92 protein-coding genes and 2 tRNA genes (1 of these 94 running past the window's edge) are annotated in these 115,343 nt (G+C 49.0%); 42 read left to right on the top strand and 52 right to left on the bottom strand.

Translation table 11 applies throughout. The features are described from left to right. The 4 genes from GC178_06315 to dusB all read right to left on the bottom strand — a co-directional run. Positions 1-482 carry the 5' portion of a hypothetical protein gene (locus tag GC178_06315; protein ID MBI1287177.1) on the bottom strand. Its footprint begins 1,123 nt before the window's first position, so 482 of the gene's 1,605 nt are visible here — the first part of the coding sequence; it begins with the start codon at positions 480-482; its stop codon lies off the left edge, out of view. A 69-nt stretch (positions 483-551) separates the two neighbouring features. Then, entirely contained in the window at positions 552-2,171 is a 1,620-nt protein-coding gene (locus GC178_06310) for a T9SS type A sorting domain-containing protein (protein MBI1287176.1), read from the bottom strand. A 45-nt stretch (positions 2,172-2,216) separates the two neighbouring features. Beyond that, positions 2,217-5,171: a TonB-dependent receptor plug domain-containing protein gene (locus tag GC178_06305; GenBank protein MBI1287175.1), complete on the bottom strand. Its 2,955-nt coding sequence runs from the start codon at positions 5,169-5,171 to the stop codon at positions 2,217-2,219. Between the two features lie 70 nt (positions 5,172-5,241). Next, entirely contained in the window at positions 5,242-6,240 is a 999-nt protein-coding gene (gene dusB, locus GC178_06300; GenBank protein MBI1287174.1) for a tRNA dihydrouridine synthase DusB, read from the bottom strand. 35 nt (positions 6,241-6,275) lie between these two features. On the opposite strand from dusB, the gene GC178_06295 reads away from it, so the two are divergent. Further along, positions 6,276-7,190 (top strand): CPBP family intramembrane metalloprotease, encoded by a 915-nt coding sequence (locus GC178_06295; protein ID MBI1287173.1) that lies wholly within the window; start codon positions 6,276-6,278, stop codon positions 7,188-7,190. A gap of 50 nt (positions 7,191-7,240) precedes the next feature. On the opposite strand, the gene GC178_06290 is transcribed toward GC178_06295, so the two are convergent. The 8 genes from GC178_06290 to GC178_06255 all read right to left on the bottom strand — a co-directional run bounded on the left by GC178_06290 (position 7,241) and on the right by GC178_06255 (position 13,127). Further along, positions 7,241-7,711: a biopolymer transporter ExbD gene (locus GC178_06290; GenBank protein MBI1287172.1), complete on the bottom strand. Its 471-nt coding sequence runs from the start codon at positions 7,709-7,711 to the stop codon at positions 7,241-7,243. A gap of 31 nt (positions 7,712-7,742) precedes the next feature. Further along, complete coding sequence (locus GC178_06285) at positions 7,743-8,381, bottom strand: biopolymer transporter ExbD (GenBank protein ID MBI1287171.1); 639 nt, start codon at positions 8,379-8,381, stop codon at positions 7,743-7,745. Beyond that, on the bottom strand, positions 8,381-8,704 hold the full coding sequence (locus GC178_06280; protein MBI1287170.1) for a hypothetical protein: 324 nt from the start codon (positions 8,702-8,704) through the stop codon (positions 8,381-8,383). The genes GC178_06285 and GC178_06280 overlap by 1 nt, the downstream gene beginning before the upstream one ends. Before the next feature lie 32 nt (positions 8,705-8,736). Continuing rightward, positions 8,737-9,561, bottom strand: a complete 825-nt coding sequence (locus GC178_06275; GenBank protein MBI1287169.1) for a MotA/TolQ/ExbB proton channel family protein — start codon at positions 9,559-9,561, stop codon at positions 8,737-8,739. 74 nt (positions 9,562-9,635) lie between these two features. Beyond that, positions 9,636-9,723, bottom strand: a tRNA-Ser gene (locus GC178_06270). A 69-nt stretch (positions 9,724-9,792) separates the two neighbouring features. After that, a complete protein-coding gene (locus tag GC178_06265) occupies positions 9,793-10,821 on the bottom strand; it encodes a type I asparaginase (protein ID MBI1287168.1) in 1,029 nt (342 codons plus the stop codon). Positions 10,822-10,824: 3 nt separating this feature from the next. Then, entirely contained in the window at positions 10,825-11,586 is a 762-nt protein-coding gene (locus GC178_06260; protein MBI1287167.1) for a YchF/TatD family DNA exonuclease, read from the bottom strand. 119 nt (positions 11,587-11,705) lie between these two features. Further along, on the bottom strand, positions 11,706-13,127 hold the full coding sequence (locus tag GC178_06255; protein MBI1287166.1) for a T9SS type A sorting domain-containing protein: 1,422 nt from the start codon (positions 13,125-13,127) through the stop codon (positions 11,706-11,708). Between the two features lie 98 nt (positions 13,128-13,225). Here GC178_06255 and GC178_06250 point away from each other — a divergent pair, with 98 nt between their 5' ends. Together GC178_06250 and GC178_06245 are read left to right on the top strand one after the other, a co-directional pair. Beyond that, positions 13,226-14,230, top strand: coding sequence for a glycosyl transferase (locus GC178_06250; protein MBI1287165.1), 1,005 nt, complete (start codon positions 13,226-13,228; stop codon positions 14,228-14,230). Then, entirely contained in the window at positions 14,227-14,631 is a 405-nt protein-coding gene (locus tag GC178_06245; protein MBI1287164.1) for a DoxX family membrane protein, read from the top strand. Before GC178_06250 ends, GC178_06245 begins: the two co-directional genes overlap by 4 nt. Here the strand turns inward: GC178_06245 and GC178_06240 are convergent. The 3 genes from GC178_06240 to GC178_06230 form a co-directional block, all read right to left on the bottom strand. Then, positions 14,628-15,143, bottom strand: a complete 516-nt coding sequence (locus GC178_06240; protein MBI1287163.1) for an acyl-CoA thioesterase — start codon at positions 15,141-15,143, stop codon at positions 14,628-14,630. The genes GC178_06245 and GC178_06240 overlap by 4 nt on opposite strands. A gap of 75 nt (positions 15,144-15,218) precedes the next feature. Next, positions 15,219-18,269, bottom strand: coding sequence for a CocE/NonD family hydrolase (locus tag GC178_06235; protein MBI1287162.1), 3,051 nt, complete (start codon positions 18,267-18,269; stop codon positions 15,219-15,221). Between the two features lie 11 nt (positions 18,270-18,280). Continuing rightward, entirely contained in the window at positions 18,281-21,133 is a 2,853-nt protein-coding gene (locus GC178_06230) for a TonB-dependent receptor plug domain-containing protein (protein MBI1287161.1), read from the bottom strand. A gap of 372 nt (positions 21,134-21,505) precedes the next feature. Between GC178_06230 and GC178_06225 the strand changes: the two genes are divergently transcribed. Beyond that, a complete protein-coding gene (locus tag GC178_06225) occupies positions 21,506-22,345 on the top strand; it encodes a T9SS type A sorting domain-containing protein (protein MBI1287160.1) in 840 nt (279 codons plus the stop codon). 582 nt (positions 22,346-22,927) lie between these two features. On the opposite strand, the gene GC178_06220 is transcribed toward GC178_06225, so the two are convergent. From GC178_06220 to GC178_06195, 6 genes are all read right to left on the bottom strand, one after another. Further along, on the bottom strand, positions 22,928-24,982 hold the full coding sequence (locus tag GC178_06220; protein ID MBI1287159.1) for a tetratricopeptide repeat protein: 2,055 nt from the start codon (positions 24,980-24,982) through the stop codon (positions 22,928-22,930). Between the two features lie 15 nt (positions 24,983-24,997). Continuing rightward, positions 24,998-25,555, bottom strand: a complete 558-nt coding sequence (locus tag GC178_06215; GenBank protein ID MBI1287158.1) for a cupin domain-containing protein — start codon at positions 25,553-25,555, stop codon at positions 24,998-25,000. Positions 25,556-25,559: 4 nt separating this feature from the next. Next, positions 25,560-27,581 carry a hypothetical protein gene (locus GC178_06210; GenBank protein ID MBI1287157.1) on the bottom strand — a complete coding sequence of 674 codons (2,022 nt, stop codon included), beginning with the start codon at positions 27,579-27,581 and terminating at the stop codon, positions 25,560-25,562. Between the two features lie 166 nt (positions 27,582-27,747). Further along, positions 27,748-32,865: a hypothetical protein gene (locus tag GC178_06205; protein ID MBI1287156.1), complete on the bottom strand. Its 5,118-nt coding sequence runs from the start codon at positions 32,863-32,865 to the stop codon at positions 27,748-27,750. Between the two features lie 51 nt (positions 32,866-32,916). Next, complete coding sequence (locus tag GC178_06200) at positions 32,917-37,749, bottom strand: hypothetical protein (protein MBI1287155.1); 4,833 nt, start codon at positions 37,747-37,749, stop codon at positions 32,917-32,919. 180 nt (positions 37,750-37,929) lie between these two features. Continuing rightward, a complete protein-coding gene (locus tag GC178_06195; GenBank protein MBI1287154.1) occupies positions 37,930-38,829 on the bottom strand; it encodes a cyclic nucleotide-binding domain-containing protein in 900 nt (299 codons plus the stop codon). 13 nt (positions 38,830-38,842) lie between these two features. Here GC178_06195 and GC178_06190 point away from each other — a divergent pair. After that, positions 38,843-38,915: transfer RNA gene (locus GC178_06190), tRNA-Ile, on the top strand. Positions 38,916-39,070: 155 nt separating this feature from the next. Then, a complete protein-coding gene (locus GC178_06185) occupies positions 39,071-39,940 on the top strand; it encodes a restriction endonuclease (GenBank protein MBI1287153.1) in 870 nt (289 codons plus the stop codon). 479 nt (positions 39,941-40,419) lie between these two features. Here the strand turns inward: GC178_06185 and GC178_06180 are convergent, their stop codons facing one another. The 10 genes from GC178_06180 to GC178_06135 all read right to left on the bottom strand — a co-directional run bounded on the left by GC178_06180 (position 40,420) and on the right by GC178_06135 (position 47,635). Continuing rightward, entirely contained in the window at positions 40,420-40,686 is a 267-nt protein-coding gene (locus tag GC178_06180; GenBank protein MBI1287152.1) for a hypothetical protein, read from the bottom strand. Between the two features lie 12 nt (positions 40,687-40,698). Continuing rightward, positions 40,699-40,917, bottom strand: coding sequence for a hypothetical protein (locus GC178_06175; protein MBI1287151.1), 219 nt, complete (start codon positions 40,915-40,917; stop codon positions 40,699-40,701). 20 nt (positions 40,918-40,937) lie between these two features. After that, positions 40,938-41,396: a hypothetical protein gene (locus GC178_06170; GenBank protein ID MBI1287150.1), complete on the bottom strand. Its 459-nt coding sequence runs from the start codon at positions 41,394-41,396 to the stop codon at positions 40,938-40,940. Positions 41,397-41,491: 95 nt separating this feature from the next. Beyond that, positions 41,492-42,349: a hypothetical protein gene (locus tag GC178_06165; GenBank protein ID MBI1287149.1), complete on the bottom strand. Its 858-nt coding sequence runs from the start codon at positions 42,347-42,349 to the stop codon at positions 41,492-41,494. Between the two features lie 18 nt (positions 42,350-42,367). Beyond that, a complete protein-coding gene (locus GC178_06160; GenBank protein ID MBI1287148.1) occupies positions 42,368-43,396 on the bottom strand; it encodes a hypothetical protein in 1,029 nt (342 codons plus the stop codon). Then, positions 43,396-43,614, bottom strand: a complete 219-nt coding sequence (locus GC178_06155) for a KTSC domain-containing protein (protein ID MBI1287147.1) — start codon at positions 43,612-43,614, stop codon at positions 43,396-43,398. The genes GC178_06160 and GC178_06155 overlap by 1 nt, the downstream gene beginning before the upstream one ends. A gap of 4 nt (positions 43,615-43,618) precedes the next feature. Next, positions 43,619-45,421, bottom strand: a complete 1,803-nt coding sequence (locus tag GC178_06150) for a DUF853 family protein (GenBank protein ID MBI1287146.1) — start codon at positions 45,419-45,421, stop codon at positions 43,619-43,621. Then, positions 45,414-46,706 (bottom strand): hypothetical protein, encoded by a 1,293-nt coding sequence (locus GC178_06145; protein MBI1287145.1) that lies wholly within the window; start codon positions 46,704-46,706, stop codon positions 45,414-45,416. Before GC178_06145 ends, GC178_06150 begins: the two co-directional genes overlap by 8 nt. A 312-nt stretch (positions 46,707-47,018) precedes the next feature. Continuing rightward, complete coding sequence (locus GC178_06140) at positions 47,019-47,345, bottom strand: hypothetical protein (protein ID MBI1287144.1); 327 nt, start codon at positions 47,343-47,345, stop codon at positions 47,019-47,021. Between the two features lie 23 nt (positions 47,346-47,368). Further along, on the bottom strand, positions 47,369-47,635 hold the full coding sequence (locus GC178_06135; protein ID MBI1287143.1) for a hypothetical protein: 267 nt from the start codon (positions 47,633-47,635) through the stop codon (positions 47,369-47,371). A gap of 89 nt (positions 47,636-47,724) precedes the next feature. Here GC178_06135 and GC178_06130 point away from each other — a divergent pair, with 89 nt between their 5' ends. From GC178_06130 to GC178_06120, 3 genes are all read left to right on the top strand, one after another. Continuing rightward, positions 47,725-48,702 carry a hypothetical protein gene (locus GC178_06130; GenBank protein ID MBI1287142.1) on the top strand — a complete coding sequence of 326 codons (978 nt, stop codon included), beginning with the start codon at positions 47,725-47,727 and terminating at the stop codon, positions 48,700-48,702. A gap of 275 nt (positions 48,703-48,977) precedes the next feature. Next, positions 48,978-49,796, top strand: a complete 819-nt coding sequence (locus GC178_06125; GenBank protein ID MBI1287141.1) for a mechanosensitive ion channel — start codon at positions 48,978-48,980, stop codon at positions 49,794-49,796. 132 nt (positions 49,797-49,928) lie between these two features. After that, positions 49,929-50,891 (top strand): sterol desaturase family protein, encoded by a 963-nt coding sequence (locus GC178_06120; protein MBI1287140.1) that lies wholly within the window; start codon positions 49,929-49,931, stop codon positions 50,889-50,891. Between the two features lie 214 nt (positions 50,892-51,105). Here the strand turns inward: GC178_06120 and GC178_06115 are convergent, their stop codons facing one another. Further along, positions 51,106-51,522 carry a hypothetical protein gene (locus GC178_06115; protein MBI1287139.1) on the bottom strand — a complete coding sequence of 139 codons (417 nt, stop codon included), beginning with the start codon at positions 51,520-51,522 and terminating at the stop codon, positions 51,106-51,108. A gap of 241 nt (positions 51,523-51,763) precedes the next feature. Between GC178_06115 and GC178_06110 the strand changes: the two genes are divergently transcribed. The 5 genes from GC178_06110 (at position 51,764) to GC178_06090 (ending at position 59,795) form a co-directional block, all read left to right on the top strand. After that, complete coding sequence (locus tag GC178_06110) at positions 51,764-56,563, top strand: PKD domain-containing protein (protein MBI1287138.1); 4,800 nt, start codon at positions 51,764-51,766, stop codon at positions 56,561-56,563. A gap of 72 nt (positions 56,564-56,635) precedes the next feature. Continuing rightward, positions 56,636-57,232, top strand: coding sequence for a hypothetical protein (locus tag GC178_06105; GenBank protein MBI1287137.1), 597 nt, complete (start codon positions 56,636-56,638; stop codon positions 57,230-57,232). Positions 57,233-57,315: 83 nt separating this feature from the next. Further along, positions 57,316-58,227, top strand: a complete 912-nt coding sequence (locus tag GC178_06100) for a hypothetical protein (protein ID MBI1287136.1) — start codon at positions 57,316-57,318, stop codon at positions 58,225-58,227. After that, positions 58,221-58,739, top strand: coding sequence for a hypothetical protein (locus tag GC178_06095; GenBank protein ID MBI1287135.1), 519 nt, complete (start codon positions 58,221-58,223; stop codon positions 58,737-58,739). The genes GC178_06100 and GC178_06095 overlap by 7 nt, the downstream gene beginning before the upstream one ends. A gap of 3 nt (positions 58,740-58,742) precedes the next feature. After that, on the top strand, positions 58,743-59,795 hold the full coding sequence (locus GC178_06090; GenBank protein MBI1287134.1) for an ATP-grasp domain-containing protein: 1,053 nt from the start codon (positions 58,743-58,745) through the stop codon (positions 59,793-59,795). On the opposite strand, the gene GC178_06085 is transcribed toward GC178_06090, so the two are convergent. After that, on the bottom strand, positions 59,796-61,295 hold the full coding sequence (locus tag GC178_06085) for an outer membrane beta-barrel protein (GenBank protein MBI1287133.1): 1,500 nt from the start codon (positions 61,293-61,295) through the stop codon (positions 59,796-59,798). Next, entirely contained in the window at positions 61,292-61,894 is a 603-nt protein-coding gene (locus tag GC178_06080) for a sigma-70 family RNA polymerase sigma factor (GenBank protein MBI1287132.1), read from the bottom strand. The genes GC178_06085 and GC178_06080 overlap by 4 nt, the downstream gene beginning before the upstream one ends. Positions 61,895-62,034: 140 nt before the next feature. On the opposite strand from GC178_06080, the gene GC178_06075 reads away from it, so the two are divergent. Then, positions 62,035-62,601, top strand: coding sequence for a hypothetical protein (locus GC178_06075; GenBank protein ID MBI1287131.1), 567 nt, complete (start codon positions 62,035-62,037; stop codon positions 62,599-62,601). A 99-nt stretch (positions 62,602-62,700) separates the two neighbouring features. Here GC178_06075 and GC178_06070 read toward each other — a convergent pair whose 3' ends face one another. Together GC178_06070 and kdsB are read right to left on the bottom strand one after the other, a co-directional pair. Then, entirely contained in the window at positions 62,701-63,795 is a 1,095-nt protein-coding gene (locus tag GC178_06070; GenBank protein ID MBI1287130.1) for a hypothetical protein, read from the bottom strand. Positions 63,796-63,928: 133 nt separating this feature from the next. Next, positions 63,929-64,669, bottom strand: a complete 741-nt coding sequence (kdsB, locus tag GC178_06065; GenBank protein ID MBI1287129.1) for a 3-deoxy-manno-octulosonate cytidylyltransferase — start codon at positions 64,667-64,669, stop codon at positions 63,929-63,931. 140 nt (positions 64,670-64,809) lie between these two features. On the opposite strand from kdsB, the gene GC178_06060 reads away from it, so the two are divergent. Continuing rightward, entirely contained in the window at positions 64,810-65,583 is a 774-nt protein-coding gene (locus GC178_06060) for a TIGR00266 family protein (GenBank protein MBI1287128.1), read from the top strand. A gap of 71 nt (positions 65,584-65,654) precedes the next feature. Here the strand turns inward: GC178_06060 and GC178_06055 are convergent, their stop codons facing one another. Both GC178_06055 and GC178_06050 read right to left on the bottom strand, forming a co-directional pair. After that, positions 65,655-69,311, bottom strand: a complete 3,657-nt coding sequence (locus GC178_06055; protein ID MBI1287127.1) for a PKD domain-containing protein — start codon at positions 69,309-69,311, stop codon at positions 65,655-65,657. A gap of 74 nt (positions 69,312-69,385) precedes the next feature. Then, positions 69,386-70,726 carry an NAD(P)-binding protein gene (locus GC178_06050; protein MBI1287126.1) on the bottom strand — a complete coding sequence of 447 codons (1,341 nt, stop codon included), beginning with the start codon at positions 70,724-70,726 and terminating at the stop codon, positions 69,386-69,388. A gap of 111 nt (positions 70,727-70,837) precedes the next feature. Here GC178_06050 and GC178_06045 point away from each other — a divergent pair, with 111 nt between their 5' ends. From GC178_06045 to GC178_06015, 7 genes are all read left to right on the top strand, one after another. Continuing rightward, positions 70,838-71,845 carry a tryptophan 2,3-dioxygenase gene (locus tag GC178_06045; GenBank protein MBI1287125.1) on the top strand — a complete coding sequence of 336 codons (1,008 nt, stop codon included), beginning with the start codon at positions 70,838-70,840 and terminating at the stop codon, positions 71,843-71,845. Positions 71,846-71,950: 105 nt separating this feature from the next. Continuing rightward, complete coding sequence (locus GC178_06040) at positions 71,951-73,660, top strand: PKD domain-containing protein (protein ID MBI1287124.1); 1,710 nt, start codon at positions 71,951-71,953, stop codon at positions 73,658-73,660. A gap of 19 nt (positions 73,661-73,679) precedes the next feature. Beyond that, entirely contained in the window at positions 73,680-74,903 is a 1,224-nt protein-coding gene (locus GC178_06035) for a peptidoglycan DD-metalloendopeptidase family protein (GenBank protein MBI1287123.1), read from the top strand. A 72-nt stretch (positions 74,904-74,975) separates the two neighbouring features. After that, the gene (locus GC178_06030; GenBank protein MBI1287122.1) at positions 74,976-75,260 is read left to right on the top strand and encodes a hypothetical protein; all 285 of its coding nucleotides are present in this window, start codon (positions 74,976-74,978) and stop codon (positions 75,258-75,260) included. A gap of 61 nt (positions 75,261-75,321) precedes the next feature. Next, complete coding sequence (locus GC178_06025; GenBank protein MBI1287121.1) at positions 75,322-78,090, top strand: T9SS type A sorting domain-containing protein; 2,769 nt, start codon at positions 75,322-75,324, stop codon at positions 78,088-78,090. A gap of 230 nt (positions 78,091-78,320) precedes the next feature. Beyond that, on the top strand, positions 78,321-81,491 hold the full coding sequence (locus tag GC178_06020; GenBank protein MBI1287120.1) for a T9SS type A sorting domain-containing protein: 3,171 nt from the start codon (positions 78,321-78,323) through the stop codon (positions 81,489-81,491). 89 nt (positions 81,492-81,580) lie between these two features. Next, on the top strand, positions 81,581-81,895 hold the full coding sequence (locus GC178_06015; protein ID MBI1287119.1) for a hypothetical protein: 315 nt from the start codon (positions 81,581-81,583) through the stop codon (positions 81,893-81,895). Between the two features lie 57 nt (positions 81,896-81,952). Here GC178_06015 and ispG read toward each other — a convergent pair whose 3' ends face one another. Together ispG and GC178_06005 are read right to left on the bottom strand one after the other, a co-directional pair. Then, positions 81,953-83,884, bottom strand: a complete 1,932-nt coding sequence (gene ispG / locus GC178_06010) for a (E)-4-hydroxy-3-methylbut-2-enyl-diphosphate synthase (protein MBI1287118.1) — start codon at positions 83,882-83,884, stop codon at positions 81,953-81,955. 61 nt (positions 83,885-83,945) lie between these two features. Beyond that, positions 83,946-84,647 (bottom strand): T9SS type A sorting domain-containing protein, encoded by a 702-nt coding sequence (locus GC178_06005; protein ID MBI1287117.1) that lies wholly within the window; start codon positions 84,645-84,647, stop codon positions 83,946-83,948. Positions 84,648-84,713: 66 nt separating this feature from the next. Between GC178_06005 and GC178_06000 the strand changes: the two genes are divergently transcribed. Further along, positions 84,714-86,174, top strand: a complete 1,461-nt coding sequence (locus GC178_06000) for a hypothetical protein (protein ID MBI1287116.1) — start codon at positions 84,714-84,716, stop codon at positions 86,172-86,174. Positions 86,175-86,295: 121 nt separating this feature from the next. Here the strand turns inward: GC178_06000 and accC are convergent, their stop codons facing one another. The 5 genes from accC to GC178_05975 form a co-directional block, all read right to left on the bottom strand. Further along, positions 86,296-87,630 carry an acetyl-CoA carboxylase biotin carboxylase subunit gene (gene accC / locus GC178_05995; GenBank protein ID MBI1287115.1) on the bottom strand — a complete coding sequence of 445 codons (1,335 nt, stop codon included), beginning with the start codon at positions 87,628-87,630 and terminating at the stop codon, positions 86,296-86,298. Between the two features lie 21 nt (positions 87,631-87,651). Then, the gene (gene accB / locus GC178_05990; GenBank protein ID MBI1287114.1) at positions 87,652-88,152 is read right to left on the bottom strand and encodes an acetyl-CoA carboxylase biotin carboxyl carrier protein; all 501 of its coding nucleotides are present in this window, start codon (positions 88,150-88,152) and stop codon (positions 87,652-87,654) included. Positions 88,153-88,198: 46 nt separating this feature from the next. Further along, entirely contained in the window at positions 88,199-89,209 is a 1,011-nt protein-coding gene (gene fabH / locus GC178_05985; protein MBI1287113.1) for a beta-ketoacyl-ACP synthase III, read from the bottom strand. A gap of 112 nt (positions 89,210-89,321) precedes the next feature. Then, positions 89,322-89,504, bottom strand: a complete 183-nt coding sequence (gene rpmF, locus GC178_05980) for a 50S ribosomal protein L32 (protein ID MBI1287112.1) — start codon at positions 89,502-89,504, stop codon at positions 89,322-89,324. 20 nt (positions 89,505-89,524) lie between these two features. Further along, positions 89,525-90,055 carry a DUF177 domain-containing protein gene (locus GC178_05975; GenBank protein ID MBI1287111.1) on the bottom strand — a complete coding sequence of 177 codons (531 nt, stop codon included), beginning with the start codon at positions 90,053-90,055 and terminating at the stop codon, positions 89,525-89,527. Positions 90,056-90,195: 140 nt separating this feature from the next. Here GC178_05975 and GC178_05970 point away from each other — a divergent pair, with 140 nt between their 5' ends. Both GC178_05970 and GC178_05965 read left to right on the top strand, forming a co-directional pair. Continuing rightward, positions 90,196-90,432: a hypothetical protein gene (locus GC178_05970; GenBank protein ID MBI1287110.1), complete on the top strand. Its 237-nt coding sequence runs from the start codon at positions 90,196-90,198 to the stop codon at positions 90,430-90,432. 6 nt (positions 90,433-90,438) lie between these two features. After that, positions 90,439-90,846 carry a putative toxin-antitoxin system toxin component, PIN family gene (locus tag GC178_05965; protein ID MBI1287109.1) on the top strand — a complete coding sequence of 136 codons (408 nt, stop codon included), beginning with the start codon at positions 90,439-90,441 and terminating at the stop codon, positions 90,844-90,846. Positions 90,847-90,869: 23 nt separating this feature from the next. On the opposite strand, the gene pdxA is transcribed toward GC178_05965, so the two are convergent. Beyond that, positions 90,870-91,985, bottom strand: a complete 1,116-nt coding sequence (pdxA, locus tag GC178_05960; GenBank protein MBI1287108.1) for a 4-hydroxythreonine-4-phosphate dehydrogenase PdxA — start codon at positions 91,983-91,985, stop codon at positions 90,870-90,872. Between the two features lie 154 nt (positions 91,986-92,139). Here pdxA and GC178_05955 point away from each other — a divergent pair, with 154 nt between their 5' ends. From GC178_05955 to GC178_05945, 3 genes are read left to right on the top strand one after another with little or no spacing between them, the layout of a single operon-like run. Continuing rightward, positions 92,140-93,264: a CofH family radical SAM protein gene (locus tag GC178_05955; protein MBI1287107.1), complete on the top strand. Its 1,125-nt coding sequence runs from the start codon at positions 92,140-92,142 to the stop codon at positions 93,262-93,264. Between the two features lie 50 nt (positions 93,265-93,314). Then, the gene (locus GC178_05950) at positions 93,315-95,930 is read left to right on the top strand and encodes a T9SS type B sorting domain-containing protein (GenBank protein MBI1287106.1); all 2,616 of its coding nucleotides are present in this window, start codon (positions 93,315-93,317) and stop codon (positions 95,928-95,930) included. Then, a complete protein-coding gene (locus GC178_05945) occupies positions 95,930-96,517 on the top strand; it encodes a riboflavin synthase (protein MBI1287105.1) in 588 nt (195 codons plus the stop codon). The genes GC178_05950 and GC178_05945 overlap by 1 nt, the downstream gene beginning before the upstream one ends. Here the strand turns inward: GC178_05945 and metF are convergent, their stop codons facing one another. From metF to GC178_05930, 3 genes are read right to left on the bottom strand one after another with little or no spacing between them, the layout of a single operon-like run. Further along, positions 96,518-97,471, bottom strand: coding sequence for a methylenetetrahydrofolate reductase [NAD(P)H] (gene metF / locus GC178_05940; GenBank protein MBI1287104.1), 954 nt, complete (start codon positions 97,469-97,471; stop codon positions 96,518-96,520). Positions 97,472-97,485: 14 nt separating this feature from the next. Continuing rightward, on the bottom strand, positions 97,486-100,404 hold the full coding sequence (locus GC178_05935; GenBank protein MBI1287103.1) for a hypothetical protein: 2,919 nt from the start codon (positions 100,402-100,404) through the stop codon (positions 97,486-97,488). A gap of 29 nt (positions 100,405-100,433) precedes the next feature. After that, entirely contained in the window at positions 100,434-100,823 is a 390-nt protein-coding gene (locus tag GC178_05930) for a hypothetical protein (protein MBI1287102.1), read from the bottom strand. A gap of 202 nt (positions 100,824-101,025) precedes the next feature. Between GC178_05930 and rimP the strand changes: the two genes are divergently transcribed. The 12 genes from rimP to GC178_05870 all read left to right on the top strand — a co-directional run bounded on the left by rimP (position 101,026) and on the right by GC178_05870 (position 110,809). After that, positions 101,026-101,475 (top strand): ribosome assembly cofactor RimP, encoded by a 450-nt coding sequence (gene rimP / locus GC178_05925; protein ID MBI1287101.1) that lies wholly within the window; start codon positions 101,026-101,028, stop codon positions 101,473-101,475. 6 nt (positions 101,476-101,481) lie between these two features. Beyond that, the gene (gene nusA / locus GC178_05920) at positions 101,482-102,720 is read left to right on the top strand and encodes a transcription termination/antitermination protein NusA (protein ID MBI1287100.1); all 1,239 of its coding nucleotides are present in this window, start codon (positions 101,482-101,484) and stop codon (positions 102,718-102,720) included. A 42-nt stretch (positions 102,721-102,762) separates the two neighbouring features. Continuing rightward, positions 102,763-105,399, top strand: a complete 2,637-nt coding sequence (gene infB, locus GC178_05915) for a translation initiation factor IF-2 (protein MBI1287099.1) — start codon at positions 102,763-102,765, stop codon at positions 105,397-105,399. Between the two features lie 34 nt (positions 105,400-105,433). Continuing rightward, entirely contained in the window at positions 105,434-105,679 is a 246-nt protein-coding gene (locus GC178_05910) for a hypothetical protein (GenBank protein MBI1287098.1), read from the top strand. Continuing rightward, positions 105,676-106,074, top strand: coding sequence for a PIN domain-containing protein (locus tag GC178_05905; GenBank protein MBI1287097.1), 399 nt, complete (start codon positions 105,676-105,678; stop codon positions 106,072-106,074). The genes GC178_05910 and GC178_05905 overlap by 4 nt, the downstream gene beginning before the upstream one ends. 39 nt (positions 106,075-106,113) lie before the next feature. After that, on the top strand, positions 106,114-106,998 hold the full coding sequence (cyoE, locus tag GC178_05900) for a protoheme IX farnesyltransferase (protein MBI1287096.1): 885 nt from the start codon (positions 106,114-106,116) through the stop codon (positions 106,996-106,998). Between the two features lie 2 nt (positions 106,999-107,000). Then, the gene (locus GC178_05895; GenBank protein ID MBI1287095.1) at positions 107,001-107,714 is read left to right on the top strand and encodes a hypothetical protein; all 714 of its coding nucleotides are present in this window, start codon (positions 107,001-107,003) and stop codon (positions 107,712-107,714) included. A 45-nt stretch (positions 107,715-107,759) separates the two neighbouring features. Further along, complete coding sequence (locus GC178_05890; GenBank protein MBI1287094.1) at positions 107,760-108,638, top strand: cytochrome oxidase subunit III; 879 nt, start codon at positions 107,760-107,762, stop codon at positions 108,636-108,638. Between the two features lie 33 nt (positions 108,639-108,671). Beyond that, positions 108,672-109,055, top strand: a complete 384-nt coding sequence (locus tag GC178_05885) for a hypothetical protein (GenBank protein MBI1287093.1) — start codon at positions 108,672-108,674, stop codon at positions 109,053-109,055. Beyond that, on the top strand, positions 109,055-109,780 hold the full coding sequence (locus tag GC178_05880) for an SCO family protein (protein MBI1287092.1): 726 nt from the start codon (positions 109,055-109,057) through the stop codon (positions 109,778-109,780). Before GC178_05885 ends, GC178_05880 begins: the two co-directional genes overlap by 1 nt. Positions 109,781-109,940: 160 nt before the next feature. Further along, entirely contained in the window at positions 109,941-110,465 is a 525-nt protein-coding gene (locus tag GC178_05875) for a DUF420 domain-containing protein (protein ID MBI1287091.1), read from the top strand. Positions 110,466-110,569: 104 nt separating this feature from the next. Then, positions 110,570-110,809 (top strand): hypothetical protein, encoded by a 240-nt coding sequence (locus tag GC178_05870; protein ID MBI1287090.1) that lies wholly within the window; start codon positions 110,570-110,572, stop codon positions 110,807-110,809. Here GC178_05870 and GC178_05865 read toward each other — a convergent pair. The 3 genes from GC178_05865 to GC178_05855 are packed head-to-tail and all read right to left on the bottom strand — an operon-like array spanning position 110,795 to position 114,598. After that, positions 110,795-111,433 carry a hypothetical protein gene (locus tag GC178_05865; protein ID MBI1287089.1) on the bottom strand — a complete coding sequence of 213 codons (639 nt, stop codon included), beginning with the start codon at positions 111,431-111,433 and terminating at the stop codon, positions 110,795-110,797. The two genes, GC178_05870 and GC178_05865, sit on opposite strands and share 15 nt — an antisense overlap. Before the next feature lie 23 nt (positions 111,434-111,456). Continuing rightward, positions 111,457-112,272 (bottom strand): FkbM family methyltransferase, encoded by an 816-nt coding sequence (locus tag GC178_05860; GenBank protein MBI1287088.1) that lies wholly within the window; start codon positions 112,270-112,272, stop codon positions 111,457-111,459. Beyond that, positions 112,262-114,598, bottom strand: a complete 2,337-nt coding sequence (locus GC178_05855; GenBank protein ID MBI1287087.1) for a hypothetical protein — start codon at positions 114,596-114,598, stop codon at positions 112,262-112,264. The genes GC178_05860 and GC178_05855 overlap by 11 nt, the downstream gene beginning before the upstream one ends. A gap of 113 nt (positions 114,599-114,711) precedes the next feature. Between GC178_05855 and GC178_05850 the strand changes: the two genes are divergently transcribed. Next, positions 114,712-115,224, top strand: a complete 513-nt coding sequence (locus GC178_05850) for a hypothetical protein (GenBank protein ID MBI1287086.1) — start codon at positions 114,712-114,714, stop codon at positions 115,222-115,224. Positions 115,225-115,343: the final 119 nt, after the last annotated feature.

The raw sequence follows: 115,343 nt of genomic DNA, 5'->3' as shown, positions 1-115,343 counted from the left end.
AGGAATTTCCATTGGTCAGTTTGCAGGTAGCTTACCAGCATCCAAATGGAAAAAACGATGGCGGAGACAAGAATTGTATCGGTCTTCACATCGTTGTTGATCATGATCATGGCGAACGATCCACCGAGAATCCAAGATGCGTACCGACCTACCGTTTCGTTGTAAAGTCGTTTGCCCAGTTGGTAGGTGCTGAAAATACCCAGCAGACTGAACAGGATGGAAGGTAGTTTGTACTGCCATGTACCAACGCCAAGCAATTTGAAACTCAATGCGGAAAGCCAAAAGAGCAGAGGCGGTTTGTCCAGATAATCCTCATAGCGGTCGAACACATGCAGATAATCTCCCGATTTGAACATTTCCAACGAGATGCTTGCGTACTGGGCTGCATCCACTTCCATCACATCCAAGTTGGCACCACAGAGATAGACCATCACAATGGCGATGTATGGAATCCACTTGAATATGGTTTTCGGTGGCTGCATCGAAGGGCGAAAAATAGAAAAGCCCCGACTTGCATCGCAGTCGGGGCTTCATTTATCGTCAGGTTTCTATTAGTCCACGAAAACCTTGCGGGTGATCATGCCACTATCGGTGGACACTTTCACCAAGTAAAGACCTTCTGGCATTTGGTTGATGCCGTTGATCTGGTGGCTGAATTTGTTCAGACCGTTCTCCGTTCTCACCAATGAACCTTTCATGTCATAGATCTCAATATCTGTGATGCGGATTCCTTGGTTGGTTTTCACCACAAGGAAATCGTTGGCCGGGTTCGGATAAACATAAGTGTTTGAGTTCACAAACTCGGTTTCCTGAACGCTCACATCAGAGTTTATCAGATGATAAAGGCGAGGTGCCAAGTAACCCTGAATAGAATCAAGGTAGGCACGACCTTGTGCCGCTGACATCGTTGGGCTTCCACTTGCACCATTGTCAATAATGGCCTGAGCTGCAGTAGCACCAACAATAGGAGCGGCATTGTCCATTACGACCTGCTCGTCCCACCAATCCCATGGGCTTGACTCTTGGAACGGCCACTGGATCTGTGGACGGATGAACGGGAACAGCCCTTTATACATAGAAGGGTCCAGGTTCAAGTATTCCTGTGGTGTTGGATTCAGTGCCGAAGGATAGCTGAAGTGGCTGGAGGCAAGTGCTGTCTCTGCTGCAACGGTGTAAGGATCATTATAAGGTGTGGATCCATAAAGTACATCGTTATTGCCGAGCTCGTTTGCACGACCAATGGCCCATCGGCTTCCTACTACGTCAACCACAACTTCCTGTGTTGTAGGAACGATAACAAGCCCTTGCGTAAATGGAGCAAAACCATCGTCTGGCACGTGGAATGAGATAAGCGGTGGCTCGCCTGCTTCCATCCAAGCAGAATCTCCTAAGGCCCCGCCAACGTTGACACATGCCACAACATCATTGGAATACCCATAGTAGTTGGTGTCGTTGTACACACCACCGAATCCATCGATCCCTCCAACAGAATCGGTATTGATATACAACTGGTTCTCTACAAAATTGTTAATGGTGCTTGTGCTCAACCACTTTCCGCTGGCCTCATTTTCCAATTCCTCAATACGATCCAATGAACCGTAGGCAAGTGATAGATAACCACCAGAACCTTGACCATAGATGATAATTCGGTCGGGATTTACCCCATAAGGATTCCCGTCCTCAGCCACGGTCTTTTTAATGTAGCGGACCAAGGCTTTCACATCGCCCAATGCATGATAGACTGCATTTAGGAGTGTTCCTCTTCTAACATCCGCATCGCTATTTGTCGGATCCCAACCCAATCGGTAGGCTGGTGCAAATGCAACATAACCACGCTTAGCAAACAGTTCTGCCGAAACAACAATGGAACTGTCTTTATTATTTCCCGTGGCACTTTGGTTCAGATATTTGGGAAGGAAGTTTCCTGTATGAAGTACAATGACCGCAGCACGGTTTGTTTCAGAATCTCCTGATGGCTGGTACACATCCGTCTTCAAAGCAAAATTCGGCAAAGGAGGAGCCGGGTATGGTAAAATGAAATTGTAGTTGGTACCGTACTGAACATTTGCCGTCATATCAACCCCCGTAAAAATTTCGTCCAAGTAGCGTTCTTGGGCCATTGCACCGGACAGGAGGCCGATGGAAAGGACAGACAGTAATAGTTTTTTCATGGTATTTAAGTTAACAAGGTTATAGAGGTTAAAATTAGCAAAAGATCAATTCCACTCGAATAGAATGGAGAAGTAGGCCATTCGTCCCACTCGCGGCCCACCATATACCTGCGCGTTCAGGTTATTGAAGGCATTCTTGAACCGCTCACTGGTAGTACCATCTCTAAAAAATGGTTGAATACCGAAGATGTTTGAAGCTCCCAATTTGAACGTGATGTGGTCGTTCGGGATGCGGTAACTCACTTGGGCATCGAACATGTCATAGGTAGGCACATAGCCTGTGAACTGTGGTGAACCTTCGAAAATGAATCCTTGGATCCACTTGTAATTCAGGCTGAAGCCGAAGTGACCCATTTTGGCCTTACCAAGGTCGCGCGCAGAGAAACCAAGATTGAATTTGTGCTGTGGCGTGTTAAAGGCAGGAATAATGGGGTCGTCTGCATTGGTCTTCTGCAACTTGTTCCACGAATAGTTTCCATTGATGGTGTACTTGTTCTGGAAATAGTAATTCAGACCGATGGAAGCTCCTTGGGTAATAACCTGATTCTGGCTGTTTGCAGATACCCGATAGGCCTGTACCGAGGTAGGATAGGGCGGACTGTTCGGGTCTTGCGCAAACTGAGCATCAATACCAAGTTCGTAACCAATGAAGTCCTGATAGAAGCTCAAGTAATAGGAGGCATCCACATAAAGTCGTTGAAAGAAGAATCCTCGATAACCAGCCTCCAATGTCCGGACCTTTTCAGGTTTGATCGGGGCCACGTTAAAATACTTCAGTTTGTTCGTGTCGAGTCCGCTATTGAGGAAATCGGTGAATGAATCAACATCTATCAGGTTATTGAATCCGTGGAGATTTCCCACCAAAATGGCCCGGCCTACATCATAATAGAGGTACTGATCGGCCAAGGTCGGGTTACGGATGGCCGCAGAGAAACCGAACCGAATGGTGTGATCCTTGGTGGGCATGTAAACCAGCGATGCCGCAGGCGATACAAGGAATGGGAAGTTCACGTTCTTGTCCACCCTTGCAGCAACGGTCGCCTTCAATTTATCGTTCAAGAACTTGCGTTCCCATCCAAAGTACATTCCCACCTCCCAGTTGAATATCTTTCTGAAAGTGGTGTCGTAAACGGCCGAATCGCGAGATACAGGTTGGCCAGCAATGGTATCCATAACCGTTACGCTGCCTTTGGCAATGCGCATTTCATCGAAGATGGTCCCGCGTGAGTTCGGAGCGTAAAGACGTCCGTTGGCACCGAATGTGAACTTGCCCAGTTTGGTCCCGTTGATCTCGGGATCCAACTTGTATTCTCCGTGCAAATGGTAGAGGGCAGATTTATCGAAGAACCGTGATCCACCTCCAGCAATTTTATTACTTGTATAGGTGGTTGATCGGATGCTGTTGAACAACTGATTGTACTGATCGGAGCCCGGAGCAGGATAACCTTGCAAAGGATCGTTGGCCAAGGCATTGGTTGTCTGTTGATGCCATGCAGTTACCTGATCGGGATGAAGGGCCAGTACGGAATCTATGGCCTGTGTATTCCAACCCACACCCGGACCACCGAAGGTCACGCCATTATCGGCCAAAAGCTGACGTACCTGTGGCCGCACCTTGGAAACCCAATAATTGGCATAGGCCGTATTGTAATCTTCCAATGTCCGCTGTGTGTTCAGCATTTTGAAAGCCGTTACTACTGCGTCATACGATTTGCCTGCATCCTCATTTGTAGAATACGCACGCACAAACCATTTGTCCTTCTTTGCTATTTCAACACGATTCTGGAAGAATAGCATGTCTTTCAGCGAGAACCTGTTCTGTCCTTGATATACGGTTGTTCCTGTGCCGAAATTGAACGAGTAGATGAGTTCAAGGTCTGGTTTGATACGATAATGGGTGGCAAGATTCGCCTTGAAGTTCCGCACGTTATAGTCCACAAGGTCCTTCTCCATGTAACCTCTCCGGTAGAAAATGCCCAGACCGGGATAATTGGCCTGTTGGTTGCGATAATCATTGCCACCGGCAAGGTCCTCATCGCCATATCGGTTCACAGCGTCATACCCGCCCGGATTGCTTGCAGGAACACCAAGGTCATATATAGGCTGCTTATTATCTGCAACCCAGTCGTATGCCTGTAAGTAGTAAAGGTTCAATTTGTAGGCGAACTTGTCTTCGCCATCCTTATTCTTGAAAACCTGCGCCCAACGAACGGCTGCCTCGCCCAAATTCCGTTCTCCGATCTTCACCTGTGCCTCCAGCCCTGGTTTGATGAACGGGCTCTTCGTCTTCATGTCAATAACCCCGTTAAAGGCGTTCGGACCGTAGAATGCTGAACTCGCACCTTGAATGATGTCCACTTTCAGAACATCCAGTTCAGACGAACCCAAGAAGTTACCGAGGCTGAAGTTCAGACCAGGCGATTGGTTATCCACGCCATCAATAACCTGTAGCGAACGTACGGGCGAGGTGCTGTTGAAACCCCGTGTGTTGATGACCTTGAAACCGATACTGGCAGCAGTCAGATCCACTCCCTTCAAGTTGCCCAATCCATCATAGAAACTCACAGCCGGTGTTTCCTTGATGGCGATCACATCCATGCTTTCCACCGTAAGAGCGGATTCCTTTTGTTTCTCAGAAACTCGTACGTCTTTCACGACCACGCCTTCCAGCATTACCGCATCTGTTGCCAATTTGATCTCAATTGGAGTACCAAGTGATGTGACATCGATCTCCTGTTTTTGGTAACCGATGTAGGAAACGGTCAGCTGAAATGGTGGTTTCTGACCAGCATTGAACTTGAATTTCCCATCAAAGTCGGTAGTTGCCCCAGTAGCCGTTCCCGTAATGACCACGCTGGCACCGAAAAGCGGTTCACCCGAATCAGAGTCGGTAATGGTTCCACTCACTTCTTGAGCAATGGTTGCTCCGGCAAACAGTAGAAGGAAAGCCAGTATGGCAGCAGCACGAAAATGTAGGTTGAATCGTATCAATTGTGTCATACGAGAGGTTTTTCAAGAATGCCAAATATAACCTAAGTAATGCGTTGAGAGATGAGGTGATGTCAACCCGTTAGGCGATCACCAGTTCAGATTGCTTGTAGTGGTTTCTTACTTGCTCAAGAACTTCCCGTATTTGATCATTGTCCGTAGATGTCACCAACTGCATCCGGAAATGCTTGAAACCGTGGAATCCTTTGAAGTAATTGGCGTAATGCCTGCGCATTTCCACGTTCCCAAGTGTTTCGCCTTTCCATTCGATAGAGAAATTCAAGTGCTTCAGGCACGTGTCAACCCGTTGGTCGATGGTCGGAGGAAGCAGATGTTCACCGGTTTTGAGGTAATGTTTGATCTCGTTGAAGATCCACGGATAACCAATGGATGCACGACCGATCATGATGCCGTCAACGCCAAAGCGTTCCTTCATTTCCTTTGCCTTCTCAGGGCTGTCCACATCGCCATTTCCGAATACAGGAATGTTGATGCGCGGATTCTCTTTGATCTTTCCGATCAGCGTCCAGTCTGCATCGCCTTTGTACATCTGCACACGCGTTCTGCCATGAATACTGATGGCTTTGATGCCCACGTCCTGAAGGCGTTCCACCACTTCCTCAATGTACATCGATTCGCTGTCCCAGCCCAAACGGGTCTTCACCGTTACTGGAAGATGCGTGCTCTTCACGATCTCTTCCGTCATCTTCACCATTTTGGGAATGTCCTGAAGGATTCCCGCACCGGCACCTTTGCATGTGACCTTCTTTACAGGACAACCGTAGTTGATGTCGATGATGTCGGGTTTCGCGGCCGTGGCAATCTCTGCCGATTCCTTCATGGCATCGATGTCGCCACCGAAGATCTGTATGCCGATGGGGCGCTCGTATTCGAAGATGTCAAGTTTCTGAACGCTCTTGGCCGCATCGCGAATCAAGCCTTCGGATGAGATGAACTCCGTGTACATGATATCCGCCCCGTTGTCCTTGCACACCGCACGGAATGGCGGGTCGCTCACATCCTCCATCGGAGCAAGCAGAAGCGGGAATTCGCCAACGTCTATATCGCCTATCTTTGCCATCCGTTTAAAGCGGCCGCAAAGTTACGAATATCAGTTTGACCGAATCCCTACGAACCTATGTCCACCGTTCTTGGCTGAACGGTGCGTTGTTTTTCCTGTTGCTGGTTTTCACAGGCGCGTCCCTCTTTTCGTTTATCGGATTTGCCATCTCCGAACTTTTCTTGGGAATTCCATTACTCACCCAACAGGAGTTGTTGGAGAACATGACCGACCCGGAGTTGCTTCCAGCGTTGCGTTTGTTGCAAGTATTGCAAGGTTTTGGAATGCTGATACTTCCTTCAGTCGGATTTCTTTGGATCTCTGAGTCTTCCGAAAGATTGAAGCAGGTTTTTCAAGTTCCAACTCGCCAGTCGGTCATGCTGAGTATTGCCTTGTTCTTGGTGGCTTTTCCGTTCATCAATTATGTGGCGGAGTGGAATGCCAGTTGGAACATTCCAACTGCGATGGGAGATTGGATGGAGCAGAAGGAGCAGAGTGCAGGCAAACTGACCGAACTCTTTCTTGACATGCCTTCGGTTTGGTTTTTGGTTCTGAATGTGGTTATGATCGGCCTGCTCCCTGCCGTAGGCGAAGAACTCATCTTCCGGGGAATCATACAGCGTGGGTTGCAGAAGCAGATCGGCAATCCGCATGCCGCCATTTGGTTGGCCGCCATTCTGTTCAGCGCATTCCATTTTCAGTTTTTGGGGTTCGTGCCGCGCATGCTGATGGGTGTGGCCATGGGTTATCTGCTCTATTGGAGCGGCAACCTTTGGTATCCGATCATTGCGCATTTCACCAATAATGCATCGGCTGTTATTCTCAATTATGGCATCCAGCATGGAGATGTTGATTCGGCCATGGACCAAGCGGGAACAGGTAATTCCACGATGGCTGTTTTCTCCCTTGTGTTCTGCATGATGCTGCTCTATCTGTTCAAGCGGCATCAGGAAGCAGCGGCTTCGGCATAACAAAAAAGGAGCCTCGAAAGGCTCCTTTTAATGTCTTGAGTAAGGTCAGTTCAAAGTTTCGACTTATCGATGATCTTGGTAGAAGAATAGTTGATCTTCAAGGCATTCGCTTTTCGAAGCTCCTGCTTCACATCAACCACAACCCCCATCTTCGTGTCCTGATCTACTTTGAGTGAGTAGGTCAACAATGGTACTTCAGCCTCATTGGTTTCTGCCTTTACCTTTTCCACGAACGTGATGATGTCCTTCGGGGTAGCAAAAGCGTCATCCAGCTGAATACGCGGCTCCGTTCCCATGATCTTCTGTAATGGTTTCAACGGTGGGCCAATGTGGATGTAAGCCACCAGTGATTTACGTTCCAGTTTTGCAACTTCTTTTGCCTTTGGCAATATGTGTGTCACCTTCAAGGATGTCTCACGCATTACGGTGGTCACCATAAAGAAGAATAGGAGCATGAACACGATATCTGGCAGCGATGCTGTTGATACGGGCGGTACTTCCTTCGTTCCTTTTTTTCTGATCTGCATAGCGGATGATTTGTGCTAACTAACCTTATTTAGATCCAATCTCTTTTGGTTCAGCTTCCGAGATTCGCTGAGGAATCAATGCTTTAACTGCCTTGGCCTCCTCTTGTTCTTTAGCATTTCCCTTTTGAAGTTCATCATACGATTTGCCGAAACGCTCCTTTGCCACTTGGTCTCTGACCTCCTGATAGGCACTTGCCAAGGCATCCTGAATGAGAATGTACATGTTATAGGAAGTGCCTCGGTCATTTTGAAGCGATACGATCTGCTTTGATACCAATTTGTCTGGCCCCCAATACTTGATCACAAGATCGTAGCTTTCAGGCTTATTGCTTGCAGGTTCAAACTCAGGAAATTTCATGTCCGCCTGATCCCCAGGTTTTCCAATGATAAATTCCTTTGCCGCGTCCTTTAGATCCTCAATCTGCATGTAATCATCCTCAACCAGCAACATGTCGTTGGCATTGGCAAGAACTACGAACACGTTTCGCTTGTTAACATCGGGTTGATCTTCTGGTGGTTCTTCCACGTATGGAGGAAGCACACGGACGAGACCTGTGTCAACATCCATCGTAGTGGTAACGAGAAAGAAGATAAGCAGCAGGAAGGCGATGTCGGCCATCGAACCGGCATTGATCTCCTGTATTTCTCTCTTTTTCCTTGCCATTACTTAAAGAACTTAGAAACTTCTGAATAGATGGTAGCACCCACAGCAACAATGGCAAGAATGTAGAATGCATAAAGTCCGGTACCCACCTGCTTGGCGGTTTCCGGTGTTACACCTTCTGTATTGCCAGGATTGACGTCTGATGCAAGTGCGTAAGATATTCCCACAACCACAACCAACGCTCCGATTCCGATCAATGCGCCCTTAGCATTTTTCGGGTTCTGAACCAGTTGGATGATCGGGAACAGGATAGCGGCCAACGTTGCTACAGCAAAGAGGATGTAGCAGATGATGATGCCGTAATTTGCCATGAAATCTCCCATGATCTTCGGTTTTAAACGGTCAAAGACCGAAATTATTTTTTGCTGTTCTTAACCAAGATGTCCATGAAGGTGATAGAGGAATCCTCCATATCACTTACAAGGCTATCGATCTTGGCAATAAGGTAGTTGTAGAATACCTGAAGGATCATCGCAACGATAAGACCGAATACCGTGGTCAAAAGTGCCACCTTGATACCACCCGCAACCAATGATGGAGAGATGTCACCTGCAGCCTCAATCGCATCGAAGGCCTCGATCATACCGATTACCGTACCCATGAAACCGAGCATCGGTGCAAGTGCGATACAAAGTGAGATCCAAGAAAGACCTTTCTCCAACAGACCCATCTGAACCGATCCGTAAGAAACAATTGACTTCTCAACCATGTCCAAACCTTCATCGTTTCGGTTAAGACCCTGATAGAAGATGCTGGCAACAGGACCTTTGGTGTTTCTGCAAACTTCTTTGGCAGCTTCGACGCCACCTGACTTCAGGCTGCTTTCCACTTCGTTCAGCAATTTTTCTGAATTGCCTGTGGCCAAGCTCAAGTAAATGATACGCTCAATACAAAGAGCAAGACCAAGGATAAGTACGATAAGTACAACTCCCATGAATCCGGCACCACCTTCAATGAATTTGGTCTTCAATGTCTGGTGGAAGCTCTTTGGTGCTTCGTCTTCAGTAACTTCGGTGGAAGCCTCTGTAGCTGCTGCTGGAGCAGGCTCTTCAACTTCGGTAACCGTTTCTTCAGTAACCATTTCGGTTCCTGTAGTGTCTTCATCCTCCGCGAAGGTCGAAGGCAAATAGCCGAAGTTCAAAACTGCAGCAAAGGTGATAAGGGCAAACAACTTTTTCATGATTCTGTTTAGTGGTTAGTTCTTCAACTATTATTTAATGGTTATCAATTACTATTTCAAAAATTCTCACTCTGCGGAGAGAGAGGGATTCGAACCCTCGAAACCCTTGTGGGGTTTACACACTTTCCAGGCGTGCGCCTTCGACCACTCGGCCACCTCTCCTTCCCAAAAGGCAAACGCCCAATTTGGCGCGCAAATTACAAAAAAAGTGATTCGTGCCATGTCCCATAATTAGCGTGTCATTTCACCTCTAAGCGGTGTCTGCAATAGGTTTTTCCGTTCGGTTTTGTCATCCGTATAACCGAGAACGAACATCGCTTTGGTCACGGCTGCCTCCGTGGTCAGGTCAGCTCCGCTGATCACGCCCAGTTGCAGCAATTCCTCGCTTGTCTCGTATTTGCCCATCTCCACTTTCCCTTCGCGGCATTGGGTTATGTTCAGGATAATGATGTCCTTCTCCACCATCTGTCGGATGGAACCGATAAAATCCTCATCCGTTGGGCCATTGCCCGAACCATAACTTTCAATGATCACCAGTTCAATTCCATTTTCGGTGAACATGTTGGCGTAGGGCTTCACTCTCATCCCTGGGAACAGTTGCAATACGGCCACGTTCGTGTTCATGGTGGTGTGAACGGTGAAAGGTGCCGCAGATTGTGCAAGCAGTCGTTCTTCAAACACACGGATGCGAACACCCGCTTCGGCAAGGATGGGATAGTTCCGCGAAACGAATGCATCGAAATTCTCCGAATTGAACTTGTAAGTGCGGTTCCCTCGGTAAAGTTGATCCTCGAAATAGATGCATACCTCTGGGATCAGCGCGCGGCCATCATCCCGTTTCATGGCCGCAATGGAAAGAGCGGTTATCAGGTTCTCGCGGGCATCTGTTCGCGGCAATCCGATCGGTAATTGACTTCCCGTGAAGATGACAGGTTTCCCCAGATTCTCCAGTAGAAAGCTCAAAGCAGAAGCGCTGTACGCCATCGTATCGGAACCATGCAGGATGACAAAGCCGTCAAACTGCTCGTAATATTCTCCAATTGTTTCGGCCAACTCCACCCATATTTCGGGTGTGACGTTCGATGAATCGATGACCTCATCCAATTCCATGGCATGTACTTCTACGCCCAGTTCCAAAATGGAAGGAATGGATTTTACCACGCGGTCGAGATGGAACGGCTTCAACGTTCCCGTCTTTTCATCGCGGATCATGCCGATGGTGCCGCCTGTATATATAATGAGAACCTTCGGCTGTGTCATTCTTTATAGATTGAAAAGTTGTTCTGCGTTTTTCGTGGTGATGGCAGCCACCTCGTCCAAGGTCATTTCCTTCACCTCCGCCAGTTTTTCGGCCACCAATTTGGTGTACGCACTTTCGTTCCGCTTGCCGCGATAAGGCGTGGGTGCCAAGTAAGGCGAATCGGTTTCCAACACCAGCCATTCCATCGGAATATGCTTGATGGCCGCATCGATACCGCTCTTTTTAAAGGTAAGCACACCACCAAGCCCTAAGTGCAACCCAAGGTCGATGCATTTTCGTGCCTGTTCTTCCGTTCCAGTAAAGCAATGCAACACGCCACGCAAACGGCCGTCCTGCACTTTTTCTACAGACGCGAAGATCTCATCAAACGACTCGCGGCAATGGATGGCAACAGGCAGTTCAAGCTCTTTGGCCCATTCCATTTGCTGCTCAAAAGCTGTGACCTGCTCTTTTATATAGGTCTTGTCCCAATACAGGTCGATGCCAATTTCACCTACTGCGATGTAACGTCCTGTGGCCAGTTCCTTTTCCACATGGGCCAGTTCAGCCTTGTACGTTTCATTCACCGAACACGGATGAAGCCCCATCATCGGGAAACACCTTTCGGGATAGGCATTCACAACATTCCACAACGCCTCGGTACTCGATCGGTCAATATTGGGCAGCAGCATGCGTTCAACGCCATGCTCAACCGCACGACCGATTACCGATTCAATGTCATCATCAAACTGAGAAGAGTAAAGATGCGTGTGCGTATCGACCAAAATTGCCATGCGGCAAATGTAAACCGCTCATGCATTGGCATCGATTCAAAGACAAGAAATGTTTGCTTCAAGGTTCTCATTCGCCTCGATGATTGCTCTGGCAGGATGTATCTTCAGACTCAAGGAGCTTTCACCACCTTAAAATTCCGCTTCATATCCCCTACAGTCAATTGTCCAAAATAGACTCCAGAGGAAAGATCGCTCATGTCCAGTTCCCACTTTCCTCCCGCTATTTCAGTAACGGGAACCGTTAATTGACGTCCGCTGGCATCATAAAGATTCAATCGGTAATTACCATAGTAATGGGCACGCCAAGCAATTGTGGTTGATGAATTGGCCGGATTTGGGTACACGGTCAGTTCTGAATTTTCAGTTTCGATTTCTTCGATTTCTGAGAATGTACCACACTCATCAACGAAGTCTCCACCGGTCCATTTGGCGATGCCATAGATACTGTCCCCATCGATGGTCCAGAAGCCACCACCGACAACCAGCGTATCACGGTAAACCGTACCTACCAATATGGAATTGTCGAAGTCACTTCCGAGGCTGCACCATTCATTCCCATCCCATCGGGCCACATGGTCTGCTGGCACACCGCCTGCCGTTTCAAAGCGTCCCACAGCATACAGGTATCCATTGCCTGTGAACAGTTCAATGATCTGCCCATTTACACCCCCTGTACCACCGCCCACATCCTTCCAGGCCTCACCATCCCAGCGCTGGATATTGCTGCATACATTACCATTGGCAGCCCCGAAAAGGCCGCCCACATACAGTTCATCCTTGTACACGACCATATCGGCCACCCAGGTCCAACCGGCATACCTGATGCCATTGCCCACGGTTCTCCATTGTGTGCCATCCCAGCGCATGATGTTCTGGTCGGGATCGGTAAAATTGTTATGAAAGTTACCTCCTACATAAAGTTCACCCTGATAGACTGCCAGCGCATAGACCTGAGAGAAGTACGTGTATTGGGGAAAGTTGACCGAAGACCATTGAGCCCCATCCCAGCGTGCAATGCCTTCCGTGCCGGGCAGACCTGCAACGGTTGAAAAACTGCCTGCCACATAAAGGTCATCATTGTATACACACAGATCGTAAACGGAACCTGAAACACCGATTTCAAATCCTTGCACAGAAAGCGAATCCCATGAATTTCCATCCCAAGTGGCAATACGGGGAGCCTTAACATTTCCGACCGAATAGAATGTCCCTCCTACATAAAGCAATCCCTGATAACGGCAGAAACCGAGCGTATTCCGAGGTGGATTGTTCAGCGTGTCCAGCCCGTCAATACCTGCGCCAAGTGAATCCCACTCTATGCCGTTGTAGTGGGCAATGCCCCGTATAGGCTTCCCATCAAAGATGCGGAATTGCCCACCTCCAACATAGAGGGTTCCGTCCACTGTGTCAGAATATACGGTATGGATGTAATGATCGATCTCACCCGCCATGGCCTGCCAGTTGTTCTGTGCATGGCAGAAACTGATGGGGAGAAAATAGAATGTCAATAAGCGAATGAACGGAATTCTCATGTTTCGTTATCTCAGTCAAGTCTCAGCCAGTTGTAAAACTCTTCATTTCCCCGTCTGTTTGCAACAATCAACACGTTTTAGGTGGTTACATTTGCCCCGTGCAGCGCATTCTCATTATCCGTTTCAGTTCCATTGGCGATATCGTTCTCACGAGTCCCGTGGTGAGGGCGTTGCGCAAGAAATTTCCAGAGGCCGACATCCGCTTCGTGACCAAAAAGCAGTATGCCGAGTTGGTGCAACCGAATCCGCATTTGAACGGTGTCTTTCTTTTGAACGACAGTTTGAATGTACTGGCCAAGGAACTCAAAGCGTTCAACCCCGATGTGGTCATCGATCTGCATCATAATCTCCGCACGCGCATTCTCAAAACCCTGGTCGGTGGCCAATGGCACGCCTTCCATAAACTGAATGTGGAGAAATGGCTAAAGGTGAACCTGAAGGTGGATCGACTGCCCAACATTCACATCGTTGACCGTTACATGGAAACGCTCAAACCGCTGGGGGTTGAGAATGATGGGAAGGGTTTGGATTTCTTTTTTGACCCCTTTGCCTTCGGCATCTCCCCAAAGGGGAGAGAACCCCAACTTCCTGAAAGCTTTGCGTCTGGTTTTGTGGCTGTGGTGGTCGGAGCGAAATTCAAAACCAAGCAATTGCCAGAACATAAGTTGATAGAACTCTGTAACGGTATCCAACGGCCCATTCTGCTTATTGGCGGACCGGAAGATGAAGCGTTTGGCGAGGCCATTGCCGCAAAGTCATCTGCAAACGTTTTCAATGGTTGCGGCAAGTATTCCCTGCTCGAATCCGCTTGGCTCATCCGCCAGTCGCAGTTGGTCATTACGCACGATACGGGAATGATGCATATCGCAGCCGCATTCAACAAAAAGATCATTTCCATTTGGGGAAACACCATTCCTGCCTTTGGCATGTTTCCGTATCTGCCAAAAGGAGGTGAATCGTTCATCTCAGAAGTGAACGGTCTGGACTGTCGCCCGTGCAGCAAGATCGGTTTCGATAAGTGCCCTAAAGGTCATTTCAACTGCATGGAACAGCAGGATATTTTTGCGGTTATTCAACAAACCATCAAATTCACAGGATTATGAAAAAGCTACTCTTCTCAAACAGACCTATTGCCACCGACCTCGGTCTACTAATAATCCGTTTGGCTTCAGGAGGCATCATGGCCTTCAGTCATGGTTGGGGAAAATTGCAAGGACTTTTGGAAGGAGATTTCAGCTTTGCTGACCCTCTCGGCATTGGCCAGGCACCATCGCTTGTTTTGACGGTATTCGCGGAGTTTGTTTGCGGAGTTCTTGTTGCGCTTGGCCTCTTTACGCGTGCCGCCTTGGTGCCGCTCATCATTACGATGGTGGTGGCCGTTTTTATTGTGCATGCAGACGACCCTTTCGGTAAGCAGGAGTTCGGCCTGTTGTTCCTTGTGCCTTACGCAACGTTATTCTTAACGGGCCCTGGCAAGTATTCGCTGGATAAAAAGTTTGGTTAATCCGCAAACAGCGCCTTCAATTCCGTAGCCTCGTTGGGCTTCATCTTTCCAGATAGAATAAGGCTCAATTGCCGTCTGCGTAGCGCGCCATCATAGCGGGCTTTTTCCTCTTCCGTTTCCGGAACAACCTCCGGCACACGTATCGGATTGCCGAGCTGATCCACGGCCACAAACGTGTAAATGGCCTCATTTACTTTGATCTTCTCCGAAGTGGAGCGGTCTTCCACAAACACATCTATAAAGATCTCCATGCTGCTGCTGAACGACCGCGACACCTTGGACTGCAACGTCACAATATCGCCCAGTTTGATGGGCTGATTGAATGAAACGTTATTGACCGATGCGGTCACGCACACGCGTTTGCAAAGGCGATGGGCCGAAATGGCCGCGATCACATCCATCCAATGCAGCAGCTTGCCGCCCATCAGGTTTCCCAAGGTGTTGGTGTCGTTGGGCAGGACGATCTCGGTGTTAATGGCCAGCGTGGATTCGGGTGTGCGTTTGTCAGACATGCGTTGAATTTTCGCCAAAGATAAAGCCCCGATCTGCAATCGCAGGTCGGGGCCTTACTTCGGGTTGGATTCGTTCTAAAGTTTAGAGAACTTCTGTACGAAACGCTCGTTGGTCTTCGTGTCTGTCAACTCCACGAAGTAGATGCCTTGGCTCAAGGTCGAAACATCCACATTCATGTTATCTCTGAAGTTCTGTTCCGTGCGGATCAACGCTCCGTCAACAGACATGATCTTCAGGTTATACGTGCCGCCATTGTCCATGTAAATGCTCACGAAATCGTTGACAGGATTGGGGTACACCAACATCTGCGGACCTTTGGCTTCTGCGATCGGGTCGTCAATACCTGTGTATTGCTTGGTGTAGATCGGAAGCGAGATCTGCGTAGGATGCTCAGGAGAGAAATGCACCCGCTGAATCGCTACACGAGGTGAGTATTCTTCGCCTTCGAAGATGTAGGTCTTTCCATCGCCCGGCTTTCTACGGAAGAATTCGCCCGGCATGATCGGAATGTTCGGATTCACTTGGAAGCGGTTGTAGTTACTGCTGCTGATGAGGATCTTGATCTTGTGTCCATCACCGAACGTGTAACCGATCGGAAGCATTTCGAACACGTACTCATAGATTTCACCGATGTTGATGTTCGTGAACGGAATGTCATCACCCGGATGCTCCTGCGAGTAATCCTTCCAAGGCTCTTCTACCAGCATGCGCACATAGTCGCGGGCACGGGCATTCACTTGGCCGTCCTGCACAAAATATTCGCGGCCATCAGGGTAGACATCCACAATACGGATGTGGAAATCCGTGTCGGTCGGACCTTCATCCAAACCACCGATGTTGCTCTTGGCATAGAGTTTCACCGTTGGATAGCCGATAACGCACAGAGAATCCTTTACAGGCGCACTCTCAAAGCTGATCACTCCTGGACGGTTCATGGTGTAAGGCTCATAGCGTGGGTCTTTCAGGTTGAACTGTCCTTGTGCATCGCGCTCGCCATCTGGCGTCTTCACGATCATGTTGGCACCACCCACGGTTCGGATAGGATCATCCGGATCGTGCACGTACATCTTGAATCCTTCATCGGTTGTGGGAGCTTCATTGTCCAACGTACCATCTTGGTGAAGGAAGAACGTGGTTCGCTGAATGGCATCCCAATCGCGTCCTTCAGGTAGCGGGAAGGTATCTACGCCCAACCAGTAGTTCGAAAGGTTCACATTCTGAGGTTCGGTATCGTTGTTCGGTCCCACGATGTAGAGACGCACGTTCGGAATCTCGCTCGGGTCGGCAAAATCGCGGTAAGGGATCGGATGGATGGAGGTCGCATTCAATCCGGGGATCACATTGCTCAATGGAATGTCCGGTAGATCGATCGGAATGGTGCCACCACCGAATGGCGTGGTATACACCAATTCGGCTTTCAGTCCGGTAAGTGGCGTTACGCCCGTTAGCACACCGATAAGCTGCGTGTAAGGCAATCGCACTTCGGCTGCCGGTACGCGAATGTCGATATGACCCGCCAACCCAAGGTCAGCGAACGGATAAAGGTTGTCCGATTCAGGAAGCACGAATTTCGGCTCGCCCAACGAGTCTCCCGGGGCGTAGTTCAGGTTGTAACGGAACCATCCGATCACCTCCGAGTTCAAAGCCTTGTCTATCGGGATGTTCGTTTCGCTGAAATCATCGAAGTTGATGCCCAACAGGTCCGAAACATTGTCGGGATAGGTTCTGTCTCCCGTGGTCAGCGAACCTGTGGTCTGGTGTGCCCAAGGTCCAAGTACCAGCTTTTGCAATTCGCGGTTGGTCACACCGGGTCGGTTGAACTTGCCGGTGCTCAAATGCCTGCGCATGTTGGCCCAGCTCTCCGTCTGCGAGTCCACAAAGATGTCCCACCAGCCACCGAGGTGATACGCAGGGACCTCCATGTTTCCAAAGCGGCTGTACTCACCGTTGATGTTCGCTTCACCATTGGCATCTACAGGTGCGCGGCTCACATCGATCTCAGCACGGCCTACAAAGTTGGGGTAGTAACCGCACGTCTTGTTTCCGAACTGATCCTCGTACTGAACCGAAGCAAAGTGGTCGATGGCCAAGTTGGCCGCATCGAATTTGTTCTGCTGAAACTCGTGCACCACGGAGTTCACCACAATGGATTGCGGCAAATTGTAGTCCGCAGAACTGTGAATGTTGTTCTGCATGTCATTGTCAATGGGAATGAGGTCATCATCCGTTCCCGTAAAGATCTGTCCTTTGAGCCAGCCCGTTACCAAGCGGTCGCGCAGCACCCCGTTGGGGAATCCCACACCCTTGTAGAAGTCGGCAGGGGCCACAATGGGCATCAACGCCTTACAACCGGGCTCATTCTCATCGATCATGTGGGCCGCAGCCGCCTGATATTGGTTATAGCCGAGGGCCGAAGCTCCGAACATCGCAAAGCGACCGCTGTAAACCAGATCGGTGGTGTCGGTAATGCCATCGCCATCAAGGTCGTAATCCCTCACCAGCCGATGTTTGATGTAATTCCACGTATCGAAGCCGTCCTCGTGCTTGTTGCCGTTCTTCGGGTCGCTTGGGTCGGTGGCATCCAACACATGTTGGAAGTTCGGGTGGTACACGCCCTTGTTCCAACCATCGCTGGTAAGCGGCAGATAAACCCCTTCCGAAGCATATCGTCCCCGCTGATCCTGTTTCAGGAAGGCATAGCCCAGGAGGTTCATCACAGGTGCCTCGCCCGCGTTCTGGTCGCCCTTGTCGTAAGGCGTACGGGTAAGCACCATCGGCAATTTGTACGGGTTCGGGTTCGGCTGGCCGTTCAGCGAATCGTAGATGATATACTGCGTGTTGCGAGGGATCAGCTCCAAGTTGTACTCAATGGGCTGGCTACCGAAAATGGCCTGCAACTGTGTCGGTATAGGGATGCTCACAGGAACCATCAGACAGTCGCGCATAATGGGCAGATACACATCCGTCATCAGCTTGGTGCTGTCGTGCATGATGAACTCCTCGGAGTACACCGTGGAGAATTCGAGGAGGTTATCGATCTTTCCGTTCAGGATCACATCGCCCTGACCACGCGAAGTGTTCACGAACGTGCCGATAAGAAGAAGGGAGAATAGAACTCTTTTCATTACTGGAGGTATTAGAGTTGTTTAATGTCGAATAGGATAGAACCATAGACCATCGTTCCGATCTTAGGAGAACCGAAGGCCTCTTGACGTTGTAAGTTATAAACATTTGACGCACCGAAGCGTAGCGTGGAATACCATTTCGGTATCTCGTAGCTCAACTGAAGGTCGAGGAAGGAGTAGGATTTGACCATTCCCGTTCCGAACGTGCTTTGCCAGAGGTATTTGTCAACCCATTGGAAGTTGGCAGAGAAACCCAGCCCTTTCCACACCTTGCGGCCTTTAACTCCCACGTTGAATTTGTTCTTCGGGGTGTTGAACCCTGGAATGATGGGGTCATCCAGATTCTTGTCAATAAGCTGCGCGAACGTGTAGTTGACCGAGGCCGAATAGTTGTCGTTGATGTAATAGACCAGACCGAGGGTGGCACCCATCGAACGCACCGACTGCGTGGCATTCACAGGAATCTGATACCGCGTGTACGATTCGTTGCTGGCCGAGTAGGAGAGAAGCTGATCCACACCGCTCTGGTCGTTCACGCTGGCGTTGTGCGGCTGCACCACGCGTATCTCCCCAATGAAATCGGTGTACCAGTTGTAGTACCAGTTCGCATCCACATACAGTTTCTTGAAGAGCACACCCCGATAACCGAGCTCGATGGTCTTCACCTGCTCTGGTCGCAGCTTCTTGGCCGAGAACGTCTTCAACTTCTTGGCGGCAACATCATAAGCCGAGTCAAACCACGCGCCTTGGTTCTGAACGCTGTCCAAGTAGTTCTCAAAATTGGTCACCGACTCCAAGGTGTAGAGGTTGTCCCAGCCGTTCAGGTTGCCTGCAATGGTCAGCGGACCGATATCAAGGTTGATGTACTGGTTCTGCAGCGTTGGAATACGGAATGCGCTCTGTGCCGCCACGCGGAAGATGTGTCCCTTCAGGTTGTACATCATCGATACGCGGGGCGAGAACTGCACAGGGAAGTTCTTGTTCTTATCCGCCCGCACCGAGGCCATGATCTTGAACTTGTCATCAAAGAAGCCCTTCGTCATCTGGGCAAAGCCGCCCACTTCCCAAACCTGTAGGTTCACAAACTTGGCGCTGAGGTCGGCAGAGCCGTTGGCAAGCGTATCGCCACGGTTCACCAGCGTGTCGGAGAAGATGGTTCCGAACGACTGCGGGTCGTACCTGCGGACGTTGGCGCCCACCAGCAGGTCGAAGTAAGGCGTGTGGAAATTGTACTGTCCCTCCACATGCTGTAGGTTCGACTTGTCTGTGAACTTGGAACCTTTCTGAAGGTTGGCGTTGTTGATGATGTCGTTGCGGAGCGAATCGAACTTGGTGCTGCCCGCAGGGATCCAGCCGTTGGCATCGGCCACCGCCCGTGCATGCTCCTTCGCGGCCTGAACCTGCGCGGCCGAGGCATCTCCGTCAAAGTCGTTGGTCATCACCTTCAGGGTATCGAAGTAGGCACCGAGGTATTCGCCCACATAATCCTTGATCCCCTGTTTGGAGATGTTGATGCCTGTGAATACGATATCGTATGACTTGCCTGCGTCCTCAAACGTAGAGTAGGCGCGCACCAACCAGTTCTTGCCCGTTATCTCGGCCTTCACCTGTTGGAACAGAATATTGTTGATGCTGTAACGGTTGGACGCCTGATAGATGGCCGTACCCGTTCCGAACTTGTACGTCAGCGAAGCCTCAATGCCTTTCTTAAAGCGGTAGTGCAGCGCGGCCGTGGCCTTGGCGCTGAAGGTGTTGTTGTTGGCCAACTGATGCTCCGTGTAGCCCGGTGCCTTTACGTTAATGGTTCCCGGATAGGCATTGGGCGAAACCAGCCCCAACCAGTTGTTCAAAGCAATGTAGTCATCGCGCTGCTGCTGCGTCAGCGTCTGGTCGTCCTGCAATTTCTCGATGATGGCCGAGAGGTCGATGTCCGTGCTGATGTCGCCATACAGGTTGGGTGCCACGCTGTCGGTCGGGTCGTAGTAGTCGGGGCGGTACTTGGTGTCGTTGGCTATCCAGTCGTTCGCACGCTTATACTGCCCTGTTATTTTCAAACCCCAGCGCTTCTCCTTGCCGAAGGTTCCCGCGTAGCGTGCTTGGAAATCGGCATAGTCGCGGCTACCGCCCTGTATCTTCACCGATAGGCCCGGATAGTCGTACGGGTTCTTCGTCCGCATGCTCACCACCCCCTGAAAGGCGTTGGGGCCGTACAAGGCCGAGGCCGGCCCACTGATCACCTCCACACTTTCGAGGTCGAGGTCGTTGGCACCCACCATGTTTCCCACCGGGAAGTTCAACCCCGGGGCCTGGTTGTCCATTCCATCCACAAACTGAACGATACGCACAGGGGCCGTGGTATTGAAACCGCGCATGTTGATGACCTGAAAGCCCATACTGCTCGTGGTCACATCCACGCCCTTCAGCGTGCTCATGCTCTGGTAGAAGTTGCCCGATGCCACCTCGTTGATGTCGCGCACATTCATCTTCTGAATGCTGGCGGTACTTTCCATGATGGTCTCCGACACGCGCGAACCGGACACCACCACTTCCTGCCCCACCATGTTGATGGTCTCCATCTCCACGGTCACGTTGGTGTTGTTCTTATCCACAGGTATCTCAAAGTCCTGATAACCGAGGTAGCTAACCACAAGGGTCTTCGGTTCCGATAGGTCGAGCTCGATGCTGAACTTCCCGTTGGCGTCTGTCTGCACCCCGGTAGTTGTACCTTTAACTATTACAGATGCAGCGACCAGCGTTTCACCGCTTTTCTTGTCCTTGATCACACCCGTTACGGTCTTGTTCTGTGCAAAGGCGGCAACGGTAAATAGGATGGAAATGAGGAGGAGGGTAAACCGTATTCTCATTCGTTAGGGGTTGGTTTAGATTAGGTTATCGTCTCCAAGAATACGAAGTTTTCCGAATTTGTCAATAGGGTAACATCAAATTCAGATAAAGGAAACATGTCTCCCCGATGAACTGTAGCTGACTGTGTTTCATTTCCTCGCGCGCTTTGAGGCACATTCAGCGTGATGGGAAAGGGGGCCTTCGGGCCATGGATCCGGTAACCGGACCGCAGGAAGAGGACCGCCTCGGTGGCAACGGGGTGAACAAACCGTGGTGCTGGTCGTTTAGCCACTTTAAATGGCTTCGGTACAGGTGGAAACAAACGTATTCCGAAGCAAACCATATCTTCACCCAATACGGCTATACATTCTCACATCATCCACATCATCATCATGAAAACACAACTACTCTCTTTCTTCCTTCTTTTCTTTGGCATGGCAGCCTTTGCGCAGAATGCCAACTTCACCTTTCACGATTACTCCGCTGCCAGCATTGAAGGCGACACCATCGACTTCTCTGCCTATTACGGTAAGAAGGTGATGGTGGTGAACACGGCCAGTTACTGTGCGTTCACGCCTCAGTTCCACGACCTTCAAACGCTTTACAACCAATACAATCAGTATAACTTCGAGATCATCGGGTTTCCGTGCAACGATTTCGACAATCAGGATCCGGGCAACGATTCCACCATCCTCAATTTCTGCACCGAGAACTATGGGGTCACCTTTCAGATGATGTCGAAGATAAAGGCGGTGGTACCCGATACCGCTCCGGTGTTCCGTTGGTTGCAAGAGGGCGCGCTCAATGGCGTGTCAGACGCCCCTATCACATGGAACTTCAACAAATTCCTCATCGATGAGGCCGGACACTGGGTGGCCTACCACAACAGCTTGGTCAACCCGACCTCCAGCGTTATTACCGACTGGATCATGAGCCCATCGGCCTTGGGTGTGGCCAATGCCGACAAGAATGAAAAACCGTTGGTGGAACTGTTCGGTTCGGCAGGTGCCTACCAGATGCAACTGCAACTCAATGATGCCAATACCCGGTCCATGGACATCCGTCTTTACGCTACTGATGGCCAACTGATAGACGTTATCTACTCTGGCACCGCCAAAGGCACCCACAGGCTTTCGTACGATGTCTCTTCGCTGCCATCGGGCATCTACCTCATCCGCGCTTCTGCCGGAACCACGGTGCAGACACTGCGGTATGCGGTGATCGGCCAGTGATCGGAAGGTCTTTTCTACTCGATCAGGGGTTTTGACTTGCCGCCCGCTTGGGGTGTAGCCCTTACGGGTGGCTCTGTCGGCTGTTCAGAAGATTCTGTTTGCCTACAGCTGTTGGGTTGGGAGGTTGCCGACCTTCTATATCGGCTTGCCGCACAGTTCCGTTGACCTTCCGCATTGTGTTGTTGACTGTCTGCGTTGTTCTGCTGGCTGACAGGGGCGCGTTGCCAAGGTGCCGCGTTGTGTTGTTGGGTGTCCGGATCGTGTTGCAGGGGTGTGGGGTATGGTCTGCCGACCTGCCGCGTTGATCTATTGACCTTCCGGGTTGTCTTATCAACCTTCCGCATCGACTTATTGACCTTCCGCGTTGACTTATTGGGTCACCGCATCGTCTTATTGACTCTCCGGGTTGAGTTATTGAGGAGTCTGTTCAATAAACTGTGTCAGTTGTCAGATAGATAGATTTGATAACCGATAGACACAGAAAAAATGGAAGAACAAGAGAAAGACAGATTTGACTACGCCAACCATGAGAAGGAGGCGATAGAGAAATTGAAAAAGGGAGCAATACTGATCTGAACATGATCAAGAAGCAATTTCCACGAAATACATCTTCAACTTGCCTTTGCCTTTCGCTTCTACCTCTCCTCGACTCACAAAGGCAAACTCAGACAGACCTTTGACAAGGTGGTAGGTACTCTGGCTGATATTCACCTTCCCTGCCTCGCCCGATGATTCCATGCGGCTGGCGGTGTTGACGGTATCTCCCCAAATGTCATATTGGAATTTCTTGACACCAACAATGCCTGCTACAACTGGTCCTGTGTGGACTCCGATGCGTATCTCAAAGTATGGCAAGCCAGCAGCTACTTTTTTGGCTTTTCCCTGCTCCACAAAATCACGCATTTCAAAGGCGGCTTTCACCACATCCGAAGCATGGGTTGAATTGGGAGTTGGCAGCCCACCAGCCGCCATGTAGGCATCGCCAATGGTCTTTATCTTTTCGAGCCCATGTTTTTCCATGATATGGTCGAAGGCGGAGAAACACACATTGAGGTCTTCCACCAATTGCTGTGGACTCAGGTTTTCAGACATGGCCGTGAAGCCTTTGAAATCGGTGAACAGTACCGTCACGTCATCGATCAACTTGGCATCGGCATGGCCTTTTTCTTTCAATTCCGTGGCCACCTCTTCGGGCAGGATATTCAATAACAGTTCTTCGCTGCGTGCCTTCTCTTTGCCGATGCGGTTGCGCTGCACAAAGAAGACCGATGCCAGCAGCACCATCAAAGCCAATCCACCGATGGAAGCATTGCGTTGTAGGTTCTTTCTACGCAATTCTTCAGCAGCGATCGCATCTTTCTTATCCTGCTCAGCCTGCGTGGCGGCCTCCTTCTTGTCAAACTCATACTGCATTTCCAACTGGGTGGTCTTTTTCGTGTTCTCCTCATTCACAAGACTGTCCCTGTAAACGAGATACATCTTGTAGTTTTCGTATGCGCCTTTGTAGTCATGCAAAGCACTGTCGGACTCGGCAAGCCCAAGGTATGATTGCTTGATCTGATCCTTTGTTCCCAGTTCCCGACTGAGCGCAAGGCTTTTGGAATACCATTTCCTGCCCTCGGCAGGTTTCTTCATTAAATTGTAGGTACTGCCCATATTGGCGTAAGAAGCGGCAACACCCCACTGTATGCCCATTTCCTCAAACATGTTGAGGGTCAGCTTCGTGTGCTGCAGAGACTTCCCGTAGTTTCCAAGTTTATTGTAACATACAGCAACGTTCATGTTGCAATTGGCAATTCCATATTTATCTCCAACCTCTTCGGCAATTCTGAGTGCTTTAAGGGTGTTTTCCAACCCTTTGTCATATTGCTTTTGAAGGATGAAGACATTTCCCATGTTGGCGTATGCCATGGCAGTCCCTCTCTTATCGCCAATTTCTTCTCTTATCTCAAGCGACCGTTGATGTGTTTGAAGCGATTGCTCATAGTTTCCCTGATCCTGATGGATCACAGCGATGTTGTTGTAGCAGGCCGCTATTCCGCGTTTGTCTCCGATCTCTTCCTTTATTCTCAACGCCACCAACAGATTCTCGATCGCCTTTGGATAGTTGCCTTGATACTTATATACAATTCCAATGCTGTTGTATGTATTGCCGATAAGGTATTTCTCCCCGCTGGCCTCCACAATTTCAAGAGCCTTCATATACTGTTCAAGTGCCTTATCGTACTCCCCTTTTGACTGAAGGATCTGACCCAGATCGATCAGACATGCACCCATTGACTTCTTGTTGTCGGCTTCGCGAAAAAGCTCAAAGGCTCTTTCAACATAGGTGAAGGCCGAATCTGTTTCCCCCTTCACCTTCAATGCAAGGCCCTGAAGTTTCAAGGCATTTGCCATGTTTTTTTTGTCCCCACGACTTTTTGCAAGCCGATACACCAACTCCGAATGGTAGAACATGCTGTCACGTTTCGAAGCACTATAGTTTGTTCGCACAACTTCAAGCAGCGCATTCATTCTACTCGTATCAGCTTCGGTCTTGTTGTTCCAAACGGCCCAAAGACTGTCCAACTTGGCATCCTGCGCCATGGAACACAATGGGAACGAAAGCAGGCAGATAAGGAAGAACAGTCGTGTCATGGCGTTGGATGGGGCTTACTTCTGGGTTGTCGGTTTGAATATACGACTTCCCAGATTGGCGAGGCTTTGAAGTTTGGGCAGATTGAGCATGGCCAACGACTTGAGCCGATGTTCGCCCATCAAGCGCAAGGTGTCTTTTACGTACGGTTTCATTCCGTGCTCACTGGCATGGGCCATCGCATAGAGATCGCCCTTGGACTTGCTATCTACAAAATGCTCGAAGTGCGAACCGCCAGAAAGTTCAATGTACCGTGCTGGAACGTCACCATCATTCCAAAAGGCATGCATCACACCTTTCGGTTTTATCACATAACTGCCCGCTGGCGCGGAGAACTGAAGCCCTTCCTTTCCGCCCAATTCAAACTTCAACTCGCCACTTATCACATACAGCAATTGCGCCTCGTGGTCGTGTACGTGTGGAGCCAGCAGTTCGCCCGGTGCGAGAACGCCTTCCATCACCGAGAAGTCGCCTTCCAACTCTGCCGCACGTGCCTTGATGACCATTTCGCTGTTGGTCTTTTCGCCTTCCCCTGGTAGTCGGAGATAGTCGGTGATCGAGAAATCTGTTGTCATGGTCTTATTGTTTTTGTTCCAATTGCTCCAAGCGTTGCATCATCTGCGTAACCTGTTTTTGCAATTCGTCTTTTTCGGTTTTCAGATCCTGAATGGCCTTCACCATAAGCGGAGAAAGTTTGCTGTAATCCATCATCCACGGATCACTTTTTGGGTCATTGCCTCCTTCGGTAACCGCATTGGGATAGATGTCAAAAACCTGCTGCGCGATGAAACCTGTCTGTGGTTTTTCCGAATCTTCCTTATACACGTAGTCTTTCACCTCTATATTCATCAGATCGGTCAGTCCTTTAGTGGTCGGGTGGATATTCATTTTCAGACGTTCGTCAGAAGTGGTGTTGTAAGCCACACTTGTTGATGTGGACTGCACAATGGCGCCTATTTCAGTGCCATTCGGCTTCTGAAAAGCCATGTATCGGTTGCTGGAGGTCTGTGTGTTCTCACCTGCCGTTATCAAAAGCCCGTTGGAGAAGGCGCCATCTCCTGTGTTCTGGACCGAAGCCACGTATTGCCCCGTGTTGGCGAAATCGTCAGTCACATGAAATTTAGAAGACGGAGCGCTTGTGCCGACACCAACATTTCCGCTTTCATCCAACACCAATTGGTCTGTTACACCGAGTTTCCGAAGTACAAGGTCGCCTGCAGCATTCATATAGATGACCGAGATTCCAGTGGCGCCCGAGACCCGAATACCAGAATTCTCATTGGTACCCGAACCCGCAACGTGCAAAAGTGCACCAGGAGTGTTTGTTCCGATCCCCACATTTCCGCTCACAGCCGAATAGATATCGTTTCCATTCACGGTCCAATCCCCATCATCGCCTGAGCTCAAAGTTGCGGGGTCTGTCCAGGTCATCTTTCCGTTGGCATCCGAAACAGGGACGTAACCCGCCTGCTGGTGTCCGTCCACCATTCGGATGGAACCGACCACATGCAATTTTTCTTCTGGTGATGAAGACCCGATGCCGACTTTCCCGTTTTTCAGAATGACCATGGCATCTGAAGTTGTCCCGGTAGATTGACCATTGCCCACCACAAAAAGGCGGTCGCCAGGATTCCATCCGGTAGTGTTTGCGGGCACATAATCCGTGTTGTTCCTTCCTATTGCAATTTCGTTGAATGATTTTGCCGTAATGTAGGTTCCCAACGCTATTGCCCGATCTCCACTGGCGATGGACAGCGTTCCGATAGCGATGGAAGTATTACCATTGGCCGTACTTGAACTGCCCATTGCCACCGAACTGAGACCATCGGCATTGGTGCTATTGCCCAAAGCAACACCATTCACTCCTGTGGAAATGGCCCCGCTGCCGATGGCAATACTTTTGTCGTTTGTTGCTTTGGTGTTGTATCCCAAGGCAACTGAGTAAAGCCCGGTCTCGCTTGCATCCCACTGCGGACCCGACACGCTACCGGCCCTGAAAGCAGCCCTGCGAGGATTGAAGAACATACGCGTGCCAGCACCCGAAACCTCGATCGAGTCTCCCATATTTAGTGTGCCGGTGACAATAAAGCCATCATCACCATCAATGAATACTGCACCCGTATCGGCAGTAATGGTTCTTCCCGCACCCAGACCACCTTGGTCATAGGCCTGATCGAGGGTTGGTGGCGTGATCGAATTACCGGCCGTTCCGGCATAGAGCGCATAGGGAACAGAAAGCAACTGCGATGTTCCCATGTCCTGATAGGAAGTTCCGCCCGAGGCATCCATCTCCACCTGAATGAAATAGCTGCCCGTTGACCAATCGACAGAGGCCAGATCGCCCGAAACAACTGCTCCGTTTCCGATCTCAATATTGAACAGCCCGAACTGATTGGTCGTAGGCGAATGGGTCTCCTGATAAACCACCGTTCCCACAGGCGAACCACTATGCAGACTTAATTGCAGTCCAACAGCCTGACCTGCAAGAACACTTCCGGCATTGTCGCGCGCCACGCCCTGATAGTTGAACAGTTGTGGCACCTGAGCCGAAGCTGCGGCAATGATGAACAGGTTGAAAATAAGAAGGATGGATCTTTTCATTGTATGGGGTTTTGATGGATGAGTAAGCACTTTTTCACTGGACCTTGATGATCATCTGCCTTCCAACTCTGCCGCACGTGCCTTGATGACCATTTCGCTGTTGGTCTTTTCGCCTTCCCCACGTAGTCGGAGATAATCTGTGATCGAGAAATCAGTTGTCATGGTCTTATTGTTTTTGTTCCAATCGCTCCAAGCGTTGCATCATCTGCTGCATTTGGGCTTTCATTTCCTCTTTCTCGGCCCGTTCGGCCTCAATGATCTTCTGTTGGTCCTGTATGGCTTTGACCAACAATGGCGTGAGCATGCCATAGGCCACGCCCCATGGTTGTTCTTCCACGTTTTCGGAGCCTACATCCACTGCTTTCGGGTAATGCTGGTAAAGCTGCTGCGCGAGGAATCCCGTCTGGCGGCCTTCTTCAGAGAGGTCATCCTTGAACGAGTAATCCTTAACCTCGATCTGCATCAGGTTCTCCAAGCCATAAACGGTGGGAACAATATTCGTTTTCAGTCTTTCGTCAGAGGCACTGACGTATTCAACAGCTGTGCTTCCGCTTTGACGGATACGGCCCATGTAAGAGCCATCGGGTCTTTCAAACTGGATCATGCTCGATTCCTTACTGGCGTTGTACGTGTTGTGTCCAGCAGTTACCAGAAACCCGTCATTCCTGTCTGTGTTGTTGTTTCTGGTGTTGGCAACTTCAGTCACGAACAGATCTTGACCGAATGGATTGTTGGAGACCACTAACTTTTTATCAGGCGACAATTGACCGATGCCCACATTTCCGGTTGAAGTGATCGTCATGTGCTCGACCAACGAGGTTCCGTTTGTGGTGTAGAATGAAAGGTCGCCATCATTGTTCGCACCATCATTTTCAGAAGCGATCCGGGCAGCTGTGTAATCGCCCGTGTTACCATCATCATCATAATTGACCAAGTTGATCTGTGCGTAATCGGCACCTGCACTCTGCCGAGCACCTCCGATGTTCAGCGTTCGGGTCAGACCTGTAGTTGTACCCGCACGATCAAGCAGCCCATTCCCACCAACATGCAGTTTTTCGGTTGGGCTATTTTGGTTGATGCCCACATTGCCGCTATTGCGATAAACGTTGCTGCCGCTGATCGTCCAGTCTCCATCCGAAATGGTTGTCGGGTCGGTCCAGGTCATCTTTCCATTCACATCCGAAACTGCGATGTAGCCAGCCTGCTGATTGCCATCCACCATCCGTATGGAACCCTGCACATCCAGTTTCTGTGCAGGTGAACTCGTTCCCAACCCGATGTTGCCGGAAACATCCAAAACCAGTTGATCGGTCACCCCAAGTTTTCGGATGACCAGATCGCCTGAAGCATTCATATAGATGACCGAGGTTCCTGTAGTACCAGAGACCCGAATACCAGAATTTTCATTGGTGCCCGAACCTGCAACGTGCAAAAGAGCACCGGGCGTGCTTGTTCCGATCCCGACCTTGCCATTTTTCAGAATGACCATTGCATCCGAGCGGTTGGAGTCGTCCATTCCATTGCCGACCGAGAAAATTCGATCAGCAGCATCCCATCCACCCGCACTGTTGGGTGTGTAGTCCGTATTGTATGCTCCAAGGCTCAATTCATATCCTGATGGAGCGTTGATGCCCGAGCCCATCGAGAAGGAATTATCTCCGCTGGCCAAAGCCTCCAACCCCATCGCAACGGATCCGAAACCGCTTGCCACTGCCTGATTACCAATAGCCGTGGAAAAATCCCCGCTTGAATTCGAATAGTAGCCTAATGACGTTGATGAGTGACCGCTTGCTGTCGTATTGTTGCCCATGGCGGTTGAAAAATCTCCACTGGCCTTTGAATCATTTCCACTTGCAAATGACGCGGAGCCGAGGTTTCCTGTGTCCCAATTGGTACCCGTGACCTGACCAGCCCGAAAGGCACCTTTACTCTTATCGAAAAAGAATCGGGCATCATGTTCATTGTCTCCATCATCATTCAATTGATCGGAGCCGAAAACAAAATCATAGGCGGCCTCATCCACCGCGCTGCCCGGTCTCACCACACCACCCAACGTGTCGAAAACCGAAGCCTCTATGCCTGCGGCCATGTATTGCCAACTGGCATTTCCATTCGCATCGCTGGTAAGCACGTAGCCATCGGCCTGCGTACCATCCTGATATTTCATTTTTCCTACAAGATGGAATGTTGTGTCCGGGGTTGATGTACCAATACCGGTCTCACCGCTTTTCAGAATGACCATGGCATCTGAACGGTTCCCTGAGTTTTGGCCATTACCCACCACAAAAAGACGATCGTTTGTATTCCAAGAGTTCGTACTTGTCGGAGTATAATTCGTGTTGTAATTCCCAATAACTGTTTCTACAAATGACTTGGCCGTGGTGTTACTTCCCATTGCAGAAGATCGGTCGCCACTTGCAATGGTGAAAGTTCCCAAGGCAGTAGAATTCGATCCGCTTGCGGTGGTAGAATACCCTATTGCCGTAGAACTGGTGCCGCTTGCTGTGGTACTGGTCCCCATGGCAATGGATTGCGTTCCGCTGGCCGTTGTGTAGTATCCCATCGCGGTACTGTAGTTTGCATCAGCCGTAACGTTACTTCCCACGGCCACAGAGCTAGCCCCGTTCGCGGTGCTGGAGCTACCAGCGGCAAATGAACTGGTGCCATTGGCATTGGTGCTGTTGCCCAATGCAACGGCATTCACTCCGGTGGAGATGGCCCCGCTGCCAATCGCAATGCTTCTGTCATTTGTCGCCTTGGTACTATTACCCATGGCAACGGAGTATAGTCCAATATTACTTGCATCCCATTGGGAGCTTGAAACACCGCCTGCTCTGAAAGCACCTTTGTAGGGATTGAAGAACATGCGGGTACCAGCACCGGAAAGCTCAATGGAATCCCCTGAGTTTACGGTACCCGTAACGATGAGGCCATCACCGCCATCAATGCGCACCGCACCCGTATCGGCAATAATGATTCTTCCTGCTCCTGAACCGCCACCATCGTAGGCGAAATCCAGCGTGCTTAGCGCAGAAATGGTATCGTTACTGATGGTGATATTGTCCCCAGCAATGTAAGTTCCAGCAGGACCCGTTGGACCGATCGGCCCACCTGAAGGACCTGTTGCTCCCTGAGGCCCGGTGGCTCCTGTCGGACCTTGCGCACCAGTTGCTCCTGTCAAACCTATCGGTCCTGTTGGCCCTGTCACGCCATCAGCGCCAGATGCTCCTGTTGCACCCGTTGGTCCGATCGGCCCTGTTGGGCCATCGCTACCCGTGGCTCCCGTCAACCCTGTGGGGCCTTGTGCTCCGGTCGGACCTGTTGGGCCAGTTTCTCCAGCCTGTCCTGTCGGGCCAGCCACACCCATTGGCCCAGCGGGACCGGTTGCCCCTGCAATTCCTTCGGGAGATATGAGCGCCATCCAAAGCATGTTGGAGCCGGGCGTTGTTCCCATTCCTTGGTAATAGAGCTCGACCACATCCGATGCGCTGAGGTCGAGCAGCAATGTGCCGGTGTGGTAACCCGAAGCTGAGAGCTCCATTACCAGATAATCGGCATCGCCACTGTTCACCTTGATCATGAACCGTTCGCTGGCCGAGGTTCCTGCATAAAGCCGTGCTCCTACCAAGTAAAGCCCGTCCTGCGGTGCGACAAAATTCCCGTTGGCTGGATTGTAGGCATTTCCCCTATTGAACGCCACTGTGCTGAAAACCGCCTTCTGTCCAGGAGCAAATCCGGATGCGGTCGATCCTCGGAATCCAACAATTGCTGAGCCGGTTATACCAGAAAAACTGATGGTGTCATTGCTGATCGTGATTCCGTCTCCTGCGATATAGGTCGTACCGGATATTCCCAAGGAGTCTGGGTCGGTCCAGACCATGCGGCCGTTCGCATCCGAAACGGGAACATAACCCGTTTGTTGGTTTCCGTCCACCATTTGGATGGATCCGGCCACGTGCAGTTTGGAAGTTGGTGTTGATGTACCGATACCCACATTGGCATTGTTCCCCAGAATGACCGAGTTGCTCTGCGTGGCCTGTGCGCCCGCCCCGATGGCCGTGGCGTTGGTCACCGTGGCACTGCCATCGGCACCCTTGCCGATGTAGGTGTTGTTGCCGCCCGAGGTGTTGCTCTGCCCTGCACTCACACCCACGAAGGTGTTGCCCCCGCCCGTGGTGGTGGCAATGCCCGAGCGGTAGCCCAGGAACGAGTTGGACGAGCCGGTGGCGTTCTTGCCGCTCGATGTGCCGAAATAGCTGTTGAAGGTGCCCGAAACGTTCGATTGCCCCGCCTGGAAGCCCACATAGGAGTTGTTGCCGCCCGTGGTCGTGCTGTATCCGGCCTGAAAACCGATATAGATGTTGTTGCTCACATCCACCGCGTTGTTGCCCGACTGGAAACCGATGAAGGTGTTGTTGCTGCCCGTGGCATTGAAGTACCCTGCCGCATTGCCGATGGCGATGTTGTTGTTGCCCGTGGTGGTATTATATCCCGCATAGTAGCCTATGTAGGCATTGCGGCTGCCGCTGGTGGCCTTGTTGCCCGCACGCTCACCTATGAAGGCGTTGCGCTGACCGGAGCCTCCGGCCGCAATGCCATCGCCCGCACCGGGGCCGATGGACACGTTCAGGTCTCCCAGCATGTGCAGCGCGTTCTCGCCCCCGAAGGTGATGCGCGCATCGGCATCCATGTCCAGTTCACCGTCCGTATTGAACCGCGCCACCTCATTGTCGTTGGTCCTGATCACCAGATCCTGCGCATCGGTGGTGCCGATGAAATTGGTGGCATCATCGGTGCCCGAGTTGCCGTTGATGGTCCAGTCGTTGGGGTCGGAGCGGGTGCCGCCATCTGCACCGTATTCGGCCGAACCGCTCTTTGCCGCGTAGAGAGCATAAGGAACACTCAACAGTTGGGAGGTTCCCATCTGCTCAAATCGTCCGAAGCCCTCGGTATCCATTGAAACGCTCAGGTAGTGCGCATCAGAACCCCAATCAATGGCGCTGAACTCGCCTTCAAGCACTTCGCCACTTCCTATGGCGATATTGAACAGACCGAGCTTGTTCGTGGTGATCGTGTGTTCCTCCGCGTACAACGGGCGGTCGAGGTTGTCTCCCGCCATGATGGCGATGCGCAGGGTGACCCCCGCTTCTGCCAAGGCCTTGCCGTTGGCGTCACGCGCAACGGCCTGGTAGTTGAATTTCTGGGGGGCCTGCTGCGCATACGAAGGGAAAATGAAAAAGGAAAACTGAAAAAAGAGGGTTGTAACGATAATGAGCGTTCTCATGGTATAAGGGTTTGGATGGTTTGTAAATGGTAATACTGTCTAAGGCAAGGCTTAATGCTGCTCCAATTGCGAAACGCGTTGAAGCAACTGCTCAATGACCGCTTGCTGGCTCTGAACCTGTTCCTGCAATTGGTCCTTTTCGTTCTTTAGGTCTTGCATGGACTTGACCAACAGCGGTGTGAGTTTGCCGTATGCCACGCCCCATGGACGCTCTTCCACATTCTCGCCTCCGACATCGACAGCGGTCGGATAATGCTCAAAAAGCTGCTGCGCGATAAAGCCTGTTTCGAGTTTCCGGCCATCGGCCTTGTAGTGATAGTCTTTGACCTCTATGGCAAGAAGATCATCAAGTCCATATTGGGTTTCTACAATATCCGTCTTGAGGCGGATGTCGGAAGTGGTCACGTAATCCACCGAATTGGACCCGCTTTGGCGGATGCGCCCCAAATAAGTAGCGTTCGGAGTTTCAAACTGAACCATGCTTGATTCCTGCCCTGAGGCAAAGGTGTTGTGACCCGCACGCACCAACAGACCTTCATCGCGGCTGCTGTTGCTGTTGGCCGTGTTTATGATTCTTGCGGCAAAGACCTCAAAGCCATCGGCACTTGTTTGAACCACCAATTTACTTGCTGGTGATACCTGACCAATACCAACATTTCCACCCGAGGTGATGGTCATTTGCTTGGAAAGCGTTCCGCTGTCTGTTGTATGGAAAGAAAGTGCTCCGTCATCGGCACCACCATCATTTTCAACGGCAATTCGCGCTCCTGTGTAATCGACCGCCCCACTGTTCGGATCGTAATTCTGAAAATTGATCTGAGCAAAATCATTGCCCGCATCCTGCCGTGAACCTCCGACCGTTATGGTTCTGGTGGTGTTATTGATTATCCCGTTTCTATCAAGAAGCAGATTACCGCCCACGTGCAGTTTCTGTGAAGGGCTACTCTGGCCAATACCCACATTGCCGCTTCCCGTACTGTAAACATCATTACCGCTTACGGTCCAATCGTTGTCGGGTGTAATAATCGTGGCGGGGTTGGTCCATGTCATTTTGCCTGTGGCATCACTCACCAGCAAATAGCCGGCTGCTTGGTTGCCATCCACCATTCTAATGGAACCTTGCACATCGAGCTTCTGAGCGGGCCCACTTGTTCCGATACCGATGTTTCCACCTACATCCAGGACCAATTGATCGGTGAGGTTCACCTTGCGCATGACGAGGTCGCCACTTCCGTTCATATAAATGACGGCATTTCCATTGGATCCGCTGATCCTTATTCCTTCAGCATCGGTTGTTCCTGACCCAGCAACGTGGAGGATGGCAGCGGGTGACGAAGTGCCGATCCCTACTTTGCCATCAGCGGCCACACGCATTCTTTCAGTAGCAGCCAAGGTGCCCGAAACGCTATTCTTCGTGAGTATGCTCAAGTACCCGCCTTTGTTGCTGTTTCCTTGAGGGCCAGAAGCGTTGGCACGAATGACCACTGCCGCGTCTACAGAGGAAGGGGCTGTATCGTCATTATTATCGAACAGGATCTCGCCCATCAATTCACCGTCAACCGTGTTGTTGTCGTTTCGGGTGAAAAGCATCTGTGGTCCTGTTGCCGACTCGATGTTCAGTTGACGATCGGGTGTGGAGGTTCCGATGCCTAAATTCCCAGTGTTGGCATTATAGATGTCATTTCCAGCTACGACCCAATCGCCATCATCGGCAGTTGTGATAGTGCCAGGATTGGTCCAAGTAACCGCCCCTGACCCATCCGTGGTCATTACATAGCCACTGGTTCCATCAACGGTCGGAAAACTATAGGCGTTGTTCACATTGAGTGTTCCATTGATGCGCAAAAGATCATTGTCAAACTCGCCATAGATAAGCGGTGATGACGTATTGGTGTTTTCAATGAAAAGTCGGTTGTTGAGGGATTGACCTTGCCCCGAATAGGTTCCGATCAGCACATTGCCGCTGCCAAGGCCATCGGCACCGGCAGAACGTCCCAAGAAAACGTTTTCGTCCCCCGAGTTGTGATTGTCTCCAGCTCCTGCACCAACTGCCGTATTATGGCTACCTGTAGAATTATCTCCCATGGCATAAGGTCCGATACCGATGTTGTTGACCCCCGAGGTAACCGCATTGAGGGCGCCATATCCAATGGCAGTATTCCAACCGCCATCGGTAACGGAGCTCAGAGCAATGCTACCAATACCAACGTTGTTCTTCTCGGATGCTGGCGAATAATCAGCCGCCCCGCCTGCCGATTGCCCGATGTAAACGGAACTGTTCGTGTTCAGCACACCTATCTTTCCATTGCTCATGGTGAAATACTCTGTGCCCGCCATGTCAAATCGGATAATGTCCTCATCCGCGGTTTCTTCCACCTGAATTTTAGTGTCGTTGTCAACATCGGTAACTCCGCCAGTTGGCGTTATCCTCCCGTTTATCTTCAGCCAATCCGTGCTGAAATCGCCAAAAATGAGCGGATTGCCGGTATTGGTGTTATCAATGTAAAGTCGGTTGCTTCCGGTTTCGTTCTCACCCGCTTGATTCCCCAGAAAAACATTTCCATTACCTGCCACATTACTTCCTGCCAAATAGCCGACCATCGTGTTGGACGAACCGCTGTAAAGCGCACTTCCGCGACCAGCGTAATAACCGACCAAGGTATTCTGGTTGCCAGTCTGCTGGTTCGATCCGGCCTGAGCTCCGAGATAGGTATTGTAAATCCCTGAACTGTTCTGGTGTCCGCTGTAATCCCCAACCGCAACGTTGGCTTCTCCTGTGGTATTATAGGTAAGTGTAGCGTTCCCGAAAGCCGTGTTGTTCTCTCCAGTTGTGGTAAGTGCCCCACTTAGATTACCGATGAAATGATTGTTGCGATTATTGAGATCATCACTTTGCCCGGCATTTGCTCCGATGAAAAGGCCGTTGCCCGTATTGGCAGGTTCTAATCTACTCCCGCGCATTACCCACTTTTCTGTTCCGGCCAGGTCAAAGCGGATTCTGTCCTCATCCGGGTTTTCCTCCACCTGTATCTTGGTGTCATTGTCAGCATCTGCAATTTCATCTATCGGGCCAGAAATTCCTGTCGGATCTATCCAAGCCGTAGTTCCTGAACCGTTTGTAGTAAGCACAAAACCGTTTGCTCCATCGGCTATCGGAAAACTATAAGCGTTGTTGACGTTCAGTGTTCCGTTCACGCGCAAAAGGTCAGTACCGAAATCCCCGTATATGAGTGGAGTGGCAATATTCGAGTTGTCGATATACAGCTTATCGCTTCCAACCTCATTCTGACCTGCCTGAAATCCCAGAAAGACGTTTCCACTACCGGTGTTGGTGCTCCCCGATGAATTCCCAAGGAACACGTTATTGCTTCCTGTGTTACTCTGTCCTGCATTCACGCCCATAGCAGTATTGGAATCGCCAACGATGTTATTTCTTAATGCGTGCGATCCAAAAGCCACGTTGCCGACACCGGTGGTGTTATCGTGCAAAGCCCAATGGCCCGCAGCTGTTGAATTATTTCCGGTGGTGGTGGCGTACATTGCCTCCCAACCTATGGCCGTATTGAAGCTGGCAGTAGTATTGGCGTTCAGCGCACCAAGGCCGACAGCGGTATTTTTTGATCCGGTTGTATTGTTCGCCAAAGACTCAACCCCCAACGCAGTATTGTTTTCTCCCGTGGTGTTCGAAAACATTGCATTACCGCCAACTGCCGTGTTGTTGTCAGCGATGGTATTGGCTACAAGCGCGCCATCCCCAATTGCCGTGTTATTATCTCCGACCGTATTGTTGAGCATGGCATATCCCATGGCCGTATTGTAGCTGCCTGTAGTATTGATAGAAAGGGTGCCTTTTCCGACCGCAGTATTCTTTACACCGCTTGTATTTGCCAATAAAGCCTGATAACCGATTGCGACATTGTCTGTTCCCGTATTGACGTTCAACGCCTGATATCCCAAACTGGTGGTGTAAGGAGTTCCATGGTCGATGTATCCCGCCTTTTCATTATTCACTTTGAATTTTAACGCCTGAGCATCTGAAGTTCCAATGAAATTGATAGACGGGTCAGTCCCACTGTTTCCGGTCAGTCCCCATGCCTGGGAGGTAACAACTCCGAAGGGATCCGTCCAGGTCATTTTTCCATTTACATCAGAAACAGGTATAAACCCAACTGCCTCATTGCCATCCACCATGCGGATAGAACCTTCGACATGCAGTTTCTGAGTTGGTCCTCCCGTGCCGACACCTACGTTACCCGATGAGGCGACCCGTAAAGCAGCATTTCCCGCTCCTGCATCCACACGGAATGGAGTAGCGTTATTCTGGTAATCGAACAGGAAGAAATCATTTGTTGGTGTTTCGCCTAATGTCCACGAAATGTTGTTGTTCGATCTGCGGAACGATATACGACCTGAACCACCAGCACCTGGGGTCAATGAGAACACCGCATCTCCTGAGGTGGATGTCAAATGCAGTTTTGTGAGTGGATTGGAAGTTCCGATACCCACGTTGCCCGAGTTGGCGCTGTAGATGTCGTTCCCGCTGATGGTCCAATCGGCATCTGCGCCACCGCCAAAGGTTGTCCACTGCGTGCCATCCCAGCCCTGAAAGTTGGTTCCGTTCCAGTGGATGGTTCCGGCTCCGCCCGTAGGCGCAGCGCTTGTATTGATAAAGTCGGTGCCGAGCTTGATGGCCCCGTCAACTTGCAACATTTCCTGTGGATTGACGCTTGCCGGGCCGATGCCAACGCCCTGTTGTGCCTTTAATTGGATACTGAAGAAGACTGCTGTTCCTGCAATGAGAATTGCCTTGATGTAATGGGTCATGATGAGAGAATTGATGGTTGATACAAATCTCAGCCAGCGCAGCGGGGGCTGAAATAACATAAGTTAGTTTCGGACGAAGGGCTTTTCGGGTGATGGATCAGGGGAGGAAAGAGGGTGTGCGGACGGCCAAACCATCAATGGCCGTCCATAGGGAATCAACGAATCCCAAACACAACACCCCGAAGCAAAAGTGAGAACTCGGGAGTGGTCAGAAAATAACTTAAGCTAAGTTCTTCGGCCTTATTTGCCGGGCTTCACCAAACGTGCCCGGATCCTGGAAAGCGAAACGGGCGTGATGCCGATATAGGATGCCAAGTACTTGATCTGCACGCGTTGCAACAGCTGCGGATACCGCTCACGGATATAGAGGTATCGGTCTTCTGGCGTCAGTACGGTATGGAACCAGACCTGTTCGCGGGACTCGGTAATGGCCTTTTTCAGTTCGCTGGCAAACATGGCCATCACGTTGGGCCGGTGGTCTGCCAATTTCTCCAACTCACGCACATCCAAGCTTGCGATCAGACAGTTTTCCAACGCCACAATGATCTCCGGGGCCGTTTCATCATCAGTAAAAACGGTCGGGCTGGCCGTGACCGTACCCTCATTGTTCAAGCGCATGGTCTTTTCCTCGCCATTCGGAAGGATGATGTAATTCCTGGTCATTCCCTTCAGAATGGCGAACAGTTCGGTGCTGTGTCCGGTCTGTGTCAGGAATTCACCCGTGCTATAGGAACGGACCTTCATCAGCTTGGCCACCATCACCACATCCACGGGGTTCAGTTTTCCAAGGGTGGACAGAAAATCTTTTAGCTCGGATATCATATGCGGTGGCTCAGCGGTCTCTGCGAAGATAATCTGCATACCGCCAGCGACAACATTGGCCTCGGTCAGTTGTCGAGAATGGGTTTTGGCGGCAACAGGCATGTGTTGCAACTGTGCGAAATGGTGGCCCTGAAGGTAAACACGCGTCATCGGAGCGGTCATCCACCGATCCAGCGTCACATATAAATACAGAACCATAACTTTGCGGCATGCAATTGCAGCGAATACAGATACAGGAAATATCCGGCTCCCCCCAAATGGAGAGTTGACCCCTTGCTGTTCGCGCATATCGCAACTACAGGTCAAGCCCCATTTCAAGGGGCTTTTTTATTGGCCTGTAGCTCAATGGTCAGAGCAGCACTCTTATAAGGTGAAGGTTCCGGGTTCAAGTCCCGGTAGGCCAACAAACCCTCGTCACCCTGAACTCGTTTCAGGGTCTAATACGGCCCCCGTTCCATCCACCTCCTTTTGTCATTTCGAAAGAAGGGAGGAGTCGCAATGATCCTTCCTTCTCCCTTCCCAACCTCAACACACAATTCATCCACTTTAATAGATTTACATGGTGGATGTACTGAAGGCAATAGCGAACGTCAACGCATGGAAAAAAGGTGATAAGCGGGCGCCCCACAAGCCTTTGCTCATGCTCTTTGCCCTTTCCCAGTTGCAACGGGGCGTTACCGTCAACCCGTTTACTGTTGTCGATGAGAAACTGTCCAAACTGTTGGAAGATTACGGACCACCCAATCCAACGAAGGCTACTTATCCGTTTCTACGTCTTGCAAACGATGGTATTTGGACAGTCAATGCATCTGAGCCTCTTAAAACAACACAAGATTACGGTAAAGGAAAACTCATTCAGGTGCAAGCTTCGGGCAGCTTCATTCCCGAAGTGCAGGATTCATTGAAAGACCCAACAGTTTTTACTAAGGCTGTGGAATTCTTGCTTCACGAGAACTTTCCAGAATCGCTTCATGAAGATATTTTGAACGCCTTGGGTCTGGAGCTCGACTTCGACTACACCGAACACAAACGGAAAAGGAGAGACCCCGAATTCCGTCAGAGGGTACTCGAAGCATACGAGCGCAAATGTGCCATTTGCGGCTTCCAGATAAGAAGAGATGATCAAGTGGTCGGTGTAGAGGCCGCCCATATTAAATGGCATCAGGCCGGAGGACCGGATATAGAACAGAATGGAGTGGCCATGTGCACCATGCATCATAAACTGTTCGACTACGGTCTCTTTGCAATTGATGAGAACCTCAAACTCAAAGTATCTACCAAGGCAAACGGAGGGTATGGGCTCCAAGAATGGCTCTTGCGCTTTCATGATCGCGGTATTCAACTTCCGGTCAAACGCACCTACTACCCAGAACCCGAGTTCATCCATTGGCAGGTCAACGAAGTATTCAAAGGAACCTACCGCGATTAGTCGGTTTCAGTAGGCCCATGAGCAATTCCCGTCATTGCGAGCGCAGCGCGGCAATCTCCCAGATATTCCCTTTGTCATTCTGACGAAGGAAGAATCTCTGAATCAAAAACAGAATCGGTTGTTTGAGTAGGTCAGGATGGACAAGTTGATGGCTTGTGAAAACAATGGTTAGTTTTTCCAGACAGGTTAATGTTGGAATAGTTGATTGAAAAGTAAAAACGAACAATCCCGCTCTGCGTCCAGAACGGGGTTGCTTTCGGAGATTTCCGAGATGTAGAGCTTACTTCTTAGTGGCTCCTCCTTTTGATGCTCCCCCAGAATTTGAGCCACCCTTAGTTGGCGCATTTGATCTGCCACCACCGGAAGGTCTTCCCGTAGTGCTTGGTGCATTCTTCATTCCGCTTGATTTAGCCATAAATGATTGAATTTGGATTTCACCTACTCTATTAAAGCTTTTCGGTTTCCGCTGTTAATTATGGTCAATTCGCCTCCAGTATCTCCGAAACAGGCGTCCACACAATATGACCGGAGCGCATTAGAACCTTCTCATCGAGTTGCTTCAACTCTTCGGCCTTCTTAAGTTGTTCTTCATTCGGATTGCGTGGAAAGATTTCCCGAAGCCCTTTTCCAGTGTAATGCACCAAATTCTGCATGTCTTTCGTCAGGCGTATTACTCCATAATTCTTCGTTGTCCCATCTCGCATGGTGAGAACACCTGCATGACCCTCATTGACTTGAATTTTCATGAATGCATACTATTAGGAATTGAGTTCTTTGCGAACTTGGTTGTAAACCTGCTTCTTCTGGCTCTCGGTTAATTGAGCTAATTGTTTTTGGAACAAGTTCATTGCAACACGATTGGCTCTTCGATTTGCATCCGCTTTTTGAGCGGGTGTTAACTTATCATACCACAAGAGCGTGCCAACACCTCCTAAAATGGCGGCTACGGCTAAGATTGGAATTAATGGAAATGGCATTTGGTTTAAAAATTTAAAGGTTAATCTTCTTTTAATAGGGAGGCTAGTAAGCCGATAGCAAGAGCGCCTCCAGCAATCAATGCAGCACCTGCAACAACTTTACCAGCGGCTTCAACCTGTTCACTTCGATGCTCACCCCAATGAACCCAATTCTTGAAATGCTCGCAATTGTTGGTGATATAGTCATATGCTTGTTGTCCAACGCGAGACCATGCCCTGCGAATTGCAGATACCCGTTGAATTTCATTTCCTGGAAACCTTTCGATTCTTGTAGGTTCAAGTTGCGTCAGAAATTCGGCAAGTTCATCTTCTCCTATTTCACGAACTCCCTGAGTGTAGTTGGCAATGAATACGTGCCGGTTTTCGCGCACTCCCATATACAGAGCATAATGGTCTACCATTCCAAAGAATTTCTTGCGCAACACGATTGCATCCGTAATTCCTAGTCCATTGACTTGGACAAATTGATTTATTGTCATGATAATTGAATTTTTAATCCGAGGATAAAATTAGGTCGATAATCAGCATTAAATTGACTCGCTCAGTTCACGGTCAACTCATCATCAACTTAACATCAACGAGAATCCTTAAACCCATTAGTCCAGCTATGTACAATCCTCTTCAACTCAGCATGCTTAGTTGAATTCTTTCTAATGGCAAACATTAACCTTCTTACTTCAACTTGGATTAACTGATTTCCTTCAAAATCAACAAATCGGGCTTTCAGAGGAGTAAAATGTTTGGCGCGATGACCAAACCACGCTATTAGTCCTGCTGTCTTTAGTTCATCAAAGAGTACCAAAACCAAATCTCGATGCTCTTTGGAAGTTCTTACACTTAAATTTCCTTTCGATGTGTTGGTAAACAGTTTCTGGAATTCGTTTTGGGATTTAATGATGCCGTTGTCTTTCAGCCTAACGGCCAAGTCGACTAAATCTCCTTTTCTGTCTCCAGTCCATTTATAGTAGTAGGTTGAACTATGGGTTATTTCCTTTGATTCTGGAGGGCTTAATATCTGTGAATTCAGGAATTGAGCAACCTCGTGTTGGAATTCCTTGACCAGTTCGTCATAGTTCCAATTGTGAAGTTTGCAGGTGGTTTTCAACGTCTTCGCCAAGCCCCCTCCAAGCTTTGCCTGACTAACCTGACTTTTGGCCATCAATAGCACAAAAAGCCGACTCATAATGTTTCCAATTGTATAACGTAAGGTTCGCTTTTCGTTGAAGTCTAGCTGGGAAAGCTTAGTGTTGATTTTGGTTAGAGTGGAAGACGCGAGGGCTTCCACATATGTAATGTCTAATCCATCCCAAGATTGAACGGAATCAACCACGTGGTTGACATCCCCTAGAAAGCCAAAATCCTCAAGTTGATTTAGGGTATTGTCTACTTCATTGGCCCATATGTCCGCAATAACATCTCGAATCGACTTCATGGGTAATCATCATATCCATCAAACAGAAGTAATCTGCTTCTCAATCGCTTTGAACTTCTCCTTCACGTCTTCACCCATATAGAAGTCAAGCATATCCTCCTTTGTCAGTTTGCCGTCCTTCAAAAACTTGCCGAGGTACTGCTGATTGAACTCCATCAGCAGCATGCTTCTTTCAAGCTGTTTCAGAATCTCTTGGTTGTTGCTGATATTCTGTTCTACCAGCATTTTTATGCGCATCACCTCACCAAGGTCTTTTACAATTCGGGTTACTAAAAGAGCAAGCATATCCTTGTCCAATTCGGTCTCCTTGGCATTCACTGCAATGTCCCTTGCAAGCATATAGCCAACCGCCAAGTTGGTATAATCGCCACGTTGAGAATCAATGATCACAATAAAACCAACCCCAGGAATGAACCCGACATTCTCAACCTGTTTCAGCACACTATTGTCAACCAGCGAGCGGTCAAAAACGATCATACTTATTTTAGAATCTCGGTTGGCCTGAGCCTCCAATAACTGGCTCCAAGCCGTGTCCGTTTTTCGGATAAAGACATCCTTGCTTTCAATATCGCCAAGCCTCACGCTCTTATCGAACTTGCACTCAATAGCAATTCGAAGGTCATGCGAGCCATCAACTTCACAGATTATATCACCAGTCTTATTCTTTGGCAGGTTGCCCGCAGCGTTGCCCGTAAGCTTAGCCACATCCTTCAACTTCTTGTCTTGGAAGTAATTGTTCAGAAACTCGGCAATCTCCTCTTCCGCAAGCATACCCTTCATAGTGGTCTTATAGAAGAGTTCTTGCTTCAGGTCGAACATCACCTTCAAACTTTCTAATTCGGTGCCTAATTCATTTTGAGTTTTTGATAGGAAGGCAGACAAGCGGTCTTCCATCAAGGCCAAAACGCCAATGTAAATTGCTCTCAGAAGTTTCTCGTCTCGTTCTCCCGCAGGAAGTTTATCGAAGTAGTTGAAAACTATTTGGTTCTCAATGAGCAAATCCGAGATTTCAACTCTATTTCGTTTTTGATTCAGAGAAAGTGACATTAACCGACTTTTACATAAGGATACTGCCCTTTGATGTTTTGATGAAGGTATGATCCAACCGAAGGAGCATCTCGAAGCCCTTCAAACTCCAGACTATTAACACCGGAATAATCATAGACGGACCCATTAAGAAACCAAACCCTTAATGTTTCCGTTGCCTCATCATATCCGACCGCCTCTATATTCGATGAGGACACATAAATTTTTTCTATTTCCATGTTGCTAGGATTTTAGTTTTCTATTACGCCAACGTAGTAAGAGTTCTTCATATTCATCATCACTTGGTTTTGGCTTTGCCCATTGTTCAGAAGCTACAGGGTCACTACTTTTTGGGGCGTAGGTGACTTTATCAAATTTCACTCTAGAAGGAATTTTAACCGCTTCGCCCATAACCAACCCTTCTCCAGTCCGAAGACTTGGGAGTAAAGAAACAAGATCATTTAGGTCATCAGGCATAACGCTTCCAACATGTCCCCGATCCTTTGAGTTAGTCATGCGAAGAGCGACTAAAGTGCCTAATTGGCTAAGAACAGTCTCATCTAATTCCGAGGGGCGTTGAGTAATGAGCAGCAAACCAACCCCATACTTTCGCCCTTCTTTTGCAATGGTTTGAACTGTTCGTGATGAAATAGAATCAACGCCCGCTTTCAAATAACTATGAGCTTCTTCCAACGCTATCAATAGTGGTTGTTTACGCCCTCCAACATTTAATTCTTGGCCCCAAAAAAGTGAATCATAGATTATTTTGATAATCGTCCCAGAAATCGATGTCATGATTTCCGAAGGGACGCCTGACAAGTCTAAAATTGTAATTGGCTTATCGTCATTCAGCCAACTTGCCAACAAGCTATCTAAATCGTATTCAGCCTTACCATTGGCATCGGGCAAATATTCTCCTGGATTGAACAAGAATCTGTACCGATCATCCAATATTCGGTTACGCATGCCATTCAGGAAAGTAAGTATGCCCATAGCGGCTTTGTTGATGTTTGGGTTTCCTCCGCCCGCTCCAGGTGGTTGATGTTGACTGGGCGTAAGCGTAACTGGGTTTCCTTCTAAAATCCTTTCTACAAACCGCAACTCATACTCAGTTCCCACTTTGACCTTATCGAATACTTGCTTTTCAAAATCGTCTAGGTCGTACCAAAGATGGTTAAGACTGAATGGCACAGGACTGTCAGCGTTAATTGATTGGTCAGATGGTTTTTTCGCCAAAAGTTTAGCTGCCGCACTTTTTCGACTCTGAATATTGGCTCTAACATTATCTAAGGCAGATTCCTTCAGGTCTCCTGGAAAAATCGAAAACAACTCTTCAAATGGCAGAGCCCAAAACGGGATACGCAACTCGTGTTCTGCATTCTTCAAATCTGCGTTTACTCTAAACACTTTACTGAACGGTTTTAGAGTTTCATTGTATTCACCGTGCGGATCGATAAGCAGAATTCTGGAAGATTTAAACTCTTTACGTGAAGCAATAGCCTCAAGAATTATGGAAACTGTGTTTGATTTACCGCTTCCAGTACTACCAACAATAGCGCTATGCCTAGATAGAAACCTATTCAAATCAATATGCGCTGGAAGGCTCTCGGATGAACTAATTTGTCCAACCGTAATGGAGCTATCACCATCTATTTCACTGTAAATAATCTTTAGGTCATCAATCGTGACTAGATGCACTTCATCATCGGGGGTTGGAAACTGAATAACTCCACGCTCAAACCTGTTTCTGACCCTCTCACCAACCAGGACCACAGTAATCCAGCGAGAACTGTTAGTTGCCTCATCTGTTTGTGCGTTTCCTAATAGTTTTTCTGGTATCGCCTCTGCACCAGCTTGAGTCACCAAACCATATAAATGAGCATATCCCAACGGAATTCTAACGAATGAGCCGATTTGACCTATGCGGTATACAACACCGTTAATGATGGGCATAGAAGACCGGAAGTCATCGGATAACTTAACCGATAACCGACTGCCATTAACACTCTTGATGTGTCCGATAATCGTATGAGGGATACTATCCATTTTTCAATTCTGTTGGATAAGACAGGTCAATAAGGAACTCAACGAACACACTAAAATCTACGAGCTTAAGCAGCCCGGTACTGATAGGTGTCTCATCCCCCTTTCCTTTAGCCTCTGTTGGTTCTGGACCATCACGATCAAAGAACCTATCTATAAACTCAAAATCATCCTTTGCAGGCTCCCGTTTGAGTTTCCAGTTCCCATAAACACCACCGATTAATGCGGTTTTATTTGAGCAAATCATGATTTTATTCGATCGCCTTCCGATTTTGACCGGGATGGACGTTTCTGATAGTTGGTCATCGAATACGAGCGCAATCACTGTAGTTGATTTAGATTGTTCAAGAGCATTCATTATTGTCTCATTGATATGCTCGTCTCCGAATGAATAACCACAGATAAACAGCACACCATCATCTTTCTTAATAAAGGAAGACAATCTCTCTATGTAGCTTGAGTATGGTTGTTTTCTAGAATCGTCATACTTCAACAACGAAGGATAAATCACAATACCATCAGAACTAAGTTCTCGGCTTCTTATGATTCTGGTTTCTTCTTCATTATACCCCCATCCTAGTGAACCATGAAGTTTCCACAACCTCGTCCATTTAGGTAATAACTGATCGTTCTCAACACTAATAGGATCAAAAAACGGGCTGAATCCCCCAACAAATCCATCGAAATATGGAAGTCTCTGGTCCTCAAATCCAATCTCAAAGAGGTAATCGTAGTTGGTGGTAAATACTTCAATCGAGTGTTTTCTGGCAGCATATCTAATCCAACGGGCAAAATCCGAGTGCATCGCGCTGGATTTATGGAGATTGATTTCGTCATTATCATGAACCGCAACTAGATCTTTGATTTTCTTTTGGAAATTGGCTCTTAATTGTTTGAGTTCTTCCTTATTAAGGCCACATAGTTTGTCTTTTCCAACTACCCTAAGTTTTTGGTCAATAGCAGATATGATATTTTCAAGCATGAATGCTTGATTCTTTTTTTCTGGTTCCTTTTCATTGGATTCTAATTCTTCTTTAATCTGCTTCAACGCCTTTTTGAATTTGTCTTCGTTGATAGATTCAACTATAGTGGATGTCATCGACCAAACCCCAGGAATCAACGGTTTCTTGCGCCCCTTGCCATCGCGCATTAGATTCCCATCCTTATCCGTCAGCGGAGCGGCCATTGACGTCCCTGCCCCAAACAGAAATCCGATTCTAATTGTATTGTTAATGAGTATTTGTTGAATTCCTCTAATGAACTCTCTGGGATCATGCACTTGCTCCATGCTTATCAAGTATTTTTCCAATACTACCAAATCAATCCCATTCCCGCAACACTATGTTGTCAAATTCTAAAAGGAAACCCCACCTACTACTCGAAAATGCGAACAGTATGTGGGGCTCCATCAGCTACTGAAAACCTGCTTGTTTCAGGTCGTTTACTGTATCTTGCTCTGCTTGGTTGTTCTATACGAATGCAACCTAACTACATCCCCAAAACTTTCCCTCCGCCTCTCAGTCCCTCTGCGTGCAATACCCTACAGCACCAGCACGGTCTCCAACCCCTGTCTTCTAACTCCTAACTCCGGATCCACAGGTCAGATCTCCCCGTTCTCCAGCTTTCGGATCAGCTCCTCCAGCTCCTGCGGGCTCTTGCCCTCCAACAGTTGGTTCACCTTCTTCACCTGCGAGCGTCTCAGATACCCTAACGGATGATCTGTGCCGCCCTTCCACTCATAAAGGTCCTCCAGTGGGCAGTTGAAGGTCACGCACAGTCGGTCCATCATCTTCAACCGTATCATCTTATGCGTCTCCGAAAGCAGCCACCGTGCCTCATTGTCCGTATATCCATGGTTTACAAGGTAGGAGCGCCCCGAACGGATATTCCGTAGCTCCAAGAGTCGTTTGATGTTCAATAATAGCATCTTGTTGTGTGTTTATTTCCTGTTTAACACACCCAAGTGCCAATTATTGTGTCGAAACCACCAAAGAATGCAGAACAACCACCGCGCATCGTGGCCCGCACCATGCATAGTGCTTCGTAAATGGTGCTCGCGCCATCCCCAACGGCCGTTCTCATATCGTAACCCGTGCACATGCATTCCCTACCACCGCTTCTGGTGGCCGCACCACCGCTTTTGGCGGCACAACCACCACACAACGTTGCCCCACCACCGCTCTTTGTGAGCCAACAACTGCTTCGCGGTGGTCTCATAAAGCAAATTCCCGCCCCCATGAAATTTCCATGCACCGCTCTTGGTTATAAAGACATTAACCCGCCCAATGGGCATAAAATCAAAGGTCATGAACGATGCACAATCAAACAGACTCGACATGTACTTGGTCGTCAGCGGTTTCTACACCGATAATCAGACGGTCATAGATACGGTTCCCGCGCGGGCAGCCGCCTTCGCACAGCTCAACGCCAACATTACGGCCATCAACAGCCGCGTGGCAGGCCAGTCGGCAACCTCCAAGGGGGTCACCCTCGATAAGAAGGCTGTCAGAGCAGCACTCGACAATTTGACCCATGCGACCGTCAGTTCTGCACGCGCTTGGGCCATTGCCACCGGCAACAACACACTGGCCGAGGAGCTTAACTACCCGCTCAGCGACATCGAGCGCATCAAAGACGACACCATGCAGGGCTTCTGCGACTACCGTATCCAGATCGTTAACGACAACCTCGTGGCACTTGCCGATTACGGTATCGATGCCACCACCGTTACCGCGTGGCAGGACGCCCTCGATGCGTATGTGGCCGTCCTCGAAGCACCCCGCGTGGCCATCAACACCAAGCACCTCAATACCGTGGGCCTCAAAGAACTGTTCTCCCAAACGGCCAAGCTGTTCAAGGAGCAGCTCAATCCCCTCATGGTACCGTTCAAAACCTCCGACCCCGAACTTTACGCGGCATACCAGCAGGCATGCATCATTATCGATAGAGGAAGCACTTCCTCCAAAACAGTTCCAGTACCTGCCGACACCATTGAGATAGGCGCATACATTCACAGCTCCGACACGGACCTGCCCATTGCAGGCGCCACGCTCACCATTGTAATTGCCACAGATGTGGAACCCGTAACGGCCACCACCGATGCCGATGGCTTCCTGAACATGACCATCAAGGGGCTGAAACCCGATACCACGGGCAATTTCGACACCACGATAACGGCCGCGGGTTACGACCCCATTTCAGGTTCGTTCGAGATGACCTCAGGCATGCGCTACTCGTTCGATATTCCGATGGATCCGATGGTTGTTCCACCTCCAGCTGGGTAATGTAAACGTGCTTTTGTCCTGCGCTTACTGCCCAGTGCATACCCCAGAGCCGTCAACTTTCAAAAAGTTGACGGCTCTTGCATTTGTTCAAGCAGGCAGCTCCCCTCCTTGGAAGGCATGCCCTGAGCATGTCGAAGGGAGGGGCTGGGGGAGGTCAGATGACACGGCCTACGGGCTTCGGCCGGCACAGCCCACCCCTCCCCATACCCCCAAAAGGGTATTCAGAACGGGGCAAGCAACAGTTACTGTAAATTTGTGTTCGCTTTCAAAGCCTCATGGAAGAATTCTTACAGAAACAGATCATCGACCTGGGTAATTATCACCTCAGCATGCTGCAACTGGTGGCGTTGGCCGTCATCGTTGCGGTTACATGGGTGGTCACATGGGGCATCAAGAAGGTCATTGTCCATCGGGCCAACATTTCTGACCTCGAACGCGGAAGAAGGCTCTCCGTCTATCAGCTCATCCAATACATCATCTGGGTGGTGGCCATCCTTCTCGGCCTCGAATCGGTCGGGTTCAAGATCACCGTGCTGTTGGCAGGATCCGCAGCCCTGTTGGTCGGTATCGGTCTGGGCTTGCAGGAAGTGTTCAAAGACTTCGTCAGCGGCATCATCCTGCTGTTCGATGGCACCATCCGCGTGTCCGACATCATTGAGGTCGATAACACGGTGGGTCGCGTCCGCGAGATCCGCTTACGCGCCTCCGAGCTCGAAACCCGTGATGGCATTATCATGATCATCCCCAACTCGCGGTTCATTACGGGCAGCGTGGTCAACTGGACCCACAACCAGAAGCTCACCCGCTTCAAAGTGGTGGTGGGCGTGGCCTACGGCTCCGACCTCGAACTTGTGCGACAGACCCTGGTCGAATGTGCCTTGCAACACGATGAGGTGGTGAAGAATCCGAAGCCCAACGTCTTCTTCTCCGACTTTGCCGATTCGCAACTCACCTTCACCTTGCTCTTCTATTCGCGTTCGGTCTTTAAAATAGAGTTCATTAAAAGCGACCTGCGCTTCGCCATCGACAAGGCCTTCCGCGAAAAGGGCATCACCATCCCGTTCCCGCAGCGCGATGTGTGGATGAAGCAGTAAATGAAACGTTCAAGTGGTTTCAAAAGGACAGTTCCTTCCTTCGTCAGGAAAACAAGCAACCCCGCTTCCTGTTTCCCCGAGTGCAGCGAAGGGCCTCGACCCAACAGAACCACGCAACTGTAAGTATCTGAAGTGACGCTGGAAAAAGTATATGTAAACCTGATCGATGGCCTGCGCATGCCCTTCAGTTACCTGACCGATACGGACAGCCGCTTGCATGTGCTCTATCTTTTCTCCTCGCTGCTGCTGGCCTATTACGTGTATCGGAAGGCGAGGGTGGAGGGGTCGTTCTGGAACTACATCTTACGTAAGGATGTTTGGCTCAGCCGCTCCGCCATGGTCGATTACGGCCTTATCTTCTTCAACTCGCTGTTCAAAGTGTTCCTCATTGGGCCGTATCTCATCTTCGGGTTCTATCTCTCTTACAAGATAGAGGCATGGCTGCCCGAGATCATCGGTTATCCGTCCTTCACACTTTCGGCCACCACCACCATAGTGCTTTACACCATCGTCATCACCATTGCCGATGACTTCGGAACCTACGTCATCCACTACCTTATGCACTACGTTCCCTTTCTGTGGGAATTCCATAAGGTGCATCATTCGGCCACGGTGCTCAATCCCGTTACCCAGTACCGCATCCATCCTGTCGAACTCATCTTCAATAACATCAAAGGCATAGTGGTCATGGGTTTGGTGATGGGCCTTTTCCGCTACCTCTCCGCCAACCCGATAGATGAGATGACCTTCATCGGTGCCAACATCTTCAGCTTTGCCTTTTTGTTCTTCGGGTCCAACCTGAGGCATTCGCACATACCCTTACGCTACTTCAATTGGCTCGAATACATCTTCATCAGTCCCTTCCAGCACCAGATACACCACAGCAACGATCCGCAGCATTTCAACAGGAACATCGGTGCCAAACTCGCCATCTGGGATTGGATCTTCGGCACGCTCGTCCGCTCCAATGAGGTGGAAGCCGTGCAGTTCGGTATCGGTAAAGAGGAGGAGCCGCACTACAACTCCGTGTGGAAGAACCTGGCGATGCCCTTTAGGAACCTGATGTTGCGCATCCGCCTGCGTACACCACTTTAGAAAAGACATTTCTTAGCCACAGAGACGCAGATCTGCACAGAACCTGCACCGATGTGGTTTGCTTTTTCCGATTCCCTGGCAGATTACCAGAATCAAATCCCCCGGCCTTCGGCCACCCCCTTTTTAAGGGGGAACCGCACGGTTCCATTCGTGGTCATGAAAAAAAAGCGCGATGGCATTTCACCATCGCGCTTGTTACGTGATGCGGCTATGCTCAGAGACCGAGCACAGACGCCAAGGTCGATGCGCTGCTGTTTGTTCGGATGAACGATGCGAGGCTTCCCAGGGTGCTTCCACTTCTCGTTACCGCAGTGCTCACCGCGTTCTGGTTGAGCCCGAACTTGGAAGCAATGAGGCTCGATAGCAGGTTGGTGTTTGCCGTGTTTCCTCCCAAAATGGATGAGAGGGTAGAGCTGGCGTTGGCCCCTTTCAGCACACTTGCGAGTGTCGGATGTCCGCCCGCCAATTTCTGGGTCAGATAATTGACAATGAGCTGTTCCGACTCCTGTATGGCAAGGGTTTTCACTTCCTGCCCGAGGGCTGAACCTGAAATTCCCTGTGTGGAAGAGCAACTGGAAACCGATGTGACCAGCAATGCGGCACTTGCCATCGTTACGAATACTTTTTTCATGACCTCTCAGATCGTTTAGTGGGAGAAATAAATTGCAGTACAACGTTAGCATTCGGCAGCAATAAATAGAAATGAAAAGAAGGCCTGATGTGAAATTTGATGGATTGCCCTGTCATTTCCCGGCCGATGTGTTTGGAAGGGGCTGTTGATGCCCTTTAGCAACCTTGGCCGCAGATCATGGTCTTACACAACAACGGCAAAACAGTAATTTCGCTTTACCTCACGGTTGAAACCCCCATTCATGAACCGAACCTTCGTCATCTGGATCCTTCTTGGCCTGCTCTGGCCGTGGCAGTCCGTTGCTCAGACGGCCTCGGCCTCCATGATGGTGGAGCCGTTCGTGAACAAGGTTTTCATTGCTGAGAAAGGACAGTTCCACGATAAATTGGAGGAGCAGGGAACGGTGCTGGACGCACCCATCCTTTTCGGAGTGGAGAATGCGGAGTTCAATGCGTATTTCACCGAGAACGGCATCCACTTTCAGTATGCAGAATACGAGCTGATACCCGAATCAGAGCGCGAACACAACGAACAGGAGCCCGAAGAGCGTGAAATGGAGACCATTTGGCATGCGTTCGACCTGCAATGGGTGAATCAACATGCCGACATGGAGGTGCTTTCGCAGCAGGAAGTGTCGGAATACTACAATTATTCGGGTATTGATGGCAAACCGAACATCAACTTCGTCCCTGCCTTTAAGCAGGTGGTGTACCATAATGTTTTTCAGGGCGTGGATGCCATTTTTGAACTGCCCGCGGAAGGCGGAATCAAGTATCGCTTCGAACTCCGGCCCGGTGCTTCGGTTCAGGATGTGGCTTACCGCTGGAATGGGGATGTTTCGCTTACGCTTGATGCAGATGGCAATTTGGAATTGCACACTCCCACCACACTCCTCAAGGATAAGGCTCCGAATGCGCAGAGTGCAGCCAGTAAAAAGGAGATTCCCATTCATTATAAGATGGAAGGCAACGAGATCCGGTTCGATATGGCCGTGGATGAGGCCGCCATCAACGAAGGGATCATCATCGACCCATGGATCTACAACACCAGCTATCCCGATATCAACCACGCGGTTGATATTCAGGAAGATGCGGCCGGGAATGTGGTGGTACAGGGCAATCATACCAACTTTCAGGTGCAGAAATTCAGTCCAGCGGGCGTTCTCCAATGGACATACGTTACCAACTCCACCTTCTTAGGCGACATAGCCGTGGACAATCCCGGGAATGTCTACATCATTGGTGGTTATCCGAATGGGAAGCGACAGAAACTGGATCCTTCAGGCGTGCAACTTTGGACCTTTGCGGGTCTTGTGGAGGAGTGGCGTTTGGCATTCAACTATTCAAAGACCGTTCTGACCGTTGGGGGCTATTTTTTGAATCCGGGCAATAATAATCTCGGTAGAATGGATCTGAGTACGGGGGTCATTTCCGATCAGATCGTCTACGGACTTGAAACACGCTGTATTGCAACAGATTGTAACGGAGACATGTATTCACTGCATGTTACGTTCGGTTCTACGGGAGTGGCCGCAACAAATACATTGCGAAAGACCAACGCCAATTTTACCCCTGCGGGTTCAGTTCCCAGTGGCTTTCTGCTATCAGAATCAGAACCATCGGCCGGATATGTGCCAAACCCATCCTATCATCCGTACATCTACCAAGGATTTAACGGCTTGGTCGTCAGCGGGCCGTATGTGTACATGACAGATGGGGCTACCGTGCGAAGAGTGAATAAAAGCACGCTCACAATTCTTAATAGCGCTACTGTAACGGGTGGTGCCAAACTGATGAACAGCGGCATGGCGGCCGATCTGTGCGGCAACATCTATGTCGGTTCGCAAACGGGCATCGTAAAGTTCGATTCCACGCTCAATTATGTCGAAACAATCGCCACACCTGGTGCAGTCTATGATATTATCATGGGTTCATCGGGCGAGCTGCTGGTATGCGGGGATGGCTTCGTGGGAAGTTTCGCTATCACCTGCTCACCGCCTCCACCGATCACGGCTTTGGCCAACAATGCTTGCGATGGAACCGGGGTGATCACCATTGACGTGGCTGGTGGGCTTGCTCCCTATACGTATGAATGGCAACCGGGCGGGCAAACCACCAACCCGATCACCGGACTTGCAGCTGGAACCTACACTTACACGGTCAACGATGCCTTTTGCCGCACGTTTGTCGATTCGGTGCAGATCTATGAACTGCCAACGCCCACATTTACTGCCGCAGGGGTCAGCACGAATAATACGAACGCAAATTCCGTCTGCTTGGGCGAGACGTTTCAGTTCTCAGACAACTCCGTTTCCAACGATGGTACCATTGTTTCTTGGGATTGGGACTTCGGTGATGGAACGACAAGCACCGATCAGAATCCGACACACGATTACACCGCAGCAGGAACTTATGACGTGAAATTGGTGGTGGTTTCCGACCACGGTTGTGCCGACAGCACCCAATTTCAAGTGAATGTGGATCCATTGCCTGCGGCAGATTTTACCGCAACGGATGTCTGTCTCGGAACACCGACAGCTTTCACCGATGCAAGCACCATCAGCGCAGGAACCATTGCCGCTTGGGGTTGGGATTTCGGGGATGGAAACACGTCAACGCAGCAGAATCCTTCCAATACCTACGCAACGGCTGGTACATATACGGTCGGTCTTGCCGCAGTTTCCGCCAACGGCTGTGCGTCCGCTGTGCAGCATGATGTGGACGTTTACGTACTTCCACAAGCAGACTTCACAGTTCCTACCACGTGTGTCAACGACCCTGCGGATCTGATCGATGCATCCACCGCAGGTGACTGGCCCATCACCTCTTGGCAATGGACCGCAGAAGGGCAGTCGTTGAGCGGCTCATCGGTTCAGCATACCTTTTCAGGTGAAGGAACTTTTCCCGTACAGCTCCTTGTTCAGGATCAATTCGGTTGTGTGGACAGCGTAATGCAGCAAGTGACCATCAGCGTTCGCCCGCAACTTCAATTATCTGTGAACGATGATTGTGCAGGAGCGCAGTTCGTTTTCACAAATACGTCTTCCATTCAATCAGGCAGCATCGATTCCACCCATTGGGATTTTGGCGATGGTAATGCGTCCGTTACCGTTTCTCCGACCAATGTTTATGCGCAGGCTGGGGTCTATACCGTGGTTCTTTATGCGCAAAGCGATCTGGGATGCGCGGCCGATACCACGTTTCAGGTGGAAGCATTCCCGAATCCGGTTGCTGGCCTGCAATGGCAGAACCAATGTGATGGTACGGCCATTCCGTTGAATGAAACTTCGACTGTTGCCGCCCCTGGTCAGCTGCTCAACTCCAATTGGACCATGGGCGATGGCACCGTTCTGACCGATACTTCGCTGAATCAGTATCTCTACGCCACGTATGGCGATTACACCATTCAACTTGATGTGGAAACACAGGACGGATGCACCGATTCGCAGACGTTTACCGTGTCGGTTCATGCGGTTCCGGTGGCCGATTTCAGTTTTACCAATATCTGCGAGAGTGATTCGGTACACTTTCAAGACCAATCCAATATTGCGCAAGGCGCCATTGTCGGGTGGCAATGGACATTCGGAAACGGACAGTCCTCAACGGCAAGCGACCCCGCGTATCAAAGCTATCCAGCTGATGGAATCTATCCTGTGCAACTCACGGTAACGTCCGATAGCGGATGTGTTGCCGTTTTGGATGATTCCATTGAGGTCTATTCGAATCCGATCGCTGCATTCATGTTCGATAGCGTGTGTTTCCCTGGGCCAATTCAGTTCACCGATCTCTCCGACCCGAACGGCTCGTACGGCATTACCCAATGGTCGTGGGTTTTCTCCAACGCGCAGAGCTCAACGCAGCAATCTCCTGCCATGATGTTCCCTTCGTACGGAGCGTATGGTGCCACGCTCACCGTAACCAATTCGGTGGGCTGCAAGAATGCCGTTACATTGGGAGATGCGCTGCTTCATCCGCTTCCTGTGGCTGATTTCACAACCACGCTTCAGCATTGCTTCTTGGTAGAGATCCCTATTCAGGACGCATCAACCGTTGACGTCCTTTCAGATGATCAGATCGTTGATTGGAGCTATGATCTGGGAGATGGAAACATGATCACCACTGCCGATGGTACGTATCAATACGGTTCGGCAGGGTTCTATGATCTTACACTCACGGTTACCACCAATCATGGCTGCGAAGATGACGAGACAAAGACCGTGGAGGTTTGGCCGTTGCCATCTGTAAGTTTTTCAGCCGATCCCGAAGAAGGCTGTAATCCGTTGTTTGTCAGATTTTCCGATGGAACTTCCATTCCATCACCTTACACTTTGAGTTCATGGCGTTGGGATGTCGGTGATGGAACCGATACCATTGCCGTACAAAACCCGACCCATCTCTATGATGCTACAGGAACCGCCCCGAACGACTCGGCAGTTTACGATGTCGGTCTGGTTGTCACCTCGGGGAACGGTTGTGTCGATTCGCTCACAACTCAAGACTTGATTGTGGTGCATCCGCTGCCCGAAGCGCATTTCAGTTCTGTACCAGAGAAGTTGGCAACCATTATCGACCCATTATTCAAATTCACCGACCTCAGTACAGAAAACGTTACGTTCTGGAATTGGACATTCGGTGATGGATTGGGCGCACATGACCAAAACCCCGAATACGCGTATGCTGATACGGGAACCTTTGTGGTGACGCTTGGTGTTGCTACAGATTTCGGATGTGCCGATACCATTTCATACATCGTAAAAGTGGAACCGTACTTCAGTTTTTACATTCCGTCTGCCTTCACCCCAAATGGTGATGGGCGGAATGATGGTTTCTTTGGTACGGGCGAGTATCTGAAAGCATACAACATGAAGATCTTTGACCGTTGGGGCGAGATGATCTTTGAATCGAACGATCAGAACTTTAAATGGGATGGGACCTATAAAGGCGCTCCCGCGAAGGCCGATCAATACGTCTATCAGTTCAATATCATCGATTGGGAAGGCAACGACCACCGTTACACAGGTGGTTTTCAGCTGCTTCGATAGTTGGTGTTGGAACGGCAGCAGTAACAATTGCCCATTCTTTCCGTTCAAGCTTCCGACCAAAAACCTAATGTTTTGAATCGTTTTGTCATTGTACTGGCCATGCTGGCGTTGCCAAGCATCGGGTTTGCGCAGAAGAAATGGACATTGAAGGACCGTTGGCGCAACTCCATCGGAGCTTCGGTGCATCTTCTCATGGTAAAGAAGAATGTGAGTCCTGCGTTCGGGGTGTTCTACAATCCGCAGATCAACATCATTAACAAGTATGCCGATTTCTCGTTGGCGGCCACCATGCCGATGACCTTGGGCGCACACGTCAAGGATTCATGGATAGACAGAACCTATTTCTACGGTCACATTCCTGCGGTGTTGGAGGCCAGCATCGGCCATTATTCCACGCGCGATTTCCGTTCGGACATAGGTATGGCGTTGGGTGTGGGTTATGGGGCGCAGATAAACGGAAGCGATGTTTCCACAGGCTTCGTATCCACGCTGGCCGCCCGAACATGGTTCTTCAAAGGAAGCATTACGCTGCGGTATATTTTTCACCTCAACGTGCAGGGCGTTGGAGGCTACCACGCACATGCTTTGGGTATTGCTGTCAACCTGGGAAACTACTTCAAGAAGTTGGATCACATGAACAAGATCAGCAAGTGGCAGAACTTCAAATAGGTCTTCCGCAAGGCAAATTGTCGTAACGCGGGTGGCTGCATTGGCTGCGATCGTTACATTTGTTTCAACCGTAAACCACCAGTATGACGCGAATCGTTACCCTGACCATCGTTCTTTTCTCGTTTACATTGACCGCAATGGCGGGGGGTCCGTGGCCAAGGAAAAAAGGCAGCGGATACGCGCAGTTGGGTTTCACCTACATCGGTTACAACAAGTTTTTCAATGACAAGGGAAAGGTGACCGACCTCCGTAGACCCGTTACCGACTTCACAAGTCAGGTTTATTTGGAATATGGCCTGACGGATAAGTTGACCCTCAGCACCAACCTGCCGTTCAAGTACGTGACAAGTGCCGATAAGATATCGAGTGCCGATACCAGTTACTTCCGCGATACGGTTCCCTCGGGAAAACTCTTTGGGCTGAACTCGGTGATGCTCGGCCTCAAGTACAACATCATCAACAAGAAGGTGCTTTTCAGTGCGGGACTGAATGCAGAGGCCAATGTGGCCAAGTACGATTCCATCACCACACTTCGCACAGGCTCAAGCTGTTGGGTGTTCAACCCGTATGTAAGTGTTGGTTCATCTTTCATGCAAGGTAAACTTTACACGTTCTTGAATGCAGGTTATCGCCTTCGGCTGAACGGTTATAGCGATCAGGTGGATCTGAAATGGGAGTTCGGAGGAACGTGGAACCAGAAGACCTATCTGATCCTGACGGTTGCTGGGCGCATTTCCATGCAAGAGGGGAGCTACGATAATAACGTCACGGCTCCGCCAAACCCATCCGATTCTACAAGCGTGAGCCTACATCCTTACGGTCGCGATCTCTTCACTTCGCTTTATCCGAACAATCAGCAGTACGTTGGTTACGGATTGAAATTCATTCAGAAGATCAAGCAAAAAGTGCACATCAATGCTGCGGTTTATTTCGGAATGGGCAACATGGTTGCTGCCGCTCCGAGTTTCAATCTTGGCGTTGCCTACGAATGGTAAGCAATACCAACATATCGGTTCTTCAGAAGTTGAATGTCGAGACACTTTCTCGGTTGAAGGATATGCTTGTGGAGGTCGATCAGCGGCTTTACACGCATGTCAACCATAAAGGCCGCGCGTCTGTTGGACAGCATGTACGCCACACGTTGGAGTTTTATCAATGCCTTTTTGAAGCAACCGATACGGTCAATTACGATCAGCGCAAGCGCGATATTCTTATCGAGTCGAGTGCAGCGCATGCGGTGCATGTGGCAGATCAGATTTTGAAGAGCGTCTCACAGATAAAGGCCGATCGGCCGATGCAACTGGAAGCGGAAATGCTTGGTGCAGCGCAACCGTTGTGTGTGCGGTCATCGCTTTCGCGTGAGTTGTTGTATGTGCTCGAACATGCCATTCATCACATGGCACTTATGCGCATTCTGATAAAGGATGAGGCGGCTGATTTTGAGTTGGAGGATGCGTTCGGTGTTGCGTATTCCACGCTGGCCTATCGTGGCGAGCAGAACGACTGAGTCATGGATTCCGTTCCATTCACAACCCGCGTGCACATTTGGATGCAACGCGCCATTCGTTGGGAGTTCTGGCCATGGCGCATCGTTTACCTTCCAATTGCAGTCTATTGGTTCTGTTTGGCAATTCGGGCGCGTGGTCTGGTGTTCTTCAGCGCAGCCAATCCGTGCATGCGGTTCGGTGGGCTGGTGGCCTATTCCAAAACCGATGTTACCAAGTTGGTTCCATCGGCCTATTTGCCCAAGACCATTTTTGTGGAGCCAACTGATGGCCTGACCGCGGTACTGGCAAAGGTTGCCGTTGAGCAAATGGAATTCCCACTCATCATCAAACCCGATCAGGGCGAACGTGGCAAAGGAGTCAAGATCCTTCGCTCGGAGCAGGAACTGCAGAAAGCTTTGGGTTCGGTCAAAGAGCGCATGCTGCTGCAGGTGTATGAAGACCTGCCCATGGAATTCGGAGTGATGTATAGCCGCAAGGCCGATGAGCCGTATGGGATCATCACGTCCATCGTTATCAAGGATTTTCCTGTGTTGGAAGGAGATGGAAAAAGCACGCTTTTGGAGTTGATCCTATCGAATCTGCGCACACGCCTCAGTTACAGGATTCACATCCGAAAGTTTGCCGATAGGCTGAATGAAGTGCTTCCGAAAGGCGAAAAACTGCGCATGGTGAACATTGGCAATCACATGCTTGGTACCACGTTTTACAACGGAAATCATCTCATCACACCAGCGTTGGAAAGTGTGTTTGATGGGTTGGCAAAGCAGATAGACGGTTTCCACATCGGTCGTTTTGATGTGCGTACGGAATCGGTGGAAGAACTCGCCAAAGGCAACTTTAAAGTAATCGAGGTGAATGGCGTGAACTCCGAACCGTGTCACATTTTTCATCCTGGCCGTTCGCTTTTCCTTGCTTGGCGCGATCTGTTCAAACATTGGAAACGCATTGCCGACATCAGCATGGCCAATCATAAGAATGGTGTGCCGTATGCGAGCTATTTCGAGATAAGACGCGAGATACGAAGGCATAACCGCGAAGGTGCGCAGCACGATTGATCACCTTCTCAAATAGTAGTTCAGCCCAAGCGTAAACCCAAATGTGAAGTTGTGCGATTTGTCGTAGTTCTTCCCATCGTTCATTACGGGGTGGTCTTTCGCGTTGATATCGCCTGAGAAGGAAGTACGCATGCCCACACTTAGCATGAGCCACTTGGTAAAGTAGATCTCCTTTTCCACGCCAAGCACCACCGAAACATCTATCGGTTTGAAATAATCCTTATCGTTCGCTTCTGGGTTGACAATTGTTCCCAGCGGATATTCATTTCCCTTGTAAGTGATCTGTGCCGAGCGCAAAATGCCTATCTGCGTTCCCAGATTGATGACCCAAGGCGATTCGAACTTCTGCTGTTTCTTGATCTTGAACTTATAGCGGAGAATGATCGGCACTTGCATGTATTGCAATTTCACTTGGCGCTTTGCCACATGACCGTTCAGTTTATCATCATAATCCTGTCCTTGTCGCGAATAGAAGATGAACCCCGTTTGGAAGCCGTATTGTCGCTTGTACGTGTAGCCGATGCGCACGCCAGAAGCAATACCGAATGTCGGTTTGTAGGCGAGTTCCTTTCCATCAAAAGCACCGTATGTGTTCTGGTTGAAAATGAGCGGCAGATTGAAATTTACATGTGCGCCTGCAAACACCTCGTGTTTTGGGATGTAATCGACACACCTCATTTGAACTAATCCTGTATCTGGAGTCCAAGATGTTCTGATTGTTTCATTTTGAGATGTACTCAGATTAGGAGGAATGACACGTATTTGGCGCATCCTGAATTCTTCTGTCTGGTTTTCGGTATTGTTTCCTCCTGAATTCTGTGCATCTGACACACTCGGTTCCAGAGATTGTTGGGAATCGTCTGGGGCAGCCGCGGAGGTCAATTCATTGCGACTTTCATTCGAAGAATCTGCGTTTTTCTTGGATGTGTCAGAAGAGTTTTCCGATTCGTTTGAATTGGCGGCATCGGCAACATGATCATTATCTGCGGCTGCATTTCCTGAACTGTAACGACTTGCATTCAACTGCTTGGAAACCGTGGTTGGCTCTGAACGCTTGTCTGTAATGTTGGTATGGTTCAGTTGAGTTGCAACGTCATTTCCCGTATCGGATTCATCACTTTGAGTGACCGAACGGGTCTCTTCGGTTGTTTCTAATGCACCTTCTTCTTCTGAAAATTCTTCAGTTGTATTCCTATCATTTGTGGTTTCTGTGTTCTGCGATTTTATGGTACTTGTTTCTGTAATTGTTTCGGCAGACTCGGCCGCGTTTGTATTCTGATTATCGCCTCCCGCAAACCCGAAGAAGGACAGTAAAAGGATGAGAAGCATGATTGTGCTATCGTTGGTGATGATCCACAACAGACTTCTTTGCTCCTTATTGGAGGCGGTGTTCGCGTTGATCTTTTCCCACATGTCTGCAGGTGGCGCAGCCTGATGACCCGACAGCTTCTCGCGGAAGATGCGGTCAAAATCCTGAGCGCTATGTTGGTCCTTGCTCATGCTACTTGCATTAATTCTATTACCCGCGTTTGAAGCATTTTCCGTGCGCGGTTCATTCTCAATTTCGAATTGCCTTCGCTGATGTCCAGCATCTCGGCAATTTCCTTGTGGCTGTATCCTTCCACCGCAAAAAGGCTGAATACCTCGCGATAACCGTCTGGCAGTTCACGTATCAGCTGCAGCAGATGATCCGCATTCATTTTAGAGAGCACATCCTGATCGTACGTGATCTCTTCGCTGTTCTCCATTTCGATGTCAGCCATCGGCTTGCGTTTTCTAAGGTGGGTCAGCGCCATGTTTACCATGATGCGCTTGGCCCACCCTTCGAACGAACCATCGAACCGAAACATCTTCAAACTGTCCAACAGCTTTACAAAACCTTCTTGGAACACATCCTTCGCGTCATCCTCATTACCCATATAGCGGAGGCAGATGGAGTAGAGCACCCCAGAAAGCTCGTTGTAAATGTGCCGTTGCGCCCTTTGGTCGCCTTCGGCAGCTTTCGAAACCCAATTTTCTATGCTATTCTGACTATGCACGGTGCGTAACAAGATCGTGTTTTTCGTCCATTCGCTTATCAGATGCAGCTTATGGAGCAATAGTTACAGCATTGCAAGATTTTATTGCCACAGATGCACAGATTTACGCAGAACGAGCACAGAAGTATTTCCATTCCTCTGTGAAAACCTCTGTGCTTTCTGTGTTTCTGTGGCCGCCCCGATGTCCTACCTTTATGGTCATGGAATTTCTATCGAACATCGAATTCAATATCCTCTACATCAAGGCGTTGCACATCATCTTCGTAACCACGTGGTTCGCGGGGCTGTTCTACATGGTGCGTCTGTTCATCTACCACGCAGAAGCACGAGGCAAGGAAGAACCCGCTCGCAGCATCTTGGAAAAACAGTACAAACTGATGCAATGGCGGTTGTGGTACATCATCACGTGGCCATCGGCCATTCTCACCTTCGTGTTCGGTTTTTGGCTGGTTTACGGATTCAACTATTGGCTACAACCGTGGATGCATGTGAAGTTTGCCATGGTAGGAGGGTTGTTCCTTTATCATCTCTACTGCCACAGGATCTTCCGAAAGTTCCAGAAGGATGAGGAAACGTGGGGTTCCGTCAAACTCCGCATGTGGAACGAGGTGGCAACGCTGTTCCTTTTCGGAATCGTGTTCGTGGTGGTGTTGAAGAATTCCGTTACATGGATCTGGGGCCTGGGAAGTCTCATTATGCTGGCAATAGTGATGATGCTTGGCATCAAGCTTTACGGGAAAGCAAGGGGCAAGAAAAGGGAAGAATGAAAAAAGAAAAAGGTTCGGTGTGAGCCGAAAACCTTAGCGTCTTGGCGCCTTTGCGAGAGGAAAAACTTCGTTTCTCTTCGTCTCTGCGTGAAATAAAAATCAGTTTCCTGTTCCTGAAACGATACGCGCCTGCTTGTTAGAGAGACTTACAGAAGCAAGCATTTTCTCAGCATCTTTCAGCGAATCGTACGTGCCGTAAGCTACCATGTGGCCTTGAGTGTCCTGTCCTGCATACTCGGCAGCAAAACCACGCTTGATCATCTTGGCAACGTGGTCGGCAGCTTCATTTTTAGAAGCAAACGTTGCCGCGATCACTTTGAAGGAGGATGCATTCTCGTTCACGGTTTCCGTGACTTCTTCCGTTGTTGGAATATTCACTTCCGTAGAAGGCACGGCATCGGTTTTCACCACAATGGCGTTGGCGGAATTCTTCGCCAAATGAAGTTCTAAAAATTCGTGCTGGAACTTATCGGCCAACACATCTTCCTTCTCAAATCCTTTGTTCAGCCAATTCTCATTGAACTGGCGCGATTGATAAGCCGCTTCGGTGGTCACTGCAAATGGGTTGAGCTGATTCACCAGCATGTTTCCGTTCCCCACAATTCCTTGCTGAATAGGCAACCAAACCAGCAGCCCAATAGCCGCAGCCATGGCTGCATAGCCCGTAATGCGTTTGATCGGAAGTGTGCGCACCTTGGTGGCAATGGTGCCATCGGCAGCCACCAGTTCACGCACCTTATCTACATTATCCTTCTCAACTCGGTTGAGGGAAACAGGCTTCAGACCGAAGAACTCATCCTGAATTTCAGGAAGCGGCACGGCTTTGAATTCGATGTTTCCTTCCAGCGTTCTTTTCAGTTCACCGATTCCATCCAATAGAACGCTTTCGCCATTGTTCAATCGGAAACGCACTTCCGAAACCGCATCGGTCAGCCATTTGTCGGCAGCCGAATAGGTAAGTTCCAATTCAGAAGCAACAGCGGCCAAAAGCAAACCATCGTTATGTGAAAGTTTCGCATTGAAGATCACCGAATTCTTAGGCGGATGAACACGATTGCGTAGCTCATCCAACTCCGCTCCGATGTGGTCTTTCACAAACCCACCGAAGCCAGGCAATACAACCAACGGCTGTTCGCGCAGCGCACTTGCAATGATATGTCCTAACTGTTGGGTCAGCATGCGATTGTAACGCACCAAAGTAACCGTTTATTAGGATGAAATGAAAGTTGAAAAAGAAAGCAGTTTACGGAGTTGACAAAGTTGACAAGTCTGGAACTTTCATCATTCGTACTCTGTGAAAGCTCTGTGAAGATCTGTGAATCTGTGGCTAGATCATGTTTTTCAATAGCCGCTCAAGATCTTCGGGTGTATCCACCGAGTTGCTTTCGTGTTCTGTTTCAGCAAGTTGGATGGAATAACCGTTTTCCAACCAACGCAACTGTTCCAGACTTTCGGCTTTTTCCAGTTCGGTCTGCCGTAGCGAGGAAAGTGTTTCCAGCACTTCAGCGCGATACGCATAAATGCCGATATGCTTGTAAAATGCAGCGTTCAGCAACCAGTCTTTCGGCTCCACACCTTTCAAATATGGGATAGCCGTTCGGCTGAAATAGATGGCTTTGCCATTCGCAGCCTTCACCACTTTGATGACCGTGTTGCTGAAAAGGTCTTCCGCATCATCAATGCGTTTGATCAGCGTAGCAATCTCTGTTTCTGGGTTCTCGAAAAGCACAGCCAGTTGATCGATCTGCTCGGGTTCAATAAACGGTTCATCTCCCTGAATGTTGATCACCGCATCCACACTTTCTAACTGGGAAAGCACTTCCGCACAGCGGTCTGTTCCTGTCTGATGTTCGGTGGAGGTCATCATCACCTTTCCTCCGAACCCTTTCACATGATCGAAGATGCGTTCATCATCCGTGGCCACGATCACATCGCTGAGCAACTTGGCTTTCGAAGTCTGCTCGTACACGCGTTGGATCATGCTCTTGCCCGCAATATCCACCAATGGCTTGGCTGGAAAGCGCGTGCTCGCATAGCGTGATGGAATAATGCCAACGACTTTGGTCATGTGGCAAATGTATGGTGTAAGGGCGTATGGCCATACGCCCTTACCGATCCGTTTCCTAATTGTGAAGGTTTGTGAAATACTCCCTTCACGTTTTTTATTCTTCGTTTTGTCCTTTTTCTTTGACCAAAACCAAACAGAAAATGGCACACGAGATAGATTACAAGATATATGGCGATGACATGCAGGCCGTGGAAGTGGAACTCGACCCGAATGAGGCGGTGAGAGCAGAAGCTGGCGCGATGCTGTACATGGAAAACGGCATTCAGATGCAGGCCAACACGGGCGGAGGTATCTTCAAAGGCTTCAAGCGACTGATAACAGGCGAGAGCTTCTTCATCACCACCTTCCTCCATACTGGAATGGGAAAAAGCCACGTGGCATTTGCAGCTCCTTATCCAGGTAAGATCATCCCGCTGCATTTGGGCGAACTTGGTGGCGAATTCTACTGCCAGAAGGATGGTTTCCTCTGTGCAGCGCAAGGCGTAGAGATCGAAGTGGCCTTCACCAAACGCATCGGTGCGGGGCTTTTCGGTGGTGAGGGATTCATTCTTCAGCGACTGGAAGGCGATGGATTGGCATTCATTCACGCGGGCGGAACGATTATTAAGAAAGAGTTGCAACATGGAGAAACACTTCGTGTTGATACAGGCTGCTTGGTGGCGTTTGCCCCAACGGTCGATTACGACATTCAGTTCATTGGCGGATTCCGAAACTCACTCTTTGGTGGAGAAGGTCTGTTCACAGCCAACCTCACAGGACCTGGAATCGTTTATCTGCAAACGCTACCGTTCAGCCGTTTGGCCGACAGAATTGCAGCGGCCGCACGCATTGGTGGAAACAGGGGCACAGGTGAACGCAAAGGCGTTGCGGGTCTGGGTGGCGACCTGCTCGGAAATATTATCAGCGGAGACTGAGAGAGGAAATTTGAAAGTGGAAAGATGAAATAGGAAAGCCTATTTCAAAGCAGGAGGATCTTAAAATATGTTTACCTGAACAGCGTCACGCTTCCGATCGGGCTTCCTTCGGTGCCGTCAAGCCCTTTGTAAACGACCTTGTACACATACACATCGTTCTGAACTTGTTCTCCCATGAATGTGCCATCCCAGCCTTCGTCCATTACGGCAGAGTAAAAGATCTCCTGTCCCCAGCGTGTGTACACGTGCATCTCAAACTCGATGATGTTCTCGCCATAGGCTCGGAACTTATCGTTTTTGCCATCGGAGTTGGGCGAGAATGAATTGGGAATATAAATACTGATGTGGGGCGTGATGTACACATCGAGCTGCGTCTCATCCACACAGCCGAATTCATTGATCACTTGAAGCGTTACGGTGTACGTTCCGCTATCGATATTGGTCGGGTAGGTGTGCGCTGGCGTGCTGATGAGATTCTGCATGGTCGTGCCATCTCCGAAATCCCAGAACCATTGTTCTGCGCCCGTTGAGTTATCTGTGAACTGAAATGTTGGGTCCAGCACACTTGCGCTGGTCGGGTCTGCATCGAATCGCGCAGTAGGGTTGGGATGAACGATGATGTAATCGTTCATGACCAACTCCGTTTGGCATTGATAGTTTGACGTTGCCGTGAGGCTGACCGTGAACGAATCGACATCAGGGTAGCAATGCTGTGCAGTTGTTCCGATGTAGGTTTCGCCATCCCCAAAATCCCACTGGTAGGTCATAGCTCCAGAAGCGATGGTGGAGTTGTTGGCGAATTGGACACACAGCGGCACACAGCCTTCCGTTACATCTGCTGCAAAGTCAACCACAGGATTCGGGTAAATGGTTACCGTGGCCGATGCATTGTCATCACAACCCAAGGTTGAACCAACAACCGAGTAAACCGTAGTGGCGGTCGGGTTGGCGGTGACCGTAGCTCCGGTGGTAGCACTCAATCCAGTCGCAGGCGACCACACGTAGCTGTTGGCTCCTGTTGCCGTAAGTTGGATCGAATCGCCATCGCAGAACGCAATGGCGGCTGGCGTAATGTTCACGCTCGGTGTTTGATTTACTGTCACGGTCATCGAGGCCGAAGCCACGCATCCCAAACTCGTTCCGGTGACCGTGTACGATGTGGTGGTCATTGGACCGGCCGTCACGTTTGCCCCACTTTGCGTATTGAGACCGGTTCCTGGAGTCCAAACGTAAGTGGTGGCTCCGTTGGCCGTTATCGGGGCACTTTCTCCGCTACAGATCGTAGTGTCGTTGCTTACCGTAACTATCGGAATCGGATTGATGGTGATGGTTGCGGTGGCCGTGTCGTTGCATCCATTGACCGAACCGACAACCTGATACGTGGTTGTCGTGATCGGATTGGCTACCACTGATGACCCCGTGGTCACATCCAAACCTGTTGCTGGCGACCAAACATACGTATCGGCCCCAGAGGCTGTGAACCCTTTCGATTCTCCAAGACATGCGGAGGCAGCGGGTGGCGTAACCGTGACCGTGGGATAAGGCGTTACCGTTACTGTAACGGTTTCCGTTGCGGTGCAGCCCTGTGTTGTTCCGGTTACGGTGTAAGTGGTGGTTGATGCAGGTGTAGCATCTACACTCGCTACGGTAGTTGCATTCAACCCGGTGGTCGGTGTCCAATCGTAGGTATCTGCTCCGTTGGCGGTAAGTGTTGTTGTCTGTCCGCCACAGATGGCCACATCTGGGCTTACCGATAGGTTCGGGGAGATGTTGACCGTAATGTCGAATGTGGCAGAGGCGCTGCAACCGTTGGTTGTGCCCGTCACGGTGTAAGTGGTGGATGTGTTCGGAGCGGCATCAACCGAAGTGCCTGTTGTTGCGCTCAAGCCTGTGGCAGGTGTCCAATCGTAGGTGTCGGCTCCGCTGGCGGTGAAGGTGGTCACCTCGCCCGCGCAGACCGTGGCAGTTGTCGGATTGACGGTTACCACAGGAATTGGATTCACGTTCACCGTGATAGTTCCGGTTCCGGTGCAACCGCTTGAAGTTCCTGTTACCGTGTAAGTAGTGGTCGTGGCCGGGTTGGCCGTGACCGATGCCCCCGATGTGGCACTCAATCCCGTTGCCGGAGACCAAGCATAGGTGGTGGCACCCGTAGCGGTGAGGCTGATGCTTCCAGCATCGCAAATGGATACATCAGGACCCATATCAACTATTGGACTTGCATTAACTACCAATGAATTTGTGGTAGTTGGAGAGGTGCAAGAACCCAAGCTCACATCCAGCGAGATGTTTTTGGTTCCGCCTGTTCCCCAATTGACCGTGTACGGGCCTTGGCCGCTTCCGGAAACCACCGTTCCACCATCGAAATTCCAATTGTAGGTGGCTCCAGCTGGTGCATTTCCTGTATAGGTGATGGTGGCATCATCTCCCACACAAACCGGTGAAGTGACCGTGAAATCAGATGTCGGTGATGTATAAACTTCCACGGTTACGGTCGTGTCATCCAAACAGGGAGGCCACGAAACTGCCAATCGAACCGGGTAGGTTCCCGCAGCGGGGAAGGTATGTGTCGGGTTCTGGGTGAGGTCGTCCGGGTTTCCATCGGCATTGAAATCCCAGGCCCAGTTCACTATTTGTCCTGTTGGTGTGGAAAGGTCGGTAAACTGCATCGGGTCGCCTTCGCAAACTGGCGTATAATCGAAGATGGCGGTAGGATTGCTTGGGCTGGGCTGAAGCACCGTGTCAAGCGAGAACGTACATGGATTATTGCCGAATGTCGTCATGGTTACCGTGTAAGGCCCAGGCGCAACGATGGTTGCGATCTGCTGGTTCTCCGTACCGGGAACGAGACCGGGTCCGGTCCAAGAATAAGTGGCTGCTCCTACAGGTGCGGTCAGATAGACATCTTGCCCACCGCATACGGTGGGAGAGGACGAGATGATCTGCAATGGTGCGCAATCTGCATCAATGTAAGCGTAAGCGTAATGGCTTCCATCGCAACCGCTTGGGGCACAGTCTCTTGTGCTGAATTGGATGGTCACGGTCTGCCCCATGTAGTTGTTCAATGGAACAAAAACGGATGTCCAGGACTTGTACGACATGCTACCGGATGTGACGAAACCCCCAATGGATTGTGCTGTGGTCGCGTCAACATCGTAGGTGGCACAACTGATGGGGTTGCCATTTCCGTCTGTCATTCTTATTCGGAAGTACGGCTGCTCACCAGAACCATGGCCGCCATCGTTCAGCACAACGGCATAGTGATAGGTGAAGTTGACGTTGCTTGAATTGACCGTGAACGAATAAGAGGCTGAAGCACCACCCCCTAATGTTCCATCATTGTGGTTGGTGGCAACTCCATTTCCCAATCGCAGTGAAGTTCCACCTGAACCCGGATAAACCATTGGAATGGCCGTACCTCCGACCACAGGATCAAACCCAGTAGTGGTAAGAACGTGGAATTTCTTTGGGATGGTGGCAGGTGAAGAGTTGTTCGGTCCGGTACTGAATCCATTCACCTGAAATGGATCGGGAGTGTTACATACGCAGAGACCTAAAAATGTGGATGTACATGTGTTGTTTCCCCAAGTTCCCGTCCATCCGGTGAGATTTCCCTGTTCAAAATCCGCATTTACGCAGCTCTGGCCGTGTACATTAAAAGAGATTGCGCTGAATAACGTCAGAAACCAAAACCAAACGGTTTTCTGGGAGGGGTGGGTGGGGTTCATTCAGGATGTAAGCAGCCAGAAAAATAATCAGTTATTGTGAATTATATTCACTCCTGACATAGACTGTAACACCATCATTTGGTTGCCAGTTCCTCTATCTTTTTGAAAACTGTTTCAGTCTCCCAATTCTCCGCAATTCCTTCCCAAGAAAGAATCTCTTCCATGATCTTGTCCTGCTCCTTGCCGCGCGAGAGCGCCTCGGAATAGCGCATCTCCGAAAAGGTCACCATTTCATAAAGAGGTGTCCACTTGTTGGGATGCTTGGTGCTGAGTTTCTTCTCGATCTTCTTGCGGAGCAGGAACTGCGGATCGGCCACGAGGTCGCGCATTTCCACGAAGTTGCGTAGCGCGAGGTCGGCAATGGCATCATCATCCGGTTTACGCGAATATTGGAACTTGTCGAACAGCGTTTCCTTGTCGTTCCAATGTTCATCGGCCAATTGATCGAACACGTAGCAATCCTCAAACCCAGAGACCATTCCTTGCCCGTAAAATGGAACAATGGCGTGTGAGGCATCTCCGAAAATGAGTGCCTTGTCCTTGTATCGCCAAGGGAAGCAGCGAACCGTACAAAGCGAAGAGGTCGGGTTGCCGAAGAAATCTTCCACCAAAGTGGGCATGTGCTGCACCGCATCTGGAAAAACCTCGTTGAAGAAATCCAGCACCTGCTGTTCGGTTTTCAGGTTTTCAAAGGCGTATTTCCCTTCAAATGAAAGGAAAAGTGTGACCGTGAAACTTCCATCCAGATTCGGCAGTGCAATGAGCATGAATCCGCCACGCGGCCAAATGTGCAGTGCATTTTTCTCCAATCGGAAACCGCCATTTTCCGCTGGCGGAATGGAAAGTTCCTTGTAGCCGTGCTTCAAATAGGTCTGTGAATAATCGAAACGGTCAGTCATCATCATGGCGTGGCGCACTTCGCTGAAGGCGCCATCCGTACCATAAATATGATCGGCCGTTACTTCACAAACCTCACCCGAAACCTCATTTCGGAACGTTGCTTGACCAGCATCCAGATCCATTTTGATGCAGCGTTGGTTGAAGTTGATCTTCACGCCCGCTTTTTCTGCTTCAGTCATCAGCAAGGCGTTCAATCCGCCCCGCGAAACAGAATTGATGTGCTGGCCATCTTTGCCGTAAGGCTGAAAATTGGTGTTGCCCTCCACGTCATGGATCATTCGGCCAGGCATCGGAATCACCATTTCCAACACTTTTTCTTTCAGACCAACGCGGTCCAGCGCTTTCAATCCTCGGTGCGAAATGGCCAAGTTGATGGAGCGGCCTGCGCTGATATCGACCGTGCGCATGTCGGGTCTGCGCTCAAACATTTCCACTTTCACGCCCCGCTTTGCCAAATAAACCGCGTGCAGCGAACCCACAAGTCCTGCACCGATAATGATCTGTTTCTCTGCCATCGAATTCAATTTGCTCGCCAAATTAACCATTCGTATGAGGCTGTGTTCATGACTGAGGTCAGTATTATAGGATGCGTTTTGCCCTACTTTCGGGGGCTTGAAAACAAAGAGATGAACAACGAGCTTCTTCAAGAACAGCTGGAAAAACTGAAAGACAAGTACGAGGCCATGGGGCAGGATATGAATGCCTATCTCGATGGCTTGCTGCTGTCCAATTATCTGCCTTATTGGGAGTACACGAGTGTGGATACGTTGATGACGCTGCAAAAGCCACGCACTGATTTTCCGGACGAGTTGGTGTTCATCATCTACCATCAGATAACCGAACTCTACTTCAGATTGGCGCTGCACGAGTATGAGCAGATCGCGTACAATGGAAGAAATGTGCTTCCGAACGGGGAGGACAAAGGCTGGCGCGAGACGATGGAACCGGGTTTCTTCAAGGATCGCGTCCGCAGGATCAATGCCTATTTCAATGCGCTGACCAACAGTTATGGTGTGATGGAACATGGCATGGAAAAGGAGCAGTTTCTCCGATTCCGAATGGCGCTGTTGCCAGCCAGTGGTTTTCAGAGTGCACAATACCGGAAGATTGAGATATGTTCCACGGCCATGAACAATCTGGTACACGTTGATCATCGCCACAAATTCACAGAAACCGCTTCGGATGAGGAGGGAATACGTGAGATGTTCGAGTATATCTACTGGAAGGCCGGTGCCACCGAACTGGAAACAGGGAAGAAAACGCTAACGCTGAAGCAGTTTGAGAACAAGTATTCTGAAGATCTGATCTGCTTGGCGGTGAAGTATGCCGACAGAAATCTTTGGGCCAAGTATTCGGCCCTGCCGGAAGCTGAAAAAAAGGACGAAGGACTCATTGAGGAGATGAAGAAACTCGACCAGAACGTGAATGTGAACTGGCCGTTGCAGCATTATAAAACGGCAGCGCGTTATCTGCTTCGCGATGAAGAAGGTGTTCCCGCCACGGGCGGCACCAACTGGCAGAAGTACCTGCCACCGCGTTTTATGAAGCGCATCTTCTTCCCAGAACTGTGGACAGCAGAGGAAAAAGACAATTGGGGAAAGGCCTGGGTGGAAGACCTTGTGAAAAACAAGTGAGCCGCAATTTTCATCGGGCAACTAAAGGCAGTATTTTCGTCTTCCGTTGAACGTGTCGGTTTTGTGCCGACAGTTTAATTTGTGTTTCAATTTTCATCATTAAGCATGTTTTTTAAAAGCAGGAACATTTCTCGGCTGTTGACCTCATTTATGATATCCGGTTTCACTACCGGGTTGGTCATGGCACAGCCTCAGCCTAATGGAACAGCCGTTCAGTTGAGCTGCAACTGTTACCGACTGACGGAGAATGCCATTTCTCAAAGTGGTTCGGTATGGAACAGCGCGCAGATCGATCTTACTGTCCCATTCGATTTCAAATTCGATGTGTATCTGGGCGAGGATGTGCAGGGGCAGCAAAGTGGTGCGGATGGAATCGCTTTCGTGCTACAGCCTATCAGTACTTCTGTTGGAACCAACGGAGGCGGTATGGGCTACGAGAATATTGCTCCTTCCCTGGATATACAGATAGATACGTATCAGAATGGAGATCATAATGACCCGTCTTACGATCATGTGGCCATTATGGCCAATGGAGCGGTGGACCATAACTCTGCCGATAACCTTGCCGGCCCCGAAAATGCGTTGGTCAGCGGTTTCAATATCGAAGATGGCCAATGGCATGTGATGCGGGTTACGTGGGATCCAACTGCCATGACGATCAGTGTTTATATGGATGGCTCGTTACGTACCAGCTACACCGGAGATATCATTGCCGATATTTTCGGTGGCGACCCGAATGTGTTTTGGGGATTTACAGGAAGTACTGGAGGCCTGAGCAACCTGCAACAGTTCTGCTTTTCCATCATACCGGGTCTCACGGCCAGTAACTTGGATATCTGTGCTGGCGCGGAGGTCGATTTTACGGATGAGTCTTACAGCGCATTGGGCGAGGTTGTAGGTTGGGAATGGAATTTCGGGAACGGAGAAACCTCAACCGATCAATCTCCCGGTCAGGTGGCTTTCGATCAGCCCGGGGATTATTGGGTGGTTCAGACCATCACAGATTCAGAAGGTTGCGATGCTTCAGACAGTTTGGAAGTGGTGGTGCATGCCAATCCCGAAGCTGCGTTTACTGCTACGGACGCCTGCGAAGGCGAACAAACGGATTTCACCGACCAGACCAACCTTACAGAGGGAAACATTTCCAGTTGGAACTGGCAGTTAGGAGATGGACAGACAGATAATGGATCAAGTGTGTCTCACACATACAACGCGGGTTCGTATGATGTAACGCTCTCAGTTGTAAGCAATTTCGGTTGTACCGATAGCGTGACCTCATCCGTTACCGTGTTTGAAAATCCAGTTGCTCAACTTGCTCAGGAGTCAACTGGTTTCGATGCCGTGTTCACTACAACTTTGCAGAGCGGAGAAGAAGCGCAATGGACGATTCTTGACACGGTTTACACCGACACACCGCTCAACTACACGTTTCCAGATAGCGGTTGGTATGAGGTGACACTCACGATAACCAATGAGAATGGTTGTTCCAATACGGTGGTTGATTCCATTTACATTGAGGGAATTCCGGATTTTGATGTGCCGAATGTGTTCACTCCGAACGGAGACATGATCAACGACCGCTTCCGTCCACGTACCTATGCCATGGTTGAGGCTCGCATGAAGATCTACAACCGTTGGGGAAGGCCCGTGTTCAACTACGAAGGCGAAATTCCTGTGATGGACGAATGGGGTTGGGACGGTACAGTAAATGGTGGTGCCCGGGCAGCGGAGGGCACGTATTATTATGTTCTTGATATGATCGGAACCAACGGCAGCAATTTTTCTGAGCAGGGTACCGTTACCCTATTGAGATAATTGTTGTAAGGTTGTGGGGATGAGGAGTTTTCTGTGGTTGTCGATTGTTCTTGGTGGGTTCTTATATGGATGTGGTGGTACGGGTGGTCCTGATTCCGTTCCCATTGATGAGACCGTAACACATGAGGTGAATGAGGAATACGGCATGGTCACCGATTCTTTCCTCGTTATTAAAGATAAGATCGGGCGGAATCAGAACCTGTCATCCATTCTACTTCCATACGGTGTTCCTTACGCCACCATCGATCAGATAGCCAAAGCTTCGCGAGAGGTTTTCGATGTACGCAAACTCGCTGCCGGAAAGCCATACACCATTTTCTGCACGAAGGATTCGGCCGGGTACGCCACCTGTTTCATCTATGAACCGAACGCTACAGAGTATGTGGTTTACAATCTTCGCGATAGCATTCACGTATACAAAGGACAGAAGGAGATTGAGAAGAAGACCAGGTATGTGAAGGGAGCGGTCAACTCTTCTCTTTATGTGGATCTGCAAAAGCAACATGCCGATCCCATGTTGGCCATCGAACTTTCAGAGATCTATGCGTGGACCATCGACTTCTATCGCATACAGAAAGGGGATGAATTTGAGATCCTGTATACCGAAAATTATGTGGACGGAGAATCCATCGGAGTGGACCGCATCCTTGCTTCCACGTTCACTCATTTCGGTAAACCCATCAACGCCTACTTTTTCGATTCGGAGAATGAAAAGGGCTATTACAATGAGAAAGGAGAAAATCTGAAAAAGGCCTTTCTACAGGCTCCGGTCAAGTTTTCCCGCATCAGTTCCGGTTACAACCTCAAACGGTATCATCCGGTGCAGAAAAGGATAAAACCGCACTTGGGAACCGATTATGCCGCACCCACAGGGACCCCGATCATGGCCGTTGGCGATGGTGTGATAACCCAGGCCCGATACAAGGCCAACAATGGCAACTATGTGAAGATGCGGCACAATAGCGTCTACGAGACGCAATACCTGCACATGTCCAAGATCGCCAAGGGCATCAAACCCGGAGTAAGGGTCAGTCAGGGCGATATTATCGGGTACGTGGGCAGCACGGGTCTGGCCACCGGTCCACACGTCTGTTTCCGTTTTTGGAAGAACGGTAAGCAGGTCGATCACCGTAAAGAAGATCTACCAGCGGCCATTCCCATCTCAGATTCATCTCGACCGGATTTCCTGAAAATGGTCTCCGAGAGAGATTCGATAAAAGCGGTCTTCAGAACACCGATCTGATTTTTAGGTCTACTTGGTCAACTGACGTTTCCAATGTTAGCTTTGTATTAAGAAAAACCTAAACACAATCTCATGAAAAAAACATTTACCCTTGCGGTGGTTGCATGTTTTTGCGCCACAATGGCACAGGCTCAGAACGGAACTGAGACCACCCGCCAAATGAAAGTTGCCCCAAAGGAATCGATGCGGGCCGCACAACCTGAATCTAAAAAGGTCAATGAGCAAGTTGTCACCGATCGTGCTGCTTCTGCCCAACATGTCGGTGCAACCAAAGAATTTCTCACCGAAGAGCAAGTGAGGACGCGGTCTGAGCAAAAGGCTGCAGCAGCGGAACCAAAGGCCAAAGACGAAAATTAATCCACGCTGAACCGAGGGAATCTTACTGTTCTTTCCTTGGTTCACCAAAAAACCTCTACATATGAAAAGATTATTTACCCTCATGTCGGTTCTGGCATGTGTATGCCAAATTTCATTGGCACAGAACTATGGCATTCTTCTTTATGAAGATTTCGAAAGCGGTGTACAACCAACTGGTTGGACCCAATCCGTCAGCACAGCTCCACCAACAGGTGCCACTTCCACCGTTACCTCAGATGGCTGGGCCTTCGGCCAAACGGGTTACTCAAGTACTTATTGGACAGTGCCCCCCTCAATAGATGCCAGTCAGTTTGCGATTGCCAACGATGATCCCGTGGATCAGGACCGATCGGAAGACTGGTTGAAAAGCCCAGTTTTGAATCTGACCCATTTCGATTCGGCCGTTTTCCTCTATGATGTGTTCTACGATGGATTGTATAGCGCAAGTGCCTATTTCACCATCAGTTATGATGCAGGAGCCACATGGCTGTATCTGCCCATTAACGATAGTGCTGTTTGGGCAGAAGATGGCGTGGTGATACCGAATTCCATCGTTGTATCAAATGTAACTTACACATTCAACGATCAGATGATGGTCGGTTTCCTGCATTCCGACAATGGTGTCTGGGGTTCTGGATTTGCCGTTGACAATGTCATTATTGCAGGATACAACAACCCTTGCGATGATATTGTGACCATTTCTGGCTGCGCCTCGCCACAAACGGTTTCGCTTGGCGGTCAAGGCGTTCTCGATTTCAATTTTACAAGTGCATGCGGTTGGAGTGTGCCGGGAGCAGAACAACTGTACAGTTTTACACCTTCCACAACAGGAATCCATTACATGAACATTACCGCTGCCACTGGGGCAAGTTGGTTGGATTATATGTACAAGCCAGCTTCCAGCGGATGCGATACTTTGGGCTGGACCTGTATGGTCGATGCAGATACTACGGGCTCATTTCCAATGAACTTGACCGCTGGAGTGGAATACCTCATTCTGGTTGACAATGAATTTGCGGATACCGAAACGCAAACGTTTGAAATCCAATGTCCCTGTTTATATCTTTCTGGCGGAAATACGGCAGAGTCTGAAGCATGCGGAAGCGATTCCAATGGTGGTTGCAATGCATCGCCCGAAGCTTATGAGAGTATTTCCTGTGGAGGTTCTGTCTCCGGAACACTCTGGTCTGATGGTGGATCGCGCGATACGGACTGGTATGAATTGGTTGTGACAGAGCAAACGACCATTTCTATCAATTTCAGTAGCGGCCAACCGGTAAATCTTCTCTTGGTGGATGATTGCACGAACTTCAACGTGCTGGCCAATGGTTCGTCAGTGGGCTGTGGAACCGTAAATTTGAGCTACTCAGCAGCACCGGGCACGTATCTTTTGGTTATTGCGCCCACCTCGTTTGAGTCTATTCCTTGCGGTTCGGGTTCAGCAAACAACTATGATATTACCGCCACTTTCTGTAACCCACCTGCCAATGATGTTTGTACCGGTGCCATTTCCGTTGCATGCAATGATGTGGTTACAGGCTCCACTGAATTCCCTGTAACAAATACGGATGAACTGGATTGTGTACCGGGTGCCGGAGTTTGGTATGTCTTCAGTGGTGATGGTAGTGTTGTCACATTTTCGACCGACAATGCAGGAACCGATTTCGATACACGTATCGGATATACGGACGGTTGTGGTAATGCATGCATCGATTTCGATGATGATGGAGGAACCGACTACGTCAGCGGTTGGACATCTGTTCTCACCATCCCAACTCAGCAGGGAACAGACTATTACCTGTATGTCGGTGGTTATCAAGGAACAGATGTGGGCAATTTTGAACTGAGCGTAACTTGTACTGTTCCACCATCAAACGATGATGTCTGCAACGCAACCGCGGTTTCCATGGGCGCAAACGGTCCGTTCTCTAACCTTGGTGCAAGTGCCGAGGGGTGGGAGACCGACCTTCCTACTGCATCATGTAGTGCACAGGGCGGTTGGTGTGTAAACCCAAGTGTTGAAGCCAGTGTGTGGTTCTCATTTGTGGCACCAGCGTCCGGTAATTTGACGGTAAGCACGGATGGTTCTTCCTTTGACACGCAGGTAGCTGTTTATGGCGCATCTACATGTCAGGATTTTGCAAGCAGTTCCGCAACCCTACTTGGAGCCAATGATGACGATCCGGATGCTTCTGGTTCAGGTGGTTCAACACTCACCAGTAAGGTTTTTGTCTGCGGTCTTACCCCGGGCAGCACGTACTACGTGCTCGTGGATGGCTATGGTGGGGCAACAGGCGATATTTCCCTGACACTCACCGAAACCACAGTTGCGGCAGGTTTCACATATAGTGCTGCCGGTCTTACTGTGGACTTCACGGATGCCAGTACCGCCAGCTCGTCTGTTGCTGGTTACGACTGGGATTTTGGTGATGGAAACACTTCCACCGTGGCAAGTCCTTCCAACACCTATGCGTCTTCCGGACCATATACCGTATGTCTCACGGTAACGGACGAATACGGTTGCGAATCGCAAGACTGCCAGGCCATACAGGTTGATATTACAACCGGTATTGGCACGATTGCCAAGGGTAGTGTGACGGTATATCCGAATCCATCAAACGGTCAGTTCATGGTAGAATTGAATGATATTGAGGGTTCGGTTCAGTTCAACGTGGTTGATGTAACAGGAAGAGGCATCTACACCGCTACGCGTCAATCGAACGGGTCACAGATCCGTCAGTCGTTCGATCTCAATGTAAGCAAAGGCACATACCTGTTGCAGATCCTTACTGCCAGTGGTACTGTCACCCACAGGATCGAAGTTCAATAAGTAGCTGAAACTAATGTTGTTGAAAGGTCCGACCAACTCTGGTCGGACCTTTCTTTTTGGCCGACATCCCGTTAAATGTCGCTTGGAGACAAATCTGATAGGTTAGCCAGCCAATATGGACGGAAGGAGCCTGATAATTGTCAATTATGTTGCGTGTCGAACATTCATTGTATACCTTGCGCAGTTCACGACTGAAACAAAATCAAACCATTAATTAATCTACACTTGATATGAAAACACGATTTACTTTTCTATCTGTGCTGCTGGCATTGTTGGTCAGTAGTACAGGTGTTTTCGCGCAATGCGAGAATACGTCCATGTACCCGGCCAGTGCGGTTACGGTAGATGGACAGAATGTGACGACCATCAGTGGCTGCAATTATGCAGGTGAATACGGTCAGATCACGGGCGTTTCTGCTGGACGCTCTTACGAGTTTGCCGCAGATAATGCGTCAACCTATGTTACAGTACGCGAAGGATCATCGGGAGGAACGGTTCTCATTAGCGGGGTAACCCCGGTAACTGCCGTTTCCGGTACTGGTGCTGACCTGTACGTACATTGGAACACCGATGCATCTTGCGGTACTGCCAGTAGCTGCTTGACCACCACGGTTCTGGATGTGACTCCTCCGTGCGACAATTCGGGTGCTGATGGTCAATATCCAAGTTCGGCAATCAGTATTGGTTCGGTAGGGGTTCAAACAACAATCGCTACTGATCAATATGCGGGTTCCGAGTATTCGGTCATTACAGGAATGACCTCTGGAAATTACTATGAGGTCACTCATGCCAATGGAGCTTACATTACCGTTCGTGATGGTGCAGTTGATGGAGCCGTTGTCGCTTCCGGTTACAGTCCGTTATATTTCACAGCTGCAAGCGCATCAAATGTCTATATTCATTGGACTGTAGATGACCTATGCGCTACGCTTGGATTAGGTGGTGGCACCTATACAACAACTATTACTGACCTTGGTCTTCCCCCTTGTCAAAACTCATCACAGTATCCGATTTCAGCCGTTACCCCAGACGCAGGTGGAGCGGTCACAACAATTTCTACAAATCAATATTATGGCTCAGAGTATTCTGTAATTACGGGTGTGCTGAATGGTCATGAATATGAATTCACACATTCAAATGGTGCTTATATCACGGTGAGGGTTGGTGCTGTTGATGGTGCACTTCTCGGAAACGGTTACTCCCCCTTGTCCGTTCAGACCACAGGCACTGATGATCTCTATGTACATTGGACGGTAGACGATGCATGTGCTACCGATGCCAGTGGTTCTTATACAACAACTGTTCAGGACATGGGCATCCCTCCATGCAACAACACAACAGCGAGTGGACAATACCCAGTCGGTTCTATAACTCCAGATGCAGGTGGGGCAGTTACCACTATTTCAACGGCACAATATCTGGGTTCAGAATATTCGGTCATTACGGGCATTCAATCAGGATATGATTACATTTTCACACATAGCAATGCTACAACCTTTATCACAGTAAGAGCTGGCGCAGTTGATGGAACGGTTCTCGGATCTGGAGTGTCACCACTTACGGTTACTGCAACATCTACCGATAACCTCTACGTTCATTGGAATGCGGACGAATTCTGTGCCGTTGATGCATCAGGATCTTATACCACTACAGTACAGGCGGTTGCGCCATGCACAGCAGATGCCGGAACGACTACGGCAGATGCAAGTACCGTATGCCTGAGCGGTGGAAGTGCCACCATTTCTGCAACTGCTGATGGAAATCAGGTGATTCCTTCAGGTTATCAGGCTATTGGGGTTCTTGCTGATGCTTCAGGTAACATTCTGGATGGGGGAACCTTATCATACACAGTTTACGCTGCCGGTGACTATTACATTCATATTGGAGTAGTGAACCCTGCTGATCTTACTACATATCAAACAGCCTCAACAGTTGCTGGGCTTTATGCTCTTACAATTGATGGTGGTGGTTCCCTTTGCGGTTCTATTGATCAAACAGGCACAATGATTACTGTTGATGAGCCAGCCATTGCTTCATTTACATCATCACAGGTTATGGGAACGTTACAAGTTGATTTCACAAATGCAAGCACAGGTACGGCCCCATTGACCTACGCATGGGATTTTGGAGATTCTAATGGCACATCAACAGACACAGACCCTTCTTACACTTATGGTGCGGATGGTTCGTTTGATGTGATGCTGACCGCCACCAATTCATGCGGTTCAGATGATACAACGATAACGGTTTCCGTATTGCCGGTTCCTACGCCATGTACTTCATCTGCCAATACTTGGGTCGATTTGAACACGGCTGGAGGAGCACCATGCTTCGATGGGTCGCAGTGTATTGTAACGGATCCTGGCTACTCGGGTATCGGTGTCTTTGGCTCTGAAACGTATTTACTGTCCAATGTACAGGCCGGATACGATTACGTGTTTGACATGTGTTCTGGCTTCGGTGCCGGTGCATGGATTCCAGAAATAACGATCGTGGCTGCTGACGGAACCACTATTGATGCTTGGAACGGTGGATATGCTACAGGTTCTTCGCTTACGTTCAACGATCAGTGTTCGTTGGAATGGACGGCTTCTCAAAGTGGTACTTACTACATCGTGATCAACGAGTTGGGAACTGCGGCAGGAGACGCACCATCTCAAACTGATTGTGGCACGTCTTTGCAAGTGGATAACGGAAATCCAACTGTTACTTGTGGTACCAATCCTTACACCTGTCCTCCACCACCAGCAAATGATGAGTGTTCTGGTGCAATTGCGTTGACGGTAAATCAGACCTGCGTAGCTACCGCTGGGGATGTAACATCTGCCACGGAATCCATGACCGGTTGTGCAGGAACTGCAAATGAAGATGTTTGGTACAGTTTCCAAGCTACTGGGCCTGAGGCTACGGTAGAGGTGACTGGAGCTACTGGCTTCGATGCTGTACTTGAAATATTCTCAGGTTCATGTGGCTCGCTTACAAGCATGCAGTGCGTTGACAATACTGGAGATGCTGGAACAGAGTCTTACGATCTTACAGGTCTGACCACTGGAATGACCTACTATGTTCGTACGTACGAGTATTATTCAGGCACACCAGCTGCCACCGGATTCGATATCTGCGTACACGCAATGACCATCGGTATTGAAAATGCGTTGGAAAACGGTCTTTCCGTTTATCCGAACCCATCAAATGGTCAGTTCATCGTAGAGGTTAGCGGTATTGAAGCGGATGCTCAGATCATTGTGAACGATCTTGCTGGACGTCAGGTTTACAGCGAAGGCGTGGTAATGAACAAGGCTTTCCGTAAGGAAATGAACTTGGATGTTGCCAGCGGTACGTATCTGCTTCAGATCGTCACGGTAGATGGTACGGTCACTCGAAAAATTCAGGTGAACTAACTTGAAGTTGTATTTGAAGAGAAGGGTCCCGGCAATTGTCGGGACTCTTTTTTTATGTCTATTTTTAAACGCTATTTAACGAGAACAGAATGAAACAGATCACTTTAGTATTGGCATTGGCGATGGCTGTGTTCGCTTCAACAGAAGCTGTTGGGCAGAATAAGGCAGCCTCTCAAACAAAAGTGGAGTCAACAAGAACTCCGGAGAATGTGAAAAAAGAGGCAGATGCTCTGAAGGCTCGAATCGATCAATATGTGGAGAAGATCGAAGCGAACAAGAACAATCCGAAGGTGGATTATTCTGCTGAGCAGGAACGCATCAAGGAAATGAAAGCCCATTACGAAGCCGTAAAGTCTGAGTGGGAAAAACTTACCGGCCAGAAATGGAAGGAAGAAAAAGAATGACATGAAGAAGTAATCTCTTCAGGTAAACAATAAAAAAGGAGCCGAACGGCTCCTTTTTTATGCTTCAACAGTTGGGCGTTCCACCCAGTCACCGTGTTCTTTTATCAGATTCTCCAAGGCCTCCAAAGCCTCTTCCGAAGGAATGTTCCTTCGAACTACTTCTTGCCCTTTGTACAGCGTGATCTTGCCTTTTCCAGTTCCAACATAACCATAATCAGCATCTGCCATTTCTCCCGGGCCGTTTACAATACAACCCATGATGCCGATCTTAACTCCTTTGAGGTGGTCGGTTCGGTTGCGGATCTTGGCGGTTGTTTCCTGAAGGTCGAAAAGCGTTCTGCCGCAGCTTGGACATGAAATGTATTCCGTTTTTGAGGTGCGCGCCCTTGCTGCCTGAAGAATGCCAAAGGAAGTTGAGTTCAATGTTCTGTTCGGAATCAGACCGTTGGTGATCCAGCAGCCGTCTCCCAACCCATCTATCAACAACCCGCCAAGATCGGTTGCAGCGTAAAGCTGGAAGGCATTCTCATCCACCGAATAATCGGTTTTTACGATCACGGGCGTTTCAATTCCATGTTCCATGAGTTTGGCAATTCCTCTTCGAAGTTCCTGCATCGGGTTGCTCTGAGAGCTGGTAAGGACCAATACAGCAGTGGAATCGCCTTTCAGTTTTGATAGGAACTCATCATCCAGATCCGACAGTTGCACGCTGATAAAATTCAGCACATCCGAATGCTCGTTAGCATCTAAATAAACTTGGCTTTCAAAAAGCGGATAATGACGCTCCTTGTTTGCATTCCAATGATCTGCATGTTGGATGATTCCTAAAGTTCCTGGAATCTCGAACGCAAGTTTCTTGTTCCCAATGAAAAGAAAATCGCACGCAAGGTCGCTCAGATTCCACTTATCCGATTCTACCGAATAATGGTAGCCGAACGCAAAAAGATTGGCTGGCAGGATCTCTTCTTTGGCTGAAAGGTCCGCGATCACTCTCGGGACGTTTTCCCCGCCAATGTTCAACACGTTGGAGTTAGCACGCTTTGCGTGTTGAAATGGATCGATCGGGTACTCCGAATACGGTTCTATTTCGGAAGTTGATACACGTTTTTCGTAACGCGCCACCAATTGCTGCGCAACAGGAATTTCAAATTCAGGGTCTTCGGTGAGTGATACTCTGATCGTATCGCCCAATCCATCTTCAAGCAAGGTTCCGATTCCTACAGCCGATTTGATGCGACCATCTTCACCCTCGCCAGCCTCGGTCACGCCCAAATGCAATGGGTAATCCATGCCATTTTCCATCATGGTTGCCACCAGCAAACGGTAGGCCTGCACCATCACCTGCGTGTTGCTTGCCTTCATGGAAAGCACAATATTGTGGAAATCGAATTCGCGGCAGATGCGAAGGAATTCCATGGCCGATTCCACCATTCCGAGAGGCGTATCGCCATAACGGCTGAGGATCCGATCGGAAAGAGAACCATGGTTGGTTCCGATCCGCATGGCCGTTCCGTGCTTCTTGCAGAGTTCCACCAACGGAATGAACCGTTCGCGGATTCGATTCAGTTCAGCTTGGTACGATTTATCTGTGTATTCGATCGTCTCAAACTTCTTCTTGTCCGCGTAATTCCCTGGATTGACACGAACCTTTTCTACGATCGTTGCAGCGATCTCAGCCGCGTTCGGAGTAAAGTGAATATCTGCACAGATGGGTGTGTCGTAACCTCGCTTTCTGAGCTCTGCTTTGATGTTTGCCAGATTCTCCGCCTCTTTCAGGCTCGGAGCCGTGATTCGAACCAGTTCGCAACCAGCCTCGATCATACGGATGCTCTGGGCAACAGTCGCTTCCGTATCCATCGTGTCAGTTGTCGTCATCGACTGAACACGTATCGGGTTATCGCCACCGATTCCAAGGTTTCCGACCATCACTTCCCGCGTGCGGAAACGACTATAACTCGTTAGACTGTTGCAGTATTTCTGAGAGGCCATGGCCAGAATTTGCTGCAAAGTTAACCGATTGAACTGGGCTGGTGGCGAAGTTTCGGAATGATCAATGAGCGACCAAAAGGCGTTGGGTCAGAACGCCACCATCGTTGAGTTGTGCGTTCAGCAAGTAAACTCCGTTCGGGAGAGATGAGATGTCAAGGCGCGTTTGCCGCCCTGATCTTAGGACGCACTTCCCAAGCGCATCGAACATGGAAATTGATTGGATTTTGTTCAATGTCTCATTCTCAAATTGGACAACGGAGGTTGCTGGATTCGGATAAAAGAAGCGAAGCAGATGTTTCGAGTTCTCCTCAATTCCATTCGGTTCAATCAGCGTGATAACGGTCTCATACGGGTTTGTAACCACTTGCGGAGGGTCGGTTCCATTTCCAATGCGTGGCCAAACCACCACCACATTGTCTCCGATGCTGAGGTTATTATCTGTTGAGAACCGGTGCGTGACCTGCAATTGATTCGGGTTGTTCGGGCTCAGAAATCCTTGGCTGATGGTGGAATCGGCATGATAGAAGTTCCCACCGTATTCGAATTCAACGTAAATGGTTCCTTGGTAGAAAAGTGGGGTGCCGCTCATCGACACCATCATGTAAAAGGTCACCGTAGTTCCGTCTTCGATGGAATCGGGCAGAGCAACAATGCTGTCAATTTCAAGCACATACGTGGTCTGCGCCTTTATGGCTGTGGTCGAAAGGCCAATCCCCAGACAGATCACCAGCATTCTCAGAATATGCTTCATCTCCAACATCATTTACCCAAATGTAATTTGTTGTTTGTACAAATGCTTTTATAATTTCAATTTTTCTTACGCGCTCAAATGGATGTTCTCAATCAAATGATCCTTGGTCTCAGTAAAGAGGAGATTCGCTATTACAAGATCTATTCTTCTCGAATTTCCAGTAATCAACCACGTAAGGACCTTGATCTTTTCGACATTATACGTAAAGAACGGGAGGACTTTGATGAGGATGCCGCAGCATTGAAGCTTTATCCTGATGGGAATAAAAACGCCTACTACCGTTTGAAGAACAGGTTGAAATCTGAACTCAGCAGGAGCTTGATGGTGCAGCATTTTGATGATGAGGACATGACGCAGGTGATCAATCTCTACAACTTGGCGCGCCACTACATTACTCGGAACAACTATTCGTTGGCGGAGCATTTTCTTTCCAAAGCGGAGAAACGGGCCTTGGCGCTGGAGAACTTGGAAGTGCTCGACCTCATCTACACGGAATTCATCCGATTGTCTCAGGAAATCATCAGCGTGAATCCTGAAACTTACATCTTCAAGCGGCAGGAAAACGAATTGCGGTTAAAATCGCTGCGGCAGATAGATGATATTCTGGCCACGGTGAAATACAAGCTCAAGATCACTCAGAATTTTTCGCCCATCGATAATCCTGTGGTGGACATGCTTCAGGAAACCGTGCAGCGGCTGACCGACAGTACCGAATTGAAAGGAAGTTCGGCTCTTCGGTTCAAGATCTATCAGGCGGTAAGCCAGATTCTGTTGCAGCAGCACGATTACGCCAACTTGGAGGATTATCTGCGTGTGACCTATTCAGAGTTTGAACGCGAGAAGCTTTTCACCAAGGCAAATCATCAGACTAAATTGCAGATGCTCACCTACATGGTGAATGCGCTGTTCAAGAACAATAAGACCACCGAGTCGTTGGAGTGGGCCGAGAAGTTGAAGGAGGCAATGGAACAGTACGATCGCCTGCATTACGACCGTTTCCTATTCTTCTACTACAATTCATTGGTCATCAATTATTCCAAGGTGGATATGGAGAAGGCTGTTTCCATTCTTCTTGAGCTGGAACACAACGAAAAGCTAAAGAAGACACCATTCTATATTGTTTTTGTTTATCTGAATCTGTCCATTTTCTATTTCGATCTGGGCAATTATCGAGAATCAATAAAGAGATTGAATCAACTCTATCACCACGAGAAATTTGAGAATACTGCCGAACCGCTCAAGTTCCGAATTGCCATTCTCGAAATTCTCATTCGGCTGGAATTGGGAGATACCGATTTCTTGGAATACCGCATGAAGCAGATCCGAAAGGACTTTCAGAATTTGTTGGAGAACGAGGAGAATATTCGCGAGGCCATGTTGCTCGATCTTATCTCAGACATGTTCCTGAAAGGCCGGTCATTGCGCAGCGAGGCAATGAAAGATCGAATCACACAGTTTACGAAAACTGCCACACCGCGAAGTGGCGATGCCGAACTGGTGAATTACAACGGTTGGTTGGAGCAGAAGTTGACCCCCTAAATCCCCCGAAGGGGGACTTCCTTCCCAGAGAAACATTGTCTGAGACTTAGCGTGTCGAGCGAGTAAATATTACCCTTGAAGTCGTGTTCTATTTCCCCCTTTGGGGGAGTTGGATGGAGCGTTAGAGCTCAAAGCTCTCCATGAACTTCGTGGTGTAATTCCCCTTGATGAAATTCTCATCATCCATCAATTTGCGATGGAACGGAATGGTGGTTTTTATGCCTTCGATCACGTATTCATCCAACGCTCTACGCATTTTGGCAATGGCCTCCTCACGCGTTTGCGCCACCGTGATCAGCTTGGCGATCATCGAGTCATAGTTCGGTGGAATGGTGTAGCCTGCATAGATGTGCGAATCGATACGGATTCCGTGGCCGCCTGGCGTGTTCAGGTTTTCAATCCTTCCAGGACTTGGTCGGAAACCCGCGTGCGGGTCTTCGGCATTGATACGACATTCGATTGCATGCATCTGTGGGAAGTAGTTCTTACCTGAAATAGGAATTCCCGCAGCCACTTTTATCTGCTCGCAGATAAGATCGTAGTTGATGACTTCTTCTGTGATCGGATGCTCCACCTGAATCCGCGTATTCATTTCCATGAAGTAGAAATCACGGTTCTTGTCAACCAAGAATTCGACTGTTCCAACGCCTTCGTAATTCACAGCAGACGCAGCTTTGATGGCAGCTTCGCCCATGCGGTCGCGAAGTTCATCCGTCATAAATGGCGAAGGTGTTTCCTCCATCAATTTCTGATGTCTTCGCTGAATGGAGCAGTCGCGCTCAGAAAGGTGACAGAAATTGCCGTGCTGATCGCCAACTATCTGAATCTCAATGTGTCGTGGGTCCTCGATGAATTTTTCCATGTACATGCCATCGTTGCCGAAGGCTGCTTTGGCTTCCTGACGGGCAGAATCCCACGCGTCTTCCAGTTCATCCTCATTCCAGATGACGCGCATTCCTTTACCACCGCCACCGGCCGTGGCTTTCATCATCACAGGATACTTGATCTTCTTGGCCACTTTCTTGGCCATGGCAAGATCTTCCAACAATCCTTCAGAACCCGGAATACACGGAACGCCTGCCTTGATCATGGTCGTTTTGGCCGAAGCCTTATCGCCCATGGAGTCGATCATTTCCGGTGAAGCACCGATGAATTTGATGCCGTGTTCCTGACAGATCTTGGAGAACGTAGCATTCTCAGAAAGGAATCCATAACCAGGGTGAATCGCATCTGCATTCGTGATCTCGGCAGCAGAAATAATGCTTGGAATGTTCAGGTAGCTTTTCGGGCTTGGTGCCGGACCGATACAGACAGCCTCATCCGCAAAGCGAACATGTAGGCTGTCCTTGTCGGCAGTTGAGTAAACCGCCACGGTTTGGATGTTCATTTCCTTGCACGTACGGATGACGCGCAAAGCAATCTCGCCTCGGTTGGCTATCAGAATTTTTTTGAACACAACAAAAGGGTTGAGTTAAACTTAGTGCGGTTCGATGAGGAACAACGGCTGATCGTATTCAACTGGACTTGAATCGTCCGCCAACACCTTCACGATCTTACCGCTTACCTCAGCCTCGATCTCATTAAAGAGCTTCATGGCTTCGATGATGCAGATCACATCTCCTTTCTTCACCTCATCACCAACACCCACAAAAGGTGGTTTTTCGGGCGATGGCGAACGGTAGAACGTACCGATCATCGGTGATTTCACCTCTTGGTAATTGCCGTTGTCCTTTGGTTCTTCGGCCTTGGCTGGAGCAGCTTCTGCCGCAGGCTGCGCTACCGCTTGAACCACAGGTTGCGCCTGTACTGCTGGTTGAGCAACGGCCTGTACCAATTGAACTTCAGGTTGTCCGTTTCCGCCTCGTTTATAAGGTGGAGTTTTGATGCTGATCTTGAATCCTTTTGATTCAATTTCCACTTCGCTGACCCCTGATTTGGCAACGAATTTTATAAGCTCTTGGATCTCTTTGATCTCCATAATTTCCCTTCGATTTGGTGGTTAAAGGTATAAAAATCTATATCCGTCAATTGTTGGATGGACTACCATTATAGGCCCATTTCAGGTAGAGTGCGCCCCACGTGAAACCGCCTCCGAATGCACTCAGAATGAGGTTGTCTCCTTTCTTCAGTTTCGATTCCCATTCGTGCAGACACAGCGGAATGGTTCCGTTGGTCGTGTTACCGTAACGCATAATGTTCAGCATCACTTTTTCCTCATCCAAACCCAAGCGAGAGGCCGTTGCATCGATGATGCGTTTGTTGGCCTGATGAGGAACCAGGTAAGCAATGTCCTCAGCCGTAAGGTGATTGCGCTGCATGATCTCTTCGGAGACATCAGCCATTTTGGTTACTGCGAATTTGAACACGGCAGCACCTTCCTGATAGACGTAATGCTCGCGTGCATCAACCGTTTCATGCGAAGCGGGTCGCATTGAACCGCCTGCTTTTTGGTGCAAATGGACCACGCCAGAACCATCAACATGAAGTTCATGGTCAATGAGACCATTTCCTTCCGTGTTCGGTTCCATGAGAACTGCGCCTGCCGCATCTCCGAAAATGATACATGTTTGGCGGTCGGTGTAATCGATAATGGACGACATCTTATCTGCTCCGATCACGATTACTTTCTTATACCGGCCACTTTCAATGAACATGGAAGCCGTGGTAAGCGCATAAATGAATCCTGAACAGGCCGCATTCAGGTCATAGCTGAAGGCATTGGTCATTCCACATTTATCCGAAATGATGTTGGCTGTGGCCGGAAATTGCATGTCTGGCGTTACCGTGGCGCAAATGACCAGATCGATGTCAGCTGGGTCAGTATTCGTTTTTTCCAGCAGACCTTTAACTGCTGGAATGGCCATTTGAGATGTTCCTTGGTCTTTTCCTTTCAGGATGCGTCTTTCCTGAATTCCCGTTCTGGTCTGGATCCACTCATCGTTGGTATCCACCATTTTTTCCAGTTCCGCGTTGGTTAGCCGGTATTCCGGAACCCACGTGTTTATGCCTGTTATGGCTGCTCTGGTTTTCGTCATTCCAATGGTTTTTCCCTCCCCTCAGAGGCGGCCAATAAACCGCCTCAAAACAAAAATTGCGGCTAAGTTAGCCGCAATCCTATCATTCACAAATCCGTGTTTAGCGGATGTGTCATTCCTTTTCCATTACCACTTTACCCTTGTAGTAAAGCTTTCCTTCGTACCAATGGGCACGGTGATAGATGTGAGGTTCGCCAGTTGTAGGGCATACCGCAATTGTCGGAGCCTCAGTCTTGTAATGCGTACGCCTTTTGTCTCTACGCTGCTTGGATATTTTTCGTTTAGGATGCGCCATGGTGCTCTACTTAAATCGTATTAGTCTTTCAGTTGATCTTTGATCTCATTCAATTTCGCCCACAAGGGGTTGTTTTTCTCTTGTTCCGAACGGGAAGCATCCAACTTCGCCAATACATCCTGATCACAAATGGTCAGGTCATCGGCCTCCTCACATGGCACTTTCCGCAACGGGATGTTCAGCCCGATAAACTCGTAGATCAATTGCGTAACGTCCAGTTCAAAATCACCGCGTGGAATCATCAGAAGATTGTCATCCAGCTCTTCGTAATCATCACCGAACTTCACAAAGACCGTGTGTTCACCCTCCGAGTGTTGTTGATATTCCACCGAGCAGCGGTCGCAATTTTCAGCAACCCAACCGTTCAATTGGAAGTTCAGAACGAGCATGGAAGATTTCTTTTCCAGTTCGATCTTTACATCAACAGCCCCTTTTCTAATAGGAGAGTAATCGAGTTTTTCAAAGAACGAGTCGTCAACTACGAAATCGAAGTCGTGTTTTCCAAGCTTAAGGCCCGAAAACTGAACCGCGAATGCACTTGACTTTCCCATGTTTCAGAACGAGGGCTGCAAAGGTAAATAATTATTCGATGCTGCAATACCTCGTTTTAATCGGGTGTTGGACTGCTTGTCAACGTTGTCGTGTACTCGGTCTTTAAACCTTCAATGTATATTTGTAGTAATAGTTTGCTATGAGTTCAGTTCCAAACAATATCAATCTGAATAACCATCAGCTTGAAATACTCAAGTTGTTCTCGCGCGAGATGGACGAGAAGGATTTCATTGCCATCAAGCGGCTCATTGTGGCTTACTTGGGAAGTAAGGTCACCGACATGGCAGATAAGGTTTGGGAAAAGGACAACTGGTCTGATGATAGGGTTGAAGAGCTCTTGAACAGCTACGAAAGAAGCTCAAAAAAGAAGAAATGACGCAAGATGAAAGTGGTCTTAGATACCAATGTTCTGCTTGTATCGTTTTCCACAAGATCTAAGTACCGACCAATATTCGATAGTTTTCTGAAGGAGGAGATCATACTGTGTGTTTCTACAGATATTCTTCTGGAGTATGAGGAAGTAATTGGTAGACACATGGGGCGGAAGTTGGCAACCGATGTCATGCTGCTGATCGAGAATGCTCTAAATGTGGAATGGATAACCAACTACTACAAATGGGACTTGATCGATGCCGATCCTGACGACAATAAGTTTGTTGATTGTGCCATTGCGTGCAACGCGAAGTGCCTTGTAAGCAACGATAGGCATTTTGCGAGTCTCAAGGAACTTGACTTTCCGAAGGTTGAGGTGGTTGCTGCGGATCAATTTTTGGAATTGCTCGCAGATTAGGGTCAGCTTTCCTTTTGCTTCGATTATTCCCGAGGCTTTTTCCCGCCTCTTTTACCTTCAGAACGGCCTCTTGCACCACTTTCTAAGCGATGCTCTGTCTGAGGTTGAAGCACATTTTCGGTGTATTCTGCGTAGCGTTCGCGTTCGCGGAAAAGGTCGATTCCAAGAAAAATGGCGTCTCGGAACGACTGCTCACTTGCAATGCCTTTTCCGGCAATATCGAAACCCGTTCCGTGATCGGGTGAAACGCGCACCGCAGGCAGACCAGCGGTGTAGTTCACACCTTGATCGAAATTCAATGTTTTGAACGGAATAAGGCCTTGGTCGTGGTACATGGCGAGCACCACATCAAACTGGTTGTAGGCGCCAGAACCGAAAAAGCCATCGGCCGCAAACGGTCCGAAAACCAGAATTCCGTCTTCCTTCGCCTTCTTAATGGCAGGAGCGATTATCTGTTGTTCTTCGGTTCCAAGAATTCCGCCATCGCCATTGTGCGGATTCAATCCCAAAACGGCAATTTTCGGTTTACGGATTCCGAAATCCTGTGGCATGGTTCTGTCCAAAAAACGAATCTTCTTGATAATACTTTCGAACGAAAGCTGTTTGCCAACTTCCGAAAGCGGTAAATGCCCCGTCATAAAGGTCACTTTCAGATTTTCGCTCACCATCAGCATGGCAAATTCTTCCGCTCCGAATTCGTTTGCCAAGTATTCTGTGTGTCCAGGAAATTTGAATTCCTCGGATTGAATGTTCTGTTTATCGATCGGTGCCGTAACCAACACATCGATCTTACCCGCTTTCAGATCGGCCGTGGCGGCCTGTAGCGATTTCAATGCGTATTCGCCACTTGCTTTTGTAGGTGTTCCGAGGTTGAGTTCCACATCCTCGTTCCAAACATTCAGAACGTTGGCGCGCTTTGGGTTCGCATCTTCTACGTTTCGGATTTCCTCAAAGCTGAAATCCTTCACATCCAACTCCTTTCGGTATGCCGAAGAAACCTTTTTGGAAGCATATAGGATAGGTGTGCACAGTTCGAAAAGGCGGTTGTCCAAACAGGTTTTGATCACCACTTCCAACCCGATTCCGTTCAGATCGCCACATGAAATTCCAACCCGTATCCTGTCCTGTTCTCTGCTCATCGCAATGCTTGTTTCCGAACCCAGTTCGATGCGAAGGGAAAGCCCCTTTCAATTCGTAAATTCGTGGCCGCTAAAGTACCAACTTTAACACAGGTATTATCGTCTTGTTCGCACCGAACACTATCGGATAAATCGGTGTTTAACGAGTAGCAAAATGGATTGCACTACCCTTTTAGATAAAGCCCTACGGGCTGAATTCCTTTCGGCAGAAGAAGGTCAGTTCCTGTTTGAAAATGCCGGTCTGGCCGACCTAATGTTCGTTGGCAATGAGCTCCGCAAAACCAAGCGGAACGATGGTAAAGTAACGTGGATCATCGATCGCAATATGAACACGACCAACGTGTGTATTGCCAATTGCAAGTTCTGCAACTTTTACCGAATTCCTGGTCATGCAGAGAGCTACGTAACGGACATCGAAACCTACAAGCGAAAAATTGAGGAGACGTTCCGTTATGGAGGAGAGCAGCTTCTGCTCCAAGGCGGACATCACCCAGAATTGGGATTGAAATTCTATGCGGATCTGTTCCGTGAGTTGAAATCGCTCTATCCGAATTTGAAGTTGCATGCGCTCGGTCCGCCAGAGATCGCACACATTTCCAAATTGGAAGGAATGACCCATACGGAAGTTCTAACTGAGTTGAAAGCCGCTGGTCTGGACAGCCTTCCAGGCGCAGGTGCTGAGATTCTGAACGACCGTGTCCGCAGACTCATCTCCAAAGGAAAATGTACGGGAAGAGAGTGGTTGGATGTAGCGCGTGCTTCGCATCAGCTGAATATTACAGGTTCTGCAACCATGATGTTCGGACACATTGAAACATTGGAAGAGCGTTTTGAACATTTGGTGTGGTTACGCGAGGTGCAATCCGAAAAACCAGCTGATGCTAAAGGGTTCATTGCATTCATTCCTTGGCCGTTTCAAGATGACGGAACGCTGCTTCGGAGAGTAAAAGGAATCCGTAATTCATGTACTGCCGATGAATACATCCGCATGATCGCTATTTCGCGCATCATGCTTCCGAACATCGACAACATTCAGGCTTCCTGGCTAACTGTCGGAAAGCAAACAGCACAAATGTGTCTGCATGCAGGAGCCAACGATTTTGGATCCATTATGATCGAGGAGAATGTGGTTTCGGCCGCTGGCGCTCCGCATCGCTTTACAGCAGATGCCATTCAGGAGGCTATCCGCGAAGCAGGTTTTGAACCGCAGTTACGCAACCAACAATACGAGTATCGCGTCTTGCCAGAGAAAATGGAGCAACAAGTGATCGACTACTGACAACAATAAACAGCTACCTTTATTAGTTCTGAACTGATCGGAAACATTCCATGAAAAAACTTCTCTCCATCCTGCTGTTGGGTCTTGTGTCGTTCGCGGCCAAGGCTACGCACAATCGTGCGGGAGAGATTCAGATAGAGTACCTCGGTAATAATAAAATCCGTGCTACGGTCACCACTTACACGGTTCCTGACAGCCCTGCTGACAGGCCATTCTTAGAGGTGAATTGGGGAGATGGGAATATCGATACAGTTTACCGCTCCAATGGAAACGGGGATGGTGTGGTCATCCAACCGGGAGTGAAAAAGAACATCTACAGCTCCACGCATACTTACGCAAGTGGTCCTCAGAGCGGCTACACGGTGAGTATGGAAGACCCGAACAGAAATGCTGGAATCTTGAACATTCCGAACTCGGTGAATGTGCCATTCTTCATTAAAACACATGTGGTGTTCGGGGGTTTTTTGGGGGAAAATAGTACGCCCTTTCTGCTGAACCCACCTATCGACCGCGCCTGCGTGAATAGGGTTTACGAGCACAATCCTGGAGCTTATGATCCTGATGGAGATAGTTTGAGTTATGAATTGGTGGTCTGTGCCGGTGAGTTCGGTGATCCGATCGTTGGTTACACGTTTCCTCCGGGAGTTTCTATCGATCCAATAGGCGGAACCTTGACGTGGGCGGTACCTACGGAACAAGGTGAGTTCAACTTCGCCATAAGGATCAATGAGTGGAGGAGACAGGCCGATGGAACCTACTTCCCGATCGGTTATACCATTCGAGACATGCAGGTAACGGTCGTTCCATGCGACAATAATCCTCCGGTGGTTGAGGCCATTGACGAGATCTGTGTGGAGGCGGGAGATACGCTCGAATTTCTTGTGAAAGGGTGGGATCCTGACGGAGATCCGGTAACGCTTACCGGAACTGGAGGTCCGTTGGAGCAAACGGTCAGTCCGGCCACATTCCAACAGCCGGTTTCGGCACAGGATACGGCAAAAAGTACGTTCCGTTGGCGTACCGATTGCGACCACGTGCAGATTCAGCCTTATACCATGTCGTTCCGAGTGGTGGATGATCCACCGGGAAATGACCAGCCTTTGTCTGCTTATCATACTACATACATCACAGTTGTTGGTCCTGCGCCTCAAAATCCTCAGGCCGATCCGCAAGGAAATTCCATTCAGTTGAATTGGGATCAGAGTGTCTGTGGGCAGGTGATCGGTTACAAGATCTATCGAAGGGTTGAGCAGTACGGTTATCAGCACGATACGTGCGAGGTTGGTGTTCCGGGCTATACAGGCTATCATTATATCGGCTCTACAAGCGGACTGACCTCTACATCTTATCTGGATGACAATAACGGGGCTGGTCTGACGATGGGAATTACCTATTGCTATATGGTTGTGGCGTGTTTCCCAGATGGTGCGGAGGGTTACGCTTCCGAGGAATTCTGTACTGAGCTGAGACGGGATCTTCCGATCATTACCAATGTCAGCGTGCGTACCACGGATGTTTCTCAGGGCTCGATGTATGTGGCCTGGAGCAAGCCTACGGAGTTGGACACGGTTCAGATTCCCGGTCCGTACGAGTACCGCGTGTGGCGTTCAGACATTACCGATTCGGTCAATTTCCAAACGGTTGGAACAAACTTCGGACTGAACGACACCATTTTCATCGACACCTTGATGAACACACAGGAACTGGAGTTCTACTACAAGATCGAACTTTACAATGCAGAGTCCGGAAATGAATTCACCGTAGGGAAATCCGACCGTGCATCTTCGGTTTTCATTGTGGCCATTGGCACAGACAATCAAATTCAATTGGTGTGGCACGAAACGGTTCCATGGCTTAATGATACGTTTGAGGTTTACCGTAAACAGCCCGATCTGACGTTCGCATACATTGGCGAAACCACGCAGCACACATATCTCGACACAGGCCTGGCAAATGGAATCGAAAGGTGCTATCGAATCAAGAGTATCGGTCATTATTCGGTAGATGGATTGATCTATCCGATTGAGAACTGGTCGCAGGAAAGTTGTGCCACTCCGATCGATTCCATTCCGCCATGTAAACAGGAGCTGACGGTAAGTTCAGATTGCGATCAGCTCAAGAACAGCCTTACTTGGGAACAATCGCCAAGTTGTGCCAACGATATCGTGGAATATCAGGTGCTTTACACGCCAACCTATGGCGGAAACCTTGAGGTTATCGCCACGCATGAATTCCCTTGGAACGACTTCTCTCACGGACCGCTTGACTACACCATGGCCGGTTGCTATGCCATTGCAGCAATCGATTCGTTCGATAATAAGAGCATTTCCGATACTTTCTGCATCGATGAATGTTCGAAGTATCAATTGCCGAATGTGTTCACTCCTGGAGATGATTCATACAACGATATTTTCGGTCCGTTCCCGTATGCGTTTGTGGAGAGTATCGACCTGAAGATCTACAACCGATGGGGCTTGAAGATCTTTGAAACCACCGACCCGAAGATTCTTTGGGATGGAACAAATAAGACCACAAAGCAGCCTGTGCCAGATGGCGTTTACTATTATATATGTACGGTGAACGAGATCCGATTGCAGGGCGTGGTGCCGCGAGAGATCAACGGCTACATCGAACTGCTGCGGACATCTAACCCAAGTCCCAACTGATGTTTACGGGAATTATTGAAACATTGGGAAGACTGGAAAGGCGAGAGGAAGATGGAACCAACATTCATTTCACTTTGAGCAGTCCGATAACCCACGAACTGAAGATCGATCAGAGTGTGGCGCACAATGGCGTATGTCTCACTGTTGTCGAATTGGCCGGAAGTGATTCCTACGTGGTAACGGCCATCGATGAGACGCTGAAACGGACCAATCTCGGAGCGTTGGAAATCGGTAGCGAGGTCAATCTGGAACGTTGCATGTCTGCCAATGGTCGGTTTGATGGACACATCGTTCAAGGTCATGTAGACCAGTTGGGCGAAGTTGTCTCGATTGCCGAACAGGATGGAAGTCACGTGTTTACATTTCGTCACGAGAAGGGAGAAAACTTCACCGTTGATAAAGGCTCCATCACCATAAATGGCGTTAGCCTTACTGCGTTCGATACCTCCGATACGGGATTTTCTGTGGCCATCATTCCCTACACGTTTGAACACACCAACTTCAGGAACCTGAAAGTAGGCGACAAGGTGAACTTGGAATTCGACATCATCGGCAAGTATGTTGCCCGAATGATGAGCAGAAGCTGATCAGAATATTTTCTCGGCAACGGCCTTTGTGGCCGCAGAAGTTCCCATGGTATAGAAGTGCAGGCACGGAACTCCGGCCTCCATCAATTCCTTGCTTTGCGCAATGCACCATTCGGTACCGACCTGCGCGGCAGATTCATTGTCCTTGCATTTCTCAACCTCATCAAACAGGTCCGCAGGAATATCGATATGAAATAGGCTTGGCAGAATAGTGGCCTGCTTAATGGTGGTCAACGGCTTCAGCCCTGGAATGATCGGAACCGTGATACCGGCAGCACGGCAATCATCCACAAATCGGAAAAAGGCCTTATTGTCGAAGAACATCTGCGTAACGATGTACTCGGCTCCCGCATCCACTTTTTTCTTCAGGTAACGAAGGTCGGTCTGGCGGTTAGGTGCTTTCAGATGTTTTTCAGGATATCCTGCAACACCGATACAGAAATCGGTCTTCTCCACATTCCTCAGGTCCTCGTCCAGATAAATACCGTTGTTCAGGTTCACCACTTGCTCCACCAGCTCGCTTGCGTAAGCGTGTCCCTCTGGTTCGGGAACGAAATTCGGTTCGGTCTTAATGGAATCTCCCTGAAGGGCCAACACGTTATCAATGCCCAGGAAACTCAGGTCGATCAAGGCGTTCTCGGTTTCCTCTTTCGTGAAACCGCCACAGATGATGTGTGGCACTGCATCAATGCCGAATTTGTTCATGATGGCCGCACAGATACCTACCGTACCCGGTCGTTTCTTGATGCTGACCTTCTCCAAAAAGCCACCTTCACGTTTTTTGTAGACATATTCCTCGCGGTGATATGTCACATCAACGAATGAGGGCTTGAAATCCAGCAACGGCTCAATTCCGTTGAAGAGCGAATTGATACTCTTTCCTCTCAAAGGAGGAAGTATCTCAATGGAAAACAGGGTTTTTTCAGCCCTGTTAAGGTGTTCGATGACTTTCATAGCAGGCCGCGAATTTACGACCCATGAATCAATTGAATGTAACCGACCTCAGCTTCGTAGCCGGGACGCGTCAGCACGTAATAGTAAACACCATCGTTTGCGCCAGAGCCATCCCATGGGTGCAAGTGGTAGTCGTCCATATCATAACGCTTACGTCCCCAACGGTCAAAGATCTTCACATTATTTCCAGGATGAAGCTCCAACGCCACAATATTGAAATAGCGGTTGGCCGGAATGGTCGATTCTGGATTGAAAACGTTCGGTAGGTTGAGATTGCAGTCCAATACTTGGTAAACGATCTCTGCCTCACCTGTTCCGCAGAAGTTACTCATGCTTGCAGAAACATGGAAGAGCGTGTCCATCGGATTGAATGCCATTGAATCAGAACCAGCGATCACCAACGTGTCTGCCGTAGAGGAGCTGTAAGGGTTCCATTCGAACGTATCGAAGAAATCCGTGTTGGTCGTATACCAGATAGAAACCTGATCTTCTACACAGATTCTATTGGTATCGAGCATCAGGGTCACAGATGGAGCAGGGGCAAAGTTTACCTCCCATACACGCTGCATCATGCATTCATCATCTGTAAATGTAAATTGATAAGCACCCGGTTTGTCTACAGAAACCGTTGGCGAAGCATCTTGCTCATTTGGTGAGAACGTTGCAGTTCCGCCAGTAGGTCCTGTGTAAGACCAGCTTCCGCCAGAAGTAGTGAAAGAAGCAGAAAGATCGGCCTCATCCTGCAAGCAGACCTCCAGCGGTCCGGTTACCGAAAGCGTGTGTACCGTAATGGAGGCTGCACCGTTGGAAGTACCACAATCGTTAGTGACCGTTACTTGGATCCCTCCGCTTGCGGTCACCGAATCCAATTCAAGCACCTGCCCGGTAAATCCTCCCGGAGACCACAGATAGGTTGCGCCAATGCCTTCATTACCCGCGTCAAAAGTCAGATTCGTTCCCGGACAGATGGTCTGGTCCGTAAGGTTTATGGCTGCAGGTGTAGGATTGAAGTTGATGAACACAGAATCACTCTGTCCGCAGTAATCACTTGTGTAGATGAATTCATATTGACCATAATCAGAGACGCTGACGGTGGGTTGGTAGGCTGTGTTGCTCGGAGTGAAGGTGGCAGTTTCACCACTTGGACCTGAGTAGCTCCATTCCCCAAGAATTGCATAGTCTGCCGCAGAAAGTTGGTGCTGCGTGTCGCAAACCGAAGTGTCGGTGAATGAGGTAAGTGTTGGAACCGTGTTCAGGACAATGGTCGTATCGTAAGAACAGCCGTAATCGTCTGTTACATTAAATGTATAAGACGAATTACCCGGCACAGTTGGTTGAACCATGATGATCGTATCTCCTTGGTTGCTTACAATATTTGGATTGATACTCCACCAACCATCTGTAATGGCGGGTTCATAACTTACAGAGTTCGGGTCGATGCTTGGGTCGAATGTGATTCCCCACTGGCAGATCCAACCATCATCTCCCCCCCAGTTGTCAGCTACCGAAAGGCTCCAGTCACCATTGATCGGACAACCTATCAGGTTATCAAATGACTGCTCTGGAAGATATGTTCCCGCAGTAACTGCCCCGTTTGTCTGATTTGTAGCATATGTGTCCAGAAATGTTCCGTACTCATTTTGGGTGATACTGAAACAATACTCCCAGCATGTACCTTGGTTGGATCCTATACCTGGGATTCCAAGGTTTGTTCCAACAGGTCCGTTCACTGGGAACCCACCAGGTATAAAGCCAGGAGCTCCTGAATTCCCATTATAAGCGTTGAATATGGTAATACTGTCGTGAGCGCCTGGACATGTCAGCCACATTTCAAGATCACCGATCCAGCTATGCTCCATATCAATACAAACACTCACAATGTCTGATCCGGCTGAAATAGTGTCGCCAGGTTCAAAGCCGGTAATGTTGATGGTTGTAGTGTAAATATCTTCGATAGTTCCAGAACCATCGGGTAGTTGCAATGCATCTCCAAAAAGGCCACCATGAAGGAACTGACCTACTGTGGGGGCGACCCCAACCGTATCTGTGGTAGTTACTCCACCAAGTGCGGTGGCTGTTTCTCCCAAACAGATCGTATCTCCATCTACAAATCGCGTTTCTGCAAAACTTGGTATAGTGGAGACCTGTATTTTGGTTCGTGCATTTTCAAAACACCCAAGCGAATCAGTAATAAGCATGTCAACGAAATAACCTGCACGTTGATCTGGGATGAACATGATGCTGTCTCCGGTCATGGTCGGTTCACCGAAGATGTACCACTCAATAGTGCTGTTTTCCAATGTTTGGTTATAGCCGCTCCCACCGTTGGTCGGACTCATCGGAAATCCGGCCTCCGCAAAAAGTATCACTGTATCTCCCAAACAGATGTTGATGGATCCTGAAGAATCATTAGGGACAATGGGTGGAATCGCGGTGAACCACGGCTCGATCGGTTGGCATGGAAAGTTGCAATTGATGACCCCTTGAAATCCCTGACCTGTGGCAGAGCCATCGGTAACAAATTGAAAAGTGATGCAACCGGAAGTGTTGGAAAGCGTTGTGTTTCCTGTTGCTGCTCCGAATGGTGCTGACGTATTATTCAACGTGGCAATCAGAGGTGCATTGATGTCAGAACCATCATACACATACAATGTGTCGCTCGGATCAACGTCAAAATATCCTCCCTCTTCGGCTGAAAAAGAGAAATTGACCGCCATGCCAGTACCTGGGGTTACACAAACCGTAAATGTTTGATCGATATTGTTGCCGTAAGACCCGTTGTAGCCGTCAAGGAAAGTGTTCGATTCACCACAGGGGATTGTGGCACTCCCACCATCGCTGAAAGTGACCGTGATCGGTGATTGGGCAAATGCGGATGCACTCGAAAGAAAAATGAGTGCTGTAAAAAGTATCGGGTAAATTATCTTCTTCATCCTAATGTTCCTTCTCAATAGTGGTTGTGTCAATCTTTTTGAAGCCTTTTCATTCGGGCATTCAGTTTCTCTACCGAGAGTATCATGATGCCATAGCCGCTATTACCAAGTTTAAATGTCTGAACTGAATTCTCCTTAGGAGTCAGGCCAAGTGCCAAAGGATTGATGGCAGAAACATCCCCATCGAACTCCATCACTTCAATGTCGGATTGATCGGAATCCTTGGTGATCTGGAAAACCTCGAATCCTTCTTTAATGAAGAAATTCCAATAATCCACCTCATCTGCACTCATGGCCTTCAATTCCTTTTCCGAGAATTTTGCCAGCAGACGGCTGTCGAAATCCGTGTTCTGGGCTGTGGCCAGCGACCAGATAGAAGACATGACAACAACGGTTAGAACAAGTAGCGTATTTTTCATAGGTGTTTTTTCAGGCAGCGCAAAGGTAACATCTGCTTAATAATGACTTTGTATTTCAGGCGGCAGTTTTGTCCTTTGGAGGATTTTCTACCGAAACAAGGGTAATTCGAGTGATCGGAGTGCTTGACAGACAATTTAATTGTATTACCTTTGCCCGCGCTTTGAGGAATTAGACGGAGGGGACCAGCAGGTCCCTTTTTTAATGATGATAACGGAAAGTACGATTCGGAGCTTGGTTGAGGAGAAGTTGGAGGGAACCGACCTGTTCATCGTTTCGGTAAGAGTGATGCCGACCAACCGTATTCGGGTTTACATCGATTCGTTGGAAGGACTGGATGTTCGGGACTGTGTGAATGTGAGCCGACACATCGAGGGAAATTTGGACCGCGAGGTGGAAGATTACGAGTTGGAGGTCTCATCGCCAGGATTGACCGAGCCGTATCAGCATCCGTTGCAGTACAGGAAGAACGTGGGCAGAGAAGTGAAGGTCGCTACTACAGATGGAAGAAACCTCAAAGGGAAATTGACCGCGTTCGATGGCGAGAATATCACCATCGAACCCGAAAAGAAGAAAAAGAAAGAAGAAACGGGGCCGATAACGCTTCCGCTAAGTGAAATAAAAGAAGCCAAGACAGTAATATCGTTCAAATAACATGCAATGAACAGTTTAAATCTAATTGAGTCGTTTTCAGAATTCAAAGAATTCAAAAACATTGACAGGGTGACCATGATGAGCATCTTGGAAGATGTGTTCCGTTCGCTTTTGATCAAGCAGTACGGAACGGATGAGAACATCGATGTGATCATCAACGTTGATAAAGGTGACCTTGAGATCTGGCGTAACCGCGAGATCGTAGCCGATGAGGATCTGGAAGATGACGTTCTTCAGATTCCATTGTCGGAAGCGTTGAAGATCGAGGACGACTTTGAGGTCGGTGAAGAAGTTTCGGAGCAAGTGAAATTGGAAGATTTCGGACGTAGAGCCGTTCTGGCCATCCGTCAGAATCTTGCCTCTCGCATCATGGATCTTGAAAAGGACAACGTTTTCCGTAAATACAAGGACCGTGAAGGTGAGTTGATGACCGGTGAGGTCTATCAGATATGGAAGCGCGAGATTTTGATCTTGGATGATGAGGGAAATGAGTTGGTGCTGCCAAAAACAGAGCAGATCCCAAGCGATTACTTCAAAAAGGGAGACACCGTGAGAGCGGTGATCAAAGAGGTTGAAATGAGAAACAACAACCCAGCGGTCATCCTTTCAAGAACAGATCCACGTTTCTTGGAGCGTTTGTTCGAGAACGAAGTTCCAGAAGTGTTCGATGGTCTGATCACCATCAAGAAGATCGTTCGCGTTCCTGGCGAAAGAGCAAAAGTTGCTGTGGAATCTTACGATGACCGTATCGATCCAGTAGGAGCTTGTGTTGGTATGAAGGGTTCTCGGATTCACGGAATCGTTCGTGAGTTGCGTAACGAGAACATCGATGTGATCAACTACACCAACAATTCGCAACTGTTCATTCAGCGAGCACTGAGTCCTGCGAAAATTACGCGTATGGAATTGAACGATGCTGAGCACAAGGCAGATGTGTTCCTGAAACCCGATCAGGTCTCATTGGCCATCGGTAAAGGAGGTTTCAACATCCGTTTGGCTGGTCAGTTAACGGGTTATGAGATCGATGTGTACCGCGATTCTGATGTGGACGTGGAAGACGTTGACCTCGAAGAATTTGCAGATGAGATCGAAGGTTGGATCTTGGATGAACTCAAAGCCATCGGTTGCGATACGGCCAAGAGTGTGATCGAGATCGGCAAGGCCGAATTGGTCAAGCGTACCGACCTTGAAGAAGAGACCATCGATGATGTTCTCAAAATATTGAAAGAAGAATTTGCCGACTGATGAGGTAGCGGCAATGAATTGAATTAAACCCAACGAGCGTATATGTCAGAAGGAAAACAGAGAAGATTAGGTGCCGTGGCAACGGACCTCAACGTAGGAAAGGCTACCATCGTAGATTTTCTGAAAGGGAAGGGATTTGCTGATGTCAACTTCAACTCCAAGTTGGATGAGAACATGTACAACCTGCTTGTTGATGAGTTTGCCGCTGACCGAAAGCTCAAAATGGAGGCTGAGGCCAAGGCCGAACTTTTGCAAGCTCGCAAGGACGAGCGAATGGCCGCAGCCGAGGAAAAGGAAGAGGCCAAGCAGCAAGAGGTGATCAAAGCCGAAGGACACAAGGTGGAAGGTCCGAAGGTGATGGGTTCGCTCAAATTGGAAGACATCGATCCGGCCGCACGTAAAAAGAAACTCGAAGAGGAAAAAGCACAGAAGGCCCAGCAGGAAAAGGAAGCAGCAGAAGCTGCCGCCAAGGCAGCTGACGAAGCCAAAAAGCAGAAAGAAGCAGCCGAAGTAAAGGCTGCCGAAGAGGCGAAGAAGGCCGAGAAGGAAAAAGAAGAAGGCGAAGTGATCCGTGCCAAGGTTGAGAAATTGGCTGGAGCAAAAGTTCTCGGTAAGATGGAACTTCCAGTTGAGAAACCGCGCGAGAAGAAACCTGTTGCCACATCCAACGATTCTGCCGACAAGAAACGTAAGCGTAAGCGTGTAAGACGTCCGGTTTCCGGAGAAGAAGGAGGCCAGCAAGGCGGCCGTGGCGGCAGAGAGAAGAAGCAGGAGCTTTCGGATGAAGAGATCCAAAAGCAGATCAAGGAAACACTTGCCCGTCTGAGTTCAGGAAGCACCAAATCGAAGGGGGCCAAATACCGAAGAGAGAAACGTCAGGCGTACCAAGAAAGAGCGCAGGAAGAAGAGCAACAGCTCGAACGCGAAAAGAAGGTGCTGAAGGTCACCGAGTTCGTAACCGCGAACGAATTGGCCAAGATGATGGACGTTCCCGTAAACGAGATCATTGCAGCATGCATGAGCCTCGGATTGTTCGTTTCCATCAACCAGCGATTGGATGCGGAAACGCTCAGCATTGTGGCTGAAGAGTTCGGTCACGAAGTGAATTTCGTGAGTGCCGATGTGCAGGATTCCATCATGGAAGAGGAGGACGATCCAGAAAAGATGACGGAGCGTCCACCGATCGTTACCATCATGGGTCACGTTGACCACGGTAAGACATCGTTGCTCGACTACATCCGAGATGCAAACGTAATTGCCGGTGAGGCTGGAGGCATTACCCAGCACATCGGAGCCTATAATGTGGAGTTGGAAGACGGTCGTAAGATCTCCTTCCTCGATACTCCCGGTCACGAAGCGTTTACCGCCATGCGTGCCCGAGGTGCGCAGGTAACGGACGTGGTGATCATCGTGGTAGCTGCGGATGATTCGGTGATGCCGCAGACCAAGGAGGCGATCAACCACGCGCAAGCGGCAGGTGTGCCGATGATCTTCGCCATCAACAAGATCGATAAGCCGAATGCCAACCCTGATAAGATCAAGGAGGAATTGGCCAACATGAACATTCTTGTAGAAGATTGGGGAGGTAAATACCAATGTGAGGAGATCTCGGCCAAATCAGGGCAGGGAGTTGATTCCTTGCTTGATAAGGTGTTGCTTGAAGCAGAGATTCTTGAGCTGAAAGCCGATCCAACGAAACGTGCCGTTGGTACCATCATCGAATCTGAGTTGGACAAAGGGCGTGGATACGTTTCTACCGTTCTCGTTCAGTCAGGAACGCTTCGCATTGGCGATGTCATCCTTGCGGGAAGTTACAGCGGTAGGGTGAAAGCCATTTACAACGAGCGGAATCAACCGATGAAGGAAGCAGGCCCTTCCATGCCAGCGCAGGTGCTGGGTCTGGATGGCGCGCCATCTTCGGGAGACAAGTTCAACGTAATGGAAGACGAACGTGAAGCACGTGGCGTGGCCGCAAGAAGATTGCAGTTGCAGCGTGAGCAAGGCCTGCGTACACAGAAACACATCACGTTGGATGAGATCGGAAGACGAATCGCCATCGGAGACTTCCAAGAACTCAACCTCATCGTTAAAGGTGATGTGGACGGTTCCATCGAAGCACTTTCCGATTCGTTGCTGAAACTCTCTACCGAGAAGATCGCGGTCAATATCATTATGAAAGGTGTGGGGCAGATCTCCGAATCGGATGTTCTCTTGGCATCAGCCTCTGATGCAATTGTGATCGGATTCCAGGTGCGTCCTTCGGTAAATGCACGTAAAGTGGCCGAGCAGGAACAGATCCAGATCAAGCTCTACAGCATCATCTACGATGCCATCGAAGAGGTGAAAGCGGCAATGGAAGGGATGTTGGCACCAGAGTTCGAAGAGAAGATCGTGGGCAACATCGAAGTACGCGAAGTATTCAAGATCTCGCGGGTCGGAACCATTGCAGGATGTATGGTTCTGGATGGAAAAGTGACACGGAACACCAAGGTGCGCGTTATTCGCGATGGTATCGTGGTCTATACAGGAGAGTTGGCTTCATTGAAGCGTTTCAAGGAAGACGTGAAAGAAGTTTCGAAAGGATTCGAGTGTGGTCTGAACATCGATAAGTTCAACGACATCAAGGTCGGAGACATCATCGAAGGATACGAGATCGTAGAGGTGAAGGCCAAGTTATAGAGTCGCCACCTCGCTAAATGGCTAACTTTGTAAGATGGGAATACTTAGAATAAGCGATGGCGCGATGGATCGATTCTTCGGGTTTCTTTTCAAGCTCGACAATCGGACAAAAAAAAAGTTGATCATCAAATTGACCGATTCAATTGATGATGGCAGTGGATCCAAGAAGAAATTCTCTGAACTTTTCGGTGGTTGGAAAGACACTCGTTCCACAGACGAGATTATTAGCAACATCCGTAACTCACGGACTCCTGGGAGGGAAATGGAGGATTTCGAATGAAATACCTGCTGGATACGAATATCTGTATCTACTTTTTTAGAGGGAAATTTGACCTGCTTGAGAAAATGAACGCGGTCGGGGTTGATAATTGTTTCATTTCAGAAATAACCTTGGCAGAATTGGTTTATGGCGCAGAGAACAGTAAGAACCCTGAAAAGAACAATGGGCTGATCGATGAATTTGTTGAGAGTGTTTCCGTTATACCCGTTTTTGATGCCATAAAGGAGTACGGCAAGCAAAAGGCCCGATTGAAACGTGAAGGAAACTTGGTCGGTGATTTCGATCTGCTTATCGGTTCAACTGCAATTGCAAATGAGAGGGTAATGGTAACCGATAACACAAAGGATTTCGAACGGTTGGAGGGCATTGAAATGGAAAACTGGATTCGAAGATAATTCCCGATGGATCCGTTGACGGAAGTGAAGTTTGATCAGATGAAGAAGGAAGAGGGCGGAATTCGCGGTAAGATCAAAGATTACTCGGAGTTCATGAAGCTCCGCTTGGCTTCGCTGGTCGTCCTGTCTTCTATTATATGTTATGGCCTTGCGGCCGATGAGTTCAGCCTCTACATCATGGCTGCCCTGATCGTTGGCGGAACGCTGCTTACGGGAGCTTCCAATGGTTTCAACGAGATCATTGAGCGCGACCTCGATGCGCTCATGGACCGCACCAAGAACCGTCCGCTGCCAACCTCCAGCATGTCAACCACCGAGGCGTTGATCATCGCTTCCATTTCGGGAATTCTCGGCATCGGCATCCTTTGGTACTTCATCAACCCGATGAGCGGAATTCTCGGTCTGGCCGCACTTTTCTTGTACGCGGTCATCTACACGCCAATGAAACAGAAGACACCTTTTGCGGTGTTTGTCGGGGCATTTCCAGGTTCCATTCCGCCCATGTTGGGCTGCGTGGCAGCAACCGAAGGTTTTGGAGAGATCACCTTGCTTTCGTTGTTGATGTTCTCCGTGCAGTTCATCTGGCAGTTCCCACATTTTTGGGCCATTGCATGGCGCGTGCATGACGATTATCTTAAAGCGGGTTTCAAAATGCTGCCGTCTGCTGGTGGGCGCGACAAGGGAACTGCGTTCCAAATTGTGGTTTACACCATTGGGCTGATACCTGTCAGTTTGCTGCCTACCTTTTTTGGATATACTGGCGCCATTTCCGCAGCGGTGGCAATTGTAGCAGGCATCATATTTACCAAGCAGGCGATCGATCTGTACAGAACACTTTCGGCCGAAGCTGCCAAAAAGCTCATGTTCGGCTCGTTCTTTTACCTGCCCATCGTGCAGTTGGCGTACCTGTTAGATAAGATCTGAGAATGGAAGAGAATCTGAATCCAGAAGAAAAGAGCAACAGGGCAAAAAAAATGTTGGTCTGGCTGGGCGTGGCGGGCATTGCCATGTTCTTCATGGCGTTCACCAGCGCCTATATCGTGCTTCAGGCCGATCACTTCTGGGTGCAGGATACGTTGCCGCCCATGTTCAGCGTCAGCACCGTTATTCTTCTCATCAGCAGCGTGACGATCTATCTCGCCAAGCGAAGCATTTCTTCTGGCAATGCAGGAGGGTTGAAACTGTGGTTGGTGGCAACGTTTCTTCTCGGTATCGGATTCACGGTTGCCCAATACATGGGTTGGAAAGAGCTTCAGGCCGAAGGCAAGTTCATGGTCGGAACGCTGCACGACCTGAAAGGCGAATACGGTAAGGATTACATTATTCTGATGAAAGGCGAACCGCTGCTTTACGATCAAGGAAACTTTTACAAACCTGCCGACATCGGTTACACCGAACCGATCAATGATCGCATCAACGACACCTTCAATGTAAGTGCATCATTCCTCTATCTGCTTTCGGGGCTGCATGTTTTGCACCTCGCGGGCGGAATTATTTGGCTGCTCGTGCTGTTGGTCAAGGCTTTTTCTGGGTCAATTACGCGACAAAACGTGCTTCCGTTGGAGCTTGGATCCATCTATTGGCATTTTCTCGATATTCTGTGGGTTTACCTCTTCTTGTTTTTACTATTTATTCGTTAAAATTGCACCGACTTTAAAATCAGGTCTTTATAATCATTCTAAATAATGGCAGGACACGTTGGTCAGACAGCCGCTCCATCACACAGCGATCATAGCGCAGGAGCATGGGCAGGAGGAACCTCACCTTACAAGATCAGTTATGGAAAAATGATGATGTGGTTCTTCCTCATCTCAGATGCTTTCACATTCTCTGGTCTACTTACCGCGTATGGTTTCATGCGCCACAAGTACGAAGACATTTGGCCAACTTCGGGAGACGTGTTCACGCACTTTCCGTTCTACCATGGTCACATCGAATTGGCCTACGTTGCATTCATGACGTTCGTGCTTATCGCCTCATCGGTAACGATGGTATTGGCGGTTGAGGCAGGTCACAGAATGAACAAGAAACAGGTTCAGTTCTGGATGGTGCTTACCATTGTCGGAGGTCTCGTGTTCGTAGGCTCTCAGGCGTGGGAATGGTATCATTTCATTCACGGAACGGAGCATGGAGCGTATCTTTTAGAAGATGGCGTGACGGTTATGCGGCACAAGGTCGATCCGCACACGCATGTTATTGAAGAAGGAACATTCCTGGTTCCAGTAAACAGACATGGTGAGCTTGAAGACGGAAACGGTTTCAGAGAAGTGCAAGGAGCAGAGGCGCAGAAAATGCTTGCCACGGCTGAGCACATTCATGGTGCCAACCTGCATCATAATGAATACGGTATTCCGCTGTTCGCCAACTTCTTCTTCTTCATCACAGGATTCCACGGTTTTCACGTGTTCTCTGGGGTGGTCATCAACTTTATCATCTTTCTGATGGTGGTTGATGGCAAGTTTGAGAAGACAGGGCATTACGAAATGGTCGAGAAGTCAGGGCTTTACTGGCACTTCGTAGACCTTGTGTGGGTATTCGTATTCACCTTCTTCTACCTACTTTAATAAATCGGATTAACGACTTCAGCAGCTAAACAAATGGACGCAAGAGACGACATTTACGAGTACAGCCTCGACCTTCATCACGGAGAAGAAGAAGGCAAGAAGATTAGAAAGAAGTTCTATTTCGTGTTGGCACTCCTTTCGGCTGTCACCATCATCGAAGTAGGAATGGGTATGAAATGGTCGCGCGATGAGTCCATGGCCCTCATTCTCAGATACACGTTCATTGCCCTTACCTTGGTAAAGGCAGGCTACATTACCATGGTGTTCATGCACTTGGGAGATGAGAAGAAAAGTTTCCAATGGACCGTACTTGCACCGTATTTCATCCTTATCGGTTATCTGATCTTCATTAGTCTCACAGAAGCATTGTACGATGGCGTGCATCGTCCGCTGATTGAAAACTACTTTGGCTTTTGATGAAAGGTGAAACAGGGGCGAAGAAGTACCTGATTCTTTTCACGATACTTTTTCTTCCTACAATCCTCTATTTATTATTCGTTTATGGGAAAGGTGAGCAGCATTTTGCTCACCTTCCTTTTGTTACATACACCGATGTCAATGGCCTGACCATCAAGCGGAAAGCACCCGCCTTCGGATTCGTGAATCAGGATAGTGTAACGGTCACAGACAAAGACCTGGAAGGAAAGGTCTACGTGGTCGATTTCTTCTTCACTTCCTGCCCGTCCATCTGTCCTATTATGACGGCCAACATGATGAAGGTGCAGGAACGCTTCGCTCATTATGACGATTTCATGTCCGTTTCCTTCACGGTAGACCCGCGCAGAGACAAACCTGCAACGTTGAAGGAATATGCCGATCAGCGCATGATCGACACCAAAAAGTGGCACTTCCTTACGGGAGAGCAGGATTCGCTCTATGCCGTGGCCTATCAGTATCTCTCAAGCGCCATGGAAGACAGCTTGGCCGTTGGCGGATTCCTTCACACCGAGTATTTCGTGCTGGTCGATAAAGAAGGGTTTCTGCGCTCGCGCGATGATGAACAAGGAAATGTGATCGGTGTTTATGATGGCACCAACGCCCAGCACATCCGCGACCTTATTGACGACATCAAGGTGCTGATGGCTGAGTATAATCTCGAACTGAAGAAAAATAAGAAAACAGAAGACGGTCATCCTGAGTGATTTTCACTTTTGTGAAAATCGTATCGAAGGATAAAGAAGAATACCAAAGACAATTGACGGTCATCCTGAGTGTCCTGAGCAAAGTCGAAGGGCGTATCGAAGGATAAAGAACTGAAACTGATTTCTTCATGAACTTTGTCAACTTATCTCTCTAACCAATATGAGCGACAAAAAAGTTTTTCAATTGATTCTTGCCCTCAGCGTGGTCGTTTTCGGGGTGGTGGTCGTGCTCTATTCACTCCCCAAACAGGAAATGATTCCCGCTTGGGCGCAATACCTTCCATTGCTCAATGCCATCCTCAACGGAACATGTTCTGCGTTGCTCATCACCTCCTTCATGGCCATCAAGAACAAGAAGGTGCAGCTGCACAAACGGCTCAACATCACCACCTTCGTGCTGTCAAGTCTGTTCTTGGTCTCCTACATCGTTTTTCATTCTTTCGGGGTAGAAACCCGTTTCCCAGCCGACAACCCATTAAGGCCAGTTTACCTCTTTATACTCCTTACACACATCATATTGGCGGCCATCGTATTGCCAATGGTCCTTATCTCTTTCTATTTCGGTTTACAGGGAAAAATTGCCCAGCACCGTAAAGTGTCTAAGTTTACATTTCCCGTTTGGTTGTATGTAACTGTTACAGGCGTGGTGGTCTATCTGATGATATCCCCGTACTACGAGTTCTAATGAAAAATGAAGGTGAAATAGCGAGCAAATTCCCCTCCTTGAAAGGGCCCGTCCTGAGCTTGTCGAAGGAAGGGGTTAGGGGAGGTCGAGCGGTATATTTTCATATCACTATCGTAGTCCTTTCCCTCCTCCCCCAATTCGCTTCCGCCCAATGCAGCATGTGTCGGGCCGTTACCGAATCCAACCAATTGAACAACGATGCATTTACCGTGGGCAATGGCCTGAACAACGCCATCGTATATCTCATGTTCATGCCCTACATCTTGGCCATCATCTTCTTCTATGCCTTCTACCGCAAGCAGATAGTTGCTTGGTTCAAAAAGAAGTTCTCAGCACACGCTTAAGAGTTTACGGTATTCGCTGGAAGCTTCTTCGTACTTTCGAATCGAGGCGTCTGGGTGATTTTTCCATTGACCGATGGAACCATTCCTTTCATGCGTGCCTCTTGATTCTTGGCCCATTTGCCGCCCGGTTTTAGAAGTAAAGGAAAATGCGCTTGCCCAATGATGCAACCGTTTGGGATTGAACGGAATGTTTAGTCGCACTAACGCTTGTTGAAGTGTATTGACCGGGTATTGAATCAGATCCTCGTATTGGATGATAGCTATTCGTGGGTCGCTACAATGAAGAAAGGACTTCATACGTTCCCACATTCCTTCAAACCACTTTATTTCTGTTAGATGTAGCAGTGATTGGTCGAACGTCATTCCTTGGCGAGTTGCAGCAAAATGAATGGCAGACACATATACATCCATGGGGTCACGTACCGGAATTAAAATGGGTAGTGTGGTCGGAACCAATTGAATGATTTCATGATAAGGAGCATGATGAATCTTCACCAAATGATGCTGGGACAGATTTACTATCTGATTCGGTTCTCCAAACTCCCGCTCGTTCAAGTAGATGTAATTTTCATCAAAGAGCGTATGTGCAAGTACTTCGCATATATAAGTGCTTCCGGTTCTCATTTCCGATAATACAAGAGGCACCACTATGCTCTTTTTCTCCGCAACACAAGCATTCGGAATGGCTCCGTATCTGATTCAAAAAAATCAGGACGCACAATTCGTTGCTCTCTTCCTGCATAATCTACGTACCACACATCTCTCTTTGAAAGTAACTCACTTAAAAACGGACGTCCATTTTTCTCATAATGGTCTGGCACGAACTCCATTAGTACGATACAGCGTGGATTTGCCTCAAGCACCTTTTGCATTCCATTCCAGATGAGTTGTTCACTTCCCTCGGCATCTATTTTGATGAAATCGATTTGTTTTCCCTCTTTCTTGCGTGCGAAATACTTGTCCAATGACGTGGTTTTGGCGGTAAAGAAATTCTCTGGAGCCGCATTGTTCATGTGGATGGTAGTATTCATCATATGCCCCGAAACCTCCCAAAGTTTTACTTCTTTTTCCTTTCCATCCGTTACTGCCTTGTGCTCAACGGTAACGCGGTCGGTGGTTCCGTTGGCAATATTGCTCTGCTTTAGTAAACTGATGCAGAGAGGGCTGGGGTCAAAAGCGAAAACCTTACAGCCATGTTGGGCAAGAAAGAATGTATAGAATCCAAAGTTTGCACCCACATCAACACATACGGCTCCGGGTTTTACATGCTGGCTCATCCATAGGGTTATCCATGCTTCCCAGAACCCATCATTCAATGCATGGGGTGTGTAGCCCTTATCAGTAGGGTCAACATATAGCCAGTAGGAGGCCATTTGTCGGGCAACCATGTTGTCCTTGTCTTTAAAGGAATGTACACCGGCTCGGCCAATGCGTTCAACTTCTGCTCTATTGTTATACTTCATGGTTTTTGGGTTTGTTGATTCCTATCAGTTTTATTGGCATTTGCTCAAATTGAAGCCATCGGCCGTTCCAGATATTTTCGTGGTCACTTCGTTTTAAGGAGCACGTAACACCTGAATCGCCACTTATCCGTAGTTCTCCTGCTTTCCCGTCAAAATTCCATCGCTTCTCCATGGCTGCCCCTCCAAATCGGATAGTGCCGTCAGGATGGAATACCATCGGGCGTCTATCATAACCGACACGTTCATAATACCAAAGGGACGATATCAGCTCTTTTGTGGCGTCCGTATTTGGTTTCTTGTCTCCTTTATCGCGGGTACGTTCACTCCCTATTTTACCGCTCCAGATATTACCAAGCAGTTCTACAAAGGCGATGCATTCGTCTTCAAACTGAAAGCCGTTCAGTCGTGGATTGTGATTCATGGACCATTTGTGACCGTTTCTATGCTGAAAGACCACCTTTCCACGAAAATCATGCTGGTACATTACTCCTTGTCTAAGCACCACATGATGGCGGGTCATGGCGTAGTTGGTCTTCAGTTTTCTGAAGGCCATATGAAAGGTCTCCTTATCTCCATGGATATAGTTATAATAGAAGTCGGAGTACTCATTTATCCAAAGTGATAAGATGACAGCATCAAGGCACTTTCCTTTGTGAACCAGTATTTGACCACTTTCAAATTCAGGCTCATCGCGATAGGGAACACCTATCAGATCCCATATCTGACGGCCCTTGGAAAGTTTGTTGACATCTGGCCAAAAGATGCATCCCGTCTTCTTGTATTCTGGCCAATCGAATAGTTCTTCTGGGTTAATGGTTGGGACGTTGTCTGCATCCAGAAGCATCACCTCTTTAAAAGATGAGTGAAGCAACGCATAGGCCTTCAGTTCCCATCCTTTTAGAATACGACAGGGATGTTCCTTTCGCATAATTGTGGCATCTATGCATGCTACATCCAACGGGGCAAGCAATGCCTGCATGTGGTTGTCCATTTCATGCTTGCCCAGATACCATACTTCTACGGGAAGCTTACAGCCCAGATAGCGGAGCATGTTTACAAGCACCCATGTGCCCGGAAAGTATTTCTCGCCACCCCCGCATATTACAATGCCACGACCGTTGAAGTTGAATGTTCGTTCATGGAGTGTTCGTATGAACGTATCAATTTCCTTTTGGGCTGTTTTTTCCGTCAGCCTTTTAGGCATTTTGTATCCCGAAGTTCGTACAGGTTCCATGATGGGTTGCCTGCTACTCTTGGCTTCGGGAGTGGTATGAGGACTTGATTGAGAAAGAGGCACTGAATATTCCAATGTCCCACCTTCAAAATAGAACTCCACCCGTCTTATCACCTCATCCGCAGTTATCATGTCCATACAACGAGGTAAAAACTCCCCTCCTTGAAAGAGCCTGTTCTTAGTTTGTCCAAGGAAGAGGCTGGGGGAGGTCTTTTGCACAACATTCACACAAAGATTCTCCGGTCGGTCATTAGGACTTCCATCATTCAGTTTTACCGTTCGTGATTTCCAGCATCCGGCATTATTGCAGCAAGAAAGCGCCCCAATGGTGTGTATGTACTGATGTCCTGGGTACTGCTCCCAATGCACGGGTTCCCTACCTCCTGCAATTACCACACAGGGTTTCAGGGTTCGGTCCTTATGCTTTGGCACGATGGCCGCAGCCAAGTGCATCAGAAAACTAACCGGGGTTACAACACCATCGGCATGGTAAGCCAAACGAATAAGTTCTCGCACCGTGGTCTTCCCACGGAGGTCAATGACCCCTTTGAGTTCTGGATGATAATGCTCATTGGCTCCAACCTGAACGAATTGGATGCGGCCTTTAAAATGATCCACCACTTCCTGATAACGCTTGGCATCCCACCACTTAATGGTGAAATCGTTCTTCCCTCCGGCATTCATCAGCCAAAATGGGCCATCGACCCCATACTGGCTCAGAATATTCTCATTCTTTTCTTCCTCAGAAAGGTGTAGGTCTCCTCTGAAAGCAGTTGGCCGAATGTCTAACTGCAATTGCTCATTCAGAAATTGAATGAACCCATGGACGAAGTGATAAGGAAGCTTGTCACTCTGGTGGATGAGTGGGTATTCGCATCTCAGTTTTTTTACTGAGCGATCCTTTTTGTCCAAAGCCGTAACGTAAGGATTGTTTATCCAAATGTCTGGGCAGGTTGTCTCCACATCGGTTATAAACCGACCAGGATAAGCGAGGTGCAGATCCCTCAGAGCGGCCGATAACATTAAAATATCACCGGGTGCCTGATGGTTTCTAAGTGAAACACGTAACGAGGGTGTGTTTGGATGGTTCATCTGCACGTTATTTGTACGATCCTTTACATTTATGTTAAAAAATGATCATAAACGGTATAAATGTAAAAAAGATCCCATAGGTTCGATGTGATAAAATCAAAAACTAAAAAGTCATGGCGATTATTGCAAACCCTTATCAGTATCTCGGAGATCAGCATCAGGCTGGTCTTGATTATGTTATTCAAATTCTTTCTGGTGGTTCCAGTAGTTCCAGTAGTTCCTCTTCGGGTTCTACCTCAATAACCATCGATCAGATTGTACAGGCTACTGTTGCCTATATTGATTCCGTGTATGGCTCTAGTCTTACCTCGGTAAGTAATTTGGAGTTGAACATCATTATTACGGATGCGGTGGTTAATTATGTCAATTCCAAGGCTGGAGCCTTGCCGTATAATTCTCAGCAGAAATTTTTCATTTTTCAGTTGTTGGAAGGCATTCAGGATGTTCCTACGTACGGGCTACAGTCGTACATTGAGGATATTGAGGACAATATTGTTCAAAGCGGCATGACGTCCACATTCCAGAATCAACTGCTGATGGCCACTGCTATCGGTGGTTCTGATTTTACATACTGGAAAGGTATTTCGGCTAAGCAGGGATATTATTATTCGCGCGTCTCCCTATAACGGATGGCAAGATAATTGAAACCCTTACAAATAAAGGATTGTAGCATGAATTTGATAGCGATACATAGAAAATACAATACACAGAAAAAGTGTATTCAATTACTGGAAGAAATACGCTG

Source organism: Flavobacteriales bacterium (assembly GCA_016124845.1).
GTDB lineage: Bacteria > Bacteroidota > Bacteroidia > UBA10329 > UBA10329 > UBA10329.
The sequence above is the reverse complement of the archived record's forward strand: the minus strand, read 5'-3'. Positions and strand labels throughout refer to the sequence as shown.

Excerpts from the sequence above, each read along its gene's own strand:
- GC178_06310 (MBI1287176.1), bottom strand. The coding sequence starts at position 2,171 with ATGAAAAAACTATTACTGTCTGTCCTTTCCATCGGCCTCCTGTCCGGT.
- GC178_06305 (MBI1287175.1), bottom strand. The coding sequence starts at position 5,171 with ATGACACAATTGATACGATTCAACCTACATTTTCGTGCTGCTGCCATA.
- dusB (MBI1287174.1), bottom strand. The coding sequence starts at position 6,240 with ATGGCAAAGATAGGCGATATAGACGTTGGCGAATTCCCGCTTCTGCTT.
- GC178_06285 (MBI1287171.1), bottom strand. The coding sequence starts at position 8,381 with ATGGCAAGGAAAAAGAGAGAAATACAGGAGATCAATGCCGGTTCGATG.
- GC178_06280 (MBI1287170.1), bottom strand. The coding sequence starts at position 8,704 with ATGGGAGATTTCATGGCAAATTACGGCATCATCATCTGCTACATCCTC.
- GC178_06275 (MBI1287169.1), bottom strand. The coding sequence starts at position 9,561 with ATGAAAAAGTTGTTTGCCCTTATCACCTTTGCTGCAGTTTTGAACTTC.
- GC178_06265 (MBI1287168.1), bottom strand. The coding sequence starts at position 10,821 with ATGACACAGCCGAAGGTTCTCATTATATATACAGGCGGCACCATCGGC.
- GC178_06255 (MBI1287166.1), bottom strand. The coding sequence starts at position 13,127 with ATGAGAATTCCGTTCATTCGCTTATTGACATTCTATTTTCTCCCCATC.
- GC178_06245 (MBI1287164.1), top strand. The coding sequence starts at position 14,227 with ATGAAAAAGCTACTCTTCTCAAACAGACCTATTGCCACCGACCTCGGT.
- GC178_06240 (MBI1287163.1), bottom strand. The coding sequence starts at position 15,143 with ATGTCTGACAAACGCACACCCGAATCCACGCTGGCCATTAACACCGAG.
- GC178_06235 (MBI1287162.1), bottom strand. The coding sequence starts at position 18,269 with ATGAAAAGAGTTCTATTCTCCCTTCTTCTTATCGGCACGTTCGTGAAC.
- GC178_06230 (MBI1287161.1), bottom strand. The coding sequence starts at position 21,133 with ATGAGAATACGGTTTACCCTCCTCCTCATTTCCATCCTATTTACCGTT.
- GC178_06225 (MBI1287160.1), top strand. The coding sequence starts at position 21,506 with ATGAAAACACAACTACTCTCTTTCTTCCTTCTTTTCTTTGGCATGGCA.
- GC178_06220 (MBI1287159.1), bottom strand. The coding sequence starts at position 24,982 with ATGACACGACTGTTCTTCCTTATCTGCCTGCTTTCGTTCCCATTGTGT.
- GC178_06215 (MBI1287158.1), bottom strand. The coding sequence starts at position 25,555 with ATGACAACAGATTTCTCGATCACCGACTATCTCCGACTACCAGGGGAA.
- GC178_06210 (MBI1287157.1), bottom strand. The coding sequence starts at position 27,581 with ATGAAAAGATCCATCCTTCTTATTTTCAACCTGTTCATCATTGCCGCA.
- GC178_06205 (MBI1287156.1), bottom strand. The coding sequence starts at position 32,865 with ATGAGAACGCTCATTATCGTTACAACCCTCTTTTTTCAGTTTTCCTTT.
- GC178_06200 (MBI1287155.1), bottom strand. The coding sequence starts at position 37,749 with ATGTTATTTCAGCCCCCGCTGCGCTGGCTGAGATTTGTATCAACCATC.
- GC178_06185 (MBI1287153.1), top strand. The coding sequence starts at position 39,071 with ATGGTGGATGTACTGAAGGCAATAGCGAACGTCAACGCATGGAAAAAA.
- GC178_06180 (MBI1287152.1), bottom strand. The coding sequence starts at position 40,686 with ATGAAAATTCAAGTCAATGAGGGTCATGCAGGTGTTCTCACCATGCGA.
- GC178_06175 (MBI1287151.1), bottom strand. The coding sequence starts at position 40,917 with ATGCCATTTCCATTAATTCCAATCTTAGCCGTAGCCGCCATTTTAGGA.
- GC178_06170 (MBI1287150.1), bottom strand. The coding sequence starts at position 41,396 with ATGACAATAAATCAATTTGTCCAAGTCAATGGACTAGGAATTACGGAT.
- GC178_06165 (MBI1287149.1), bottom strand. The coding sequence starts at position 42,349 with ATGAAGTCGATTCGAGATGTTATTGCGGACATATGGGCCAATGAAGTA.
- GC178_06160 (MBI1287148.1), bottom strand. The coding sequence starts at position 43,396 with ATGTCACTTTCTCTGAATCAAAAACGAAATAGAGTTGAAATCTCGGAT.
- GC178_06155 (MBI1287147.1), bottom strand. The coding sequence starts at position 43,614 with ATGGAAATAGAAAAAATTTATGTGTCCTCATCGAATATAGAGGCGGTC.
- GC178_06150 (MBI1287146.1), bottom strand. The coding sequence starts at position 45,421 with ATGGATAGTATCCCTCATACGATTATCGGACACATCAAGAGTGTTAAT.
- GC178_06145 (MBI1287145.1), bottom strand. The coding sequence starts at position 46,706 with ATGGAGCAAGTGCATGATCCCAGAGAGTTCATTAGAGGAATTCAACAA.
- GC178_06140 (MBI1287144.1), bottom strand. The coding sequence starts at position 47,345 with ATGCTATTATTGAACATCAAACGACTCTTGGAGCTACGGAATATCCGT.
- GC178_06135 (MBI1287143.1), bottom strand. The coding sequence starts at position 47,635 with ATGAGACCACCGCGAAGCAGTTGTTGGCTCACAAAGAGCGGTGGTGGG.
- GC178_06130 (MBI1287142.1), top strand. The coding sequence starts at position 47,725 with ATGAACGATGCACAATCAAACAGACTCGACATGTACTTGGTCGTCAGC.
- GC178_06125 (MBI1287141.1), top strand. The coding sequence starts at position 48,978 with ATGGAAGAATTCTTACAGAAACAGATCATCGACCTGGGTAATTATCAC.
- GC178_06115 (MBI1287139.1), bottom strand. The coding sequence starts at position 51,522 with ATGAAAAAAGTATTCGTAACGATGGCAAGTGCCGCATTGCTGGTCACA.
- GC178_06110 (MBI1287138.1), top strand. The coding sequence starts at position 51,764 with ATGAACCGAACCTTCGTCATCTGGATCCTTCTTGGCCTGCTCTGGCCG.
- GC178_06100 (MBI1287136.1), top strand. The coding sequence starts at position 57,316 with ATGACGCGAATCGTTACCCTGACCATCGTTCTTTTCTCGTTTACATTG.
- GC178_06095 (MBI1287135.1), top strand. The coding sequence starts at position 58,221 with ATGGTAAGCAATACCAACATATCGGTTCTTCAGAAGTTGAATGTCGAG.
- GC178_06090 (MBI1287134.1), top strand. The coding sequence starts at position 58,743 with ATGGATTCCGTTCCATTCACAACCCGCGTGCACATTTGGATGCAACGC.
- GC178_06085 (MBI1287133.1), bottom strand. The coding sequence starts at position 61,295 with ATGAGCAAGGACCAACATAGCGCTCAGGATTTTGACCGCATCTTCCGC.
- GC178_06075 (MBI1287131.1), top strand. The coding sequence starts at position 62,035 with ATGGAATTTCTATCGAACATCGAATTCAATATCCTCTACATCAAGGCG.
- kdsB (MBI1287129.1), bottom strand. The coding sequence starts at position 64,669 with ATGACCAAAGTCGTTGGCATTATTCCATCACGCTATGCGAGCACGCGC.
- GC178_06060 (MBI1287128.1), top strand. The coding sequence starts at position 64,810 with ATGGCACACGAGATAGATTACAAGATATATGGCGATGACATGCAGGCC.
- GC178_06055 (MBI1287127.1), bottom strand. The coding sequence starts at position 69,311 with ATGAACCCCACCCACCCCTCCCAGAAAACCGTTTGGTTTTGGTTTCTG.
- GC178_06050 (MBI1287126.1), bottom strand. The coding sequence starts at position 70,726 with ATGGCAGAGAAACAGATCATTATCGGTGCAGGACTTGTGGGTTCGCTG.
- GC178_06045 (MBI1287125.1), top strand. The coding sequence starts at position 70,838 with ATGAACAACGAGCTTCTTCAAGAACAGCTGGAAAAACTGAAAGACAAG.
- GC178_06040 (MBI1287124.1), top strand. The coding sequence starts at position 71,951 with ATGTTTTTTAAAAGCAGGAACATTTCTCGGCTGTTGACCTCATTTATG.
- GC178_06035 (MBI1287123.1), top strand. The coding sequence starts at position 73,680 with ATGAGGAGTTTTCTGTGGTTGTCGATTGTTCTTGGTGGGTTCTTATAT.
- GC178_06030 (MBI1287122.1), top strand. The coding sequence starts at position 74,976 with ATGAAAAAAACATTTACCCTTGCGGTGGTTGCATGTTTTTGCGCCACA.
- GC178_06025 (MBI1287121.1), top strand. The coding sequence starts at position 75,322 with ATGAAAAGATTATTTACCCTCATGTCGGTTCTGGCATGTGTATGCCAA.
- GC178_06020 (MBI1287120.1), top strand. The coding sequence starts at position 78,321 with ATGAAAACACGATTTACTTTTCTATCTGTGCTGCTGGCATTGTTGGTC.
- GC178_06015 (MBI1287119.1), top strand. The coding sequence starts at position 81,581 with ATGAAACAGATCACTTTAGTATTGGCATTGGCGATGGCTGTGTTCGCT.
- ispG (MBI1287118.1), bottom strand. The coding sequence starts at position 83,884 with ATGGCCTCTCAGAAATACTGCAACAGTCTAACGAGTTATAGTCGTTTC.
- GC178_06005 (MBI1287117.1), bottom strand. The coding sequence starts at position 84,647 with ATGATGTTGGAGATGAAGCATATTCTGAGAATGCTGGTGATCTGTCTG.
- GC178_06000 (MBI1287116.1), top strand. The coding sequence starts at position 84,714 with ATGGATGTTCTCAATCAAATGATCCTTGGTCTCAGTAAAGAGGAGATT.
- accB (MBI1287114.1), bottom strand. The coding sequence starts at position 88,152 with ATGGAGATCAAAGAGATCCAAGAGCTTATAAAATTCGTTGCCAAATCA.
- fabH (MBI1287113.1), bottom strand. The coding sequence starts at position 89,209 with ATGACGAAAACCAGAGCAGCCATAACAGGCATAAACACGTGGGTTCCG.
- rpmF (MBI1287112.1), bottom strand. The coding sequence starts at position 89,504 with ATGGCGCATCCTAAACGAAAAATATCCAAGCAGCGTAGAGACAAAAGG.
- GC178_05975 (MBI1287111.1), bottom strand. The coding sequence starts at position 90,055 with ATGGGAAAGTCAAGTGCATTCGCGGTTCAGTTTTCGGGCCTTAAGCTT.
- GC178_05970 (MBI1287110.1), top strand. The coding sequence starts at position 90,196 with ATGAGTTCAGTTCCAAACAATATCAATCTGAATAACCATCAGCTTGAA.
- GC178_05965 (MBI1287109.1), top strand. The coding sequence starts at position 90,439 with ATGAAAGTGGTCTTAGATACCAATGTTCTGCTTGTATCGTTTTCCACA.
- pdxA (MBI1287108.1), bottom strand. The coding sequence starts at position 91,985 with ATGAGCAGAGAACAGGACAGGATACGGGTTGGAATTTCATGTGGCGAT.
- GC178_05955 (MBI1287107.1), top strand. The coding sequence starts at position 92,140 with ATGGATTGCACTACCCTTTTAGATAAAGCCCTACGGGCTGAATTCCTT.
- GC178_05950 (MBI1287106.1), top strand. The coding sequence starts at position 93,315 with ATGAAAAAACTTCTCTCCATCCTGCTGTTGGGTCTTGTGTCGTTCGCG.
- GC178_05945 (MBI1287105.1), top strand. The coding sequence starts at position 95,930 with ATGTTTACGGGAATTATTGAAACATTGGGAAGACTGGAAAGGCGAGAG.
- metF (MBI1287104.1), bottom strand. The coding sequence starts at position 97,471 with ATGAAAGTCATCGAACACCTTAACAGGGCTGAAAAAACCCTGTTTTCC.
- GC178_05935 (MBI1287103.1), bottom strand. The coding sequence starts at position 100,404 with ATGAAGAAGATAATTTACCCGATACTTTTTACAGCACTCATTTTTCTT.
- GC178_05930 (MBI1287102.1), bottom strand. The coding sequence starts at position 100,823 with ATGAAAAATACGCTACTTGTTCTAACCGTTGTTGTCATGTCTTCTATC.
- rimP (MBI1287101.1), top strand. The coding sequence starts at position 101,026 with ATGATGATAACGGAAAGTACGATTCGGAGCTTGGTTGAGGAGAAGTTG.
- nusA (MBI1287100.1), top strand. The coding sequence starts at position 101,482 with ATGAACAGTTTAAATCTAATTGAGTCGTTTTCAGAATTCAAAGAATTC.
- infB (MBI1287099.1), top strand. The coding sequence starts at position 102,763 with ATGTCAGAAGGAAAACAGAGAAGATTAGGTGCCGTGGCAACGGACCTC.
- GC178_05910 (MBI1287098.1), top strand. The coding sequence starts at position 105,434 with ATGGGAATACTTAGAATAAGCGATGGCGCGATGGATCGATTCTTCGGG.
- GC178_05905 (MBI1287097.1), top strand. The coding sequence starts at position 105,676 with ATGAAATACCTGCTGGATACGAATATCTGTATCTACTTTTTTAGAGGG.
- cyoE (MBI1287096.1), top strand. The coding sequence starts at position 106,114 with ATGAAGAAGGAAGAGGGCGGAATTCGCGGTAAGATCAAAGATTACTCG.
- GC178_05895 (MBI1287095.1), top strand. The coding sequence starts at position 107,001 with ATGGAAGAGAATCTGAATCCAGAAGAAAAGAGCAACAGGGCAAAAAAA.
- GC178_05890 (MBI1287094.1), top strand. The coding sequence starts at position 107,760 with ATGGCAGGACACGTTGGTCAGACAGCCGCTCCATCACACAGCGATCAT.
- GC178_05885 (MBI1287093.1), top strand. The coding sequence starts at position 108,672 with ATGGACGCAAGAGACGACATTTACGAGTACAGCCTCGACCTTCATCAC.
- GC178_05880 (MBI1287092.1), top strand. The coding sequence starts at position 109,055 with ATGAAAGGTGAAACAGGGGCGAAGAAGTACCTGATTCTTTTCACGATA.
- GC178_05875 (MBI1287091.1), top strand. The coding sequence starts at position 109,941 with ATGAGCGACAAAAAAGTTTTTCAATTGATTCTTGCCCTCAGCGTGGTC.
- GC178_05865 (MBI1287089.1), bottom strand. The coding sequence starts at position 111,433 with ATGAGAACCGGAAGCACTTATATATGCGAAGTACTTGCACATACGCTC.
- GC178_05860 (MBI1287088.1), bottom strand. The coding sequence starts at position 112,272 with ATGAAGTATAACAATAGAGCAGAAGTTGAACGCATTGGCCGAGCCGGT.
- GC178_05855 (MBI1287087.1), bottom strand. The coding sequence starts at position 114,598 with ATGAACCATCCAAACACACCCTCGTTACGTGTTTCACTTAGAAACCAT.
- GC178_05850 (MBI1287086.1), top strand. The coding sequence starts at position 114,712 with ATGGCGATTATTGCAAACCCTTATCAGTATCTCGGAGATCAGCATCAG.